The sequence below is a fragment of the Lysinibacillus sp. RU7 genome (assembly GCF_057837305.1).
Genome location: NZ_JBYQFK010000002.1, coordinates 1 through 110,424 on the forward strand (window position 1 = coordinate 1; position 110,424 = coordinate 110,424).

A 110,424-nucleotide genomic window follows, 5' to 3' on the forward strand; every position below is an offset into this window, starting at 1 on the left:
GGTACCCCCTCCTAAACAAAAAAAATCATCTCTTCGCATTAATTGTTTTTATAAAACCTATTGACTGGAGGTAAGAAAGGGAGTGTCCCAGAATTACTTCTCGGACACTCCCTTTTCACTTGTTTAAAAGACTATTGTAAGTCCAGTGTAAACGGCTAATAAAAAACGCTGTTTCCCCTTCCAAATCAACTAGATTTGGAAGAGGAATATACAGCGTAATGATGTTTAATTTAAATTTATAAAGTCTTTGCCTTCGCTTCATGCTCCTGTAATACACTTAGATTTTTAACAAACGAACGAGCTGTAGACCCTAACATTGAATAACTTGAACGAGCGTCAACAACTGCCGCTTTATACGCAGCGATTGCCGTAGCGTCTGCACCTTCTGCGATGGAAAGTGCATTAATTTTTTCAACAACTGCAGCTGCTTGTGTTAAATAAGCGACTGTCACTTTAGTTGAAGTGGATAACTTAGAAACAATTGCATTATATTGCGCATTTAAAGTTGCTACTTGTTCTATAAAATCAGCTTCTCCCCCTGTAAGTGCATTCACTTTTGCTGTGTAGTCCGCCACATTCGTTGTCACTACTTGTGCTTCTAGCGCAGTTTGTGCTTTCACATCAGCTTCTAATGCGACAAGCTTAATATAGCCATTTGTCGGTGAAACAACCGCTTTTAACGTTGTAGACAGTGCATTATACTGAGTACGAGCTTCTGTTATTTTTACTTTAGCCGCTTCGTCATGTTTAGTTGCTGTGGCAAATGTTTCAAGTGACATAGTAGTAAAGCCAAGGACTTCAATACCATCTAAATTATTTATTGCTGTAGTCCAGCTCACTAATAATGCATCATTAGCAATTGATTGTACTTTTGCAGTTACTGCGTTTTCTACAGCAACCAGAACATCAAGGTTTGATACATATGAGCGTGATGTTGCACTTAAAGATGCATATTTTGCACGTGCAGCTTTAACTTGTTCTTGCAATGGTGTTAACTCTGCAGTTGTCTTTACATCGTTAATCTCTCCTACAGTAGGAAGATTATTAATTAATTGAACCGTTTCAGCTGCATTATAATAGTAGACAATACTTACACGTTGCGACGTACTTATTAATGCTTTTGCCTCCAATGACAATGCGTTATACTGTGCCATCAAATCAATTGCACTATCAATCGTCTGTGGCGTCATTTTATTAAGGCTTTCAATCACTTCATTCGATGCAACCACTGCTCCTTGTTTTCCAACAGCAGCTTGTATTTCACGGTATTTAGCTACCGATGTAGACAATGTATTCAGCATTCCATACTCTGCTGGGTCTACACTGTTTTTTGCAATTTGACCTAAAGCTGCATAAACGTCACGAGCTGCTTTAATTTTTGATTCCGCATCTGAAGCATATCCACCAGTTTCACTTACGAATTCGGCAAATTTTTCCACTGTCAAACCATCTGTTAATAATAATTGTGGAAGTGCGCTATAAGCAGCAGTCCATCCTGCTAATTCCGCTTTCGCAGCTTCTACTAGCTTATATCTCGTCTTAAATGCTTTAGCCTTATCTAATTTTTCTAGCGAAACAAGATTTTTCTCATCAGCAGTTAACTTACTATACTCAGTTTCAGCTGTGCTAATAAGTGTTGCAAGATTATCAGGATATGTGATTGATTCAAAACTAGCGACTGTTATAGTAGCAGGGTCAGCTACTTCTGGTAAAGCTGCATACGCTGAAGTCCATCCTGCCAATTCATCGACGGCTAATTTCACCTCAAAATATTTATTTACAGAAGCTTCTAACGCTGCAATTGAATTGAAGTCAGTTTGAGCATAAGGTTTCTCTACTTCATCTAAGGCATTATACGCATTTTTCGCTGTTTCAATAAGTGTATAGGCATTCTCTGAGTATGAGTCCTTATAATCTTCAAAATTCGCTACTGTTAATTTAGAAACATCAACAACAGCTGGTAGCGCTGTGTACGCTGCTTTCCAGTCTGCTAAACCGTCAACAATTACCTTCACTGCTAAATAGTCAGCTACAGACTCTTCTAACGCCTCAAAAGTTGTTACCTCGTTTGCTATAAGGAAAATCTTGGCGTCAGCATCTGCTTGTATTTTATCTAACTCTGTTCGAGCTGTGTCGATTAGTGTCTCGATATCAGCATTGTATTTGCCAGGTCCATAAGTTGGGAAATTCTCCACTGTCAATCCAGACATATCAATTTTTGCTGGTAACGCTGCATAAGCCGTCTTCCAAGCTGTCAATTTACTTAGATTTGCCGCTGCTTTTGCTGCTTGATCTTGCAATAGCTCTTGACGTTTAACCGCATTTTCATACTTTACAAAATTATTATACTCATCTTTATTTACATAACCTTGAGCTGTTTCTGAATAGCCATCAAATATAGTTCGTAACCCTTTAATAGTAGTGATCTCTGCTGAGTCATATTTTATTGCAGCATCGATTGTTTCGTATGTTTCTGCATCAAAGTTGAATAATGTTGCAGGTAAATTTGGATACGCTGCTGTCCAAGCAGTAATCGCTTCGGTTTTCTCCAACGCTACCTTCTTCGTCTCTGCCGCTTCAATTGCTTCTGTTAAAGTACCTATATTCGTTACGTATGATTTTGGTGTTGCTTCTAAAGCTTCGTAGTCAACCTTGACAGCATTTAATGCAGTTAAAACAATCTCAACTTTCGCGACTGTATCGGCAGGTGCTAATGGGTCGGGAGTAAGTGCCGTTGTAATTGCTTTAATAACCGCAATCGCTGCACCATGATCCGCATAGATTGTTTTTTCTTCTGGCTCTAACTTGTCCTTGTATTTGATGTAGTCAGCTGCTAGTGCCTCGTAGTCTGTAATATACGTGCCAGATTCAGCATCAATTGTAGCTAAGTCAGCTTTAAATTTAGCTAGTGACTGAGCAGCCTGTGCAGCATCATAAGCAATTTGTAGCGCTTCTTGTTCTACCACCGCTGCTTCATGCGCCTCTAATAACAAAGTCGCCTCTTCCGTAATATAAGCTAATGCCGCTTCATTTCCTACTAAGTTCGTTAGCTCTGCACGTGCAGCTTTAATGTCTAACATTTGTTGCTCTGTATATTTAGTTGCTTCTTCGAAAGTCTCTACTGCTACATCAGCAAATGAGAGTGCTGTTGGTAATAATTTAGCAAAGGCTGCTTTCCACGCAGCGATAGCTGGTTGAATGTCTCTTTCGTTTTCTAATGCCACTTGTTTCGCAACAGCCTCTTCAACTAATACTAATTGATCTAATTCAGACTGAGGAACTAATGCTTGCAAACCTTCTGTTGATGCATAACCATTATAAATAGCTCGTAATGCATTTACCTTATCTTTATCCGCAGTAACGTATAGATCTCCTGTATTTAAAGTTTCGTACGTTCTACCAGCGAAGTCGATTACTGCTGGTAACTCCGCATATGCTGCAGTCCAAGTAGCAATAGCCGCTGCATTTTTTAATTTTGTACGCTGAGCTTCAATTGCTCCTTCTAATGCTGTTAACGCCGCATCTGTACCCGCAGCTTCGTATAATGCTTTTTGATCCACTGATAAGTTCGTATAAGCTTGACGAGCGTCTTTTACTTTCAAATCAATTGTGTTCAACGCAGTCTCTGTCGTCGTTGCATTAATTTCAGTTTCTGTTTCCAATGCTTTAACTTTGCCAGCTACTACAGCAATCGCTCGATAGTTTGTTAATTTCGTCAAGTCAGCTACATTATTACTGTTAAAGTACGTTTTTGTCGCTGCAGGTAAATTCATATATTGCAACTGTACCGCGTCAACATCCGCAACAAATGTAGGTGCAGTTACATCTAATGCAGTAATTGCAGCAACTAAATTCCCAATAACTGTATCTCTTTCATCTAACTGCTTCGCTGCTAATGCTGTATTGTAAGCTGTTACATCTTTTTCTAAATTTTGCAGTTCTTCATATTCTGCTGTAGGTACTTTTGTTTGAACAGCAATTTCCGCTACTTTTACATCTTTTAACCCATCATAAGCAGAGCGAGCCGCTTTGATGGCATTTAAATCTCCTTCTGTATATGCTTCATAGCCTGATTCGTCTACATTGGCTTTAGTAATTGTTGTAGCATAATTTTTCAAGACAATATCCTTAATTCCGTTATATGCAGTTGTCCATGGTTGTAGCTTCGTATTAATCTCAGCAAGATTATCTTTCTCTAGCTTTAACTCTGCGTATTTCTCTACAGAAGCTTTGTATTTATCTAATTCATCTTTGTCCCCTTGAATGTACTCGCGGTAATAAGCAGGATCCGCTGGAATATTGTTATATGCCTGTAATGCAGCATTTACATTCGTTTTTAGACCATCAAAATCAGCATACTGAGTCAGACCGTCAAAATCCGCTACTGTTTTTCCTGTGTAATCATTTGGGGTTGGGGCAACAGCCTTTACTGAGCCCATAGCCGTTTTAAAGGCTGACGTTTTTGCATCAATATCTTCCTTTTTCGCTACAACGGCTTCTAAGTTCTTTAATTTTTGTAAATGAGCTACATCAACTGCATTAACAAAATCTTTGTCTAACATTGCGTTCAGCTCATTATACTCTATGCGTGCAGCTTCGATGTTTGTTACTTCGCCAGCTGTGTAATAGTTAAAATTTACTCCCGCTAAAGGATGTTCTGTGTAGTCTTTAATTAAAGCGTAAGCAGCATTCCAATCAGCAAGCGTTTCATCAATCAGCAATTGTTTTTTCTTCGCTTTTGCTGCTGCAATATAGTTACGTAACGTTGTATCATTTGCACCAACAGCATCCCTTACAATCAATTTTTGTGAAGATAGTAAAGGCGTATAGTCATCGTTAAGAATTTTTTCGGCAGCAGTAATAATCGGAGCCAGGTCAGCAGATGCTGTTGGAGTCTCATAATCCGACGCCTTTAAACCTGAAATCTTTTGAACTACAGCAACTGCGGCTACGTAATTCGTTAATTTTGTTTGATTCGCTGTGCCAATTGTATTTTTTTCTTCCGGAGTCAGCGTGCCAAATAATGTGTTCGCGTCTGCCACTGTTGTTGCAAATGTTCCGATTTCAGCTAATGGTACATTGGCAATATTCCAACCCTCGATTTTTGCTTTTAATGCAGTTACTTTTCCTAGTTTGTCTGAGGCCTCTAAATCTTTCTGTTTCTCTAGTGCTGCTTTATGCGCTAAATAGCTTGAGTTCGCAGTTGAGTCAATAAATTTCGTATTAGTACCGAAATTTGTATAATCCTCAATTAAACCTTCGATTGTCGATTTTTCATCACCATCATAAATATCAGCTGGGTTTACACCTTCTAATGTTGTAACACCTGTGAAATTTTTAGGTGCTCCTAAACCAGTAACACTTGATTCAAATGCATCGATAGCTGATTTTGCTGCTACATATGCCTCTACATCCACTATTAAAGCTTTCTGGTTCGCATGATAGCCTTTGTGCGTTGTTAATTGACCATATTCCGTTGCTACAGCTGCTTTTTGTGCCGCTGTTAATTTATTATACTCAGTTTCTGCATCTGCAATAGCTTGTGCTGCTACATCTGAATAGTAAGCACCTTTAATTCCCACAACTGTTAATGTCTTATCCCATTGTTTCGCTGCAAGTTCTGATACATTTGGAAGGTCTTTGAATTGAGCGAGCTGATCTTTAAATGGCTTAACCGCCACAGCAAGTGTAATCGCATCTTGCTTTGTTGCAATCGCTGCCTCTAAATCTGTTAAAGTACTAAGATTAAATACTAGCCCCTTTTGTGCTAACGTTAACGCATTATACGCGGTACGTACAGCTGTTCCTTTTGCTGCATCTAACGTACTTTGAGCATCTGCAGCCGTTGCGTCAATAGCCTCGACAGTTGATTTTGCTGTTAGCCCCGCAATTGCCGTCACAACTGGTTCTACTGCTTTGTGATTTGCTAAAGCGTTTTTCGTTGCGAGTGGGATTAATGGTTGAACTGCTGTATCTAAACTAGCGAAGTCTAAAGCGTCAACAGCTGCCTTATATTCCGATGCAACCGTTTTAGTTGTTAATGCTGCTACATTATTAATAAACGTAGTTGCTATATTTTGGTTTGCTGTTTGTGTTTCCGTAGCTAACTCATTTTCTAATCGCGTTTGCTGTGCAAGTGCCGCTTCATGTTTAAGCAATAATTGGAATTGAGTTCCTGTCACTGCATCTTTCGCTAATGAACTTAACTCTGTATAAAGTGTACGTACTGCACGAATTAGCGTCTTTTGTTCATCGGTATATTTAGAGAATCCTGCGTCTTTAAATTCGGCTAAAGTCGTGCTTGAAGTGATATTCAATGCTGCACCGCCATTAATCGTCGCAAGTTCACCATGCTTAGTAGTAAATGTTTGTAATTGGGCTTGTGCCGCTGCTAATTGTCCTTGACGTGTTACTGCCGCCTCATGAGCTTCTAATTTTGTAACGTCTGCTGCTGGTATCTCTGCTTTAAGGTCTGCGTCTGTAATCGCAGTATATTTAGCTCTTGCAGCTGTAATCTCGTCTGCTTTTCCCGTTGTATACTTTTCAACATATGTCGCTGCTGTGACGCCAGTAAAGTCTGCTGGAGCATAGTCAATTTTACTATACGCTGCAATCCATTCAGATAAACTATTAGCCTTTGTTTGTAAGTCAGTTTGTTTTGCTACTGCGTCTACATGTTGAGTTAATTTAGTAACATCTGCTGCTGGTACTAATGTTTGTGTTGATGCTGGGGCTATCTCGTCATATGCCTTTTTTGCAGCGGCAATATCTAACAATTGCTGGGCATCATACTGTGGTGTTGCTGCAGTAAATTTCGCTGCTTTTACATTATCAAAATTCTGTACCGTTACATTCTTAATTTTGTCATAGGCCGCAATCCATGCAGATAAAGCATTCGCCTTCGTTTGCAAGTCTTTTTGCGTTGTTGCCGCTGATACATGACTGTTGAGTTTTACACGATCTGCCGTAGATACCATGCCTTTAAGCGTTGTACTTAACAAATCATATTGCGCTTTTGCATCGGCAATTTCTGTTAATTGTTGTGCCGTATACTGTGGTGTTGCTCCCGTAAACGTAAATGGTGTGACACCTGTAAAAGTCTGTACAGGAACGTTCTTAATTTTGTCAAAGGCTGAAGTCCATGCTGTTGTACTACCCGCTTGTGTTTGTAAGGCTCTTTGATTCGCTGCTGCATTCACATGGTCCGTTACTAGGTTACGATCAGTTGCTGGCACCAATGCTTGAAGTGCTGGGTTTGAATTTAACGCGTCATTTTGTACTTTTGCTACGTCAATAAAACCTAACTGCTCTTCTGTATACTTAAGGTCTGCGCTCGTTCCAGCAAATGTTAATGCTGTCACGCCCTCAAGTTTCTTTACTGTAACACCGCTAATGTTTTTAAAGGCTGCCTTCCAAGCCGCTAAACTATCAGCTTTTGTTTGTAAAGCTGTTTGATTAGCTGCTGCAGCGATATGGTCGTTTAATTTTGTCACGTCAGCTGGCAGTACTAAACCTTGAAGTGCTGGGGATAACGCTTCATATTGTGTTTTTGCTGCTGCAATAAACCCTAATTGCTCCGATGTATACTTAAGATTTCCAGCTGTATCAGCAAATGTATAAGCTGTTACACCTTCAAGTTTCTGTACGTCAAGACCACTAATTTTTGCATAAGCTGTATTCCACACCGTCAACTTATTAGCATCCGCTTGTAATTGAGTTTGTCGCGCATTCGCCGCCACAAGGTTTGTCAGCAATGTTGACTGACTTTCTGCCACATATTGTTTTAATGTAGCTGTTAATTTATTGTATTCTGTATTTGCATTTTCAATGTTAGAGATTTCAGTTGGTGTATATTTAGTTGCTTCATTAAAGGTAGCACCTGTGATACCTGTGAAAGAAATCGGCGTTAAACCTTTAATCTGATCAAACGCTGCCGTCCAACCACTTAATGCACCTACATTATTTAAATAATTTTGACGTGCTGTAATGGCAGTTTCTAATGCTTGTAAATCCGATACATTCCCTACATATAAACGTGCAGTCGAAGAAAGTTTAGAATATTCTCCTCGAACAGCATCGACATTCGATTTAATTGAAGTGAGCGTTTCTTGATTCGCTGCATCAATTCCCGCTACTGTCCCTGCTAATGAGCCCCCTGTTAATAACCCTTTAATAGCCGTTACAACAGCAGCTGCTTGTGTATGATACGTTAGAGTTACTTTTGTTGAAGTCGGAATTAAGGCAGCTACTCCACTAGAAAACGCTGCTAATTCATTATTCAACGCTGCTACTTGTGTAGAATAATCTGCAGCACTAGTATTGATTGCATTGACTTTTGTGGTAAAGGCTGTCGCTTTTTCTGTATCGATTAGTGCCATAAGCGTCTTTTGATAATTTGCTTGCGTTTCATGTGCTACAATCTTCGCCAATTCAGTTGATACTAAATTTTTCAAAGTCGTTGTTAACTTATTATATTCTGCACGTGCAGTTACAATCGCCGCTAATTCAGACTCTGAATATTTTTCTTGTTCTGATAACGCAGTAAACGCGGTACCTGTTTTTACATCTGCTAAATTCACCGTTTTTGATGGTAATTTTGACACCGCTAATCTAAATTCAACTAAGTACACCTCATATTGAAGGGCAGTCGTTCTATTTTGGATAGCCGTTTCTAAATTCGTCAATTTCGAGTAATTTTTAACATACCCGCGTGCAGTCGCACTTAACTTTGAATAGCTCGCTTTTAAAGTAGTAATTTCAGCTGTGATTGCGTCTAACTCTGTTTTCACTTTTGTACTAATATCACTATTATTCGTAACTAGCGTTTCAATTCCTTCAACGACAGCACTCGCCTGCGTATGATAAAGTAGACTTACTTTCGTAGCTGTGGTTAACACGAGATTCTTCGATGTAACAGCAAGATTTATTGCTTTTACTTCATTCACATAATCCATACCCTTTGTTGGATCTAAACTATTAATGGCCGTTGTTGCTTGTGCTGCAGTCGTTATTTCCGTACTTGCCTGCACTGAATACGGTGCTACTGTACTCGCTAACACCACTGTTGCTAATAAAGCTTTTGCAGAACTTTTTACATACTTTGATTGATTTTGTTTCATACTTTTTCCTCACTTTCATATTAAATTACAATAAATAGATAATACTGTTATACTATTTTTATATGATATATTTTTAATTATTATAATAATATTTATATTCTAAATATTAGAAACATCCCTTTCGTGCGTATTAATTATCCATTTCCACCCAATTTACTAAAAAATAATAACTTCTCTCTATTCCAACTCCCAAATTCCTAGTAAACTAAAATGAGAATACGTTACTAACTGTTAGTTTAATTGAAAATGGTTTGTAAGGGGAGGGAAACTTTACATAATTTAGGTAAAGTTTTCTTAACCTTGGTAAAGGGGGCAACAGTTTTGAAGAAGATACTTAAAATCATAGTTGCTATTTTCATCATTTCCTTTGTTCTTTTCAATGGGGAGGTCCGTGCAGATAATCTTCAAATCAAACAAGGAGTACTTGATCTTCAAGAGCAGCCATTTAATGATCAAGTTCTTAAGCTTGAGGGGGAATGGGAGTTTTATTGGGGAGAGTTATTGACGCCGGAGGATTTCAGTGGACAAACCATACATAAGAAAGATTGGATTCAAGCGCCTGCCATTTGGTCAATGGCGGAATATACGGGGACAAAAAAACTGTCAAATGAAGGCTATGGTACCTATCGTTTAATCATAAAAATTAATGAAAAAAATCAAAATAAACCGTTGTCATTTTATCTGCCTTCTGTTGCCTCTGCTTTCCAGTTGTATGTAAATGGGGAACTAGTTGCTAAAAATGGCGTGATAGGCAAAGATCGAAATAGCATGGAACCTAAATCCTATTCACAAATAGCCTCCTTTATGCCACAGGCAAATGAAATTGAAGTAATTATGCAAGTATCGAATTTTTATTCAAGAAAAGGTGGGATGTGGTCAGTTATTAAGTTCGGATCTAGCCAAGAGATCTCTAAACTCAGAGAAGTGAATGTCATTAGAGAAGTGATTACTGCAAGTAGCCTTTTTGCAATTGGCTTATATCATATTTCTCTTTGTTTGTTTCGGGTAACAACTGCACTTCCTCTATTCTTAGGTATTCTTTGTTTAAGTATTTCATTGCGAACCGTTTTAGTTGGAGAAATACTATTAATCTATCTCTTTCCGACATTCTCTTGGGAGCTCAGTGTTAAACTTGAATATCTAACTATTTATTTGGGAATCATGATTATTTTTATTTTTTTAGCTTTTCTTTTTCCGAAAGAAATAAACAGAAAAATCATTTATGTAGCAAGTATTATTTGTCTATTATTTAGTTTAACAACCTGTTTTCCTGCCAATATATTTACTCACTATAGACGACTATTCGAAATTTTTTTAGTGTTCATGTTCATTTACTTTACTTATGTTCTTATTCTCGCGACCATTAGGAAACGGGAAGGAGGATTGATCAGTATTGTCTCAACCCTATTCTTGGCTTTAGCAATTCTCAATGATAGTTTTTACTATGACCAACGAATTGAAAGTATTGATTTAGTTCCAATTGCGGCACTTACCTGTCTATTTGTCCAAACGCTCATTGTTGCAAAGAAAAGTTCGAACGCGTTTAAACGAGTTGAACTACTCTCAAACGAACTACATGAAGTAAATTCATCACTTGAACAAATTGTTGCAACCCGAACGAAAGACCTTGCAAAAACGAATAAGGAATTACGTTATATTGAAGAATCGCGTAAATCCTTCTTTTCTTCCGTCGCCCATGAATTGGGAACACCGATGCAATCGATTCAAGGATATATCCAATTGTTACAGACAAAGACACCTTCAAAAGAACAAGAAAAATACTTAAACATTATATTTGAAAAAACAAAATTACTTAATCATTTATCAAAGGACTTACTAGATTTAGCAAAAATGGATGAAGGACAATATGAGTTTACTTTCGAAGAAATGGATACGATCTATTTACTAGACTATCTATATCAACGGTGTAAGCATGATATCGATAAAGCTGGTTTGAACAGTGTATATACCCCACCTAAACATGTACCGGACGGCGTAACCATTCTTATCAACATTGATGTCTTTCGTTTTGAACAGGTCATGTCAAATTTAATCAATAATGCGATTAAATTTACACCCGTTGGCGGACATATTCATGTTCAAGCTGAGTTGATTTATGAGAACCCTCATTTTCATGAAAAGGAACAAGGTATACTTCGAATAGAAATATGTGACACCGGAGCAGGAATCCACGAAGAATTGCTTCCACATATTTTTGATCGGTTTATGAAAGGGGGAAATTCTTTAAAGCAAATAAAAGGCTCGGGATTAGGACTAGCTATTTGTAGCGAAATTATAAAAAAACATGATGGAACAATTTCAGTAAAGAGTACATTAGGAAAAGGCAGCTGTTTCACAATTAAGCTTCCAGTTCAACTAGTGAAGGAGGATGAGAGTTTTGAATTCAACAATCTTAATAGTTGAAGATGACTTAGATATACAACGATTTCTAATAGATGCACTTGAAAGTTATGGATTTCAACCAATTTCTTGTGCAACCGGAATTGCTGCATTACAGACAATTGAAACAAACCATATCGATTTAATTTTATTAGATGTGCAGCTTCCAGATATGAACGGCTTTAAAATTTGTGAAACCATTCGTAAATTTTCGAATATCCCGATCATATTTGTAAGCTGTTTACATGATGGTTCTGACATAATTCACGGTCTAGAATTAGGGGGCGACGATTATGTGACGAAGCCATTTGACTTACATCAGCTGATTGCTCGTATAAAATCGAATTTAAGGCGAGCCCCGTTATTTAATCGACAACTGATGACTAATGAAAAACCTGCCCTTGATACCAACCAGATTGTCATTGAAAATGTGAAAATTAATTTTTACCTTCAAAAGGTTTTTGTGAACGATGAGATTGTACCTCTTTCTAATAAGGAGTTTCTAATCTTATCCATTCTTGCACAAAATCCAAATAAAGTATTAAATAACCACGAACTTTATACTCTTATCTGGGGGGAAGAAAGTCTTGGTGATACACGAACATTGAAGGTTCATATTAGTAATTTGAGAAAAAAATTAGAAGAATACACAGGACATTCAAATTTCATACGGACAGTTCGAGGACTTGGGTATCAGTTTGGTTTAGTAGGAAAAAATACAACCGACTCTTAAGGCTGTAATAAAATTCGATGAAACTACTTTCTTCGATAAGCAGCAATTTAATTTAGTAAAATAGCTGCCAGTCGTTTCTAATTTCAATGCAAATAACGCCTCCCTATTCATTTAGGTTAGCGTTATTTGTTGTTTCTAGAAGTGTATACGTACCCGCTTATTGAACCATCCCTGTATACAGCTCTTGCTCTAGGTTCCATTTGAGTAGTTGCAGAAGAAACAATAGAAGGTTCTTTGTATATGCACCTGGTGCAAAAAATTACTATTCCAACATTTTGGTAGCAACAATAGCATTATTACTTAGCAAACACGGAATCCCATCAATAATTGGATAAGCCAATAAGCTTTCCCTAGAATAATAACATCCGTTTTCTAACGTTATCTTTGTTTTAGTAATTGGACAACATAAATCATATTCTGTTTTCAAAACATTCCCCATTTTTTCTATAACGATAATATTAGCTGGATTTAGTGGATTTACATCATTTTCTAAAGGTTCGTTTAAAATTATCTTATACCCTAATTCCTCAATACACTGCTTTAACCCCTTAACATATCCTAATTTCTCCATTCTTTCTTTTGCTTCCTCGCTAGCATTTTCGTAACAAGGTTCCACCAAAACTACATACCTACTAGAAATACGATAGAGTTCTTCAATAGCCTCTTTTTCTTTGCCACCATTTGGCTCTAAAGCATGGACTGTGTATACCAGTTCGATAGAGTTGTCTGCTATAGGTAAATTAAAAAGATCACCAGTAAATAATACAGGTTTGTGATTTCCAACCCCTAAATTTTTCAAATGAAGATTTGCATATTTGATTCTCGACCAAGATAAATCTAACCCTAGTACTTTTTTGGGTTTATAATTAAGTGAATTAAGAATTTCACCTAAGGATGTAGCTTCTCCAACACCTACTTCAATGATACTCTCACAAGCTTCAAGTTCGTTATTCAAAACACCAATTAATTTCTCTAAATGCTTCTTTTTCTCAAATGCATTCTCGTTGTAAGCTTTTGTATATGTACCTGCTTGAAAATCATAACTTATTAAAATATCTTCTAAAGAATTCCCCTCTGAATCGGAAAGACCCTTGAGATAATTTGTAATATTTACATTTTGTTCTGTATATAAATACTTAATTCTGTTTAATAAACCTAATTTGTCCAAGGTCATACCCCCTAAATAATTTGATATCCAGCACTAAATGTTTTTCAAGTATCGTTGCACCTAAGGCTATATTTGCTACTGTATATCGTGTATACTCAATGCAGAAAATATTAAAAAAGTGTCAATGAAGGAGTATATCCATTTTGACAAATCGTAGTTTTTTAGTTTAAGGGAGCGAGCGATAATAAAATTAATTGCGTCTGCCCCCAGTGCAAAAAATACAATTATTTTTTCTTTAATAAAAACCAAGTAGAATCATCTTGTGGGAAATTATGATCTCTATGATAACTAAATCCATAATCCACCAGTTCTAAATCAGGATATGTATCTAATAATTCACCGGCAAAATCTCTTTTAAATAACTTATCCTCATGTCCACGATAATGCACTGTTACAGGTGTTGGATTATAGTATTCTACGACACAAATATATTTGCTTGAAGCAGAATATAATTTTTCGTATACATTTTTCAGCTCATCAGGATTAATATGAATTAATACGCCTTTAATTAAGATGAAATCAAAAACTTCCTTTTCATTAAAATCTAAAATTGACATTGGATATAATTTCCCATCATTTACACGCACTACATCTTTTAAAATCTCTCTTGCTTTTGGATTTATTTCTATCGCTGAACAACTCATCTGAGGAAAAATTGTTTGAATCGCTCTTAAATTCAATCCGATATTTGCACCAAACTCTAATACTGTATTCACTCCCTGTGTTTTCCCTAAGATATTAGAAAACAAGTGAATATTACTTGCTAAAAACTTATTTGCTGTATTTCTTTCTACATATTCATCTCCAAATTGTCCATACCAAAAATTCTCTTGCTCTGTTTTAAACTTCATCGTGAAACACCCTTCTTCTTATAAAATTAAATATCTTCTGATAACGCTCTTCATCGGTGAACTGTTAATCAATCTGCATTATTTTTACTTGTATAGAAAATTTCATCAAATCGTAATTTATCATCTATATATTACCTCGATAGCCATCAAGAAAATTCTAGTTGATTAATAACAATCATCTCTTAGGTTCAGGAGCAAACTTTCAATAATAAATCTTATACTTTCATTCGTTAACCCCGGATGCACTGGCAACGTTAACGCCTTCTCATACCAAGCTTCAGCTACAGGACATAGCCCATACTTGTAGCCTAGCTTTTCGTAATATGGATGCCAATATACTGGTATATAGTGTACATGTACGCCGATATTTGCCTTGCGCATTGCATCAAAAACTTGCTTGCGATCCACATTTTCAAGCTGCACCATATATAGATGCCAACCAGATTCCGTGTTAGCTAGTTGCTTCGGTACTATGATTCCGTTAACATCCTCAAAAGCCTCTGTATACATAGCTGCAATTTCCTGACGACGTGTGATAAATGCATCCAGCTTCTTTAGCTGTGACACGCCAAGTGCTGCCTGCAAATCCGTCATACGATAATTATAGCCAAGCTCCCTCATCTCATAGTACCAGCCGCCCTTTTCAGCTGAATAGGGTACCTGCTCAATGCCGTGGCTGCGAAACTGTAACATCTTCTTATAGTACTCTTCATTGTCCGTTACAATAATACCACCTTCTGCAGTCGTCACCGGCTTTACTGGATGGAAGCTAAACATCGTCATATCGGCAGTTGTCCCTACCTTACGACCTTTATATGTTGCGCCTAGTGAATGTGCGCCGTCTTCAATCACAACAAGATTATGCTCTTTGGCAATAGCCATAATTTCATCGATATCAACAGGCTGTCCCGTGAAGTCAACAGGAATGATTGCCTTTGTCTTCGCCGTAATATTATTTTTGATTTCCTGTGGAGCGATATTATAAGTCACTGGATCAATATCGGCAAATACAACTGTACCGCCTACATAACGTACACAGTTGGCACTAGCTGCAAATGTAATCGGACTTGTAATGACCTCATCACCTTCACCAATTCCCGCAGCATAGCAAGCACCATGTAGCGCAGCCGTACCATTACAGAATGCCACTGCATACTTTGTCCCTACATAATCGGCAATGGCTTGCTCAAATTCTGCAATTTTTGGTCCTTGTGTTAAAAATGGTGAACGAAGTATTTCAATGACAGCTTGAATGTCTTCTTCATCTATTTGTTGACGACCATAGGAAATAAATTCATTCATAATAATAGCTCCCAGCTAAGTGGTGTTCCTTTTTTTACATCTTGTTTGATCGCTTTACCTAATACCAAATCAAAATATTTCGTAGGTAATCCTAAACCTGGACGGACATTACGTATATTTTGTTCTGTTAGAATGTCCCCAGCCTTTAAATCTTCTCCAATATATAAAGAACGGCGGAATTTTGTAGAATCCTTTTCAGCGTTTGTCGGTCCATAGCTTACTTTCCCTATGCTTTGCCAAGCACGCTCCGTCTCCTCAACTAACATTTTTAACTCATGTGGTTCCATTGAAAACGCTGAATCTACACCACCTTCAGCACGGGAAGTTGTAAAATGCTTTTCAATGACAGTTGCCCCCAATGTTACTGCTGCAACTGATACACCAACACCCATAGTGTGATCCGATAGTCCGATTTCAGTTTCAAATAATTCACGCATATGTGGAATTGTAGCTAAATTTGAATTTTCAGGCGTTGCAGGGTATGTGCTTGTACATTTTAAAAGAATTAATTGATTATTCCCTTCTGCTTTAAATGTACGCACAGCTTCATCCAGTTCAGCTGCTGTTGCCATCCCTGTAGAAATAATTGTAGGCTTACCTGTACGTGCTACTTTGCGAATTAACGGTAAATCAACATTTTCAAACGAAGCAATTTTATATGCTGGTACATCTAATGTTTCTAAAAAATCGACTGCTGTTTCATCAAACGGTGAGCTAAATGCTATTAAACCTAGCTCTTTTGCTTTATCAAAAATTTGTTTATGCCACTCCCAAGGTGTATACGCTTCTTTGTATAAATTATAGAGTGAATTGCCCTTCCAAAGATTTGTATCGTCTTGAATGAAAAACTCATCTGTATGTACATCTAACGTAATCGTATCGGGTGTATACGTTTGTAATTTTAATGCATCCACACCTGCTTCAGCGGCTAACTCTACTAAATGTAAAGCACGCTCTAAAGACTGATTATGATTACCTGACATTTCTGCAATAATAAATGGCTTTGTATGTTGACCAATCTCTTTATGTCCAATTTTTATCATACGTTCAACTCCAATATTTCGTGCAGCCATGCATTTGGCTGCTTATTTGCTGTCAATTGAAGGCCTTTTTTACTCATGCCTTCAATTTTTAAATTTGTTAATAAGTTTTTATACGTTTCAACAGTCACCTGTTCATGCCAGCCTAAATTTATAATTACACCTAGGCTAGCTGCATATTCAGTCGGTACACTTTGATTATCGGCAACAATTGTTGCACTTGAAGGCAAACCAACATAACAACGCTCCCACATTGTGGACCCGCCGGCGCCAATCGCAAAATCAACCTGTTGCATCAGACAAGCCATATAGTCAATTTGGCAATGGTAATGGTAGCCTTTCGTTAAACAAATCGTTTGTACTTGTTCCTTCATCGGATTACCATTTCCGACAACTACATCAATATGCTCAAATGTAAATCTATCCAGTGCCTTTAAAATTTTCATCGTTTCATTTGTAGGGTCTGTTCCACCCATAAATACGAGCAAACGATTAACTTGAGTTGTCCGCTGTCTTAGCTGCTGTCTTGCTTCAATAAACTCATCACGCATAATCAAATATTTTGGACCGAGTAGTTTTACACAATGCGCTGGCACTAGTCCATCATAGCGTGTCTCATAGTGCGGCACAGCATTTTGGTCGAACAATATATCACAGTCATGCTCACGTGCTAAATCATCGATGACAACTAACTTTTTCGTATAAGACCGGATCATCTGCTCCCATTCAATACCAAGTCCATAATGATCAACGATATACGTGTCAGCCCGTTCAACATCTGTACAATTTTCAAAGCCTTGCTGTGTGACAAAATCGATTAAGTTGCCTTCAAGATTTTCCATCCAAAATTTCACATAACAACCTTCAGCACGTAGTTTTTTCGCCACGGTTAAACAACGCATGACGTGGCCACTACCAATTTTAATAGAAGCATCCGTTCGAATCACGACCTTCATCTTTACACCACCGGTTTTTGCTCAATATGCGCATTTATTTTCGCCACTTCCGGCGTCTCTTTTAAATATTGAATCACATCCACACTCGACACAAGCGGATTATTAAAATACTTCGCTACTTCTACAAGCATTGCATAATCTTCCTCTGTATCCAACGTAATACGAAGCTCAGATGCTTGGCGATTTGCTGGTGCTTTATACGTCGCCATTTCAAACTGCTCCTTAAACTCATACGCATAATACGTCACATGCTCACGATGACGTGGCTCCCGACCAACCTCATGAATACGAAGAAGGGCCTCATACGAAATTAACTCCACCGCTAACCCACGCGGTAATTCGCCTTCTAATAACACGACATCCTTACGTTCCTGTTCCATCAATGCCACAATCTCACTTGCCATCTCATAATCGACAAACGGGCAATCAGACGTCACACGCATCACATAGTCAGGCTTATACATTTTTGCACATTGCACGTAACGATCTAGCACGTCATCCTCTGACCCTCGGAAATAGGCTACCTGATGCTTCTTACACCAAGCAACAATTGCATCATCCTGAGGTAATGTACTCGTCGCAACGATTACTTCACTAATCCCTTTAATCGCTCGACAACGCGCGATATCATACGTCAGTACATCTACATCACCAAGTGGTTTTAAAATTTTCCCTGGTAAGCGGGACGAGCCCATTCTTGCTTGTATGATTAATATTATTTTCATAAACTATCCTCTAGCAACTCAATTAAAGTATTATTTTTTAAATATAAAAATGCAATCCTTCTATTGTTAAACGCCACAGCTTCGACTGGATTTACTACTAAAATAGCTTTATTATTTACTAATCTTTCAATTTCATCTTCAAGATTTGAAACAATAAAACATTGGTGATACATTTTAATTTTTTTTTTCAAATAATTATTTATCGGCGAATTTTCGTTTAATGCTTCTAATAGTTCTATTCTAAAAGGACCATTTTTCATAAAGAGTCCACGTACATTTTGAGTAAAATCTTCAAAAGAAGGACCTTCAACTTCAAACCCTAATTGTTCATATATTTCAACTTCTTTTTTAATTTCTTTACAGGCAATACCTATGTGATGAAACACATACATAAACTATCTCTCACTTTCAAAATTAATATCAAAGATTAATTTCTCTGTCTTTTGTTCTAATTTCGAAATCACTTCATCTGTATTTTCCCCATTTATACTAGCCAACCAATCGAAAGAAGGCCTATTTCTCGGTCCCTCTTTCATTTCAAAGGAAACTGGAAATACATTAGCGTCATTTTTTAAGATATTTAACAATGCTATATCTTCTACAAATCTCCCTAGTGCTCTACAACTAAAGACTATTTCTTTAAAAGACATAAAATTACTTTCTTTTTCTATGATAATTACGCCAATAATACCACTATCATTCAGTTTATCACTTAACGTTATTGTATAAATTTCATAAGAGGAATTATTGAATAATTCTTCAATTTGAGCTAACTGATACCTCTTCAAAGATACATTAAATTGATTTGTTTTATTACTTAGCTCAACTATTCTTTGGATATGACTAGGTTCATTTTTAAAGATGCCAATCTTCATTTCCAACTCATTTAAATATTGTATCCCATCTTTTTTAATAGACTCTATCCTTGTTTGATTGGCAATTAAATCAAGTTGTCTTTTTTCAGATAATGTATCCTTATATTTTGAGAAAAGATACGGATAATTGTTCAATGCTTCGAAAGTTCCCTCTGCTTCTTGATCGGCTAAAATTAAATGCAAGTTGCTCAGCGTATTTTTGACTGATAATAGCTCCGCAGGATTGTCATCAATGAACAAGGCAGCTGACGAATCAATATTGACTTTCTTTAAAATTGTTGATATATTTTCAGCTTTCGTTTTCCAATTAGCCTCAACAAATACAAAATCCTTTAAATCCATCCCTTTTATAATATTTGCTTTAAAGAGCTCTTCGACATCCTTCATTTCATTTTTAGAAGCAATCGCTAGCAACACACCATTATTTTTTATCTTCTTTAAAAGAATATGTAGTTTCCTGTGATAATCATTCACTTCTAAATTTTCTATCCCATCTTCTCCTAAAATCCCTTTATATAAAGTATTATCTAAATCAACAATTATCAATTTAAGTTTAGGTGCAATAAATGAAGTAATAAGTTGATTCACTAGATAGCGAGAGATTATTAATGAAAATTTATTGGAAAAAGGAAAGTTACTTAATTCATCATTTCTTATATCATAAGACGAACTCCCAACATAACTAGCCAAATAATTTATATCAATAATTTCTATATTAGGAAATTTATTTTTCAGGTTGAATAGTTGATAGTTCAGCTCGTAAATGGTATTTCTTTCTTCAACATCAGCAGCTAGTTGCATATTTTCAACACCGAAATTACTGGGCCAGTTATTAATTAAAACAGGAATACTTATATTCTCTAACCTTTTCTCTAACCAAATTAAAATATCTGCCACGGTCATCGTGTTTAAATATAAGCGCCAATCCAACCAAAGAATATATATATCTGCTGACACTCCACCCAAACTACTTAACGAATTATCATAATTAGAATACATCACATTAAACTGCCTATTAATGTAATGCCCAAATGATTTGAATGAGCCTTCTAAAAATTCAAATGGCAATGTTCTTTGAACATAAATATTTAAAATATCGCCTTCTTTAATTTTAGCTGATTTTAAGCTTCTAGCATTCATATTTTTTGATAAATATAAACTTTGATTATGAATTATTTCTTCAATCATACATATGCTCCTTATATTTTTATAAAATTTAAGTCGAACAAGCTAGTGCTTACTCGACTTATAATCTAACTATTTATTTTTCAATAACGTTATAATTGAATCTATATTTTTTATACTAGCCACTTCATTAGAGCTAAATCGAACATCAAATTCTTCTTCAATTTCCATTATTACTTCTAAATGCTTAATAGAATCCCATTCAGCATTCACTTCTCTATCTAATAGCTTCTCATCATCTACTTCTAGAATTTGGAATAGTAATTCTTTTACTTTTTCATTCATAATTTCAGCTTCCTTTAATTATATCTATTTGAGGTTTATACTTTTCAAACTTACCCCTTGTTTCAAACCAATTTTCCTTAGTTATCTCATATAAATAGACATCATGCCAATTATTATTCTTTAGTATATGCTTTTCTAAAATACCAACATGTCTTACATTATATTTTTTTCTAATTCTTTGGATTGAATCATTAATATCCATCACTTCACATATAACTTTTTCTAAACCCATTACTTCAAACGCATAGTTATAAACATAAGCATCAATAAATGCACCTAGCATTAAATAGTTTTCATCGCCTATATAAAAATGCCAAATGGCTCTTTTATTATGTCGATCGATTTCACTATAGGAAACTACACCTATTAAGACTTCATTAACTTCCATAACAAAATATTTACTACTTGTTTCCACTTGAATTTTTTCAAACCACTTTTTTTGTTTCTCCATATCATTTTCTACATTTGTAAACATTACCTTTGTGACATGGGGTAACTGTCTCCAAAATAGAATTTGTTCCAGATGTTTTTCCTCAATTGGCATCCATTTCATAAATTCACCATCTTTATAATTTATCCTACTCGAATACAATATATGATATGTTAAGAGATAATGGGGACCTTTGTAATGTGTAATTGTTAAGTCCTAACACTTCCATAACCGCTAAAGTTTCTCCTGGAAACATTGCATAATTTAATTCATCAAATACTAAAATGCTTCCTTTAACTAATCTCGGCTTAATCTGCTCTAAACATACTTTAGTAGGCTCATAAACATCAAAATCAAAATAGGCTAAAGCAATAATTGTTTCTGGATGTTCATTTATATAGTTCGGTAGAGTTTGAGTAGCATCTCCCTTAACTAATTCATATTTTTTCGTATGACTAATAGGACTTTCTAACTTATGATAATCTAAAACGTTACTTAAATACGCTTCGTAGTTTTCAGTAACTTTATAATCACCAACATTTAAATCTCCATCGTGTGCATGTACACTTGGGAACCCTTCAAATGTATCGAACCCAATAATTTTTCGTGTATAATTGTAGGGTCATACATCCCTCTAAATGATTCAAACAGGGCTAAATTTTGACACCATCTTACACCAAATTCCATTACCACACCATGCGTATTGATAATTTGTTTGTAAATATCATGGATTGCTAAAATTCTTGATAAACTTTGTCGGTTGATATATAAACCTAAATTTGAAAGACGTTCATCTTCTTTTATTGGGGAGTTAATAAACATTTTATAAAAATTCGATCTATTATTAATTTCTTTGCTATTCGATTACACTTTAACCTTAATCAAAAAAACACCTCTTAAATTATTTCTGTCTCTCAAAGTAGCTTAAAATATTTCTACCTAAGCCCATTTGCGCTAAAATTGTATAAATATTCACTAATTTTTCCATATCAGTATCATTTAAATAATTTTCAATTTGCACGCGTTTATTATGCAAAGATTTTCCGATTTTTTTATCTTCAATATAATTCGAATTGGGGTCAAGTAAATTTAAATCAATTGGATAATCAGCAACTGTTGTAAGTCTATTAAAGCCATGTGCCTTACAAAGTTTACTTAAAGACGTATCCGTAAAATAACTAATATGATCTGGAGCAGCTATCCAATATTTATGCTTAACTAATTTTCTTTCCATTAAATCTGCCTGTAACTTTGAGAAATCATTCGGTACTTCAATCATTAATATCCCATTATCAGCTAACAAACCATGAACTAAATCTAAAACATTCCCCGGGTCTAATACGTGCTCTAAAATGTTATCCATTAAAATCACATCATACTTCTTCTTACTTTGAACAAGCTCTTTTAGATTTTCAATTATTTCACCCGTTTTCAAGTTATGTAATTGATCTTCATTTTGAGTTAACACCCCATGATTGCTATAATCAATCCCTGTAACACACATACCTTTCTCTTCAAAAAACTTTAAGGCGTAACCTTCTCCACATCCAACATCTAAAAAGGTCTTCCCCACTAAATCTTGTTGCATTAGTTTCTTCAAAACAAATTCTTTTTGAGCTAACTTATTTTTTAAGTAAGTTAAATCTTGTAATGAATATTCCTTTTGATAAAGGCTAGATTCTTCTTGATAATATTTTTTTGCGTAATATTCTTGTAACTCATGTTCAGAAGGCTTATTTTCTATTTCAAAATAGCCCATTTTATTTTGTTGAATTCTATACACTTATTTCACAGCTCCTATTTTTAATGCTGTCTTATATACAATGATTATATTTTAACAATTAAATTCTTAAGTTCTTCAATAGAAAGCCAGTCACTATTATTATCACTTGTATAAGCAAAACCTTCTGATAATGGTTTCCCGCCCATTAACTCTGTAGTAGACCACCAAGAAAGCTCAGGTTGAATCACGTAATATGTATCAAACTCAAGTGTATGCCTCGCATCATCTTCCATAATCATCGCCTCATGTAGCTTCTCGCCAGGACGAATACCGATGATGTCAATTTCACATTCAGGCGCAATTGCTTTGGCTAAATCCATGATATTCATACTTGGAATTTTTGGCACAAAAATCTCGCCACCTTGCATACGCTCTAAGTTATCTAACACAAATTGGACACCTTGCTCTAATGTTATCCAGAAGCGCGTCATACGTTCATCTGTAATTGGCACGCGACCAGTATGCTTGATTTTTTTAAAGAAAGGCACAACACTGCCGCGACTTCCAACTACATTACCGTAACGCACAACAGCAAAACGTGTTTTCTTCTCCCCTACGTATGCATTCGCGGCTACAAATAATTTATCTGATGCTAATTTTGTCGCACCGTATAAGTTTACTGGCGAACACGCTTTATCGGTAGAGAGTGCGATCACCTTTTCAACACCACGATCAATTGCGGCTTCAATAATATTTTGAGCACCGTGAATATTCGTTTTTACCGCTTCAAATGGGTTATACTCACACGCATCTACATGCTTCATGGCTGCAGCATGAATGACGATATCTACACCGTCAAACGCTCGATATAAACGGTCTTTATCGCGAACATCACCAATAAAGAAACGGATACGTTCATCTTGGAATTCCTGTTTCATCTCGTATTGTTTTAGCTCATCTCGGCTGAATACAATAATTTTTTTCACATCTAATGTTAGTGCTTTTTGGATGAATTTTTTACCGAAGGAACCTGTACCACCTGTAACTAAAACTGTTTTATTTTTTAAATTGCTCATCGTGTAACTTCCTTCTGATTGTTGAGAATCGACTTTTTTTGTCTTATTTAAATCATATTTCACTTTTTGCATAATTGGAAATAGTATTTCCGTATTTTCATAGACACTTCCTAAATAAGAATAAATAATATTGATAAATTTCTCTGCTTTTTTTCGTGGCTGTTTTTCTTGCTCTACTAATTTATAGTGGCGCATAAACTTTTCATTTTGAACTACAATAGCGGGTTTAATAATAAATTGATGGCTATGTGATTCAACTACTTTTATAAAATTTTTAAAAAATTCTCGAACTAAATCATCTATTTTCGAATAAATATTTGCTTCATATTTCTGCTTAATTTCATTCGCAATTTTCACTGACTTATCGATATTCTTCATCATACGAGTATAATCATCAAAAAGCTTATTGAATTCTGCTATACCATCATCATATTCTACCTCATCAATGACCCAATCATTTTTAACAATATTTTTCTTTATCAGTAGTGTTTCTTTTACTGTTTTCAGCGTTATATGTTCTGCACCTTCAATATGCGCACCCTTTTTAGTCGTATTAATAACCTTTCCCTGACTGTACATTTTAATAATTCGTTCTAAACCTTCTTTCATGTCTAAGAAGCCTTCATTCGTGTACATATCATTTCCGTCTACATCTTTTGTTAAAATTCTATTTTTTAGCTCTTGCTCGTTTAACCCGTTATATCCACGAGCCAATTCTCCGCCATCGCCATACACCACATCATTTAAATAGCCTAAGTTTTGTCCGGCTAAAATAATAGGATCCATTTTTAATTTTTTGGCTACTTGTAACGTCATTACCGCGATTGATGGTGAATCTACAATTATTTGGTGTTCTTTGACATCAAGCAAATTCGTAGCTATCTTATCTGCACTTGTTATCATATGTACTTGCTTTGAAGGATAATCGATAATCGATTCAAAACCAATCGAGCTCCCAAAAACAAGTGGTAAGTTCATTAGGTTTTGTTCCTTTATTTTAAGCAGAACTTTTTGGTTGGCTTCCCCTGGGTCATACGAAAATACTGCATCTGGAATGATATGATGGTGTAATAATACGTTTACACCTGATCCGACAGCAAAAAGATAGGCCGAGCCTTCTTCTTTAATTTTTCGTATTTCTTCAATTTCTTCGTTTAATGAAGGACCTGCCGCAACGATGATAACAGGCTTATTTTCAAAAATTTGTTGGTACTTTTCTGTAATGATATTCGAGCTTTTTAAAACTGATGGATAATTTAATAAAGAGTTGGCAATCCATCTTCTTTGAAACACAATATTTGTTACTAATGACCGTTTAGATGATTTTAAATTATCTACCAATTGTTGCTTCGTGTTTTTAATTTCATCTTCATATATGCGTAAATAACTCGGCCAAATTAATGTAGCTGTCATTTCAGAAAAGTTTTTCGCCATTTGCTGAGAATTTTGCACTTCTTCTAATTTCGTAAAGATGGTTACGATGTTTTTAGGTAGCTTATGCGTAGACACATAATTATGTAATATTTCAATATTTGGCTCGAATAGCGTTACTTTTAGCTTTGGATATTGTTTTAGTAGTTGTTCTAGATGATAGCCTAATCCAATACCGATAACAAAAATATGCTTTGTTTGCGTTAAATCTTCTACACTATCTACATAAGATTGAACTTCCTTTTTCGGATTGTACTTACTATGAATATAGACAGGTTTTCCATCTTTTAAAATGGCTAGTGTAGGTTCCCCTTGACGTGATGGCTCCACAATAATTGTAGATGATTCCTCTCTATTTTCTAATTCTACTAATCGATTGTATACTGCATTATTTAAACTTCTAAGTATCGCTCTATTATCTACAAGCATGCACATAACTCCCTAATGTTTTATTGTCTAAATACCCATTCACTGGCACTCGAAAATACGGGTTTAATTTCGTATTCAAATAGGTCGGCAACTAATGTGAAATCCTGTTCTTCAATAGCATTATTAATCTCAGTCATAAACTCTGTTGCTTCTGAGATGCGACTATTGATGTGAAAGCCTTCATTTGCCAATATTTCTTCCACCTTCAACAACCATTCTAAACCTTCTGCAAAGTTGGCAATAGATTGAAATGCATCTGCTAATTTACCCGTACGTAGATTATTAGAAATTGTCTGGCATCCTTCTCCCACTTTACTTATGTATTCGTAATATGTATTTTTTACTTCCTCTATTTCAATCTTCATGAAATGTCACTCTTCTCTTATTTATTTTCTTTCTTTATATCGACTAAACAAAAAAAACCTTAATACAAAAAGCCACCCCAATTTTGGGATGGCTTTTGCATTACTTATTAGGATTAACCTAATAATTGTAATACACCTTGTGGCTGTTGGTTTGCTTGTGCAAGCATTGATTGAGCCGCTTGCGTTAAGATGTTGTTCTTCGTGAATTCCATCATAGATGCAGCCATATCTGTATCACGGATACGAGATTCAGCAGCTGTTAAGTTTTCAGAAGATGTACCTAAGTTGTTGATTGTGTGCTCTAAACGGTTTTGAACAGCACCTAGCTTCGAACGTTCTGCAGATACTTTTGTAATCGCATCATCAAATGTTTTAATCGCTTTTGCAGCATCTTCGTGAGTTAAAACATTTAAAGACTGCTCTTTAATTTCACTATTTGTACCGTCAGTTACGCCAAATTTCTCATCAGTACCAGTTGTTGTAATGCCTAAAGCCGCAGCACGCATATCCTCTAATGATACAGAAATCGCTTGATCTTTATTGGCACCGATTTGGAATTTAAGAGCAGCATCTTTTGTCGAATCTGCAACTCCTTCAGTAATTGTCTTAGTAGCTGATGTAGTTTTTAATTTAATAGAAGTTTCTCCTACGGCTGTTATACCACCAGCTATGTTAAAGTCAAACTTCAATCCTTGTTGGTCATAAGTAAACTGTCTTCCACTACCTGCAGCTAATTCAGCTGCAGCATATTCAGTTTTTTGGACAGAGTTACCACCGTTCAATAATTCCACCGTTACTTTACCAGATGCGAATGAAAGTTTCACTTCATCTACATTTTCTGGGAAACCTGACCCTACTGCAAAGTTAATAATCTCTGTGTCCGAAACCGTTGCACCTGAATTCACAGTACCAGTTGTGGCACCTAACGCGATTGTATCTGTAGCTAAATCAATTGTTTGTGATGTAGCATCTCCATCTAACTTAATAGTAGCTGATTCACCATTTTTCCAGTTCGCAACTTGATCTTTCGTTAAAGAGAATGAAACGCCATCCAGATCAAAATTATAATTTCCACTTGCATCTGCAGTCATCGTTTCATCACTTAATGCAATCGTTCTACCACCAGTATCAGTAGCTGAAATGGAAACTAGCATTTGGCCTGAAGCATCTTTCGTGATTTTAATTTCGTTTTTTACACCCGAAGTTGTTGTATCTAAAGCACTCCAGTCTAAACCATTTTGAGCTGAACCTGAAATCTTTACTGTAGCACCTGAGCCAGTAACTTGTTTGCCACCCGAAGACCATGAAATCGCATTTTCACCAATTGTATATGACTTCGCATCTGCTTGAATTACCGTTTTTGTTACTGCATCAGAACCAGAAACTTTCGCAGTTGCTGAAAGTTCACCATTAACTAACTTCTTCGTGTTGAACTCCGTTGTATTACCAATACGGTTGATCTCAGACGTTAATTGGTTGATTTCTTTTTGGATCTCTTCACGGTCGCCAGTTGTGTTTGTATCGTTACCAGCTTGTACAGCTAATTCACGCATACGTTGTAAAATTGAGTGCGTTTCGTTTAATGCACCCTCAGCCGTTTGGATTAAAGAAATCCCGTCTTGTGCGTTTTTAGACGCCATGTCAAGACCACGGATTTGTCCGCGCATTTTTTCAGAGATTGCTAAACCAGCAGCATCATCGCCCGCACGGTTGATTTTGTACCCTGAAGATAATTTTTCTAACGCTTTTGATGTTTGCGTGTTGTTAAACGCTAAGTTACGGTGCGTGTTTAACGCAGAGATATTATGTTGAATTCTCATAATAGAATTCCTCCTTGAATTGTTTTTTATCATTCCACGTCCGTGTGGAACGTGTGTCGCTAAGGTGCACCTTAGCCTTACACACTATATATCGTACCCTCTAAAAAATGTTTAATAGTTTTTTAAAGATTTTTAAAGATTTTTTAACTTTAGCTTAGCAGCTGTAAAACACCTTGTGGCTGTTGGTTTGCTTGGGCTAGCATACTTTGTGCGGATTGTGACAAAATATTGTTCTTCGTCAGCTTTATCATGCTACTGGCCATATCTGTATCGCGGATGCGGGATTCTGAGCTGGTTAAGTGCTCAGCGGCATTGCCTAGATTTAATGCGGCATGCTCCAAGCGATTTTGTATCGCCCCTAAATACGAGCGTTCGTTGGAGATAAATTCGATGGCTTTGTCGTAGCTCGCGATTGACGCAGAAGCGCTTTCGTATGCTGTAATATCTACTTCAGCGATACCTAGCTGCTTGGCTGAAATATTCGGTAACTCCATCGTAATCGATTGTCCTGCATTGGCTACGGCCTGTAGCTTTACCTGTTTGTCATCCCATTCATCTTCCTGTAACGGCTTTAGTGTATTGAATTCTGTGCGAAGGGCAATATGATCAATTTCGTCATTGACTTGCTCTAGCTCTTTTTGCAGCTGCTCACGGTCAAACGCCGTATTCGTATCATTCGCCGCCTGTACCGACAGCTCACGTCCGCGCTGTAGCATCGCGTGAATCTCGGTCATTGCACCCTCTGCTGTTTGCACCATACCGATTGCATCCTGTACGTTTTTGTGTGCCATGTCGAGTCCACGAATTTGCCCACGCATTTTTTCTGAAATCGCTAGTCCTGATGCATTGTCAGCAGCACGATTAATCGATGAACCGGAAACAAGCTTTTCAAATTCACTAGCTCCCTTTGTTTTATTGGCATTTAAATGGCGGTATGTGTTGAGTGAGCCAATATTATGTTGGATTTTCATAAATATTCCTCCCCTAATATCGTGTACATACTCTCAATTATACCAACTAAAAAATAGATTAGAATACAAAAACCTACATTTTTCTATGTATGATCTACAGAAAAATGTAGGTTGTCGTTCTTTAGTAACTCCATCTTCTTAGCCTAAAAGCTGTAAAATCCCTTGTGGCTGTTGGTTTGCCTGACCCAGCATACTTCGAGCAGCCTGTATTAATATATTATTTTTTGTAAACTTCATCATTTCAGCTGCCATATCAGTATCGCGGATGCGAGATTCTGCATTTGTCAGATTTTCTGCTGCTGTGCCTAGGTTATGGATTGTATGCTCTAGGCGGTTTTGAAGGGCACCAAAATTAGAACGCGCAGATGAAATAATACTAATTGCACGGTCAAATGCTGTAATGGCTACAGTCGCCTCTTCATGTGATGTCAGTTTTTGATTGGCAATACCTAAATTTTCTGCAGAAATATTATACGTTTCCATCGTGAGCGATTGTCCTTTGTTTGCCCCAATTTGGAATTGCAGCGTCTCTCCTGTACGAATAGAGTCGATTCCATCACTCAATGCTGCTGGATTCTTTTCTGAAATATTTAAAGCCTCTTTGTACGTAGAAGCATGCCATTTATACGTAAACATCGTACCCGATTCTATTGGATTTGGCGTGTCAGGTATAATTCCCTCATCACCTGATCCATAGGTCGTACCATTAATTGTTTTACCTTCTAAAATACTGCCTGTTTCTGTTATTTTTGCCGGGTCAAAGAGGTTTAAAGTCGCGACAAAGTTCTGACCATTAGTCCCTTTAAAATCTGTCATAAACTGTGCATTAGTTTGGCCGATATATGTTTGCATGACATCATCAAACGTAGCACTAGTTTGGGTTAAAGCATTCATAAAGTCTTTTATCGTATTCGATGTACCGTTCGCTGTATTATAGTCATCTATCTGTTTTATTAAATACTTAGAAGCTAAATAACCTGCTGAATAACCCGGTGAATCTGTTGCTGTTTCCGTTAAGTTCAGTAAACTTTGAATAACATCCGCTTGGTCTGTTGCAGATAAAGTTGCATAATTAGCACTCTTTGATGTTACTGCAATATTGTTTAAATCTCCGCGGACACGCTCATTCGCACCTGCTACAAGCTCTGCCATCCCCTCTGAAAACCAAAATGGGCGATCTGTATTACTAATACCTGCTCCAGACATCACACCATGTACCATTTCATGCGCAATGATTCTATCAGAGGCTACCCACAATGGCGTGTCGCTAAAAAAATCATCCTTATCGATATTTAATTCATAAGGATACCCTTTTCCAGTAACTGAATCATATTTTGACCATACTGAGGCTACCCAACCTCCTGCTCCGCCATTATCATATTTCACTTCAATTTCATAGGGAGCTCTTGTTGTTAATCCAAATGCATCTGTTACGGCTTTTTCAGTTGTTCTAATGACATGTCCTACTAAATCTTCTGTTAGTTTACGAATACGTGGATCAATTAAATCCCCAATATCATCTAATTCTTCCAATTCCCCTAACGGTGGGAGATCAGATGTTAATAACTTTTTTGTATTAAATTCTGTACGGCCCGCTAAGTGATCAATCTCTGCATTTATTTGCTCAAGTTCTTTTTGTAGCTGCTCACGGTCAAACCCTGTATTCGTATCATTTGCCGCCTGTACTGAAAGTTCACGTCCACGCTGTAGCATCGCATGAATTTCCGTCATCGCACCTTCTGCTGTTTGCACAAGAGAGATTGCGTCTTGTGTGTTTTTAGCAGCCATATCTAACCCACGAATTTGACCACGCATTTTTTCTGAAATGGCTAAGCCAGCTGCGTCGTCACCTGCACGGTTAATTTTGTAGCCAGATGATAGCTTTTCCAATGATTGACTCAAATGATGGTTCGATATACTTAGTGCACGATACGTATTAATTGATGCAATATTATGCTGTATACGCAATGTAGCTCCTCCTTTACTTAAATGTTTTTCGAGAATACTTTCTCTTTCATTTTAATCGACTAAAATACCTAATTTTAAATATTAGAAAAACACATTTCGCGCGTATAAATTATACATTTTCATCTAATTTTATAAAAAAATAACAAGTTTTCTCTGTTCCAACTCCAAAATTCCTAGTAAACTAAAATGAGAATACATTACTAACCGTTATTTTAATCGAAAATGGTTTGTAAGGGGAGTTAAACTTTACATAATTTAGGTAAAATTTTCTTAATCTTAGTAAAGGGGACAACAGTTTGAAGAAAGATGATCGCTTTTCCAATGGTTGACTCAAATGATGATTCTATATGGTTAGTGCACGATATGTATTGATTGATGTAATGTTATGCTGTATACGCAATGTAGCTCCTCCTTTACTTAAATGTTTTTTGCGAATAAATTCTCTCGTTTTAATCGACTAAAATACCTAATTTTATTACCTTGAAAAACTTATACTTCCTTATCCAACTAAAAAAGCAAACAGCCACTAGCTGCTTGCTCGTTTATTTCTTCTTAAAGTTTTTCAATAATTCGATTGATACATTTGTCGCTTGCTTATTTTGCTCTTGAATGGCTTCGAATATCTCTGAGCGATGGACTTTGACTGTTTTTGGGGCTACGATACCTAATTTGACCTGCTCGCCCTCAATCGCTAAAATTTTAACCTCAATCTGGTCGCCAATCATGATAGACTCGCCTTTTTTTCTTGATAGCACTAACATTTACTTCGCACTTCCTTCCAGTTCTACTAGAGGCTGCTTTAGTGGATATTTACTACTATCTTGTAAAATAATTTGCTTGCCACATTTTTCATTGATATTCAATACAACAGGTGCTAGTAAGTTTAATGTTGAATTTGAAATAGAATCATTTAATGTCACAATAGAATACGTTACAATTTCCTGTTCATTCTCAACCTGTAAATCTTCCTTGTCCTCTTCACTTAAATCGAAAGCGTAATCTGGCTTGAAGGCAAAAGGATATGCTAGTACAAAACCTACCTCTGCATCCTCCGTCGATTGTAATAAAAGAAACGGCGAATCCTGCTCGATTGGTAAAATAACAAATGAGGTTAATGTAGGAAATCCAGGTAGGCCATTTGTAAATGTATAGATTTCTTTATCCTCTACTTCTACCTCACCTAAAAATTTCGTTTCTACTAACATTACTTCCACTCCTTCTAAGCTAGCACATCTATGCTAACACTTGGTCTTTCTACCATTGTCCCACTTACTTTTCCTGGTGTATAGTCGATTATTGGCTTGTTCACTTTATTTTCGATTTTCGGTTTTTGTGCTTCGATATTTATATCTGTCGTACCAGGTGTATAGTCGATTTTGACAGAGCCGATTGATGGCACAAACCTAATATTATATGGACCTGGTCGTTTGACGCCGTGGTTTTGAGCGGCGATTTGTTGGATGACCTGCCCCTTTTGACCTTTACCGGCGCTATTTTTCATCTGTTGGCCTTCACGTGCACGACGCGCCAAGCCTTCTAGCAAGGTTTGCTGTGCTTTTTGTGCCATGTTTTCCGTTGATTCAAGCGGTCCGACCTGATTTAAATCGCGGCGTGCCTGCGTGGCGTCGATTTTGAGCTGACCGTCTGTCGTCTTAATTTCTAAAATGGCAGCTGGCTGCTCAATTGTTTGCGTCGCATGCGGCTGCTTGATTTTTTGCACTGGGTCCTGCGTGCTGTAGTTTACCTTAATATCCGTCGTCGTAATTTGAATTTGTGGAATGCGCACGTGTATGCCTCCTTTCAACAAAAGCACTTGGAAAATGCCACGCGCCTAACGCATAAAGTCTACTAAAGTCTGTTGAATAATTTTCGCGCCAACAGATAATGACGCCTGATGGATTGATTCTGCTGTCGTCATTTGCGTAATGGCCTTGGCATAGTCGGTGTCTTCGTTGTTCGACATTTGCTTTGTGACCTGAATCTCTTGAATATCTAGCCGGTTGATCATGAGCTCTAGACGGTTTTGACGTGCACCGACATCAGCACGCGCATCAAGCACGATTCCTTGTAGCACACTTAAGTCGTCCTTTTTGTTTTGACCAGATGGATCGACGACGCCCCCCAGTAATGACTGGATATTATCGTGGTTTGGGTTTTTCTCTGGATCTAGCGCAGCTGATACGGTTTTCATCAGCTGATCGAGACGCCCAAAAATCTCAGCTCCTGGGAAGTTACCATTTAACTGAATCCCGTCGAACACTTCCATACGTACTTCCTGCGTACCCGAATTGACTGTTAACTCAGTTACAGTTGGTTCAAGTGGAATGCGGTAAACGACCTTTTTTTCAACTGTTGTCGCTGTTGCCGTCGTAATCGTTACCTTGTTTGGGTCAGCTGGATCTTTTACTTCCGTCACTCCCACAGGTGTAAGTGGATTTGCTGGATCTCCTGGATTTGCTGGAGGTACCGGATTCGGTATTGGTGCGTCCTTTGAAAGCTCTACTTCAATGTACGAAACAGCCTGTAAAGGGTCAACTTGCTGCCCCTTTAAATCCTGAAACTTTGTATTTAATATGCGGTCGGTTACTTTAGTAATTGGCGGTGTTAAAGCAGCTAACGTCGCGTCGATACCATCATCAGAAATTTTTTTTAAAAACGCCTGCTGTGCGGTAGAAGGTCCCGTACCTGTAGCAGCTGGATCTGCTAAGCTTGCATAATGTTTACTAATTACCTCTGGGGGATAATACGCCACATCCACAAACAGCGGCTGTAGTGTGTTTGTGCCTGTGAAAATAGATTTCTCGTTGAGACGCGTGTTGCCTAAATCGCGTATTTGCTCGCGTAGCTGATCGATTTCAGCTTTGATTTTTGCACGATCATCCGCTGTATTTGTATCGTTGGCCGCCTGCACGATTAATTCTCTAACACGTGTCATCGCCTCGCCGACCTGTCCTAGTGTTTCGTCTGTCGTATCGAGCCAAGATGTTAGCTCGTTTGTATTGCGCTTAAATTGGTCAATTTTGTCGAGCTGTGTACGATAGGCCATCCCCTTTACTGCGATGACTGGATTGTCGGACGGACGACCGATGAGTTTACCTGATTGAATTTGCTCCTGTAGCTTTGCCATTTTGCCATAGCTCGTATTTAAATTTCGTAGTAAGTTACTAGATAACATGGACTGTGTGACACGAGTCATGTCTAAAAACCCCTTCCTGCTTTCTAGGTTATGAGTAGTGTTAAACGGTTTATAAACCTACACGGCCCATTCCGTTAATAATTTTTTCTAAAATTTCATCGACTACCGTGATCATTCGCGCATTAGCGTTGTATGCCTGCTGAAATGTAATCATATTGGTCATCTCTTCATCTAGTGAGACCGAGTTCATCGACGCACGGTTGTTTTCAATCGCCAGCTTCAGCGTACCTGAGTTGTACTCAAGACGCTTTGCTTCCTGACCTTTTACAGCCATATCCCCGATAATCCCTGTGTAGAAGCCTTGGAAAGTCGCGCCGTCTAATGATGGAGACACTGCCGGTGGTGTCCCATCCCCTTTAGGATCATTAAAGTTAATCTTATTCCCTAAAATGGTTACTTCTTGGCCAGACATACTTAAAAATTGTAAGTTCGCTAACTCTGTCGCCCATTTACCGTTCCCTTCCTCAGCTGAACTTGATGAAGCGGCGATTTTTTTAGGATCTTTAATATTAACTGTAATCGTTTTTGCGTCTGTTCCCGTAAAGAAATCCCCACCCTTTTTCGTAACCGGCGTTGTTGAACCGGCTGATGGCGTATCTGGCTCTAGCGTGTAACCATTGCTGTGCATTGTATTGAATGCTGAAATAAGTGCTCCTGCTAGTCTATTTAACTGAGCTAACATGTCCGGATATAAGCCAGTCGCTACTGGGTTGTTATTTGCATCTAAAATTGGAGCACCTGCTGTATCTGTTGCTGCATAACCGTATGAATTGATTAGTGATAAAAGTTTACCCTTTGATGGCTCGAACTGTCCTTGAGTTACTTCGATTCCCGCTGCTCCTGTTGGTGGTATTGTAATTGTTCCTGGAATTCCCGCTGCCGTTAACTCAGTCAGCAGTGGCAGTTTATCAGTTGCCCACCCAACAGCCATATTCGTAAATGGGGCATGCGGCTCTGCATTAGTAATCGGGCCCGTTGCATCATTTATAGAAATATTTGCATAGTCTTTACCATGTACTAAAATGATTGATTCGCCCGTTTGCGTTTTAAAATAAACGGTCATGCTACCTTCTGACACCGGGCTCGCTTTACCACCTGAAGGAATGTTTTCGATTGATACCGGTAAATATTCATTTAACTCGTCAATCAGTAAGTCACGTGCATCGTATAAGTCGTTCATCACGTAACCATTCGGCTCCATAACCATAATTTGTTCATTCACGGCTGCGATCTTTTTCAGTAATGAGTTGATGTCCTTTGTCGTTACGTCAATTTCGTTCCCTAAGTTCCCTTGGATTACCTCTAGCTGTTTATAGTTATAGTTAAATGCATCAGCCAATGCTTCAGCCTTTGCAATCGTTACGCTACGTGCTGCTGAGTTTTCTGGGTTGGCTGCTACGTCCTGTAGCGCTTTCCAGAAGTCATTGAATGACTGGTTAATTCCAAACTCTGACGGCTCCGATAAAATATCCTCCACTTGGTTAATGGAATTTAATCTAGACTCCCAGTAGCCAAGCTTGTTGGATTCTTGACGGAATTGACGGTCCGTAAAATCATCACGCATACGTTGAATGCTCGTCGCTTCTACACCCGTCCCTAAATGCCCTGGATAAGTTGGTGAGTTCAGACCTGGATGTGGATATCCAGGTGTCGCTTGCATGTTTACACGCTGGCGTGTGTAGCCTTCCGTGTTAGCATTTGAAATATTATGCCCTGTTGTATAAAGGGCTGATTGTTGTACAAACAAGCCTTTTTTGCTTGCTTCTAACCCCATAAATGTAGAACGCATGGCGTTTCCTCCTTATGTAATCCGTATAAAGGATGTATTTTCCATTAAAAGACGTATGCGATTAAGCATACGTCCTACTTATGCTTGTGAATTGTAGTATGACTTTTTAGCAATATTTGCTTCACCGCGCACTTCTGCACCCGAGTAGTTAAATGTACTTGCTTGTTGACGCTGTGGTCGCAGCATATCTAATGTTAAATTGACAAATTGCAGCGATTGAAATACAAGCTTTTGGTTTAAGTCATTTCGGTTCTTCAGATCCGCTAGTAGTGCTACTAATCGTTCACGTATTTCCTGCAAAGCCTGCTTCTCAGCCCCATCAGCTGCATCGATCACTTGTGCGACAGTCGGTGTGCCAGTAAAAGCAATTCCCTTTGCTTGTAGGTAATCCGTTACCATCTTCTGACGCTGTTGCTCCAGTGTTTCAATCGCTGCTACATGAACCTGTTCCGTTTTTAACATGTCATGCAGTTGCTCCATGTCGTTGGCTTTGATGAAATCTGTTTTTTTGTTCGCTAATTCCAGTAAGCTTTTATGCATTCTTTCAAGCTTCTCAAGTGTTGAAATAAGGTTTTCTACTGACACGTAGCATATCTCCTTTTACAAACGATAATATTTCAGCATATCTTCCGCGACTTTACGTGCATCCACCTTGTACTCACCCGATTCAATGTCAGCCTTTAACTGTTGTACACGTTCTGCACGAGCGTCTGTATATTCTGTTGTTACTTTCATTCCTTTTGCTGCAGATGAAATTTCTAACTTATCAGCAAATGATTGTCCTGCTTTATTTGTCTGTACAGGACGATTTGCTTTGTTATATGGATTAATATTGTTTAAGCCAATCCCAGTGATTTTCATTAGTCCTTCCTCCTCCCACCATTTTCTTGTCTATTTTCTATTTCGGTCACTTCCGACAAAAGTTAACGTACTAAATAAAAAACCTTTAAAGCAACTAGTACTAATGTCAGCAAAACACTTAATACGCATTGAATAGTAGTATAGCATACGAAATTAGTAGTCCTTAAAACCTACATTACATTCCCCACTTGATTGTAAAAACTTCCCCTATCTTTACCCTGATATAAATAAAAACCAGCCCCCTTTTTTACAGGAAGCTGGCTATTTCTTACTTTTTCTTATTGTCTGAGTGATACGTTGCGCGGTCTTGCTGTAGGATGCTGTCACGGAATTCCTTTGCTGCCTCAAATGTACGTAAATCTGATTGTAGATCTTCCGTACATGTATCACAAAGCTTCCCTTTATTCGTTAACCGTCCACAGTTATCACATGGATAGCCTAAGTTCGGGAACATCGCTCTATGTAAACGTCCCTTTTTCACCCATTTATATAAAAGGTCGCGGTCTACCCCTGTTGCTTCTTCGATACGATCAATCGTCGCCGCACGATTTTCACGTTTTCGTAAAAAGCGGTAAACGATTTGATACAGATCTTCTTCCTTTTGCGAGCAACTATGACAAACCTCGCGTAAGCCTGTGTAATTGAAAAACCCTCCACACATTGGGCAATTACGTAATTCCGCCATACCAATCCCTCCAATTTTCCGTTCATTCTATGAATATATTATACACTACAAACAATTATAGCAGTAAATCCTTTTCAAAATCTCCATTTCTTTCTCTTAACCGCGAATAAGTGTTACAGATGTTACCGATTTTGCTCCCGCTTCCAGTAACGCTTTTTTCGCATGGTTCATCGTAGTACCTGTTGTATAAATATCGTCAAACATCACGTAATCTGTATGTTTTACATGCCCTTTTGTCCGAAAAAGTTGTGGTGTATTTAGGCGTTCTTCTCTCGATTTCGTACTTTGACTCGTCGTTGTCGTTTTTTCTAGTAAATGTTCATACGGCATTTTAGCGGCAATAAGCAGTTCATCAATAGGCGAAAAGGTACGTTCTACTAGTTTTTCAGGATGCATCGGAATGGGGACAATTATCCGTTTTTTATTTCTGAATGCATTGTGTAGCTGTTTTTGAAACACTTTCGCTAGTACAACATCATGCATAAATTTATAGCGATGCAAGTAGTCCTTCATGGCTTCATTATAGGTATATAGCGCACGATGATCAGATTCAGTATTTGTATATAGTTCAAACTTCGCCTCACATTTTGCACAAATCGTTGTTGGAAACGTTTGAATAAGCGTCAACCACGAAATTTGTTCCGTTAATAACGTCCCGCATAGTAAACAATGTAGATTCTCTTTATGCATGTGGGAACCCCTCCTTATTTAGCCGTTTGATTTCTTCTTTTGCCACATCCATTTCTACTGTAATGCCATGGTGGAAAAAGACCACATCTCCTGTTGGATACTGCGCATTCCGTCCGACTCGACCGCTAATTTGAATGAGTGCACTTGATGTGAAGACTTTGCTTTCCGCTCCGATTACTGCGACTTGTACATTTTTAATCGTAATGCCGCGCTCTAAAATTGTTGTTGTGAGAAGTCCTTTTAGCTGTTCATTTCGTAAGTTCAGTACTTTTTCTTTCCGGTCTGGGTCTTCGGCATGTACCGCCTCAATCTGCGGATGGAGTGCTTGAAATAACGGAATCGCTTGCTCCATTAAATCGATTGTTGGGAAAAAGATTAGAAACGGCTCATAATTGGCAAGACGAGCTTCCGCCCATTTTTTTAATTTTTTCGGTAGGCGTTTTTTGTAAATGGACTTGTCATACCCCCATAAACTATCGTAACGCGGCACAGGTAGCGGATAGCCGTGATAGCGACTCGGAATAAAGGAATAACCGCCGTGCTTTTTTTGTTGTAATAATGGATATGACGGAGTAGCTGTGACAAACGCAATCGGTGCCTGTTGCTTTTTTGCTTTGATTACCGCTTGTTTGAGCGATTCATCGAATGTATACGGGAACGCATCCGCTTCGTCGACGATCATAACATCAAATGCCTGCTCAAACCGGTAAAGTTGGTGCGTTGTTGTGACGATGAGCTCGGCATAACTAAATCGTTTCGGGGCATCACCGTAAAGCGCATGTATGGTCGTGTTTTGGAATACTTGCTGAAAACGTGGATATAATTCGAGTACTACATCTGTCCTCGGTGTCGCGACACACACGCGCTTTCCTTCATTTAATGCATCATGAATTGCGGTAAACAAAATCTCCGTTTTTCCAGCTCCGCATACCGCATGCAATACATGATTGCGCCCTCGTTTTATACTTTCTGTCAGCTCCTCGGACGCTTTTCGTTGTAGCGGTGTAAATTGACCCTGCCAATCAAGCCTATGACTTGTGTGTCTTCGCGGCTGTGGTCCGATCCAAGTGATGAGTTGTGTGCAGCTACTCATTCGCCCCATTGTAATACAATGCCTACAATACACACATTGCTTGTTGCAACGGGCACATTGGAACGTAATAAATTGTTGTTTGTCTTGATTGAGGCACCTGTTACAAATCGGACCTTCACGGATAGCAGCCTTTACTTCAATGAGACCACGCTGTATATAGCCATCTATTTTTTCACGTAAAAACAGTGTGGCGTCTCTTGTCCATACCCGCCCACACAAAAAATTTTGAACGCTCGGTTCAATGATAAACCCTTTATATTGCGTGAAATGCTTTGATCGTTGTAACTTCATCTTTTCTCCCTCCAATAGAAAAAGCGATTTCTACTAAACTGTAGAAACCGCTTTTGTTAGTCTTCTTTTTTCATCCAGCCCATCGCAATGGCACCTTCTCCTAAATGCGTGGCAATGACTGGACCGAAATAACTGAATTTAAAATCAACTGTCGGGAAATCTTTTTGTAGCTGTTCCATCCAAGCTCGTCCTTCCGCTTCACAATTTCCATGGATAATGACGGCTTGTAATTGACCATACTGCTCTGTAGCTCCCTTCAACAGTTCTTCTACACGACGTAGCGCTTTTTTGCGTGTACGAATTTTTTCGAAAGGTACAATTTTTTTATCAACGAAATGCAAAACAGGCTTTACTTGCAATAATCCGCCAATTAAAGCAGCAGCTGCTGATAATCGGCCACCACGTTGCAAGTGCGCTAAGTCATCTACGATAAAGTAAGCGTTCATCGTCACTTTTAACGTTTCTAGTTTCGCCATAATTTCTTTCGCTGATGCACCTTGTTGCGCCATTTTCGCTGCTTCAATCACGAACATACCTTGAGGGGCACACGCGATTTCGCTATCAAAGGCGTACACCTCTATATCCTCTACCATATCGCCGGCTTGCACTGCACCTTGATACGTTCCACTAATCCCACTTGATAAATGAATTGTAACCACTTCATCATAGTCTTTCGCTAGCTTTTCAAAAAGCTCAACAAACTTACCAATCGGTGGCTGTGTCGTTTTTGGGAACTGTTTTGCATGGCGCACCTTTTCATAAAATTCCGGCGCTGTAATCGTGATTTCTTCTTCATACGTACCATCTTCTAAATTGACACTCAACGGAACGATATGAATGTTATAGTGTGCGCGTTCTTCTTGCGTTAAATACGCGGTACTATCTGTTACGACTGCAGTTTTAATCAAATTCCCCACTCTCCTATACCCCCTAGTTTAACGCATCTCCTATAGAATGTGAATGCCTAAGTGCAAGATAGACAAATCTAGACAACAACTATTTATCGCTCAATTATCTATTAAAAAAGCGTTCCGTGTACTTGTCCACAGAACGCTCTCGTTTAATTCATATTGCCAATATAATGAATGCTTGTAACCTTCCAAGCTCCTTCTTCTTTTACAAAAACCGTCACTTGTCGACCGTGATCTGACAGTTCCTCATCTGATCCAGCCTCTAATAATTTTGTCGTAACATTCGCATATATTTGCACTTCATCTTCACTATATTTTGTAATGGTCACATCTTCTGCTGTTTTAATAATGTAGTCGTATTGTTCAAAGTATTCTTTATACGCGGCTACATCTTGTTCATAGTCAAAACCTACTGCATTGACTGCTGTTGTCTTCCCGTAGCGTTCTGCATCACCAGAGTTAAACGCATCAATGTATTCATTAAATGCCGCTATCACCGCTGCTTTTTCTGCCTCAGGAACATTTGTCGCTTCCTCAATGGAATCACCTAACACTTCAAAACCAATCGTACCTTCTTCAATGATTTGCTCTGTTGTTTTCGATGATTGTTCTGCTGTATCCGTATCACCACAAGCAGCTAGGACGACCGCTGTCACTAGTGCTAATAACCATTTTTTCATTGTCTAAACCCTCCCGCGCAATATTGTAGCACAATTCTCATATGTAATGACGAAATAAAGTATTGAATGTTGCGAGAAAAGTGGTACTTCGGTGGTACGTACCCGGTACCACGGTGGTACTTCGCTGGTACGTACCCGGTACAATGGTGGTACCCGTTATATACCTCCCATTCTATCAAACCCTTTTTCACAATAGGAGCAATACTCATCACTCGATTGCCCCAATACAGCCTCGATCAATGGCCTATAATTAATAAATTCAAAAGCAGGTTTTATTCCTTCTTTAATTAAATGATAGCTACTGTATGGATACTCTTCCATCGTGCTCACTATTGGAGGATTTGTGCGAATTGGATTGCGATGAATATAAGCACTGATATCTAGCAAAGCTCTTGTTCCTTTCGCCATTTTAGCGAAATAACGTTTTTCATATAAATGTCCACTATATCCATATTTCCTTTTAAAATAATTCGAATATCTTTTATTCACCTTCATCATTACTTTACTAAGAGGTTCTTCTGGCGAACGAATTAATAGATGGACATGATTTGTCATAATACAATAAGCAGCGATAGTAAAAGAATGTTCTCTATATACATCATCTAAAATTTGAAACCAGTGAAATACATCCTCCGCCCTTCCAAAAATATTTTGTCTGTTGTTCCCACGAATCACAACATGATCATAATGTTCTGGACTCCACACCCTTTGTTTTCTTGGCACATGCATTCTCCTTTATAATTTTCCGCGATTATACATATAAAGTAATTTTTCCGCAAATGCTGAAATTTTGAATTTGGTCCACTTTTTTCGCTCAATTTTGATTTTTGGTTTTGTGTAAGATGGTACGTACCGGGGACAAAGGTGGCACTTCGATGGTACTTCCCCGGTACAACGGCGGTACCACGGTGGTACCACATCGGCACCTCCGTACGCCAAAAAACCTGCCAATCCTTAGATTAGCAGGTTTTCAACTCAACTCATTATCGTACTTCTACCCAGCCATTTTTAATAGCTGTTACAACCGCTTGTGTACGGTCATTTACATTCATTTTTTGTAAAATGCTTGAAACGTGGTTTTTCACTGTTTTTTCAGAGATATATAGCGTTTCGCCGATTGAACGGTTTGATTGACCGTCTGTAAGTAGCTGTAGCACTTCACATTCACGCTTCGTTAATAAATGGAATGGACGGCGAATTTCCGTTTGATGGAAGTTCCCTTTGTTTTCGTGCTCTGACAGGCGACGGAATTCTGCTACTAGGTTTTTCGTTACTTTTGGATGTAAGTAAGAGCCACCGTTTGCAACTACTTTAATCGCCTCGACGATTTCATCTGCATCCATCTCTTTTAACATGTAACCAAGCGCACCTGATTTTAATGCGTGTGTTACGTATGATTCATCGTCATGGATGGATAACATAATAATTTTCGCTTCTGGGCATTCTGCTATTAATTCGGCTGCTGCCTCCACGCCATTTTTCTTCGGCATGTTAATATCCATCAGTACAACATCTGGGTTATGCAGGTTATACAAATTGACGACCTCTGTACCGTCATCTCCCTCGGCTACTACTTCAAAGGTATCTTCAAAATCTAAAATACGCTTTACTCCTTCACGGAATAATTGGTGATCATCTACAATAATAATTTTTGTCATTTCTGTTACCCCCTAAAATCAATCTTTTTTCTATCCTGTTATTCTTCTACATCAGGAAATGGAATTTTAAAAATTACAATCGTCCCTTTACCTACTACACTATGAATCTGCATCTGTCCATCTAGTAAATCGACACGTTCTTTCATCCCGATAATCCCAAATGACTGCTCTTTCACGTTTTCTTGGTCAAATCCCTTTCCATCGTCTTTCACGACAATGTTTATATCGTTATATAACCACTCTAATTTTACACTTATTTCTTTTGGTTGCCCATGTTTTAAGGCATTGGTAACACATTCTTGAACAAGTCGAAATATCGCTACCTCATGATTTGACGAAATGCGTTGCTCTTTTCCAATCGATTGAAAATGAATCATTACGCCTGAATTATATTCCATTACAGTTGATAAATACTTTTTTAAAGTTGGCACAATGCCTAGATCATCTAATGCCATTGGTCGTAAATCGTATATAATTCTCCGTACTTCGGAAAGAGCATTTCGAACGGTTACTTTTAATTCCGCTAGCTCTTGTATAGCAGCATCCATCCCTTTTTCACGAGATGTACGTTCAATTAATCCTGAGCGCATCAGCACGTTGGCCATCATTTGGGCAGGTCCATCATGAATTTCTCGCGATAGTCGCTTTCGCTCTTCCTCTTGTGCAGCAATGATGCGTATACCAAAGTCTTGCTTAATTTTTGCCTGTTCTAAAGCAAGCCCGACATTTTTCAAATCTGAAGTCAAATAATTAATGACGACATTTACCTGATTCACAATATGATCGGCACGTTCGATTGTCTCATATAGTGCTTTCATTCGACGTTCTAAATCATCTCTTTTACTACGCAGCTGTCTTTCTTTTTCACGTGCTAGCAATAACTTGATTTGTATATCATTTGCAATTTCATATGCATTTCGCACTTGTTCTTCGCTATAATTATCAAAGGCCTTACTTACTTGGACGAGACGTTGCTTAGAAAGTTGCGATTTTGCTTCTAAATGATCAGCCTCATTAATAATAAGACCAATTTCTTGACGAACAATTTCAAGCTCTTTTTCCATGTCTTCAAAGCTTCTTCGGCTTTGTTCGCTTATAATAAAAATATCATTTTTAGAGCTTGTAATTGTTTCAAGCATTCTGTTAAATATAACATCAAGTGAAGCAATATCGAGTTTATCATTTGAAAACATAATAAATTCCCCATTCTACTTAGATATTGCTAATCATGGAGGCAAAACACATCTAATAGCGCTTAAACATAATAATTCTACACTATTATACCATTTTATAAACAATTTTTAAGTAATTTTATAAGTACTATCAAGCATATTTTTTGGAATTTAAAGGAGTTATCATAATGCGAAAAGACTATAAAACAGTAAAAGGGTACGGAGAACATGAAATTATTATTTCAAAATCAAGATTTATTTGTTATGTAGATCGAGCAGAGACAGAGGACGAAGCACTGTGTTTTATTGACAAAATTAAAAAACTACACCCAAATGCTACCCATAACTGCTCATGCTATCTAATTGGGGAACATAATCACATTCAAAAAGCAAATGATGACGGGGAACCTAGTGGTACGGCAGGCGTCCCAATGCTAGAAGTGTTAAAGAAACAGGGACTACAAGACACAGTGGTTGTTGTAACACGCTATTTTGGAGGGATTAAACTCGGCGGTGGCGGTTTAATCCGCGCATATGGCAAATCGACAACTGAAGGTATCCAAGCCGCTCAAGTGGTAGAACGTAAATTGCATCATGTCATGAAAGTAACAATCGACTATACATGGCTTGGCAAAGTAGAAAATGAAGTACGAGGATCTCATTATACACTACGCGACATCCAATATACTGACGGTGTTGAATTATATGTGTTTGTGTTAAAAGATGAAGAAGAGGCATTTATTCACTGGGTGACCGAACTCACAAATGGGCAAGCTATGATTACTTGTGTCGAAAAACATTTTGTCGAATTCGTGATTTCCTAAAGTAATTCCCATTTACGCTCTCAATAAAACCTAGTATAATTAATCTTATTGAAAAAATTTCCCCCAGAACATTATTCCTATATAAGGAGAATTACTATGAGTAAACCGAACAAGAAGAGGACAAAAGGCTCGTCAAAATTTGGCCTCATTCTAAAAATAACACTAATCTTAGCAGCATCTGCGCTTATTTGCGTAACCACTTACGGTGTGTATTTATCGAAAAAAGCCGAACATGCCGTCAACAAGGCATATGAAGTCGTAGAAAATCGTGAAGTATCCGATAAACGTGAAGTAAAAGCGGCGCCCCTACAAGACAATGTGTCCGTTTTATTTATCGGAATTGATGATAGTGAAACACGTGGGCAAGGCGCAGAAGGCTCGCGTTCTGATGCACTAATGCTCGCTACGTTAAATAACAAAACCAAAACAATTAAATTGTTAAGTATTCCTCGGGATTCTTACGTATACATTCCGTATGTTAGCTATAAAGATAAAATCACGCACGCCCATGCGCTCGGCGGTACATTAGCAACAATTGAAACGGTGGAAGAATTATTCGACATTCCTGTTGATTATTATGTACGCATGAATTTCAATGCATTCATTGATGTTGTCGATGCTTTAGGTGGTATCGAAGCAGAAGTCCCTTATGCAATGCTTGAAAAAGATGAATTCGACCGTAATACAATTAATTTACAACCTGGCTTACAACAACTAAGCGGTAAAGAAGCGTTAGCCCTTGCCCGCACACGTAAGCTGGATAGTGATATTGAACGTGGGAAACGTCAGCAAGAAATTCTTAAAGCGATTATCACTAAAGCCGCTACAGCTTCTGCTATTACGAAATACGATGATGTCATCGAAGCTGTAGGCGATAACATGAAAACAGATATGACGTTTAAAGAAATGAAGTCATTTATTAGCTACTTAACAGATGGTGTACCTCGTGTGGATACATTAACACTAGCGGGCTACGATGATTGGTCGACAGGCGTTTACTATTATGCGCTAGACCAAGAATCACTTGAAGAAACAAAACATATTTTACAAAGTCATCTCGGCTTAACGCCAGATACTACACATGTTTCTGATGGATCTGTAAACGAGGCAAATGAACATACCCATTCAGATGCATCATTAAATTTAAAAACTCAATAATCCGTTACCACCCACCGATATTGGTGGGTGGCTTTTTTATTGTAAATAACAGGAGGAAACGAAGATTAACTCTTCGAACGGTCATAACGACTTGCTATGCGGGCATAAACCAACTTTGCCCAATCATATTTCCAAACAAAAAAAGCTACCATCCGAAGATAGTAGCTGATTATCCACTTTTAGTTACTTATTAAACATTCTTACAAAATTAATAAGAGGTCGGTAATTTTTACCTGCTAACCCAATTACCTCTACAAATAGCTCAATTGCGACTAAAATGACCGTAATCAGTAAAATAGCGCCCCATACAGTTGACATCGAGAAGATAATCGCTGCTAAACCGAATAACGTCGCGATACCATAAATAATTAACACCGTTTGGCGATGCGAAAAACCTAAATCTAACAAGCGGTGATGTAAGTGTGATTTATCTGGATCTGACCATTTCTGTTTCATACGTAGACGACGTACAATTGCAAAGAATGTATCCGAAATAGGCACACCAAGCATAATAACAGGAACGATGAATGAGACCATTGTTATATTTTTAAAGCCCAGTAACGACAATACCGCAATCATAAACCCTAAAAATAAGGCACCTGTATCCCCCATGAAAATTTTCGCAGGGTGGAAATTATAAAACAGGAAGCCAAATGTGCTCGCTGCTAAAATAGCGGCGATCGCTACTACAAACATGTCACTCAGAGTAAACGCCATCGTTGCTAGTGTAATCAATGCAATAGTTGATACACCCGCTGCTAAACCATCAAGACCATCAATTAAGTTAACCGCATTCGTGATTCCAACAATCCAAAGAATTGTCAACGGAATACTTAATAAACCAAAGCTTAATGTCCCATCATCAAATGGTAAGTTGATGAACTGAATTTGAATGTCACCGAAAAATACGATAATACATGCGGCCACTAATTGTCCTAACATTTTTGCTTTTGCCGAAATTTCGTACATGTCGTCTAAAACGCCTGTAATGACAATGACCGTTGCGCCTAACACAATAGCTAACATATTTTCGCCATCCGGTCTTAATATAGCAACACCGATTAAAAACGCACCGAATATCGCTAAACCACCAAGTCGTGGCATAATACGCGCATGTACTTTTCGATAATTCGGGGCATCAACAGCACCTATGCGAAAAGCTAACTGTTTTACAAGTGGAGTTAGTAAAATGGCAGCAAGTACCGCCACGATTAAAGACACGTAAAGCATGTCTCTCCTCCTTAAGAAAAATAATCTACACTTTTAATCAAATGTATTATAGCATGTCTACTCTATAAAACATAGCATTTCTCAATTTAACACAGAACATTCTTTACCATTTAAATTCATATTATTCCAAAATATAACTTTACCACTTTCTTCTTATTAAAATGTTTTCTGCCATTGGTAGTCATTTTTTTTAAAGTTTGATAAAATAATTTAGTACCTACTAATATGTGGGTGAAGTTAAAGGAGCGTAAAAAGATGTTCTCAATTTTCAATCGTAACAAAGAGCAAACAAGTGCTCGAGAGCTAAAAAAATACTATAAAATTGTAGATCAGATTAATAAGCTAGAAGACAAGTTTGCCCCGATGACAGACGAAGAGCTTCAGCATATGACTGTAGTATTTAAAGAACGTTTAGAAAACGGCGAAACGATTCCGCAAATTGTACCTGAAGCATTTGCAGTTGTGCGCGAAGCTTCTAAACGTGTATTAAACATGCGTCATTTCGACGTGCAATTAATCGGTGGCCTCGTACTAACAGAAGGCAATATCGCCGAAATGCCTACAGGTGAAGGGAAAACATTAGTCGCTTCCCTACCATCATACGTACGTGCCCTTGAAGGCAAAGGCGTTCACGTGATTACGGTAAATGACTACTTAGCTAAGCGTGACTTCGAGTTAATTGGACAAATTCACCGATTTTTAGGGTTAACAGTTGGTTTAAACGTACCAATGATGGAACCAGCTGCGAAAAAACAAGCCTATAACGCAGATATTACATATGGTGTCGGCACAGAATTTGGGTTCGACTACTTACGTGATAATATGGCGCATACAATTGCTGATAAAGTACAGCGTCCTTATCATTTCGCTATCATTGACGAAGTAGACTCTGTTTTAATCGACGAAGCCAAAACACCATTAATTATTGCTGGTAAAATGATGGCCAATGCTGAGCTTCATCAAATTGCTGCAATGCTAGCAAAACGCTTCGTAGTAGATGAAGATTACGAGTTTGATGATGAAACAAAAGCGACTTCCTTAACAGAAAAAGGAATCGAAAAAGTAGAAGCTGCATTCGGTGTCGACAATTTATACGATTTAGAACACCAAACACTTTACCATTACGTCATTCAGGCTGTGCGCGCACATGTGATGTTCACATGTGACGTCGATTACATCGTACGTGACGACAAAATCGAACTAGTCGATATGTTCACAGGACGTATTATGGAAGGTCGTTCATTATCTGACGGTCTACACCAAGCCATCGAAGCTAAAGAAGGCGTGACTATTACTGAGGAAAACAAAGCCCAGGCACAAATCACGATTCAAAACTATTTCCGCATGTACCCTTCATTATCCGGAATGACAGGTACAGCCAAAACACAAGAGAAAGAAATTCGTGAAGTATACGGGATGAGCGTTATCCAAATTCCGACAAACCGTCCGCGTGCACGAATAGACCAACAAGATATCGTATTCGAAACAATTGAACAAAAGTACGAATATGTGGCACAAGAAACATTACGCCGTCATGAAAATGGACAACCGGTATTAATCGGTACAACATCCATTTTACAATCTGAAGCTGTGTCGAATTGCCTAAAAAAATATGGCTTATCTCATCAACTGTTGAATGCGAAAACAGTGGAACAAGAAGTACAGCTTATTTCAGAGGCTGGGCAAAAAGGACGTATTACCGTGGCAACAAACATGGCCGGTCGCGGAACAGACATTATGCTTGGGGAAGGCGTTCACGAACTTGGCGGACTATGTGTACTCGGTACGGAAAAACACGAAAGCCGCCGCGTTGATAACCAGCTTCGCGGACGTTCAGGTCGTCAAGGAGACCCTGGTGAAAGTATTTTTATTCTATCCCTTGAAGACGATATGCTAAAACGCTTCGCAAAAGAAGATTTAGAGAAATTTAACAAGAAATTACAAACAAATGAAATTGGCCGCGTTTTAAACAAAGAAGTCCATGAATTAGTCGACCGTACACAGCGCATTGTAGAAGGAGCACACTTCTCTATGCGTGAATACAACTTAAAATTAGATGATGTTATTAATGATCAGCGTCAAGTGGTGTACACATTACGTAATAGCGTACTAGCACACGAAGATTTACTCGGTAAATTAAAAACGATGCTCGATGAAACGGTAGACTTTGCCGTTCGTGAAAATGCACCTGAAGAGCTAGACATGTTTGAGTGGGATTTCGATAAGATGGAGCGTACCGTCAATTCCCTATTCTTAACACCGATTACAATCGACCGTCAAGAAAGCAAAGTGACGCGCATTTTAGCGAGTATGCAGCCACAAATCGATGAAATTAAAAACATGATTGATACGTACAGTGAGAACGAGCGTATGATGCAAGTAATTCCTGGCGTTATGCTGGCGTACATCGATCGTATGTGGGTAAAACATCTTGAACAAATGGCGCATTTAAAAGAAGGAATCGGCTTACGCCAATACCAACAAGAAGATCCGATGCGTATTTATCAGCGTGAAGGCTTAGAGCTATTCGGGAAAAACTATCAAGAACTACGCCGTCAAATCGTAGAAGAACTTGTCATTTTCATGAAATCATTAACGACTCAAACGCAGGAGGAACAAGTATAATGGGTTTATTTTCATTCTTTAAAAAATCAGATAAAGTCGGGAAAGATTCAGCGATTGATTCAAAAGACTTAACAGGGAAAAAAGCTGGACTTAGCACAAAATCAGAAGTACAAACAAAACTGTCGTTCCACCCAGACTGGCATGTACCACAAGAGCAACAATATGTATTTAACTTCTTAGCTAATGATTTACAGCCATTAAAACCTAACCAATTATCTCTTGCAGCGATTAATATCGAAGAAGACAAAAAAACGAGTGCTTGGAATGTCAAAGCCTTTTTCCGTTCTTCTCTATCGCAACCAATTGAACTTGGCGAAATCGAATTATTATTATTAGATAAAGAAGGCAATCGCCTTGGTGCGAAAACATTTAATTTTAAAGACTTAGGTGTCATCCCACCAAACAGTGCCCGCCCTTGGGTGTTCGAGTTCGATCAAGCTTCTATTGAAGGAAATGAAGTACCTGAAGAAGGTTGGACAATCGCCTTTAACTTAATTTCATTACGTGGGCATCAATTAGACCTAGATGAAACTTGGAAAAAACAATTACCGAAAGAGCAGCAAGAAAAGCTTGCGGAAATTGTAAAAGATTTACCGAAATTAGGGAAGCAAGAAGTAAACTTTACGGGCTTACAAGTGCGCTTAAATGACGATCAATCATTACACGCATCCATCTTCATTCGAAATGGTAATGACAAAGCAATCAACTTGGAACAATTACCTTTAGAAATCGTGGACGCAAATGCTAAACTTGTAGCAAAAGGGTCATTTAAAATGGATCCAGTGTTAACGGTACAACCAAATTCCACAAAGCCGTGGACATTCATCTTCCCAGCTGACTTAGTAAACGCTGAAGATGCTGACCTTTCTCGCTGGACTGCACGCGTTCCACAATAATAGATAAAAATCCGCAATCCCTTTTTACGGGATTTGCGGATTTTTTGATGAAGTTTTTGAGTTTTGACCGGATAGATTGTGTTTTTGCTCGGATAGCCTAGGCTTTTGCTCGGTTGGCGTATAGGTTGGCTCTTTCAAAATTTTTTCACACTAAAAAACCTCTTAACTTGTCATGACAAGCTAAGAGGTTCCTTCAATACCATATTGGATTTTTACTATGAATCGTTCTCTAATTGAATTATTCTACAGTTGCTACGCGCTTAGCACCTACGTAACGGCTACCCCAATACCATTTATCATTGATATCAGTAGTTGTTACGCCCGTACCAGTCATTGAGTGAATAAATTTATTGTCGCCAATGTAAATTCCCACGTGTGAAATACCGCTACCTGAAGTGTTAAAGAACACTAAATCTCCAACCGCTAAATCTGACTTTTCAACTGCCGTACCAGTATCGTACATAGACTTTGATGTACGTGGTAATGATACACCTAGTTCGCTATATACATGACGCACATAACCAGAGCAGTCAAAACCAGCCGTTGTTGTACCACCATATCGGTATTTTACACCTATGAATTTTTGGGCTGTTGTCGTAATATCCTCAGAAGAAATTGTCGAAGCTTCTGCCTTATTTTCTCCGATTACTGGTGAAAAGAAAATTGCTAATGCTGCTAAGAAAGTAATAATAGTACTTTTTAATAATACTGAATTATTCATTGTAATCCTCCAATACTAGTTTTAATTCTACTAAATTATCTAAATAATTTAACTGTTATAAGATTATCATGAGTAAGCCTTTTATAACATTACAGTTATGTAACAAGTCAGTTACGTAAAACCTCTTTAGGAAAATTGTTACACAATCTACTAACACCTTTTATATCAATGTTTTCTTTATATTTCTATTTTTTTCATTACATATCGACTTACATTATTATCTTTATATTTATAATTTCTGTAATATTTGTAATACAAAACTTCTATATGTAAAAAAGAGATGTCGAAAAAGCGACCGCTTTTTCAAACATCTCTTTCGGCTTATATTAGTCCCGACTACAGTGTTATTGCACTACATTAAATCGCTTAAATGCTACATAACGCTCGTCCCAATAGTCATATGATAAATTGGAAATTTCAACGCCCGATGTACCTGCATGGATAAATTGATTATCTCCTATATATATGCCCATATGAGAAATCGTTGAAATATATGTGTTTTTAAAAAATACAATATCTCCTGGTATAGGATTAGCTACTATTGTCGTGTCGTTCATAAAGTAATTTAAGCTACTTTTACGTGTAATATCTATACCCGTATTCGTATAAATATAATTGATAAACCCACTACAATCAAAGCCGTTTACCGAATTTCCACCATAAGCATATGGTGTTCCAAGCAATGAATGGGCTAACTCAACGGTTTTGCTATATTTCTCAATGTTTTGTACACTTGGATTTTTCATGATTTTTGTCTCAGAGGCTAATTTCTTTGCAATTTCCTCATCCGCGCTTGTCTCACTAGGTTGCTGTGTGCCAGTCATTGACTGATCTCCTGGGACTATAGGATCGACTGAATCATTCAAGCCCTGTCCTCCTTGTAGAATGATCAGCTGTTGATTAATAGCAATCTTATCTGACGTTAAACCATTCCATTCTTTTAGGTTCGCTACTGTCGTCTTATTTTTGGCGGCAATTTTCGTTAAATTATCACCTTTTACAACAGTATATGTACTAACTTTAGGCTTATCGTAACTTGGCTTGTTAGTCACTCCAACATTTGTACCAGTGGATGATGATCCATTTGAATTACTACCGTGCTTTGTGGAAATAATGAGTTTTTGATCTACATAAATACGGTCACTTTGTAAACTATTCCATTCTTTTAATAGAGCGACTGTTGTATTGTGTTTTGTAGCAATTTTGGACAGAGTATCGCCTTTTTCTACCTTATAATGTGTCGCTGCTTCGCCAATTGGTGTCACTACTATTGTCGCCATTGCAGCAGAAGCTAAAATAAACTGCCATTTTCTCATAAAAACCACACCTTCCAACTCTTTTCTATCATTTTACATAAAGTAATCTAGCTAAAACAATAGACTTAATTACTAGAAATATAGCAAATTATTAGTTTAAATCCTTTTAAACCAGCAATTTTCTCAAAATTAACAAAGAAATTTCATCAAAGGAGTAGGCAGCATCATTTTTTTATGATAGAATCCATTCTTGTATGTGACAAATAAATTTTTTGAAAGTTTCGGCTTTTCCATAATTAAAGGAGTTTTTGACAATATGTCTAGCAACAAAGGATTTATCAAAGAAAATTTAGCTGTCGGATTTATGCTATTTGCACTATTTTTAGGTGCCGGTAATATCATTTTCCCACCATTATTAGGACAACAAGCTGGGGAACATTTCGCGATTTCTATTATTAGCTTCCTAATTACAGGGGTCGGCTTACCACTTATCGCTATTATTGCTGTTGCAAAAAACGGTGGGGATCTACAAATTTTATCGAATCGTGTACACCCAGTATTCGGGATTATCTTTACATCCATCGTTTACTTATCCATTGGACCGTTCTTTGCCATTCCACGTACGGGGGCCGTATCGTACAATATCGGGGTAACACCTTTCCTAACAGATGGGCAAATGGAAAGCTGGATACCATTGTTTATGACGACATTGATTTTCTTCGGGGTGACGCTTTACTTAGCATTTAATCCTACAAAATTAGTAGATCGTATCGGCAAAGTGTTAACACCTGTTTTATTTACCGTGATTGTCGTATTAGCTGCGAAAGCCTTCATCACACCAATGGGCGAATTTGGTGAAGCACAAGGCAATTATGTAACAAATGCCTTTTCTGAAAGCTTTATTCAAGGCTACTTAACAATGGACGTACTTGGCGCACTCGTATTTGGGATTGTCATTGTACAAGCCCTTCAAGCACGCGGTGTATTTGACGTGAAAAAACAAGTAAAAGTGTCCATTTTTTCAGGCATTGTGGCTGCATTAGGCTTATCATTTGTTTACGTGTCATTAGCTTATATTGGGGCTACAAGTACAGAGGCAATTGGCTACTCTGAGGATGGCGGTCAAATCATCGCCGCGTCAGCAAAAGTATTGTATGGCGAGTTCGGTAGCATCGTCTTATCAGCAGTTATTATTTTAGCTTGTTTAACGACGTCCGTTGGCTTACTTTCAGCGAACGCATCATTCTTTGCACGTATTTTCCCAAAACTGTCGTACCAAGCTTATTTAATCATCTTTACTGTGTTTAGTTTTGCGATTTCAAATGTCGGTCTAGCAAAATTAATCAGTATTTCTATCCCTGTATTAATGATGATTTATCCAATCGCGATTGTATTAATGATTGTCGCATTATTTGCAGGTAGCTTCGATCATGCACGGATCATTTATATTTTACCGTTAATTGTTGCAACTATTGTAGGGTTCAACGACGGATTAAAAACAGCTGGCATTACACTAGAGCCACTAGAAAATGTGCTAAGCATGTTACCATTACATGAGCAAACAATCGGTTGGCTTATTCCATCAATTATTGCTACTGTCATTGGTATCATCATTAGCCAAGTAACAAAAAAGAAATAAAAAATAAGGGGTGTCCAGAAAGTAAAAACTTTCTGGACACCCCTTTACTCCTTAATAATTATCCACTAAGAAATATTGCTCCTGCGGTGGTCACATCAAAATGCCACCATCCTCGTCGCAAAGGTGCCGTCTCAAAATGTCTTTTCAGACGGCCCCTTGTCTACTTTATACACTAAATCGTTGAACTAGGCTTTGTAAATGTTCGGCACGTTTTGATAAATCATTGGATACATCATTAATCTCACCAATACAAGCAACTTGTTGTTCTACATTAGCTGTTACATGTTGTGTAATTTTTGAGGAATGATCCACCTGTCCTGCAATTTCTTGAATAGAGGCCGCTACTTCTTCTGCGGTAGCAGAAAGCTGTTCCGTGACTGCGGATACATCTTCCATTTGTTCGGACATTTTTTCTACTGCTTGTACAATCGCTGTAAAAGAATCTCCTGCGTCATGAATAATGGATACCCCGTCTTCCACTGTACGCATCCCCTCTAATACGGAACGTTCTACATTCCGTGTATCTTGCTGAATTTCATGGGTTAACGCAACAATTTGCACAGCACTTCGATTGGATTCTTCAGCAAGTTTTCGTACTTCATCAGCTACCACCGCAAAACCTTTGCCTTGTTCTCCTGCACGGGCTGCTTCAATCGCTGCATTCAGCGCGAGTAAATTCGTTTGATCTGTAATCTGTGTAATGACACGCGATATGTTTTGAATTTCTTCTGATTGTTCCGTTAGCTTTTTAATAAGCCCTGTTGTGATTTTTGTGGAATCATAAATAATGCTCATCTGCTTTTTCGCTACATCAATGGATTTACTACCTGTATCCGCTAATTCAAGTGTATCGGTCGCCACCCCGTGAATTTGCTGTGTCGCTTCTGCGATCCGCTGAACACCAGCTGCCGTTTCATCCATGGCAAGCGCACTTTCCCCAGCTGCTTTTGCGGACATTTTGGCATTATCGTTCGATGCATGTATATGTTTAGCGACCTCTATAGATACACCATTAATGTGTGAGGTACTTGCCGTTAACTTTCCTGCATCAGCAAATAGTTGTTCTGTGTTTAATCCGACATCTTGAATCAGTGTACGAAGTGTATTTTTCATTGTATTAAAAGATGAAGCGAGCATTGATAACTCATCTTTCGTTGATATGGCAAGATCCTTTTCCGTTAAATTCCCTTGTGCAATGACTTTGACAGCTTCAGCTATTTTACTAATCGGTGTCGCAATCAAACGAGCAATGACGGTTGTAATAACAAGCCCAATAATCGTTCCTGCGATGGAAATACCTATTAAAATATAAAGTGCATTTAACGCTGACTGCTTAGACGCGTCCTGCTGTGATGTAAAGGATTCAGTAACAATCGTTTCTAGTTCAACCATTACCGCTACCATACCTTCATTTACAAGACGAATATCATCCACAATCATCGCTTGTGCTTGCTCTTCTTGTCCTTGTTGAAATAACATAATGGCTTCATTTGCTAACCTATCAAATTGCGCTTTTAACGTCTTTGCCTCACTTACTTTTTGCTGTGCTTCTGGTGTATTCGCTAATTTAGCCAACTCATCTAAACTAGTTGCTAATATGTTTTGTGTATTTTCTAAATTGCTCATCGCTGATTCTGTACCTAGAAAATAAGCGCGTATGTAGGCCCCTTGACTAGCAATACGAAAATTAATGTCTCCTATCATTTCTAACTGTGGCACATTATCATTAATCACTTGATCATACTGTGAACGAATGTTATTAATCTGCCCCATTGAATAAATAGAAATAATAATAATAATAGCTGTCATCATGAAAAAACCACCATATAATTTCCCACGAATCTTCATAAACAATACCTTCTCTCTACTTTATTCGCTTTTTTTCTATTATATGTAATATACCATATATTGGTCAATTTGTTTTTAAGTAGATAATATTTTGTTTTATTAACTATTTATTATTAACCATCATTTGGATAATCGTTATATAATGAAGTTACTAAAAATAAAAGGTGTGATATTTTTTGAGAAAAGTTCAATTATTACTTGCACTGTTGTTTCTTTTTCTATTACCCGTTACAACAAGTGCTGCCCCTCTAAGTGAAATCAAAGCTTATGTGGAAGATTACTATGTTGGAGAAATTAATGGAAATGTACAAGAAGCAAAAACGGTTGAGCAAGTAATCGACATGCTTGATCCCTACTCTACATACTATACTGCTGAACAATTTAAAGCATTTATGAACGCTGTTAATATGACGTCTGTAGGCATTGGAATTGTCATTGATCAGCATGAAAAAGGTATTTTAATTACAGATGTCATTGAAAATGGCAGCGCCTTTGCAGAAGGAATTGTGAGTGGTGATATTATTACACACATTAATGGCAAGTCAGCAGCTGGCATGACTACTTCTGATGCTTCTTCTCTTATTCTAGGAAAAGAAGATACGACCGTTACACTGACATTTTTACAAGTAAGTGGTCAATCCGTCACGAAAACGATTGTAAGGAAGCCCTTTTCCTTACCAAACGCCACAACAAAGCTGCTGTATGGAAAGATTGGCTATATTTCACTTGCTTCCTTCTCTACAGATGCAGCGATACTCGTTAAAAATGGGATTCGCGACTTAACGAAGAAAGGCGCCACATCGTTTATTTTCGATTTACAAAATAACGGTGGAGGTTATGTACAAGCAGCCGAAGAAGTCATTGGTCTATTTCCAAATGCAAAAGTTGCTTACACGTATGAAGATGCCTCCGGTAAATATACAATTTACGCGAAAAGGCAATCCGTACAATTCCCAGCGAATACACGTGTACTCATTAATGGCTACAGCGCTAGTGCTTCTGAGATGACTGCTGCTGCTTTAGTTGATCAGCAAGCGGCGATTTTATATGGGGAAAAATCTTACGGGAAAGGGACTATGCAAACATTTTATGAACTGTCTGATGGCAGCTATTTAAAACTAACAATGGCACGTTTTGCAGGACCTACGACAACAATGATTAATGAAATAGGGGTAAAACCGCATATAGCAACAACAGGGGACGCCATTTATCAAGCACATGCTGATGCAATTGCTGCACAGTATGCTAATTACAAAAAATTACCTTCATTACTTCATGTCCCTACAACGAAAACCTTTACGATTAACTTTAAAGGGGTTGTCGATACAGTGCCACAGGGGGCGATTGAACTCGTAAAACTTGGAGGGGAAGCTGTAGCTACTTCAGTGGAAAAACAAGGCGCAAGACTCGTCGTAAAACCGACTCAACCATTAACAACAGGTGATCAGTATATGCTCGTTATTCATCCAACGATTAAAGGGCAAGACAACAAGATACTAAAGACAGGATCGTATTTACACATCACTGTAAAATAAACAGTAAAGGACCGTCTAAAAGACATTTTGAGACGACCCTTTGCGACGAGGATGGTGGCATTTTGATGTGACCACCGCAGGAGCAATATTTCTTAACGGATAATTATTAAGGAGTAAAGGGGTGTCCAGAAAGTAAACACTTTCTGGACACCCACTTTTTATTTAGCGCATGAGGCATTAACAGCCCTTGTCACTACTCACTCTTTTTATTCCCCAGGTAATAAAAAGGCTGTACTTGGATAAATATAATTATGTATTGAGTGTTGGAAGACAGCAAGTTGCTGATTGTTATACTAATTCAGCTTGTTTGACAAAGTAAATATTCACAATGTCTTCAGCTAATTTTTCTGATTCTTTTTCATATGTTAATAAATTCGTTAATGTTAAACGTTCAATTGAACCTACTATACTTTCAGCTAAAGTCTGCGTATCTACAGGATGATCTTGTTTCAATTCAACGATTTTGATTATTCGTTTTACAAGATTATTTTTCACACACTCTGCATCCTCCGAAGCATAAAACCCAATTTTTGTTAAATGCGGATTTTGTTCAAAGTAAGCGAAAACCCTTTTTAAATTTTCAAACAACTCCGTACGTACACATGCCGCATGTTTTAAACCATGATCAAAAGTTTCATAAAGGCGTGTTTGGAATTCCATATTTAAATCTTTAAATAATGATTCTTTACTTTGGAAATATAGATAAAATGTGGGCTGAGTTAAATTAGCAGCTTTTACAATATCGCTAATTTTCGTTTGATGATACCCATGCGTCGAAAAGAGCTCAATCGCCTTTTCCAACAATAATTGTTTACTTTTTTCTCCACTTGAATTAACTCGACGTCCTCTTGCCATAATTTTCCACCTTTATCTCTCTTAGTAGATGTTTAATCTTTCATTAACTACCAAATATTTTACATACATTATATAATAACAATCTTTCAAAATAAAGGATTTTTCCATAAAAATAACATTAATTATAGTATTTTGTATATTTTATATATTACTTGTAAGTACATACACTTTATTACTTTAATAAAAAAGATGCTCATGAAAAACGACCGTTCTTCTGTGAGCATCTTTTTCTCCTTATTTAGTTTTGATGAATTTCGATTTTAATTTAATATAAACTTGGTTAATTTCCTTTATTCGGAATAGCATATAGAGCATGATTGTACTAAATGTAAAAATAACGATACCGACGATAAATGTTACCCATTTATAATCAAATACTAAATATTCGCTAGAAATATACATGATACATGTTAATGCAATAAACGGGACAATCGGCTTTAATAATTCAACCTTATTTAACCCACCACCGAGCTTCAAATCATATTTAAATGATGCATATGCGATTAACATCAATGTATTCGTAACAGAGCTAATCAATGTCCCCCATGCAATCGCATCTGCGCCAAAACCATTGTCAGCAAAGAAATACATCGCGCCAATATTGATGATAAAGACATTTACGATACTTAACACGACAGGTGCCATGGAATCACCCTTCGCATAGTAAAAACGCGTAATATACATAGTCGCTGCTAAGAAGAGCATCGATAGTGCTAAAATGCCTACTACAGGCGCTGTAATCGCTGTGTCCTCAGCTGTGAATTTGCCATATTCAAAAATAACTTGTACTAAATTTTCCGCATAAAAATAAGAATAGATCGTCACAGGTCCCATTAACAGTAATAAGTAGTGTAGCCCCTTACCATATAGCCCTTTAATCGATTGATGGTCGTCCTCTGCTTCCTTGCGACTTAAAATCGGATAAATGACCGTTGTCACAGCCGTAATTAAAATCGATTGCGGAAATTGCGTTAGTCGTGAAGCATAGTTCACTATAGCAACCGCACTGTCCCCTAACCCTAAAAATGCGGCGAAGAAACGCTGAAGCATCGCATAAATTTGCACGGTACCACCACCAATAGCTAGTGGAAACACCATAATCCATAAATCTCGAGTCGACTGTGTGCGTACGAACGATAGTTCAACACTATACGAATCTAATTGACGATAACCACGGATTAAGAAGAAAATCATAATAACCGCACTCGCTAAAGCACTAATTCCATAAGCAATCGGTCCAATAATATAAGAAAATACCACACCAATCACAAGGAAGAATACATTATAAATTAAAATGGCCACACTTGATAAATGAAACTTCGAATTCACATTCAGTAACCCACTATACCAAGAAGAAAGCATTAATAAAATTGATGACGGCATCATCCAGTAAAATAAGTGCTTTGTCATTTCAAACTCTTCTATTGTCAAATCCGTTTTTCGATAAATCAAATTCAAAATAGGGGTTGTGAAAATGAGTATCACAATCGTCAGTACAATCCCTGTCATTGCTACTATCGTAAAGGATTGCTTAATAAATAACGGTTGATCGGTCTTTTTCCGATTGTAAATCGAAATGAACGCTGTCGTAAATGCGCCACCGATCACTAAATATAAAAAGTTCGGAATGTTATAGGCTGTAAAAATACTATCAGCTATCTTAGAAGAACCGTATTGATAACCGATAACCGCTTCACGGAAGAAACCAAAAACACGTGCGACAATATTAATAAGTGTAACGGCTCCAACAATTTTTAAAAATTTATTCATCGCCCTATGCCACCTTTAATAGCAGATTCATAGAGGGCAATGACACGCTTCGTAATTTCTTTTTCATCGTGTTCATGTAAAATCGTAGCCACGGCTTGTTCGTTATAGTAAGCAGATGTTGGCGTATGTAACGCCTTCATCATTTCTTGTGCTAAGCCCGATGCATTTTGTGGTTCTACAAGATGTCCTGCCCCGTCGCCAAGTAATGACACTAATCCACCGACCTTTGAAGCAATAACCGGTGTACCACATGCAATCGCTTCAAGCGCAACCAGCCCAAACCCTTCTAAATGAGAGGGCAACACAAATACATCACTCGCTTGAAACCATTTTACAAGCTCTTTTTGCTGTTGTGGATCAACAAATTGGACATCTTGATCAACAAATGGTTGAAGACTTTCGATAAAATTTGTATCGCGACGTGAGCCAATAATAATGAGCTTCACTTTCTGATCGGTTTGCGCTTGTACTTGCTCGAAGGCAAGGAGTAGCTCTTCAATCCCTTTTTGTTTAATGACATTGCCTACAAATAAATACGTAAACACATCATTAGGAACACCTAATTCAGCGCGCATAGCTTCTTTATCGTTCGGTTTAAATACAGCACGATTCACACCCATACTACAAATTGTAATTTTCTCACGTGGCACATGGAATTCCTCTTCAATTTGCTGAGCGAGCACTGGTCCTACCGCAATGACATGCTCACTTTCTTGCAAAATCAGCTCTGTCCAACTGCGAATGCGCGCATTTTTCTTTGCCATGCGCTCAATATCGCCTCCATGCGCGGTAACGATATACGGAATCTTAAATAGCTTTTTTAATAGCAGTGAGAACACGCCAGATGGGAATACATAATGCGCATGTGTCACAGAAATGGATTTGCGATGACGAAATACTGTGGATAATGTATGCAATGCCCATTTCCCGTATTTTACAATTGTATTTTTCTTACCTGTTGCAGGATTATCATTCGCCGCGACAAGTACATCAACACCATTGGCTTTTACAGCTTCGACTTGATTCTTGACGAAAATCCCGAATGATAAGTGCTGCTCTGAAGGATACATATTACTGATTACTAATAGCTTTTTCATTTGCCTTCCACTGCCTTTATCATCAATTGTTTACCTCGCATTGCCTCGTCATGAAGATGCTTCGAAGTTGCTTTTGTCGTCTCTACAACATGCTGCCACTCTGTCTCTACTGCTTCATACATGTGCAGCAATTGATCTCGCTTATTCGTAATATCTTCGATCGAACAACAACGTTCTTCTTTATTAATAAGTTTCATGAAATCTTGCACTTTTCGATGATACGAAATTGCTATAATCGGTGTAGCAGAATCTGTGGCTAAAATAAGCGAATGTAAACGCGTACCGATCACGACATCCTGTTGGGAGGCGACGTCAATTAATGCATCCGGCTTTAAATTTCGATCGATAATTGTCGTTTTGTCCGCATAGCGCATTTTCTGTTGAATATCTTCCGTTACGGTCACATCTTGTGGATATTTCGTCGCAAAAAATGTAATGTCTACATTTTTATGTTTAATCAATTCATCTAAGTTCGTTGCCATGCTTGTCACATAGGACTCATACTTTTCGACATCACCGGATGGCCAATAGTTGGCATTATACATCGGCACAGCAGAAAGCCCCACTTTTTTAGGTTTGTCCGCATATTGTTGCTTTGGACGATATAACGTAAAAGCAGGATCACCAATAACCTCGATATTCTTTTTAACGCCAATTTCCTGTAACAGTTGCTTCGATTCAAAATCACGTACGGAAATATTTTGCGCATAGCTACACATGAGACGAATCATGAACTTACCGGAGAATGTATCAAGCGGACCAGCCCCACAGCCATAGATTATATAGGGCGTTTTGCTACTTTTCGCCATGAAAGCATATGTACTAAACAAATGCGCTTCTCTTCGGTAAAAGTCCATTAAAATTCCACCGCCACCGATGATGAGTAAGTCCAATTCCGAAACATATTTTCCGTTAGTTTGATATGTTTTGAAAAACGTTTTATATAAACTCTTTTTTCGATAATATAGCGGGTAGCTTTTGACACCGTACTGTTCGGATGTCTGCTGCGTATTATTACTAAACACCGTAATATCCGCGCTATTTACGGAAAATGTCTGCTTTACTTGTTCAATGAGACCATATAATATCGATTCATCACCGTTATTATCATTTCCGTAATTTCCTACGATTCCGATTTTCATTAAACTACATCCTTTGAATAAAATTATAATAAAGAAATTATAGCATACATGCTGACTATTAGAAAAACACCACTCATACTTGTTGTGATTGCTAGTAAATAACTCATAATGAGCAAAAGAAATCCCTAAAACACCAATTAAATGGTAATAGTTATTAAAAGGAAGTGTATCATCGCCTCCGCGCTTTGCCACAGCCTACACAGGAGCTAAAACAGGCGCGGCCTGTTTGGATCTCCTGTTCCGGCTCCTGTGGCTATGGCCCGCTACGGCAAAAGTAAATACTTCTCGATATGTTAGAAAAATATTTCTATTATTTAAAAAAATCATTTCCTTTCTCTTTTCAAGTATAATTGCCCAACCTCTACCTTAACAGATGATAATCTTTCTATATTTTTAGCAACTGATTATTGTATTCAACCAAGTGTTTTGATTAACAAAATATTTACTTTATAGAAACATTTTTTCGTTAGAAAAACATGATCAAAAATGACTTGCCAGTTGATTGAAGTGAAATCGGCGAGACTCCTACGGGAATAGCAATGTTTTTCTGCAACGAAAGCGTAGCGACAGTTGCATGAGCTGAAGACCCCGCAGGAGTGAGGTACGAGCGACGAGGAGGCTGAAGCCATGCCCGTGGAAAGCGAGCCGAATGGAGCGGAAATCGACGGTTACTCAACTGATAATATATATTTATAAATTTGCTTATTACGAGTAAATAAAATAGGAATCTCGTTGTATGTAAAAACGAGATTCCTATTTGTTATTGATTCAACACGCGGTATAAGAATAATCCGAAGTGTACGCGGCTAATTTTTTCGTTTGGCTTAAAGATGCCGCCACCATAACCTGTTGTAATATTATTTGCAGCGAGCGCCTGTACATATTCATATGCCCAATCACTTTTTGGTACATCTTTAAACTGGATGGAAGAAATGCCTTCTAATTTAAATGCATTGGCGATGATTTTGGCCATCTGTGCACGTGTTAATTGCCCCTCGGGATTGAAGTTACCGTTTAACCCGTCCATAATGCCTGCATTTTGAATGGCGGCAATTTCCTTATAATACGTATGCGACACTTTCACGTCTTTAAAGCCCGGATCCTTGATTTTTGATGTATCTAATCCAAGTACACGGCTAATAATAACAGCACCATGTGCACGTGTTAACGTTTGCTCGGGCCTAAACGTGCCATCACCATAACCTGTAATATATTTCTTTTCAACTAGATAGCTTACTTCTTTATAATACGGGTGGCTTGCTGGCACATCTTTAAAGATGGATTTATCCATAACAGTCACTGTGATCGATGTAGAACCACTACCTAATTGTGCTACAATTTTCCCTGTACCTACTTTAGTCGCAACAAATTTACCGTCTTGGTTAATGTAGCCAATATCTCCGTCGACCGACCATTTCACTTGTGATGAGCTATATACTAGATGATTACCAGCTTGGTCTTTTGCTGCTAGTGTATACGTTGTTGCCGCATCTTTCACGACCTCTTTACTACCGGAAATGGCCATTGTACCTGGTGTATCGGTTACTATAATCGGGAATGATTCAACTGCTTTTCCGTTATATAAAATTTGGACACGATCCGTACCTGCTGAAACAGCTTGAATCGTTGTATTCGTAAATGCTACATGACCATTTTCAGACTTAAACGAAATGTTTGAGCTACTTACTGGTAGCGGATTGTAATATTGGTCTAATGCATACTCAATTGTGACAGTTGACGTACTATCAACGAGTAATGTCCCGACATTTGTACGTGAATATTTTAACGTTTTGGCATCTGATAAAGGCGCTGTACTAATCGCCTCTAAAATCGCCGATACACGACGCTCAGCCCCGCCACTATTAGATGTTCTGTTTGCTACGACAACATTATTGCTACCATGATTACGATAAGCCATTGTTGTTGAACCACCGCCATCTAGATTAATAGCACGATCATATCCTTGGCTCACTAAGTAATCCGCAAATTGGACAAGATTCATCCCTTTACTATTCGATAAACGCCCGTCTACCGTGACAAAGTGAACGGTCTTTTTATCTTTACTAATCGCAATCGCACTACGCGGCGCTACTTCTTTTGCACGTGAGCTAGATGTATCCATCGTAATATAGCGTTGGCCATCGCGCACAAGCATCGGTCCACTCGCCAACATAAATTCAGCATCTTGCCATTTTTCATTAATACTTATTTCTACTGCCATCGCATCGCCCACTTGCAATGACTCGAATTTTGTGGCTTGTGCACCATTGGCTGAAATAACAAAACCGTTCTTTGGAATGTCTAGCTTTTGTGTCGAACCATACGGGCGAATTTGTACGACTTTCCCACTTAACTGTTGACCAAAATATGTAGATGTAATCTGTTCATCCGTTTGTACGACATACTCGACACCGTATTGGTTCGAATTTGTAGCGGACGTATGATGCTGTGGTGTAAATAAAATCGATTCATCTTGTTGACGTTGACGATTCAAGCCCGTTAATGGAATTCTACCAAGCTTAGAAACTGTCGTTACTTTAAAATCATATGTATCAATTTCCGCTGAACCATTGGAAGTCACACCAAAGGCAATCGGATAACTTACATACCCTGAAGTATTTTTTGCTAAAATACCACCATTATAAATCTTATTATCTTGTGAAATTAAATACAGTGGATAGCCCGTCGACATATCATAAAAAGCCGCATTCACTGCGCCGACTACTCGATGTCCATCGTATGAATGACTATTCGCTAACGCCGTTGTTGTTGCTAAACCACCGTATACACTTGGCAACCCTACCTCAACCTTTGTGTACGGATCATTTAAATTAATCGCTAGATGACTAATTTGATTTGTATACGTACCTTGATGTGTATATTGGTATAACGTCGTACCTGAAGATACTGGCTTTGTTAGCTTCGTTGTTTGATTTGCACTAGCCGAGGCGCTATATAGCGGTGATAATGCTAGTACAAAAGCAACTAAATAAATAAGTATTTTTTTCATTGTACTTTCCTAACCTCTCTATCTTTGAAACTAGCTCCTGATATTTCTTACTTTTTCAAGCGCACACTTGCTGCAAACGTTTCTATTCCCCACTACAAATAAGTTTCAGAGAAAAATAACATTATATTTTAAACTCATAACGAGCAGATCCCAAAACATATATTACTATTTGAGTAACCGTTGCTTTCCGCTCCGGCACTCGCTTTCCACGGGCGAGATCAAGCCTCCTCGTCGTTCATGCTTCACTCCTGCGGGGTCTTGATTGTCTCGCTTTTCCCGTAGGAGTCTCGTGCCTCCGCTACAAGCAACTATTGTTCAGTAAAAAAATGAGTTGCTAAAAAATAATAAATATCCTCATAGATTACAGAGGCTAGGCAACGATATGTGCAAATAGAAAGAAAATGATTTCTTTTAGATAAGAGAAATATTTTTCTAGCACATCGAGAAGTATTCACTTTTTGCCGTAGCGCACCATAGCCACAGGAGCCAAGATTCTCTTTGCGACGAAAGTGCAACGTCAGGAGCAGGAACAGGAGATCCAAACAGGCCGCGCCTGTTTTAGCTCCTGTGTAGGCTGTGGCAAAGCGCGGAGGCCATGATACACACCTTTTACTATATTAAATAGTATTTTTAGGATACATTTTTGCTCACTACGAGTTTTAAAAATAAAAGCGAAGAAAAAGTAACGATATAACTAGAACATTGAAACCTTATTAATCTCTTCATTAAAAACACTTAATGGAAATAAATGTAAGGTTCTCTCATTCATTATACATTACTTTTCTCTTCACTTCACTAACTATTAATCTACTTATACGTATTTAAAACATCTACATACTGACCGGATACGTAAGCATTGCCTTCTCTTGTGACGTCAGAGACAATACGATACCAACCATTCTCTTGTCCTAAAATCAATACTGGTAGATTCATTTTTGCATACGTAAATAGTTTTGGATTATTTGTCCCTGGACCTGTACGAACATTTAATCCTGTTGTATTTGTCATCCCAACTGTATAAGCATTTTTGGCATCTTTCAAACCGAGTGCTTTATCAATGCGATAGTAATGTCCTGCCGCTTTACTGCCCCAATACGGATCGGATGCATACTTGACATTAAATCCGATTGCTTTATGGCCAAATACAGCACCATTTGCATGTTTCCCATTGGCTGGGACGTAATTTTTCAACCAAAATGCATTTAACAGCTCTAAAATATTAGCTTCTACCGATTCAAATTTCTTTAATAGCGGGTTGGAATCCGTTACGTAAAGACCAAATAAATTATTTTCTAGTTGTGCACGATCACTCATCCCATACAAACTCTCATGGAAGGATAGCGCTAAAATCATCATCGCGTTGACGTTATACTCGGCTTCAATTTTTTTCAACATTTCTCCTATCCCAATGATTTTGCTCTTTGTCGTTGCATCTTTGTAAATACGATACGTATCTGGATAGCGATTGGCCAGTTCCTCTAATTCGCTCAGTCTTTCCATCACATACGCATCAATTTCTTCCGCTGTATAGTTCGTCTTTGAATGTATTGGCAAGAACTGATAATAGTTATATGCCTTCCCTACCGCTGTACCAGCACCATTAAAGAACGATACCCCGTCCCAGCTGTAATACTTACTATTTTCCGCTAAAAAGCTTGGCGCTTTTCCCGTAATATAAGCAGCATATTTTCCTGTTTTATAACTATAAATATTGTGAACTAATTGACCATTTTTCACTTCATAATAGGCACGACCTGGTAGTAACGCATAAGGGATTAATGTCACATCCGATAACTTGACATACCCTCGTTGACCCGCTAACTCCACTTCAACCCATGTTAAATCATTATCCACATTTTTATAAACCATTTCAGCATCATACGTCACATATGTACGCTGTGTTTTTTTGTCTGTATCATAAACAAGTGTAAAATTATTCGTTACGGCTAAGCCGTATGACATTTTCACAATTTTTTCATCGCGTTTAATATAATGCCCTTGCGAAAAATCAAATGCTTTTACAGCTTGTTCAAATGTCTCAAATTCTTTTACGACAGACGATTGACCATTTGCAATTTTATGTAATGTATAAACCTCTTTTTCCACTTCCACCGGCTTTTCATAACCTAGCTCCGGCTTCTCATCTGCAATCACGCCAATTAAACGGTAAATAAATGCTGCTGCTTGTGCGCGTGTTGCATTATTTTGAGGGTAAAAATATGTACCATCTTTCATCGGTGTACCTTTAATAATGCCTAGACTTGTATTTACCCCAATGGCTACGTGATAGTCTTTATTAATTGTATGCGTATCACGGAACGTTAAAGTTGTAGGTGTCGTCTTTATATCAAGGTAGTTTAATGCACGATATAGCATCACTGCCATGTGCTGACGTGTCACTGGTTGATTTGGCTTGAACTCATTTTGACCGTATCCTGTAATGATCCCAGCAGCCGCTGCATTTGAAATATCTTGCGCATACTGATACGAAGGAGGTACGTCTACAAAAGTATAAGATTCTGTTTCATCCAGTTGTAAGGCTCTCGAGACAAACGAAGCAAATTCTGCCCGGGTAATTGCACGGTTTGGATAATATTTTCCATCCTCAGCAAGGAGTATGTTATGCTTAATCAAATAGGTCATTTCTGTTTCCATATGATGCCCGTCAATATCACTTGCCTCTGCAGGTTGGAGAAATACCCCAGAAAATAAAAACACAACGATGAACATAATAATTTTTTTCATTTATCTCTCTCCTTTTCTATGTCTTATTCTAGCAGAATATATTAGAATTATTAAGGGAAAGTCTTCCTAAAATATGTAGGTGATATGGTTTATTTCATACTATTGCACATTTTTTATAGGACAATGGTATAATACATTTTTGATAACAACACGAAAGGAATAATTCTATGCAACGCATGAAACAGTCACTTCTTTCAAAAGAAGTATTAACAATCGTTCTCTTAGTGGCCGTAACATTTTTATCATTATTGCTACCTTCTAAGATTGCACTGATTGTAACGAGTTTGATTTTTGCTATTTTTGCATTTATAAAACCTTTGCAAAGCGTTTTATACTTACTCATTTATGTAGCAATTCGCCCTCTACTTGTAGAGTTGAATCCAGGGTTAAAATTCATTGGAGATTTAATTACATTCATCTTATTGATCAAACTATTAATCGCTAGTCGATTCGATATAAAAGGTTTATTACATTTTAAACTATTTGAATGGGCGTTTTTCTTCTTCTTAGGGGTAGGTTCACTTGTTGGTTATTTAAACGGGGTAAGTATTGGGGCAATCGTATTCCAAGTGCGTACATTTATGATTATGTACTTAATCTATTACTTCCTATCTCGTACAGCGCTACCTGCCAATTGGAAACAACAGCTAAGTTGGACAGCAGTCGGTCTCGGTTGGTTAGTATCCTTACACGGGCTAGTGGAGAAAATCTCGATTCGTCAATGGCTTCTACCAGAGTATTGGCAGTACATGCCGTTATCAGCTGAAAATTTACAGCGTATATACGGGTTACCAGGTAATCCGAACTCACTTGCATTAATTATGATGTTTACAGTTATCGCTGTATTGTTCCTAAAAAACCTTTACAAAAATATGCAGTACAAATGGTTTTTAAACATTAGTTTAGTGCTCTTTATTGGGGTGTTAATCTTAACATTCTCTCGCGGTACATTAATTGCTGGTGCATTCTTTGCGATTACGTACTTAATTTTCTCAAGAGACTGGAAGCTGGTCAAAACGCTTGCTATCGGTTGGCTTGCCGCATTTATACTCGTGTACTATCCAGTGAATGCAAGTGTATCATTCATTAAATACCTTGGTGTAGAAGCACCTGATGGTACAGTCGGTTCATTAGCCGATCGTTTCGGTCAAATTTTAGATAACAAAAACGTCGATCGTATGGTATCAAACGGGCGCGTCTTCTATATTAAAAAAGGATTTGAAATCTATCAAGATTATCCAGTCGCTGGTACTGGTTTCGGTACATTTGGTGGAGCGGCTACGATTTCTTACGGCTCGCCAATTTACGCAGACTACGGCATCGACTTATCGATTTACTTTGAAAATAAAATTTACTCAGATAATCAGTACATTCAAATCATTGCAGAGACAGGTACACTCGGCGTTATCTTATTTGCCGTCTACTTACTTGCGATGGTCGCACTCTTCTGGAAGCAACGTCATACACGTTTCGGACAGATGATGATAGGACTGTGGATTGCAACCGGCGTATGTGGCGCATTCTATAATATTTGGGAACTAAAAGTATATACACTCATCTTCTTCACAATCTTCGCAGCATTCGCTGTAGAACATAAGTTTTATAAGCAATACCGAGTGTAAAAAACCCCCTCGTGCAACTTTTCGATTGCGCGAGGGGGTTTCAGTTTACTTGCTTAATTTCGAGATTTACTTGCCTAATTTTTAAATTTACTTGCCTAATTTCCTTTTTTACTTGCCATTGCTAAAATATTTGTAGGAATCACATATTTCCGATTTTTGAAATTCCCCATATAATCTATCCCTAATTTACTTAACATGCGACTAGCGGTATAAATACTTTCTACCCCTAAAAAATCCCGAAATTCTTGATTCGTAATCCAGTCCTTATACAGTAACCGGTAATCATGTAGTGCCTCGTAAACACCATTCGTCGTTTTCGTCCCACACTGCATACAGCGAAACCCCTTTCGCTCATGCCTCATCTGCATCCGACAATCGATACAAACAACACCTTTCATGACCGATACTTTTGGATAAATCCGCTTGAGCGCTAACTTCTGGTAACAAGCAATGAAATGCTCCTTCACATAATCGAGTAACTCCTCCCCCAAAGTAGCTGTATACTGCTCAAACAATCTACTCACTTTACTCCGCAAACCACTTAACCGAAACACATCTACCTCCTGTGTTGGTGTAGCAATCCATGTTTTGGAATCGGTAAACACAACGACTGGTACAACAGGAACATCAATACCTATTTTCAACAACTCTTCTTCTATAAACATTCGATGCCTTAACACCTGATCCGTCGGGTTCTTATAAACTATTTTTGTACCATCTGCTTTTGTTTGAATCATTTGTCGCACCTTATCATCAAAATCAATTTGTCCCCCAATATCCTTTGTTTCGATTACTAACACGAACTGCTTACTTACAAACAGTGTATCCATCTGATGGGAATAGCCAAACGGATTGACCGTTTCATAACTATGGAATAAGTAATGTCGTTGTGATAATTGCATGTCTGTCCACTCCCGGTCGGCACGCAACTCACCATAATAACCTTTCCTCGCATTTTTATACAACACCTAAATTGCATCATATTGCACACTCTGCATATTTATTCGTTTTAACAATGACTCGTACATTTGTATTTTCTCGCATACACTCCGATGAATAATAATCAACTCCCTCCTCCTCCCCTCACAATCTATCTATGACCTTTTCGACTTCATTCAACAATTTCCTGCTAAATCGTCCAACCTCGAATTTTGGCATATTTTATTTCCTAAGCAATAAAAAAACGTTACCTTATCGTGCTTGTACACAATAAGGTAACGTTTATGTTTAATTTGTTTGCGAGTAGTATTTTACAATCCCATTATAGATAGACTGTCCAAAAATATCAACATATTGATCACTTGTTAACTTTGCACTGTCTTCACTATTTGTCACAAATCCTAACTCTACTAATATAGCTGGAATGTAAAGATTTCGAATCACATAATAATCCTCACGCTTTACACCACGATCTTTCATGTTGGCATTTTTTACGATTTCATCATTGATGAATTTCGCTAACGCATAATCTTCTTTCTCATTATCGTTTGCGCTAATGCTATAATATGTTTCCGTTCCTTGTGCTGATGCACCTGCAGCATTGGCATGAATACTAACAAAAATCTCACCGTAATTATCTTTCGCAAACTTTACACGTTCTTCTAACGATGGATATGTATCCCCTGTACGCGTCATCTTTACAATCGCACCAGCTGCTTCTAGCTTTTGCTTTACTTTGTTCGCTGTATTGAACACAATTGACTTTTCCACAGCATTGCCACTTACTGCACCTGGATCTTTACCACCATGACCAGGATCAATCACAATAATACGTCCTGCCACTGGTGAACCCGATTTATTGATTAAACGTAAATACGTTTTACTTGTATAACCAATTGTACCATTATATGAAATTTTAACCCATGCACCTGAAATCGATAGCACATCGACTTTTGTACCGCGATCAATTTTCCCTAAAACAGCCGAGCTCGCATTCCCTTCTGCCCGGATATTTAAATTGTTCACTGTCGCAATACCGATTGTTGTGGCATTTGACTCTGGCTTTTCCACGACAGGTGGCTCGCCTTCATCAGGATTCCCTTCTACCGGTGGCTTCGTAATTTCATCTGCATACGTTTTATAAATGTAAGCATATTGTCCATTAAAATCAACTTTATAATAGTCAGCGCCTACTTCATATACATTGAAAATGTACCCTTTACTTACTTTGCCTAAAATATTTGAAGACCCCGAAAACTCCTTCGATGAACGGACGTTTAAATTATCCGTATTCGCTTTTACTTGCATAATCGCGTCATCTTCATTCGGCACCGTCTCGCCTTGTACAGGTAAGTCTAAACGATAATCTTCAGATGCTGCACGTGCTACAAACAACCCAAACTGTCCACGTGTTAAATTACTAGTAGGTAAAAACGTACCGGCAGATGTTAATTTTGTGTAGCCATTATAATAAATAGCCGAAATATATTTATAGTATTTGTTAGAACTTGATACATCTTTAAATGGTATAGCTAAATTTGCATATTTGTTTACATCTAATTTAAAAGCTACAGCTAATGCTTTCGCCATTTCATTTCGTGTAATGGGTACATGCGGAGCAAATGTTGTACTTGACGTTGGCGCAATAATCCCTAATTTGACCGCTGTTTCTACATACATCGACTCTTCTGATCCAACCTTTACATCTGTAAATGATGATGTAGATGGTTTCGAGACTTGAATACCAGCAGCATTAATGACCATTTTTGCTACTTGCCATCTCTTTACGTTATCTCCTGGTTTAAATACCTTTTTCCCATTTTCCGTATATCCTTGAATAACGCCTTCATTCACTAAATAATTAATTTCCTCATAGGCTTCATGAGAAGTCGGAATATCAGCAAAACGCTGGCTTGCATACGCACTTTGTATGCTGAACATTGACATAATGACAACGATAAAAGTTAAAGTAAATCTCCTTAAAAACAATGTCTTTTTCCTCCTTCTTTTCTATAAACAACTCTATTCTAGCAGATTTTTGTCGATAAAAATATATGGCTTTTCTACCTTATTCTACCTTACTTCGCGAAGAAAATATAGCTTTCTCTTTTTCTAGAATTGTTTATGGCTCTTTAACAAAATCTGTACTTGACCGTACATTCCGTTACGGGCGGACACTTTCCGCAGTCGAGGTCGAGCCTCCTCGTCGCTCATTCTTCGGTGCTCCTGTCGCTGCGCTTTCGTCGCAAATAAATTTCCTGTGGGGTCTCGGGCCAACATGATGTTGGTTCACAAAGGCGTTGTCACAGGACGTGACGGTTTTAGCCTTTGTTCTTCTATCGCTTTTCCCGCTGGAAGCTTTGCACCTGCCGTTTCACTTCCGGTGCAGAAAAACATTGCTCTGTAGCGAAAGGCTCATGCCGTCAGCTACACTCGCCGCCCTTCACTCCATATATTTTTAGAGCAATCTTCTTTTTTAATCAAGAACATAATCTGGTATTGAACCTTGTTTATATACAGGAAAATCTCTCTATGTAAAACAGGTTATTACATCTAGATTTGCTATATTGTTAGTGTACACGAAAAAATATAGCAAAATCATTGCAGCTCTTCACCAAAATAATGTCGTATTTTTGCAGATTGCAAAAAAAAAAAAAAGAGAGAGGCGCCTGTCGGAAGCCTCTCCACTCTATTGTTAAACTTTTGCAAGAGATCGGTTGGTAGCCATCTATGCTTACAAAAGTAGACAACCTAATTTAAATTGCTTGCGCGTTCAATAAATGTATGTAATTGCTTTAATGTGACATAGCTAGATTTACCATATGTACCGTCACCTTGTCCAATTGTAACACCATTGGAAGCTAAAATTTTAATATATTCATAATCCCAGCTCTGATCACTAACATCTGTAAAATGCACAACTTTATTTGTCATCTTTAAGTTGAATGCCTCAACTAAGACTTTTGCCATTTGTGAGCGAGTAAGCGGTGAGCCTGCATTGAATTTACCGTTTGCGTCACCAGTAAATACTCCTAAATTATAAAGTGCCGTTGTTGCACCTGCATATTTTGAATCTGATTTGACATCTACGAAAGGCGAGTTTGTATTGGATGTATTAACACCTAAAACTTGTGCTAATTGAAGTGCCACTTCACCACGTGATGCATACACGGTGAAATCAATTGATGCATCTTTTACTTGCTCTGTTGTTTGTTGAACAGCTTCTTCTGTAAATGTCGCAATACGTTTTGCGCCAACATAGCGTGTTGCCCAGTAGGAAGTACTCATACTTGCCACTGTTACGCCTGTGCTTGTACCAGAATGGATAAACTTGTTATTTCCAACATAAATCCCTACATGCGATACACCTCTACCAGATGTATTATAAAATACAAGGTCGCCTACTTGTAAATCGCTTTTTGAAACGGCTGTCCCTTGTGAATACTGTGCTGACGATGTGCGGTTAATAGAAATACCTAGTTGGTTAAATACTAAGCGTGTAAATCCTGAACAATCTAAACCACTTGTTGTTGTGCCTCCATATACATATGGAACGCCAATATATTTATAAGCTGTAGCTGTTAATTCTTTTGGTGTTGCTGCTTCTGCGCTGTCTGTTCCAGCTCCTGCAAAAATCATAAACGATGCAAAAACTGGCAATAACCATCTCTTCATGATAAGTATTTGATACTCCCTTCAAATTGTTGGTTCTTTTGCCTACTTCAAGACTAACACAGATTACCATGTAATAATTTTTCACTTTTGTAACAGTTAGATGAAAATCAAAAAGCACTAAATTTCTAGCGAAAGCTAGTAATCTAGCGCTTTTATGAGCGATTTTATAAATTTGCATTACTCGACCGTAATATCCCTGTAATGTTACGCACTATAATTTGGCATATTATTTGGTCGAAAAAAGTTGGATAAAGTAATATTTTCCATTATCATCTTTTTTTACCGCAATCCCAATATGGGTATAGTTGGGCTTTAAAATATTTTCACGATGCGACTCGGATGCCATCCATGCTGCCATGACCTCTTCCGGTTTTATGAAAAAGCGGGCAATATTTTCACCGAAACTTAAAAATTCATAGTCATACAATGTCGCCATGTCCCAAGAATGCCCGTAGTACGGAGATTGATGATCGAAATAATCGTATTCGAACATATCCTGTACTTTAATGGTTGCAAGCTGGTTTAAATACGGATCTTGTATTAATGAAGAAAGACCGTTTTTCTCACGTTCTTCATTGACTAAACGGACAATTTCAGTGCCCTGTGCTTCATTTTCTAAAACCGTTGTAATATATCGCTTCCCTAAATAATCATAAGCCACTTCTAAATTGTCCATTTGGGCTTTAAAATCGAGAGCACGTATTATTAGTACAGCCATTTGGGCACGTGTCACCTGAGCATACGGCTCATATTTCATGTTTGGCTTTCCTGTTATAACACCAACATCCGCCAATGATTCAATATAATGCTTAGCCCAACAACCCTTTTTCGTATCAAGAAATGTCGCCTCATTTCTTTCATCAACCTCGATGCCAAATGCTTGGGCAATCATTTTAGCCATTTGTCCACGTGTGACAAACTTGTCCGGATTCAATTGTTGACGATGATCAACAACATGTAACTCCACTAATTTACGGAACATGTCGTACTGAGGGTGTGTCGTTGGCATGTCTTTTGCTTGTAATTGAATGGATGCATCAAGTGGTAGATTTAGTGCTTTCACAAGCGTTTCAGCAACTTCGCTACGTGTTATTGGTTGGTTCGGCTTAAATGTTCCGTCCTCATAAGCATTCATATAACCACTTGCGAGCATTTCATGAATCGATGGTGCTGCCCAGTAAGTAGACTTCACATCGACTAAAGCATTTCGTTCAGCAAATGACATAGGTGGAACTACGAGTTGCCACATCACTAAAAAAGCAAGAATCCCTATCCATTGTTTGCGCAATTTTTTATCTTCCCCTCTAAGAACAAAAGTGCGAAAGCGCGTGCGGGAGTCCGAGTATTACATCGGTTTAGCGCTTTCGCCTAAACATACAGGCTCTTTTCCAACCATCTTTAATTTCCTTCATAACGATAAAAACTCGCCCTTCATTTAAATGAAAGGCGAATTCTATTTCCTATATTACTACTATTATAATGAGAACAAAAGAACTTTAGAAGAAGAAAGATGAATCGTTTAATTGTTCTTCATAATCTTCTAACATGAAATAATTTGATACTAGACGTTTTTGTTGCGTCGTTAATCGGTCATAAGCGGAACGCGCCGATTTCACTTTCGATTCAAAGTTGCTTGCATTCGGATTAATTTCAGCAATTAATGAACGTACTTGATCTACTGCGCCCGATTCTTTTTGTGCGTTTTGCAATATATCATAATTTGTGACAAGCTTACGGTATGCGGACGGTAAGGAATTGTATAGTGCTAACGCTTCCTCTACTAGCTTACTATAGTTACTAGAAGATGCTGAAATGCTACTAATTTTTGAGATGACTTCTTGTACTTTATCGATATTATTTTTCGCTTCTTGCAACTGTGCAAAGTTTGTCACGTACTGCTTTTCACTACTAGATAACATATTGTAAGCAGCATAAGCAGCTTGTACACTACCAATATAGTTTGCACTCGTTGGCTTCAGTGCTTGAATCATTTTATACACTTCAATCGCTGGCGCAACATTTTGCAGCTTACTCATATTTGGTACCATTTGACGTTGCTCTGCTGTTAATTTATCTAATGCTTTCATTGCCTTATCATAAGCTGATATAAGATTACTCGCGAATTGTAAATTATCGATGGCATCAATAGCAACTAACACATTTTTCACGCCTTTTTCATAGTTTTGTAACTCTTTATAAAGCGTGACGGCTTTCTTCTCGTTCGCTGTTAAAGCATCATAAGCCGCTCGTGCATCTTTAATCGCTTGCATATACTCAGAAGGAGATTTAGATGGAATCGCACGAATCAGCTCATCCACTGCTGAACCGCCGCTCACTGTATTTTCAAATGCCAATAAGTCGCTATAGTTTGTCACGAATGCTTTGTCTTCATTTGATAATGCATTATATAATTCGCGTGCTTTTTTGACATCTTCCCCAAATGTTTTACTAGATGATTTAATATTCGCGATTGCTTCCATTGTTTGAGCTACCGGATAGATTGTCAAAAGCAATGCGTCACGATTATAGACAAGTTCACGGCTTTCATACGGAATTTTTTCGTATGCTTTCACTGCATCGTTATATTTCTTGACGAAATCTCGTGCATTATTAAATGGACGTACAATCATCGCTTTTAACTCTTCGATTTGATGAATAGCTGCTGTTACAGGTTTTAACGCGTTTTCACGCTCTTGTAACGTTTTATAATTTAACACAAGTTTTTGATAAGATGAATTGATGCGTGCCAACTTATCGTACGCTTCACGAGCCGCTATTAACTTTTGTACGTAATCTTCCACACCCGGACGCGCGGCATCAATCAGATCCATGACGTCATTTACCGCTACTAAACCTGTTTCTGCCCCTTCAATTTTGTGTAAAATTGGTGCCAGATAGCGTTGTTCAACCGTTGAAAGTTGATCATACCGCAAACGAATTGCCGTTACATCTTCTATATATGTTTTGCCACTTGGTTGTAATTTATTAATCGCTGCGACAATTTCATAAATCTTCAAGTACGGCTTTAAACTACTATCATAGTTGTAAACATACGATTTTTGACGCGACGTTAAATTATCATAAGCTTTGATTGCCGCTTCTACCTTTTTGGCATAACCGCTATTCGCTACATCCACACCCCTAATGATTGGGTCATTGATTAAATCGACTACTTTTAACGCCGCTGTCCCATCTTTTTTCAGCGTTTGGAAGTGTTTATAATTTGTCACCTGCTTTTTCGCATCGGCCGATAAAGAGGCATAAATCGTTTCAATCGCTTCTGCTTCTGCTAAAAACGCTTGACCTGTGAGTAAACCGAGCCTATCAATACGAGCGACTAAATCATTGCCATTTTTAATAGAATTATCATGCATTTTTAATGTAGCTTCGTATGTTTTGACTGCATCCACAATTTTCGGAGCCAATGTAGACGTCCAAGCCGCCTCAGCACTTAGTTTATTAAATTCTTCCTCCGCTTTCTTATACGCCTCTTGGAATCCAGCAGCACTTGGTTTCAAAGCCTTCATCTGGTCTACAAAAGCTAAATACACTTTAAAGTCTTCAATTCGCTTTTTATTTTCGTCAGAAATATACGATTTCTGCGTCGCTGTTAGCTTCTCAAATGCTGTTACTGCTGTTTGGGCAGTAGAAGGGAATTTGCTAATCTGCTCCGGATCAACCAATTCAATAGCTTTCGTCGCATCAGCTGATTGCTTCACTATTTTTTCAAGCTCCAGTAATGTTTTTAAGTTTGTGACAAGTTTTTGCTCTTCTTTCGGTAAATCGGTATAGGCCTCACGAGCAGCTTGGATTGCGACTAACTGCTCATTCTTATTTGTAAATGTACCATTTGCATCTTCAATTTTTTGAATAACCTTACCTGCATTTGTTAATTGATCTTGGAGCTTCTGAACAGCTTTTTTTAGCTCTTCCCGAAGTTTTTCTAAAGCAGCTTTGTCCTCAGCGATATTAGCATTACTTAAAGCTGTATCTAAATTTCCAGTATCGCCCTTTAAAATAGACAATAAAGATCTTACATCCGCTTCATAACTGCTTGCGGTCGTCTTTAAGTTGTAATAACTACCTGTTACTGTAGCAAAAGGCGTTAAATACTTTAGACGTGGACCACTTAAAACTAACGATTGTTCTCCTTTACTTAACTTGTCATACAATTTATTAAGCGCCTCGACTTTTGTAGCAAAGGTCTTTTTATTTTCAATGATGATCGCATCAATTTGATCGCTTAGTTTAATCGTCGTTTTTCCTGACTTCTCCCAATTTTGCAGTTCTTTATAGTTATTGACGATTTTCTTTTGATTGGTAGTAAGGGCATCATACGCTTTTCGTGCATCTTCAATATTTGTAGAAGTAACATTCGATCCCGTAGTTAAGTTTTCAATTGCCTCTTCTACCTTTTCAGCGGCTATCACATCCGCACGATATGCTCCTAATTTAACATTATAGCTTGATAATAACTCTGGTGGATTTAAAGCTAATTTAGCATAGGCATCTTCTGCTGCTTTTAAAGCCGTACGATATTCATCTGTAGCATTTGGTTTTAGTGCATCGACTAACGCAATGAAGTCTAGTCCATCCTTATACCCTACGTTTTTGTCGTTATCTACGCGATTCGCCACTTTTGTGTCATACTCAAGCACAAGCATTTGGGCGCGCACGTTGAGCTTTTCGTAATCAGCAACAATTTTCCCTACCTTGCTTTTATAATCGCTCGCTGTCACAGACTGAATGCCCTTGATTAAATCCGTTACTTTATTGGCCGCAATTAAATCATCATTCGCCTGCTTCATCACAGCCGCTACCGTTCGACCATCGTTTTCTAGCACATGAGCATCTGCAACCTTCTTCTCGTTCGGTGTCATTTTTTCATTGTAAAACTGATTGGCTTCATTTAATAACTCTTTAAACTTAAGTGCATCATCTGAATCTAATAGTACATCCCGTAACATAATTTTTTCTACATAGTCAATAAACGCTTCTGGCTTTTTAATATCTTCAATAAATGTCTTTAATGTATCGATATTTTTTATAAACTCTTTTTCAAAATCTTCAATTGTTGCTAGATAATTCGCCATGCCGCCTAATGCTTTCGTTTCAAATGTGCCACTATACGCTGCATTTAAATCATAATCATCCCCTTCATATTTAGTAATAACGCTATCTAGTTGTTGACGAATCGTTTTAAACTTTTCTTCAATAGCCGCATATTCTCCTGCTAATCCAGGAACTGTCTCAACCAATGCTGGATGTGTCGTTTTAAGTAGATTGATTTCATTTGTTAAACTGTGTGCATGACTTTTTAAACCCTGTAGTTCTTTTAAAAAATCTAATTTAGCTAGTAATAATTCACGATCATTTTCATATTCTTTTTCTGGTGTATTTGGATTGTCTGGTAATAGTTCGTTAATAAGATCACGATATGCTTGAAAATTTGCAATCGAGCTTTTTTCATTTAGATTAAAAATTTCTTCTAGACGTAGTTTTGTTACATCTAAATCCGCTACTGTATTATGAGGCACAGCCGCAACGCTCGTATCTGCCGTTACAATCGGCGCTAGTTGTTCCCCGTCCATCACTACATCTGTTTCATTGGCACTTACAACCGCTGCCGGTGCCAGAATTAGCCCCGTGAGTACACCTGCTTTTACTGTTTTCTTCATGAAAGTCATCCTTTCTCTATATAAATATCCCATAATTTTCTACATTATTCTAAACCTACTATCGGCAAAATGATAAGATTCTTTATGTATAAATAAAAAATTGTCCAAAACAACAGATTATTATTTAAATAAAATAAAAAACCACCCTTTCTCAACTAGTGAAAAGAGTAGCTTCTTATCATTTATTCAACATTTATAATATCAAAATCTGATTGTGTATAATCGATGGCACGTTTTAAAAATGTTGCTAGCTGTGCACGTTTCACAGAATCATTCGGGGTAAATGTCGTAGCGCTTGTCCCTTTTGTCACATTGTACTGGACAAGTGTTTGAATATAGCGACGAGTATTCACATCCGGAATGCTATTAACATCTGTAAATTTCGTTGTGGTTGTATTCGCTAACTCTAAATCAAATGCGAGTACAAGCATTTTCGCTACTTGTGAACGTTTGACGGGGTCGTTCGGTTTAAAGGTTTGATCTTTATAACCACCAATAATGCCTGCGTTATATAAAGCCGCAATCGCCCCGTAATATGTACTATTTTTTGGTACATCTGTAAAGCCAGGATCTTTCACATTTTTAGTATCTAAATGGAGCGCATTCGCTATAAACAACGCTAACTCTGCACGTGTTGCCGCTTCATACGGTGCAAATGTTGTCGCTGTACGTCCTGTAATAATACCTGAATTATATAATTCCTCAATCGCTGTATAATGGTCCCCCACATTTTTCAAATCAGTGAATGGTACCGCTGCGGTTGCTGGAACCTGTGCCACATATGCTACAGTCGTTGCCGCCAGTGTTGCCGCTAACACATATTTAGAATACGGAGATTTCATATCGTTATAGCCTCCTAATTTTTAAAATCCATTCCCATTGTACATGAAAAATACTAAACATGATATAAGTCAACTTAGCTAGAAAAATCCTTACACAGAGAGGAAACATTATAAACAAAATGAAAAATACAACCTTTTTCATTATCAAAAATCCTCTTTTTCCTTTATTATACTTATATTGACTTTATTTAATGATAGTTTAATAGAGCGAATTTATGACAACGAAAGGGTGACTTACATGGTATTTCACTATAAGTTTTGGCATCTGTTATTTCATCCATCTTCCCTAACGTATATGCTGGAACATGAAGAGGAATACGAAAAAATCCACGGCTATAAAAAAGCGCTATGGCTGCTATTTTTTACAACACTTTTATTTTTTGCGATACGGAATTTATGGGGGATGCATACAGAAAGCTTAACGGCACTTCTTGTAAATGGGCTTGACGACAGATATATGTTTGCCCGCTTAATTTCTTTAAGCGGGGCCATTTTATGGGCTATTGCTTTCTTTATTTTTCATTACTATGTTCTTACATATGTATTGCACTTACTCACTGATTTACCTTTTAAATGGATTCAGAAAGTTCAACTGTATGTGATGACCTTTATTGTGCTGGAAAAAGCGCTGACATTCCTCGTGTTTGCCATTGTTGGCTTTACGACACCATTCACCTTTTTCTCACTAGCACCGATTACGGCCTATTTCTATCAAGATGAGTATGTACTCTACTTTTTAAATCAACTAACGGTCGCGACAGTTGTAACCATTATCATTCAATACACATTCCTATCACAGTGGGAAGAAGAAAGTAAAAAAATACTGCTAGTGAAGCTGATCTTTGTGCAAATTGGACTAGCATTACTAGTCGGAGCTATTAGTATACTTCCCATTCTCAAGTGGATTGAAGGAGGCGTGAGCTAATGGCTAGTACAACAAAGTTTAAAATATGGGGTGCCATTACAATCATTTTCGTCGTAATCAATGGCTACCTTTTGCTCAAAAACAACGAGGTCATTCCAAAATCTTATTATATTGGTGACATGCAATATGCAGTGAGTGGCGTGCATACAAAAGAACTCGATAAAGAAGGCATTCTCGCCACAAGCAATGAAATGCGCCTCGCTGCACCAGTTCAAGCAATCGACAAGGTACTCGTGAAGCGTGGCGATGCCGTCACGATGCAACAAGAGCTTGCTTCCTACAAATCGGATGCTGTTGAGCAAGAACGAAAAAGATTAGAAATCGAACGCAAAGCCTATGAAACTGAATTAAAGGAGCTCGAACAAATTTTGTCTGCTCTTGAGCGTGAATCGGCGAGCGCTCGTCCGTCTACCGCAACAGATAGCACAACAATCGGAGACTCGAATATTTGGAATTTAAATCTCTCGCTAGAACTCGGCATCGAACAAAATACACCGACCGCCGAAGGAAAGGCGATGATTCGTCGTCATATCGCGGAAATTGAACGTCAGCTTGACATTACAGATTCCTTGCTAACACAGCTGATTTCATACCAAACTTTAGCAACACCAGTTGATGGTTTCGTAGGGGACATTCAGCAAGACGGCGATACGATTACATTTGTCATTTATCCATCAAGTAAAAGTGTCGCCACATACATTGACGAAGCACAATGGCAACGTGTCGAAGTCGGACAACGCGCTAAAATCATCGTTCGCGCTGGGGAAGAAGATGAATCCACGGTGGAAGGCATCGTGACAGAAAAGCAAGCGATTCCTGCTGAGGAGTCGATGTGGTATCAAGAACTGTTAAAGTATGAAAAAATCGACCCTGCTAAAACATTGTACGAAGTCCAAATTCAACCGACGGATTTACTAGCGGACTATCCGTACGGTGAAAAAGTAGCTGTAACGATTACAACCGATGAAGTATTCAGTAGTTTTAAAGTGCGGTCGGACTGGATTGTTCACTACGAGGTGCCTGATATCGGTAATACACATATTTATACACTTGGCTATGATGGTCGAACACGCCTAACACCTGTAGACGTTGCCTTCAATAAGCTCGGTCAAGTCGATCCACCTGTGGAAGAAGTCATTCCTGAAGAGGAAATACCAGAGGAAGAAATCACCGAAGAAGAAACAGAAAAAGTGCCCGCTATCCAGACCGTAGATTTCGGTACAGAAAAAGAAGAAGACATAGCTGAGGAACTATACGACGTGACTGTATTTACAGGGCTAATCGATGAAAATACAATTTTACTCGATGGAACGGCACGTAATATTTATGCCCCTACATTCCGCCCTTACCCACTCCAAAAGTACGAATGGGAAAAAGTCGGCGAAGTCACATGGCAAGATATCGTCAAGTTTATCGCACAACCATAAGCAAAACGGGCTCGCCAGTCGGCAAGCCCGTGTTCTTTTTAATAAGATTAATAGGATACAGAAATCGTTTTAGGGTCAAATCTTCCTAGATTATTATACACATCTCGTAGTACACGATTGCCTTTTAACTCTACTGTCATGGTCGTGTAACGCGGCATCGTTTTATCTAATGTTAAAATGATATTATTCGAATTGTTCGAATCAATGGATGCTTTCGCACTGTAGGATGTCCCAGATGAATCTGTCACAAAGAATGCATCTGCATCTGGTATTGTAATGGCTTGTCCAAATGTGAGCACAATCTCACGGGAACTTTTTATAGACAAACTTGGATTCCAATAGCTTTGTCCCGGCGCAACAATCGGCGGTAAACTAATCGATTCATAATAAGAATCCATTTCTTCAAAGGAGTTTTCCGCACGTAAATCCGTAATATAAAGATAAGGTGTTACTGAGTAACTCCATTGACTTTCAATCTTTAAAATCACTTGCTTTGGATTTGATGGGTTTACTTGTACTTGCCCAAGATTATATCCCCTAATTTCATAATTCTCTAGATTAGAAGCCACCGTCTCATCTACTGGATAATTAAAGTCAATTGTAATAATGCTTGGATCTTTGATAGAACTATCTGTTAGTGACGTCTTTACCGCAACTACTTGTAGTTTATCTCCGTTGAACGAATAGTCCTTGCTACGTGTAAAGGAAATTTCACCACTAGCTAAAGCGCCTCCATACTGCCCAAACAAGTTTTTAAAACTAATCGTGACGTCATATGTTGTATTTTCAATGTCAGTGTGTCTCAGTAGCTCTCGTAATGGAATTTTTACCATATTCGGTTTCTCGTATACACTATATACCTTTACATCCTGCTTTTTGATTGGGTTTTTTCTACCGTTTGCCGTATAGGTACCTGAAATAGAAGTGGTCGTATTTTCACTTACTAAGACATTACGATCGAATTCAATAAATAAATACTCTAAATTATTTTCGCGCACGACGTCTGATTTCATTATTTTTGCACCAGCTGTTTGTATATCAAAATTATGTGTCACAGAAAATGTTGTATCTTCCCACGTTTCTTCATCCGTTACATAGCGATCAGGCGCTGTGCTAATTGTTACATCACCAGACAAAGGATTATTGACTGTGATAATATACGTCTTACTATATCCGTCATGTTCTACGCTTTGAACAGCGAGTCTTGTTCCTCCAGCTGTCACTACTAAATCACTTGGCTCTAATGACCATAAAGTATGGTTAAATGTAATACTAAATTTGCGCTCACTCATTTGTTGAACGGCTGTTACTTGCAGACTAGAGTTCTTACCTTTCACAATCTTCGTCGTCAGTGCATAAGGCTTGGAAACATTCCCCGATACATCTTGAAGCCCATTATATGTGACTGTAATCTCACTACCATCTGGAACCAACTCTCCATTAGCACGTGCTTTTTCTAAGTTATACGTAATCGTGTTGCCCTTAACAGAAGAAGTAATACCCGTTACGACAGAACCATCTGCTAACTTAAATCGCGCCATATAATTTCTTACAGGTTCCGTAAAAGTAACCCTAGAGCGATTTTCACTAATTGACTCTACAGATTGAATCGCAGGAGGAGTTGTATCTCCGTTAATATGAATGACTTCATTATAAGTAGATAATTTATGTCCTTGAGTTGAGTATATATTGAACACACGCAGACGATAACTTGGCTCTATTGTGAAGGAGTTAATCGTTAACGTATACGAACGACCGTCTTTACTGAGCTCACCCTTTTTTAGTGAAACATTTAAACCACTGTTTCCTAACTCGTCTATCTTTTCTAATTTAAAGTATTTCATTAACTCTGTATTTTTACTTGTTGTCTCAAGTTCAACTCGTTCACTAAAGTGAATAACAATTTGTCCATCATTAACACTTTCTACATTCGTTATTTTCAAAGTATTTACTATATATTCCACTTTATACGTATAGCTTACACCATTGATTTCAAAGGTAGCATCTACCTTTTTATTTTCCGGAAGTGGTTCATCTAATTGAACTCGATATGTTTTACCGTTCGTTAACGTGACATCTAAATCCGTTTCAGATAAGACATTTACTGCTGTGACCGTCGCTTTTCCGCTTGTTTTATCTGGCGATTTTACATTTAAAATGCCATATAGCAAACCTGCAAACTCACCACGTGTCGCTTTGGATTTCGGACGAAAATAGTCATCGATTGATATATCATAATAGTCTAATACATTAATCGAACGTTGCGCCTCTGCTGTCGCTTGTGCAATATCTAAATATTCCTGCATATACGTTTGCGTTTCTACATAACGAATATAATCGTAATTATCTAGCATTGATTTTGCTCTTACTAACACAATTGCTAATTGTTCTAATGTCATGCTATTGTTAGCATTTAAATAACCATTCGCTCCTACGAAAATACGATTATCATACACAACTGCTGCATATTTTAATAGCTCTTCATCCGAACTTGAAGTTAAATCACGAAAACGCATGTTACTGTTATAATCAGTTGGTACTCGATACCCCTTTGATGTTAAGTATTTTCCTAATAATTTAATAACATCCGATCTTGTTAATGTCTTATTAGGCTTATATGTACGATCTGGATACCCATTTATAATTCCTTTAGATACAAGACTATAAATTTCATTTTCATATTTATACCCCTTTATATCCGTAAACTGCGCTGCATTGGCAACTGGAGCTACTGCTGTCGTTGCAATGGTTAAAACCATAACAGTTGAAAGCATTTGATAGGAACGGTTTTTTCGATTCATCCAATGTCCTCCTCAACCTATTTATAAAAACCATTTACACTCTTCTGTGTTAAATATCGGATAGAAAGTAGCTTTTTTTAATTGAAGCAACGGTATGTGCTTTTTTCTCAATACTAAAAACCCTACTATTTCCGCTTATAGTAGAGTAATAGTTTAATATGAAATGTATTGCCTAAACTGCTCTTCCGTCGTCGTCGGTTCAATAGCAATCCGCTTTAACTCATACGGGTCATCGCCGTATTTGACATAACCGTGTTTTGTTGTAAATGCTAGTCGGTAGCCTGTCTCGGTTAAAATTTGCTTCGTTGCCTCATTAAACTGGCCAAATGGATACGCAAAATAGCGTTGTGTCACAATAGATTGACTTGCCAGTAAATCGTCCTTTAATGATTTACGACTTTGTAGTACAACAAGTGAATTCCCCTCTTCTTGGCTATGCAACTGATGGGTATGCCCCTCGTAGCTGAAAACATCCGTTGACCAATTCATTTCTTCTTGTGAAATTGCCTGTAGCTTCTGTGGGTCAAACGGTTGAATTGTTGTCGGCACACGAGATGTAATGACAAAATTCGTCGCCTTCATTTTCGCTTGCTGTAGCAGTGGATACGCGTATACGATATTCGACTTTAATCCATCATCAAATGTGATAACAACTGTATTTTTCCCAAGGTTTTTCTCTCCCTGCAAAAAGGCGTGTAACTCGTCCATCGTAATAGCTTGTGCCCCTACTTCTTGCAGTGTACGCACATTGGATGCAAACTGCAACTCTGTAATCATGGCCGATGTCAAGTTCTGTCGACCATCATGAGGGCCGACAATATGGTGGTACATCAACACAGGAATCCCTTTATCAAGCGCTACATTTGCTTTTGGGAGTAACGCCATACGACCTGCTACTTTTACATAATAATATGTATCATCTTCAGCCACTGCATAATGGCGTCGATTCGGTTGCGATGTATAAAGAACATGTCCATCTATATCTGTTAATTGCGTTACATGTGTTGTGTAAACCATCTCTCCAGCACGCTCTAATTTCTCTTCAACAAACGTTGTGCTTCCTTCTACCACGGAAGCTGCCGATACACATCCTAGATGATTTTCTACTTCTATGTAATAGCACGCTTCTGTTTTAGCCGTATAAAAATACGCTTGATTTTTATGTATAACCCCTACTATTTCTCCACTTTCATCATAAACATACGCTAAGTTTCCTTTTGCATAAAACACAGGTGCTTGCTCTTCAACCATCTGTGCATCTACCTGCTGCACAAGTCCTATACAATAAAATGTAAATAAAACAAAAAATATGATCCTTTTCAAATTATCACCTACTCTTTTTCACTAGGTATTATTCTAGTATACATTCACTTGTTTTGTATACAAATATTAGATAAAAGAAAAGGGAACAGAAGCCAGGCTATCGGTAAGTGTCCGTCCATAGTGGAGTGTACAGTTGAGTACATATTGGAGTGGAAAGCTAAAATTAACAACTAAAAAGAATGAGAAATCGTCCGAGAAAAAAGCACTCTCTGCTCAAAATTGAACAGAGAGTGCCTTCACTTTATGTTGAAAACAATCACGCTATAAAAACGTCAATTTTTCAACTTCCTCAACAGTATGAGGTTCATTACTAATTAAAAATTAGTTGAATACTACGTCAGCAATTTTGTTACCGTTAGCATCTACTAAGTTAGCAGATTCAAAAGTAACTGTTACTTTGTCAGTAGCTTTTAATGTAGCTTCAGCGAAAGTAATTGTTAAGTCGCCGTTTACTACTGCTAATGTAGGTTCTACAGCGATGCCGTTAACTTTTACAGTTACGCCTGAAACAGCTACATCTACGCCAGCTAATTTAATATCTTCTGAGAAATCTACAGTAGCTTTTAATTGGCTATCGATTGTTACAGTTTTAGCAACTGGTGCAATTGACTCTTTAAGATCAACTGTTACTACAGCTTGATTTTCAGAAATTGTGTTACCAGTTTTTGAAGCGATATTTGAAGCAGCTAAAATACGAGCACCGTTAGAAACGATTGAACCAGCTGGTAATGTAACTAATACAGTTTGTTTGTTACCATAGAATACTAATGTAGTACCTTCTGGTAATTTAGCGCCTGCTAATGTGTAGTTGCCAGCGTTTAATACTGAATCAGACATTTCCTCGTTGTATACTACTTTGAATTGATTATTTGCTAAGCCAGTTTGGTCTACTGAATAAGTTACAGAACCAGTTACTACTGCATCAGAGAAAGTAGGCACTAAAGTAAATGTAGAAGCTACTACTTCGTTACCAGCAGCATCTTGTAAATCACCTTTCGCGATTGTGAATGTGTATTTACCATCTAATAACTTCGCGTTTTTAGTAAATTTATTGTTTACATCAGTTAATGAAATAACAACGTAATTCTCTTCATCTGTTTTAGCATCGATAGCTTCGTTACCGTTGATATCTAAACCAAATTCAGCTGCTACAGTATAGTCAGTAGTAGCAGTTAATGGAATAATTACACCTTCAGCATTAGTGTATTCTAATTTTAAATCAGCCGCATCAAATGATGCTAACGCTGCAGCATCTACTACTTCGTCAAATTTTAATACTAATTTGTTGTCTTTAAGCTCTTTAGAAACTAACTTTGGTGCAGTTGTATCCGCTTTTAAGTTTACAGTAGCTTCAACATCTTTACCGCTGATACCAGCTAAATCTTTGATACCAGTTACTTTTACTTTAGCGTTGTTTAAGAAGTTAGTCGTAGCTAATAATTCTGAAGCGTCTAAAGTATAAATGTTTTTACCTTCAACTTTTACTGGTTGAGCAGTTAAAGTTGCACCATTAACTGTTACAGCGAAATCTTCAGTTACAGCTTCAGAGAATTCTAATGTAATCACAGCATCTTTAGCAGAAACAGCTAAAGTTGGTGCTACAGTATCTTTTACAGTAGATACTGAAGTAGTTAATGGGTTAGCTAAGTTACCTGCGATATCTTGCGCACCAATTACTTCGATAGCATAAGCTTTATCAGCATCTAATTCTAAGCTGAATGATTTTTTGTCATCATTTAACGCAGCTACAACAGTTACATTGTTAACGTTAACTGTACCTAAAGCTTGTAATGTTTCGTTAAATTCAACAGTTACTGTTACTTTACCGTCAGCAGCAGGCTTTTGAGTAACTTTTGTAATTGTTGGTGCTACTTTATCTTCGATTTTAATTGTAGATTCGAATTTAACAACACCTTGGTTTTTAGCAGTTTTGATTGCATCTTTAGCAACTGTTACATCGTAGCGACCTGCAAACTTAACAGTTGGAGCTGAAGATTTTACAGTTAATGTGTAAGTTTTACCATCTTCACTTAATTTACCTTCTAAGTCTGCAGCAGTTACTGCTGCATTATCTAATGATTTAAATGCGAAGTCAGCTACAGATACTGTAGATTTATCAACTGCTTTAGAGAAAGTAACAACTACTTCTGTTGCACTGTTTGCTACTACAGAAACAATGTTTAATTCTTTCGCATCTTCAATTGCTTGATCAGCAGCTTTTACGATTGCTTCGTATTTCGCTTCAACAGCAACGATTGCTTTTTCTAATGCAGCTACTTCTTCTTCTGTTAATTCAGTTTCAGCGATAATAGCTTTAATTTTAGCTACTTCTGTTTTTGCAGCTTCAACAGCAGCTTTTGCAGCTACAGCGTTGTCAGCTTTAATATCTGCTACTGCTGGTAATGTAGCATCTACAGCAGCGATTTGTGCTTGTAATTCTTCAGCAGTTACTTCTTGTCCTGCTAATACTTCTTCGATTACTTCTAATGAAGTGTATAAGAATTTAGCGAATTGTGCACGGCTTACAGTTTCTTTTGGACGGAAGTTAGAAACCGTTGTGATTTCTAAATCAGCTAAAGCTTGAACTTGCTCACCGTATTGTGTAGCGTCTAAATCTGCCACTTTTACGTCTTCGATGTCAGCAGCTAATTCTACGAAAGAAGTACCTGTTACTGTTTTAGCAACACGGTCTAATACTACAGCCATGTTTTCACGAGTGATGTTGTCAGCAGCGTTTAGTTTACCTGCAACACCAGTGAATACGCCAGCATCTTTTACTAAAGCAGCATATTTTGCTAATTCTTCGTTAGATGTTGATACGTCTTCAAAACGTGGGTTTGTATTCCAGTCAGCTGGAATTGTTGCACCGTTGTTTTCTAACCAACGACCTAACATGATCGCTACTTGACCACGAGTTAATTTGTTGTTTGGACGGAATGTATTGTCTGAAGCATAGCCACCAATGATGCCTGCTTCTGCTAAAGCGTTAATGTATGTAGCAAACTCGTTGTCAGCTTGTACATCTGAGAAGCCAGATGCTGATGCCACTGGTACGATTGCTGATGCTACTAATGTAGCTGTTGCTGCTGTTGCAACAAATTTCTTATATGATTTCGGTTGGTAAGCCATAGATAAATTCCTCCTAGAATAGTAAACACTAAGTAGATTACCAAATCTTGCACTGGTAATACTGAAATTATATTACTAACTCTATGCATTTTTCAAACATTTTCATTGCTTTGTAATATTATTTTAATAATATTAGTTATTATTAGTATACTATCCTTTTTAAGGTAATTTACTAGTTAGTATTAAAAGCTTTTGCGTTTAAAATTAGTATTTTTTTATTTTATAAAAATCAAATAATCAGTTTATTATTAAATAATCATTCTAAATAAAAATATTACCAAATTTAAACTTTGAATTTTTTGTTATTTCTAAAAATAATACCCATAGGTAGTTTCATTCCTTTAAAGGTATAATTATACATTATTTGTTTCAGAAAACCTGAAAAATAAGTCGCATGTATGATGTCCGCTCTCTCATTTTTGTTGTATGATATTACTCATTAATATCTTGTTTTTTATCGATATAAGGAATGTATCAATAAAAAACAACAGAAACTTGGCCCTGTTGTTTTTTATAATGTATTTCTTGGTTAGCCTAAACTTCTCGGATGCGTCGATCTGGGGAGTTTTTGCTTTTTATAGCATAATTTCTTCGCTCCCCCCTTTCCCTCATACGAATTACTTTTTCTTTTTATCACCTAATAGGTATACAACTATTCCTCCAAGCCTCTATGCTCATATATTATTAATGCATTACATTATTCAAAAAAGGAGGACTATCTATGTATTTCGGAAATTGGTTCAATCCAAATGAAGCTGCTGGCGCTTTTAATCAACCTGGATTCAATCAACCAATGTTCAACCAACCAGGATTTAATCAATCGCCTGTTCGCTTCCCGCCACAAACATTCCCTACTCGATATGAACAACCCGTCGTTTCACCAACACAAGAATTCATTCGTACAAATATATTCAACACTGTTGTACCACATGTTCACCCGTCCCATACAACAACAGTCAACAGACATATGGTCAATAACCAACACTTCTTCCCGCATACAGAATCCGTTGTAAACGAATGCTTTGAAACAAATACAATGTGTGGGATGCCGCCAAATCATTGCCATAAGCCAAGAAGACGAAGAAGATAACGTGAATGTCAGGCACGGTATAGGGTATAGCCGCGCCTGACATGTTATTCATTTCCCGTCATTAACGGGAGCGTAAAGCAAAAGCGTGAGCCTCGTTGTTCGACACTTTCCACGAAGATTTTTCCGCCATGCTGCTCGATAATTTTTTTACAAATGGCTAAGCCAATCCCGTGTGAATCGACATTTTGACTATTCGATGCACTGTAATAACTATCAAAAATAAATTGGATGTCCTTTTCTGGAATGCCCATCCCACTATCCTCTATCGAACAATACAGCTCCTCGTTCTGTGTCCACATCGTAAATGTTATATTCCCTTGATTTGTATATTTAATCGCATTCATCATCATATTCGTAATCACTTGTTGGATTCTTGCCGTATCAATTAGTACATATGCTTCTTTTTCAACATAACAATTTGTTTGATAGTTTAATCCAGCTCTTCGAATATCTTCTATATAGTAATAGGCAAGTTGATCATAGAACCCCTGCACACTCACCTTTGCTAACGCATATTCTAAGCGTCCTGCTTCTAGCTTCGCTAAATCAAATAAATCTTGGATTAATACGTTTAAGGACAACAACCGCTCCTTACTGCGCAGTAAATAAAACTGCTGTTTAGCTGGTTCTACTACTATGCCATCTAAAATCACTTCAATATAGCCAAGCGTTGACGTAATCGGCGAACGCAATTCATGGGAAATACTATGCAGTAGCTTTTTACGTTCCAGCTCATTCATTTCTAACTGATCATTTATTTTCTTTAAATGGAGGTTCATCTCACCGAGCTCTTTTGTACGAGCCTCTACACGATTTTCTAACTCCATGTAGATTTCTGCGTTCTCAAGTGAAACAACAATCTGTGTTGCAACCATGGCAATCAGTTCGATTTGTGTTGTACTAAAAGCATTTTGCAAAAGGGCATTTTCCAAATACAACACAGCCGTCACTTCTCCCTTATGATAAACAGGTAAGCAAAGGATGGACTTTGCGGCTATTTTCAAATGTGTAAACAGTGTACTTTTCTTGACATCTGAAATGACAACGGCTTCCTCACTCTGTAACGTGTAGTCTGCTATCAGTTGAATATGTGTAGCAGGCGATGTAGGCTCACTATAATACGTAAACTGCATCGCTTCCGCCTGTGCCTTTGCTAGCACAGTCAGCTTACCTTGCTGATGGCGGATAAAATAACCGCTTGTTGCATTGGATTGTTTTAACAAGGAAAATAACAATTTGTGTAGTAAATCTTCCATACGAATTTCTTTTGCAAGGGATTGGGTTGCCTCTAGCACAGTCATCATATCAAATGATAACGCGTATTCCTTTTTTTGCTGCTGTACTTGAATATATTGCGAGAAGCGTTCCTCCCACAGTGCGGCAATCGTGACCGCACCCCACTTTCGCATTTCCCGAATACCGCGCATACTATAATCACTTGTTTTCACCCGATCTTGTTGTGCCTCATAATACTTTGCGGCGCGTTCATAAATGATCGCTTCATCTTGCGGAAATTGATGGACTTTCGCTAGCTGAATCGCACGGTCATAATAGAGGATTGCTTCTCCATCGAGCCTTTTCCTCCGACAATTTTCTGCTAACAGTAACATATATAAATGTTCAAAATTATGCGGCGCCTCTTTTGCCCACTTTTTAAACTTTCGAATGCTTTCCTTAATCTCTTTTACATATTGACGCCGCTTCTCTCGATGCTTAAAAGGTCGCTCGATAAAATCAAACTGCCAAAGGGCACGATACAAAAAATAGATGGGGGTATTGGGCAATGAATACACTTCTTTAATCGGTTGACGTGTCTCTTCTAAAATACGACACGCTTGTTGCTCATCCTGAAATAAATACGCCATTTGCAAACGTAGAATATAATGCATGACTACGACGGCTTCTTCATGTTTAAGGGAAATCTCATAATCCCACTTCGGTGTGATATTCGCATGGCGAAGTGCTGAAACCCAATGCTGAAACTCTGTTAAATAATCCTCAGATAACATATTCGAATGATTGACATACTGCGCTTGCTGAAACTGTACTTCCTCATCTAATTCTTTTAATGAGGTCCCATTCATCAACTGTATGGCACATAAAAAACAAGAAATAGCCGTTACTTGATAAAATAACCCTACCTGCTCGCCGTATTGCTGCATGACACGCATGTACTGAATGCTCGTATCATAATCCTTTTCCCAGTGATTTAAAAAAATGCCATACGTAAAATAAATACGTGCTTTAATAAATAAACTATTTTGACTATCAGCCATGGATAAGGCAAGCTTTCCGAAGCGCAAGGCTTGCTTCACATTATTAAACCCTGAAATTAATATAAGCGCGTAATTAATGTATACAATGCCACTTTCTGTTGTAGCCCCGTATTTTAGCTGTAAGCGAAACACCCTTAACAATAAAATACCTGTTAAATTAGGGCTCATACGAAACGTATTGGAAACAATGCTAATCATAATTTGGATTAACACATCAATTTCCTTCTTTTCAATCGGGGGCAAATGCATTAATTGTTCGTCTGTTTTATTTTTTAGCTCCCACTTTAAAAGCAAAAACTCCTTTAATACTTGCGCCTTTGTAGGCTCACGATCAATCTGCATATGACATAATTGGAACGCTGAAAACCCTGCATTAATGACAATTTCTGAGCTTTCTGATTCAATATAAATAAGCGACATTAAACGGTATATCAGCAGTTTTTCAAGCGTCGTCTCAGCATGTTGAAGGGCCTCTTCAATATGCTTTTTAGAATCGGCATAATCCCCTACTAAATACTTACATTCCCCTAAATCCATATAAATTTGCAGTGACATTTCTCGCATAATCGCCCAATGATCTACTGGTAATAACGCTAAGCTAGATGAAAAGAATTGCAATGCATTTTGATAAAGCCCTGCTTTTTTCGCCTGTCCACCTAACATGGCATTCCAAATAGCTAACTGTTGTTGTTCCTCAGCTGTTAATCGATTGCTACAATAATTAAACTGTCGAACGATTTCTTGTAAATAAGGACTTTCTTCCATATTGTCACACATTTGAATCAACAATTGCCCGATTGTATAATGTGTATCCATTCGATGGCTCTCTTCTAACGACTCGTAAGCCATTTGTTGAATGCGATCATGAATAAATTGAAGCTTCATTGTAAAGAGCTGCGTGCCATCTTCCATATCACTAGAACGTGCCCATTTTAAACGACTATCGAGTGCCAAAATAAACCCTTGTTCCACTAATTCCTCTAACCGCTCGATTAACTCATAGAATGGTATATTCATAAGCTTTAGCAAAAGATGCAATTCAAACTCACGTCCAAAACAAGAAGCTAATCGTAAAATCGCCTGTGCCTGAACGGATAACATGTTAATTCGTCCACTAATAAAGCCTAATAATTCTTGATTGACGATCGTTTGCTGTAATTGTTGGTGATTGAACTGCCATGTTTCATCCGTAATATCAAAATAAAGCGTCCGATTATTTAAAAATAAGCGAAATACCTCGTGCATAAATAACGGATTGCCTTGCGTCATTCGATAAAGGCGTTTTGCTACATCCCCCGTTGTCTCTAACTGCATCTTTAAAGAATCTGCCAACCAAACACGCACATCTTCCTCTGTTAATAAACGTAAAGAAATCGTACAAAAAGACGAGAGCTCCACTTGCCACTCTAACATCTGCTGATTGATTGTAGATGCATCATCTCGAACAGCCATCATTAATAAAAAATAGCCACCATGATGCTGCTCATAAATAGCCTTCAACATATTAAGTGCACTTCGATCAGCCCACTGTAAGTCATCAACAAACCAAACAATCGGACAACGTTGACGCGAAAAGATAGTCAGTATTTTTTGAATGGATGCGAAAATATAAGCATTCATTTGTAACGTATACTGGAGATCTTCAAACAGCAGTTCCGTCTCATCCGATAAAAACCAACGTAATTCCGGAATAACATGAAGTAAACTTTCTGCCATCATTAAATTGACTTCTTGCATGCCTTGTTGGAATTGTTTAATAGATGCTTCCCCTTCTATATAAACTTGCTTTAGTAAATGACGAAGTGGTTGAAGAATCGACGTAAAAGCCTGTTGCTGTTGAAGCTGGTCAAATTTACAGTCAACAAAATACCCTTTTACTTGTGCTACTTCACTGCGAAGATGATGAGCAAGCGAAGATTTCCCACATCCCGAAGGACCTTTAATGAAAACGATATGTTTTGCGCCTTGCTTTACTTCATCCAACATATGTGTCAAAATATTTATTTCGTCTTCCCGACCACATAATTTATTTGAAGGTTTTGGGCGCATCTGTTGATCACGCTGTCCCAGTGGAAACATGATATCACTTTTACCATCTGCTAGTTGCTGTTGAATACGTAGTAAATCCTCCTTTAAACTAACGGCACTTTGATAGCGGTCCTCTGGATTTTTTTCGAGTAATTTCTGTACCATCATTTTAATAATGGTTAAATTATTGCCCTTTTCAAATGGACTAAAATTAGGGGCTTTCGTTAAAATATCAAAAATACAATCCACTGTATTGTCCGCTTGAAACGGCTTGTTTAACGTAATCATTTCATAAAAAATTGTGCCTAGTGTATAGAGATCTGTTCGTTCATCGATTTCTATTGATAAGCGGCCTGTCTGCTCAGGGGCCAAATAGGGGAGTTCATCTAATTCAAAAGCAGGTGTTATGTCACGCCCTGCACTCGGACCCCACTTCGTTGTCATCGGTGACGTGACCAACCTGACTTGTAAAGACGTGGCATGAACAAAAATATATTTTGGGTTTAACTGTCCATATAACAACCCTTTTTGATGCAAGCTAATACATGCATTGATGAGTTCTATGGCGATATACAAAAACTGGTGCAACGGCATTTGTTGCTTCAGCAGTTGCTGTAACGGTTGACCAATAAAATCCTCATATACGATGACATATGCATCGTCAACATACTCATACCCAATCGGTTGCAACAGCCACTGGTTATATTCTTGCTCAAATACCGCATAATCAACATACTTCTTTGCCTGTTCTTCGTTTAACACCCCTTCCATCACTTGCAGCAGTACGACTCGTTCAAAACGCGGCAAATATTTACGATGGATCGTCCAATCCGCAGAACGATATGTATCAAGCATTCTATCCCCCCTCAATCAATTATTACCTATATATTCAATATAAAGTAAAGGTTCGTTTTATGTAATAATATTCTAGTTCTTTTACATATAAATGAAGGTCATTTATTTTGATGCCTTGATTGTGTCACCTAGTGAAATGTTACTGTATCTGGGCATAACAAAACTGTACGAGCATAACCTTGCCGTATCCGGGCATAAGCACTCCCTATACGGGCATAAAGTCGCTGTATCCGGGCATAACAAAACTGTACGAGCATAACCTTGTCGTATCCGGGCATAAGCACTCCCTATACGGGCATAAAGATACGCTATCCGGGCAAAAACATTCATCTCCTCCCACCCCCCTCAAAATAACATGATTCACTCGCAAGTTATAGACTGTTTTTTGTAGCCTGTCATTATGTTAGAAGATCAAAAAGAAGACATATCGCTACTAGCATGGCTTATAGTAAACCGATAGTTTCAAACTATGATGTTCATAGAAATAATCATTTAGATTTCTACTTCTTTCTTCACTATACTAAACATAAATTCTATAGAAGGAGTGTGTATTATTCATGATGGAAGGGGTAAAGGGACTAATGGAAGAAAGAATTCGTTTACAATCGTTACAGGAGAAAATCGTTTCTGCGGAGGAAGCAGCTGCATGGATTCAAGATGGGATGGTACTTGGCATGAGTGGCTTTACACGTGCTGGTGACGCCAAAATTGTACCGCTAGCTTTAGTAGAAAAAGCAAAAACAGAAAACTTTAAAGTCGATGTGTATACAGGGGCATCACTCGGACCAGAAGTCGATCAGTATATGGCACAAGCAGGAATTATTCGGAAACGTGCGCCGTATCAAGGTGATCCAGCCATTCGCCAATTAATCAATCAAGGCGATATTTTGTACACAGATATGCACTTATCCCATAATGCCGAGCTCGTTCGGACAGGCATTATTGGACCGATTGATTTTTTAATTATTGAAGCAACAGCGATTACAGAGGATGGCCAAATTATCCCGACCACTTCTGTAGGGAACTCTGCGATTTTCGCGCAATATGCGAAAGAAATCATTGTCGAATTAAATACGGCACAGCCGGCTGCATTAGAAGGCTTGCATGATATTTACATTCCAGATGTCCAAGGAAAACGCGAACCGATTCCATTAACAAGTGCTGGGCAACGTATTGGGACAAAGGGCATTCCTGTCGATGTAGCAAAAATTAAAGGGATTGTCATTTCCGACATTACAGACGCCCCGTCATTAATCGTACAGCCGGATGAGGAAACGGCACAAATTGCAGAGCATTTGCTCAACTTCTTGCGAGATGAAATTAAGGCAGGTCGTCTAACGGAACAAATAGCCCCACTACAATCAGGGGTAGGTTCTGTTGCCAATGCTGTGCTCAATGGCTTTTTGCATTCCGAATTCAACGATTTAGAAATTTATTCAGAAGTGTTACAGGATGCGGTGTTCGAGCTGATTGATGCTGGAAAGGTGAAAGTTGCTTCGGGTACATCCATTACGTTAAGTGAGGATTGTGGTAAGCAAGTTTACGGGAATCTTGAAAAGTATAAAGATCGTTTAGTCTTACGTCCACAGGAGATTTCGAACCATCCAGAGATTATTCGTCGTTTAGGCTTAATTTCGATTAATACTGCACTCGAAGTTGATATTTATGGCAATGTCAACTCTACACATGTATCTGGGACAAAGATGATGAACGGACTTGGTGGCTCTGGTGACTTTGCACGGAATGCACGATTAGGCATTTTCGTCACAAAATCATATGCAAAAGGTGGCGATATTTCTTCGATTGTGCCGATGGTAGCCCATCATGATCATACAGAACATGATGTAGACGTCATTGCGACCGAGCAAGGCATCGCAGATTTACGTGGTCTTGCGCCAAAAGAGCGTGCTGCCTTAATTATCGAAAATTGCGTACATCCCGATTATAAAGAGCAATTACTCGATTATTACCACCGCGCCATCGAGCAAACAAATAATGCCCACACACCACACATCCTAGAAGAAGCATTGTCATGGCATGTCCAATTAGCCAAGCAAAAAACGATGAAAAAATAAAGTAAAAGTAGGAGCCGCCATATTATATGGCACTCCTACTTTTTTCGATAAAGGCATGAATTGTATGTGCTGAAACAATGAGCTTATTTTTCGTTAAATGATCCATTAACATCGGCATAAAGGATTTTGCGACGATGTTCCAATATTTATCTTTTTTCACAATGAGCACCGTATCCCGTCTTAAATCGGGATGATGAATCGGTCGCCCGACTACCCCTTCACGCTCCTGCGATTCATACAATGATTTCGCCACGATTGTACTCCCAAGCTCTTTTTGTACAAACTGAAAAATCGCTTGTGTGCTAGCTGTTTCAAACTGTACCTTGAATACCAATTCCTCTTCCTTTAATGCCTTGTCTAAAATATTTCGACAAACGTGGATAGTCGGAAATAGCACAAGTGGAGCATCCACTAATTGATCTAACGTTAACTCCTCATAGCGTAGCAGTGGATCTGTCGGATATGTAACATAATAAAATTCCTCTGTATACAACGGCACCTCGACAAATTGCTCGTCATACATCGTCAGCGCATGCTGGGCATAGGAAAAAGCATAATCTACTTTATTTTCTTTCAATAACGTATATACATCATCCGTACTTGTAATGGATACTTGTATCCCAGGATATGCTTCCATATAGGCTAGCGCACTCTCGGAAAGTAACGTTGTTAACTCACCAGGCAATGAGGCAATTTTCAAATGTCCCTTCTGTAACTGGTGCAACTCCTGCATTTGCTGCTTCGTCGTTTCAATCTGTTTAAAAATTTGCAGGCATTGTGTATAGAGCACTTGTCCTGCATCGGTTAGTAAAATTTTCTTTCCAATTCGTTCAAACAAAGGCAATCCAAATTTCTGTTCTAACACTTTGATTTGCTGACTTAGTGTAGGCTGTGAAATGTATAATCTTTGCGCTGCTTTTGTAAAATGCAATTCTTCGCAAAGTACTAGAAAATACTCTAATTGTCTTAATTCCATCATTAACGTCCCTCAACAAGTATTTACTTCTATCTCTAGTATAACATGCTAGTAAAAATGAATTGAATCGTCTGTATTTTAATAAGTTCCTATACTACTAAAAAACCAGCTTTAAATTATAACTTGCTACTGTTCATTACATCCCGTTTCGAGGATATGAGTTTCTGTAAAGTCAAACACCCTCTATCTCTCCTGGTTAGGAAATAGAAGGTGTTTTATATGCTAGTCTAGTCCCTTATATTGACTATTTCGCCGTTTGTCCACCATCAACCGCTAAATTCACCCCTGTAATGTAAGCGGCTTTTTCTGAGCATAGGAAAACAGCAACGTTGGCCTGTTCTTCTGGTTTCCCCATTCGCCCAAGCGGAATGTCATTTTCGACATACTTTGCTTGTTCTGGCACTTCTTTTGCCCATTGCTCCACTGCCCCTGTCAATGTCATACCTGGACAAATCGAGTTCACCCGAATACCCTGCTTGGCATATTCTAAAGCAACCGATTTCGTTAAACCATTCACTGCCCATTTCGCGGCACTATACGTCGCTAAGTTTTCACTGCCTAATAAACCAGATGTAGAGGCAGTGTTCACAATCGCACCACCGCCCGTTTGAATCATGGCGTTCACTTCATGCTTTAAGCAATAGTAAAGACTTGTTTGCGTAATTTGAATACATCGATCCCAATCTGCACTATCTGTTTCGCCAATTGGTTTAGATGGTGCCCCAATCCCCGCATTATTATGGGCCCAGTCTAACTTCCCATATCGTTTCACCGTTTCTTCTATTAAAGACTGCACTTGCGCTTCTTCCGCTACATTACACGCAATAAACTCGGCCTGCCCCCCAAGTTCTTCAATGAGACGCACCGTTTCTTGCCCAGCCTCCTCATTCACATCACTGACGATAACAACTGAACCCTCTTGTGCAAAGGCAATTGCACTTGCGCGGCCAATCCCATTTCCTGCTGCTGTTACAATCCCTACTTTTCCTTCAAATAACATATCCATCCCCCTTTTCTTTCTATATATACTTTTCTACATCATCTTGGGAAAACCTTTCAAAATACGCTAATTTAAGGAGGATCAATTATGTGGATATCTAGTATCCGGGCAAAACCTTGCCGTATCCGGTCTAAAAGCTACGGTATCCGAGCAAAACATCATGGCATCCGGTCTAAACATCACCGTACGAGCAAAAGCCCACCGTATCCGGTCTAAAAGCTGCCATATCCGAGCAAAACATCATGGCATCCGGTCTAAACATCACCATACGAGCAAAAGCCCACCGTATCCGGTCTAAAAGCTGCCATATCCGAGCAAAACGTCATGGTATCCGGTCTAAACATCACCGTACGAGTAAAACACTACGGTTATGCTAGAACATTAAAATGAACTTATATAGCATCTTGTATTTAACAAGACATCTTTACATATATCCCCCAAACAAAAAAGACCTTGCGAGAAAATCCCTCTCACAAAGTCTTTATAATACGATGTTATTCTGACAGTTTAAAGCGACTCACAATAGCTTGTAGCTCTTTCACAATATCATTCATGCTGTTAATCGAATCGTTCACACGTTCTAGCTCGACTTGCTGATCGGCTGTGGAGGCACTTACTTCCTCTGCCGAAGCTGCTGTTTGCTCGGAAATCGCTGAAATACTTTGAATCGACGTAAGAGCCTGATTTTTGTATTCCATCATATTTTCTAGCTCTGTTACTAATAACGTAATCGCTGTGGCAATCGCCGTAGAAAGCTCATTATTTTCTTTAAATGCCGCTTCTGTACTTTGAACAGATTCATTTTGCGCTTGGAGTAAGCTTGCATTGGAGGCAATAATCGCTACCGTTTGCTGCGAATCACGTAAAATACTTTCCACTGTTTGCTGAATGACTTCTGTTTCATTTTTAGACTGTTCTGCTAGCTTGCGTACTTCTTCTGCTACGACCGCAAACCCTTTTCCATGCTCGCCTGCACGTGCTGCTTCAATACTTGCATTTAACGCTAGTAAATTCGTTTGCGCCGTGATACTTTGAATCGATACAATAATTTGATTAATGTTCGCAATATTTGCGGCGAGGGATTCAATTTGCTGTTGCACATCCGCATTCATTTCATTTGTCTCCGTGTTTCGAGCATGCAGATTGTGCACTTCTTGCATCCCTTTTGCAGTCGTCTCTTGTGTTTGCTTCGCTAGCACATTCATTTTTGCTGCTAATTCATTTAAGGCATCAATTTGATCGGACAAATCCATCACGCGCGAATTCGTTTCTTCTGTATCCTCTGACTGCTTGGCCGCGCCTTGGGCAATCTCATTTGTGGCAACGGTTACTTGTTGACTAGAAGCGACAACCTCATCAAAAGTCGTCGTCACCTGTTGAGAGGCACTATTCAACAATGTGGACGATTGCAACACGCCATGAATCGCATCATTCGTTTTTTCAAGCATATGGTTATAGGCAGTTGCCACTGCACCAATTTCCCCTTGCTTTAAGTATGTGGCATCAACCACTTTAGTTAAATCACCGTTTGCGGCTGTTTCCATTGATTCCTGTAATACTTTTAATGGCTGTAATTGTCTAAAAATAAACCAAGCTGTGGCACCGCCCATGAGCAAGACAATGACGAGACCAGCAAACACTGTATAAAATAAAACCTCATTATATGTAGAGAGAATTTCGGATTTTGGTAATACAAGCTGAACAGACCATCGATTATCAATTCCCTCTAGTATCATAGGCGCAAACGCATTAAAGGAGGATTCTCCTAATTGACGAGAATCAACATAAAGCCCCGTTGCTTCACCATTGTCTAACATCGATTTTACAGTCATCCAATCGATTGCATCTTGCATGTTTGTCCCATTTAAACCTTCATTTATACTATTGACTGTCAGCATACCGGCATCTGTAATAATACTCGCATAGCCATTCGTTGGTTTTACAGTTGTCACAAGCTCGGTTAAAAAGTCGACAGACATATCAAACATAATCGTGCCCAAAAATGTGCCATCTTGTTTTTGAAGCGGAACAACGAGCGTTGTTAGTAACAGCGTCTTTCCATTCACTTCATATTCATAAGGCTCGGTTAAAATAGCCCTTCCTTCTTTCTTTGGTGTCCAATACCATGTTGCGATTTCTTGATTGTCCACCCCTTCAATAGGATAAGTTTTCACCGAACTACCTTCTTTCACTACATAAGGGATGAATCGTTTTTTCGCATCAACAAGACCTGCCTGTAACGCTGTTTCCTCGTCTATATTGAAATCTTCGATCACGGCCGCTGCACCGATTAAATCTGGATTGGCTGTTACATTCGCTTCCAGTAAAGTTAATACTTTTTCAGCAGTTAACTCATTCGTAGCGCGAAGCTTTTCGAATATAAGTTTTAATGTTGTTAATGTATCATTAGCCTTCTCAAAACGTTCACTCATTTTAGCGGCAGATAGCTCTGCTTGTTGAATGGTTGCACTTTCAGCATCCTCCATACTTTGTTTATAAAGGATTGTACTTGTCACAAATGAGTAGGCAATAAATAATACTAAAAAGACACTAATGATAAGTGCCGAAAGCTTCCATGCAATACTTTTTGACTTTTTCATTGAATCCCCTCCTTAGGTAGCGATTTATCTCTATCATACTATAAATTACTATTTTATGTAAGATTACAGAGTGAGAAATTACCCAAAAATAAGTTATATAGAAGCGAACTATAAAGGTTTTTTCTTGATTTGCCTCCTTATCTACAGGACTACCGAATCATCTAAACAATCTACTAGTATATGAATACATGAGGTTATTCTTCCTATACGTATTAGTCTCTTACTCACGAAGCAGCATCCATGTATCTATGTAATGAATGGCAAAACCATCAAATCTATCACGCTTGCTAAAACGCTTATACACTTTTGCGAGCTCCATATTCATATAGGCTTCATCTTTACCGTGAAAAGTTAAGGAACTCCCCTCCTCTGTGTCAAATGTTTCAATGGCCACCATAATCGACTTCCCTTTACTTTGTGCATAGTCCATCTCTGTAGCAGATAAGGCGATAATACCGTTCTTCCCACATGCCGAGCCATCATGGACACACTGTCTACTAGGTCAATAATATATTCACTTACAATTCCTTGCCCAAATTGATTGTTGTAAGCGACCGTATCAAACCAAAAGGGTATACGGCTCCACATCAATATGAACACCTTCCGATAGCCCATACTCTTCTTGAAAACTCGTTACCCACTCTTTAAATTGTTCTACCGATTGGGTATTTGTACCCGAATCAGGATGTCCATCTAATGTATATACTTGCACACCGATTTGATTTGCTATTTGCATAAAGGTCGCATACACGTCATTCTTTACTTTTACATTCACTTGCACATAAACTTTAGCGATTTGTTTTTCTTCCATAAACTGCACGTATTGCTCTGCATTTTTTTCTAAATTTCAGCGTGCCAAATCCATGTCGCTGCATACGGTACGACTCCGTTATTTTCCGTACTGTCGTTTGCACCTTTACATACGATCGGTGCAATCGGGTGTTGACTTTGTATTTTCTGTAATCCATCGGAAAATGAGGGAAACATTAAGCTTCCGACCAATGCTCCTGCAATAAGCTGTGTAACATTCACCTACCATTCCTCCATATAAAATCGATTTTCCTAGGTTGGTCGTATTGTCTTTACGGCCCGTCTCATAGTATAAAATAAAAACATCAAAAACTACGACTCTTTTGTCTTCTATATATTATCACGCGTGTTGACTTCCGCTACAGCTGACTCCTCCCTTTCGTCGCAGAAAAGCATTGCTGTTCCTGCACAAGTCAAGTCGCCTCCGCTCAATGAACACCTCTCATGCATTATTAAACTTTACTAAAAGCATTTCGCATAAAAAAGCCCGTTAAAGAATCATAATATGATCTCTAACAGGCTTTTCCTATTCTTTATAGATAACTCTTTGTATGAATAAGTAGGTAGTAATCTCTTCTTTCACGCCTCAGTTCTACCTTCAACATAATACGCTATTTTTGCACAAACTCATCATAACGTTTATTCTTGTGAGTTCACAAGAATCTTAATATGATTTTTTTCTTTCATTAACGCTTCAAAGCCTTCTGTGACCACTTCATCAAGCTTAATACGTTTTGTCACAAGCTTTTCCGCTGGGAAGTACCCCTTTGTCATCAGCTCCATTACCGCTGGGAAAATATCGCGGTAGGCGATAATCCCTTTGACTGTTCGCTCTGACAGGACAATATTATTCGGTTGGATTGAAGCTTCTGTTTCCCAAATCGAAACAATGATTGTTTCTCCTTCAAACGTTGTAGAGTCAATCGCTTGCTTTAGTACAACGGGCACACCTGTCACTTCAAAGGCTACATCCACACCACCATCTGTTAGCTGCTGTAAACGGGCGACAGCATCCTCTTCCTGTGGATTAATCACCGCTGTTGCACCTAGCTCTAATGCCTTTGCCGCTCGTTCCTGTGACAGCTCCACTGCATAAATTTCTGATGCCCCTGCTGCACGAAGCGCCTCAATGACTAATAAGCCAATCGGACCTGTACCGAAAACAGCTGCTTTATCTCCTGCCTTCAGCTTACTGAGACGAACAGCATGTAAAGCAACGGCGGCAGGCTCTACAAGTGCACCTTGCTCGTACGATAATCCCTCTGGCATTTTGTGTACCATTTTTTCATCCACCAGTGTATATTCAGAGAAGCCTCCGCCTCCACCAGATAAACCGTGGAATCCGAGATACTTACAAATATTGTATTTTCCTTTTTTACAGGCAGCACATTCGCCACACGCAAGAATTGGCTCTACCACAACTGGGTCTCCAACACGTACCTTTGTAACACCCTCACCAATTTCTACTACTTCACCAGAGAATTCATGCCCCATGACGATTGGCGCAATATCTTGACTAATATAATGTGGTTCGTCTACAGGAATAAAGATTGGTCCTGCCGCATATTCATGTAAATCACTACCGCATATACCCGTCCAATGTACTTTAATTTTGACCTTCCCTGGTGCAATCACTGGTTCCTCAATTGTTTCCACACGCATGTCCTTTGCTTTATACCATCTTGCTGCCTTCATTGTTTGAATTCCTCCTTCGAGTGTATAGTAGAGTTACAGTTTTATCGTATCATAGAATTTTACATATAGATTAAAATAGGTAATTTTTTAACAATTAATTAATATACATATTGCACAATGTCCGTAGAAATTATATTGTCAGGCACAGTATGACTTTCAAGTTATTTGTGAGATTGGTTATTATCATTCCTATATTTCTCTACAGAAAAAATCAAATTTCCTCGTATTTTTGAGAAAAATAACTATCTATAACAATAAAAAGCCATTCAGAAAAAACCTCTGAATAGCCCTTTAATCATTATTGAATTGTAAACTCTAACATTTCATATTGTTTCATGGTTTTACCCGTTGTTGACTTTACTTCTTTTACCCATAATGTGTATGTTTCACCAGATGTATAGTTTTTTACGGGTTGTACGTTCACTTTCGCTTTGTCCACACTGTATGTAACAGCTACTTTTTCCCCCTTTTTATTTAACACATACATATTATGATTCGTTAAAGAGGAGGCACTTACATTTTCGTTGAATGTAATTGTCCATACTTTATTTGCTGCTACATCTGTTTTCTTGATGTGTTCTTTATAATTATTGACTACGATATCGACGGTTGTTTTATAGCTACCCGATGTAATCGTTAACGTTGTTTTCCCTTCTGCTTTTGCTTCCATTTTGCCGAATGATAACCCCATAACGGCTGGATTGGATGAAGTAATCGTATAATTTTCACTATCTAACGGCATTTGGGTCTTATCATTAAATACGTTAACGACCGATAAATCTAATCGCTCCCCTACTTTTAACAGCGTTGTTTTCGCTTGTGCAGCAATCCCTACTTGTAAACGTTGTGGCAACTTCGATGTATCGTATAAAACCGTACCTGCTAATAAGCGCGTTCCACTATTATTAAATTGTAAAAAATGTGTTTGTGTACTTGCTTTTGCTACCACTTTCCCTGTATAAATATCGATTATATTAATAAAGTCATGGGTATCACTTGATTGATAGAATGCGCCTGCTACAAAGCGGCCATCTGGACGTAATGCAAAATCTGCCCATTCAAATGTTTTTTGACTATCTTCTAATTTTAATTGTCCAACTGTTTGTTCATCTAAATTTAATTCTGTTCGTATATACAATGAATCATTACCATTCATCCCAAACAGTAATTGATTTTTTTTATTATAGTCGATTTTCTTTACATTCACGCTGCCTGTATAGTTAGCAATTTCCTGTACATATTGACCGTTCGATGCATCACGTATACTGACACTACCATTTTTAATCGCGACAGCTAATTGATTGGTTTTCACTAAATACGCTAACCCTACTGGTTCTTGTCCTAAAGAAAACTTTTGCACTAATGTTCCTGTATTCACATTCCAAATCGATACACTATTATCGGCATCTGTTGCACTATATAAAACTTCACCTGTATCGTTAAATTGTACATCATTTACTGAAGCTGATGTTGATGACACCTTTAATTTATGTATCACTTTCCCTGATTCCGTGTTGATGACATAAATAAACAAACCACTTGGATGTGCCTTATTGGCTACTGCCAATTTCGTACCGTCTGGACTATACGCTACCTTTTCGACAGCCAGTCCGTCTGGCATATCGAGCTCAAGATCAAGATCCCCGGTTACCGTTTTCCAAATTTGTATTTTGGAACTCCCATTTGCGGTTACGAGCTTCGTATCATCTGCACTAAAAGCGGCATCTAATAATGTTCCTTTGAAATCATTTAACGCCCACACTTGTGGCAATGTTTTAATCGTTGTTTCAGCCGATACTTGGGCGCTCATTGCCCCAGTAAATACTAAGAAACACACAAGTAGGACCTGTATCACTTTTTTCATTTATACCCCTCACTTTAACAATATATTGATAATTATACCATTTTAAAAGTATTGTTACTGTTCATTGAACATAATTTGAAGTTACCCGCGAAAACAACCTCCTTTACTGAAGGAGGTTATTTAAAAGTAAATGTGACATGTGTACCTTGTTGTAATTTTACACCTTGTTCATCTTCTAATCCTGGCTGAATGACTAATGTGTATGGAATATCTGCTACATAATCTGCTTTTGGTGTGACAATAATTTTCTTACCATCTACTTGAATGGATACATCTACAGGATCGCCGAACATATCGACGACTTGAATAAATTGAAGGTTGTCTTCCGTGTTTTTCACGGCTTGCGATAATGTAATGGTCCATGGTTTTCGTGGTTTTGTTACGGCTATACTTTCATGCCATAGCTTTGTTTGATCAAATGTTAGGTTTTGCATTTTCTCATATTTTGTTTCAATTTCTTTTACTTGCTCTAGCACTTGGGGTGATAATAATTGGTCAGCTAAATCGCCGAATGTTCGAACAAACGCTAGTAACTGCTCAGCAAGTTTAGTAAATTCCTTGCTTAAAAACGTAATATTAGACGTGATTTTTTCAACTTCCGCACCTACTAATTCTTGCTCAATAGTAGTAAACACATCTAAGTTTGTCATCCCTGCCTTTACTGCTGGGGGTGCATTATTGATCGCTTGTCGAATCGTCGCTACCGCTTCTTTTATAGTACTATTTTTATTTAATGCATCGATTTGCGACGTAAGTGTAGCAATCATTTCTTTGTAAGAGGCTACGGTTTCCATTGCTGCTTGCAGTGAGTGCTGCGCATCGCTACCGAGTTGTGCTTGCTCTTCTAAAGATAACGTTTTAAACTTCGCTTGGACCGTCGCTACATCTTGAATAAATGTGGCCGCGAGAGGATCCAACGCCACAATCGCTTTCTTCACTGCAATTACGTCAGCTGGAATGGTCGGCACATGTTGTTGAATCGGTTCAGAAAAGACCAGCTTTTCCTGATTGTAAGCATAAACATTTTTTGTATCTTTTTTGATCGATGTGATGACGTCACCTGTATGTAAAGAAGTCACCTCTTTTGTAGCTAAATTAATTTTACTTAAACCAAAATTACGATCTAAATCCACAAAATATAGCGCCTCATTCGTGGCTAAAATATCCATTGCCCGCACATTTGCAAATGTCTCCACAGTTGGAATAGTAGCTAATAGATTCATCTGATTAATAGCATAGCTTCGGTCGCTATAATTCACATAATACAGGTTACCATTGATATATTCAGGAAGTAGTAAATAACGAATTCCATTCATTGTGAATAGCATAGACATCTGACTACGTAAAGCACTGAATCGTTCAGAAGTAGCGGCTGGTAAACCCGGGCGCTTATCCATTCGATGATCTTGTGAAATAACTTTATCTGAAATTAAAAAGTAATCATATGAAATATAATCCTTCAGTTCTGGGTAGGACATTGAAAATACAGGATCATTCCACGTTGGGTCTAGGTGGTACCATTTCCCGTCTACTTTCACTAAATTCCATGCATGATCTTCTCTCGCAAAACCCGTGACATAGTGTGCTTTGATGCCTGCTTCAGTTAGCATCATATACGCAAGCATCGCATATGCCTGACATACCCCTTTACCTTCTGTCAAAATCGTATATGCTGCATGCGGCGAAGCTTTTGTGTTTGTTGTATACGTTGTTTTTTTCACAATATAGTCATTAATCACTTTTACTTTTTCCACATCACTCATGGAAGGATCAATCAGCTCTGCGACTAGACGCTTCACTTCAGATGTGACATACGCTTCTTGTTTGGCCGTTGTCGTATAGCCAAGATTAATCGTTAATGTGACGTCATTCTCATAACCTTTGTAGCTATATCCATAGCTTAATACCGTCCCTAATGTATAATCATCTTTTTCCTTTGTTTCAATTAAAAGATTCATAATGTTCGACTTTAGTTGTTGTGTATTCCCTTTATACTGCACTTGAAAAGATTTTGTGAAGCTTTGCATTTCTTTGTAGATGATTTGTTGCAGATCCTCTAAGTTCGTAACAACCGGTACATCCACTGAAGCTACTACACGCGCCTCTACTTCAGGTAATGGTATAGCACCTTGAAAATAGGAATCTACCGCAAAGTCACTCTCTTGAATGATGTTAGCAGCCTGCACTTCCGAGTAAACAGCCACGCTTGATACAGCAGCAAATAATAGTGCCATAGATTGTTTCTTTTTCAACCAGAATTCCTCCTCGAACAGTTTGTAATAATTTTATCCTATTAATAGGTATTTTTGTATACATTTATATATCGAATGAAATTGTCACAAAAGCATTTGTACTATAGATGTACATTTTAATGTTCCAGCATAATGATTGACTTTAAAAATCAGCCTCCAGATTGCAAGCTGATCGTCTCCTTCGCTTACATTTCGGCTAAAAATAAATGTCTTTTAACGTTTCACTGCAGGACCTTGACTGGGGACGATAGTGTTTTGCTCGCACCAGATGGTTTTGACCGGATACAGTGACTTTTTGCTCGGATACGGTAGT

At 38.0% G+C, this 110,424-nt stretch carries 74 protein-coding genes and 1 pseudogene; 13 read left to right on the forward strand and 62 right to left on the reverse strand.

Annotated features, from left to right (window positions below):
* Nucleotides 1-236: 236 nt before the first annotated feature.
* Nucleotides 237-9,119 (reverse strand): hypothetical protein, encoded by an 8,883-nt coding sequence (locus AC3II9_RS01780; protein WP_489152772.1) that lies wholly within the window; start codon nucleotides 9,117-9,119, stop codon nucleotides 237-239.
* Between the two features lie 321 nt (nucleotides 9,120-9,440).
* Between AC3II9_RS01780 and AC3II9_RS01785 the strand changes: the two genes are divergently transcribed.
* Both AC3II9_RS01785 and AC3II9_RS01790 read left to right on the forward strand, forming a co-directional pair.
* The gene (locus AC3II9_RS01785) at nucleotides 9,441-11,543 is read left to right on the forward strand and encodes a sensor histidine kinase (protein ID WP_489152773.1); all 2,103 of its coding nucleotides are present in this window, start codon (nucleotides 9,441-9,443) and stop codon (nucleotides 11,541-11,543) included.
* Nucleotides 11,518-12,252, forward strand: a complete 735-nt coding sequence (locus tag AC3II9_RS01790; RefSeq protein ID WP_489152774.1) for a response regulator transcription factor — start codon at nucleotides 11,518-11,520, stop codon at nucleotides 12,250-12,252. The genes AC3II9_RS01785 and AC3II9_RS01790 overlap by 26 nt, the downstream gene beginning before the upstream one ends.
* Nucleotides 12,253-12,514: 262 nt before the next feature.
* On the opposite strand, the gene AC3II9_RS01795 is transcribed toward AC3II9_RS01790, so the two are convergent.
* The 32 genes and pseudogenes from AC3II9_RS01795 to AC3II9_RS01950 form a co-directional block, all read right to left on the reverse strand.
* Complete coding sequence (locus tag AC3II9_RS01795) at nucleotides 12,515-13,420, reverse strand: methyltransferase domain-containing protein (RefSeq protein ID WP_489152775.1); 906 nt, start codon at nucleotides 13,418-13,420, stop codon at nucleotides 12,515-12,517.
* A 224-nt stretch (nucleotides 13,421-13,644) separates the two neighbouring features.
* Nucleotides 13,645-14,271: a pseudaminic acid biosynthesis-associated methylase gene (locus AC3II9_RS01800; RefSeq protein ID WP_489152776.1), complete on the reverse strand. Its 627-nt coding sequence runs from the start codon at nucleotides 14,269-14,271 to the stop codon at nucleotides 13,645-13,647.
* 165 nt (nucleotides 14,272-14,436) lie between these two features.
* Nucleotides 14,437-15,573, reverse strand: coding sequence for a UDP-4-amino-4,6-dideoxy-N-acetyl-beta-L-altrosamine transaminase (gene pseC / locus AC3II9_RS01805; RefSeq protein WP_489152777.1), 1,137 nt, complete (start codon nucleotides 15,571-15,573; stop codon nucleotides 14,437-14,439).
* Nucleotides 15,570-16,616 carry a pseudaminic acid synthase gene (gene pseI / locus AC3II9_RS01810; RefSeq protein WP_489152778.1) on the reverse strand — a complete coding sequence of 349 codons (1,047 nt, stop codon included), beginning with the start codon at nucleotides 16,614-16,616 and terminating at the stop codon, nucleotides 15,570-15,572. Before pseI ends, pseC begins: the two co-directional genes overlap by 4 nt.
* Nucleotides 16,613-17,569, reverse strand: a complete 957-nt coding sequence (pseG, locus tag AC3II9_RS01815) for a UDP-2,4-diacetamido-2,4,6-trideoxy-beta-L-altropyranose hydrolase (protein ID WP_489152779.1) — start codon at nucleotides 17,567-17,569, stop codon at nucleotides 16,613-16,615. Before pseG ends, pseI begins: the two co-directional genes overlap by 4 nt.
* Nucleotides 17,570-17,571: 2 nt before the next feature.
* Entirely contained in the window at nucleotides 17,572-18,294 is a 723-nt protein-coding gene (locus tag AC3II9_RS01820) for a cytidylyltransferase domain-containing protein (RefSeq protein ID WP_489152780.1), read from the reverse strand.
* A complete protein-coding gene (locus AC3II9_RS01825) occupies nucleotides 18,291-18,686 on the reverse strand; it encodes a VOC family protein (RefSeq protein WP_489152781.1) in 396 nt (131 codons plus the stop codon). Before AC3II9_RS01825 ends, AC3II9_RS01820 begins: the two co-directional genes overlap by 4 nt.
* A gap of 3 nt (nucleotides 18,687-18,689) precedes the next feature.
* Nucleotides 18,690-20,357: an HAD-IIIC family phosphatase gene (locus tag AC3II9_RS01830; RefSeq protein WP_489152782.1), complete on the reverse strand. Its 1,668-nt coding sequence runs from the start codon at nucleotides 20,355-20,357 to the stop codon at nucleotides 18,690-18,692.
* A 69-nt stretch (nucleotides 20,358-20,426) separates the two neighbouring features.
* Nucleotides 20,427-20,639 (reverse strand): acyl carrier protein, encoded by a 213-nt coding sequence (locus AC3II9_RS01835; protein WP_489152783.1) that lies wholly within the window; start codon nucleotides 20,637-20,639, stop codon nucleotides 20,427-20,429.
* Between the two features lie 4 nt (nucleotides 20,640-20,643).
* Nucleotides 20,644-21,192, reverse strand: coding sequence for a GNAT family N-acetyltransferase (locus tag AC3II9_RS01840; protein WP_489152784.1), 549 nt, complete (start codon nucleotides 21,190-21,192; stop codon nucleotides 20,644-20,646).
* 778 nt (nucleotides 21,193-21,970) lie between these two features.
* The gene (locus AC3II9_RS01845; protein WP_489152785.1) at nucleotides 21,971-22,852 is read right to left on the reverse strand and encodes a class I SAM-dependent methyltransferase; all 882 of its coding nucleotides are present in this window, start codon (nucleotides 22,850-22,852) and stop codon (nucleotides 21,971-21,973) included.
* A gap of 44 nt (nucleotides 22,853-22,896) precedes the next feature.
* On the reverse strand, nucleotides 22,897-23,868 hold the full coding sequence (gene pseB, locus AC3II9_RS01850; RefSeq protein WP_489152974.1) for a UDP-N-acetylglucosamine 4,6-dehydratase (inverting): 972 nt from the start codon (nucleotides 23,866-23,868) through the stop codon (nucleotides 22,897-22,899).
* A 753-nt stretch (nucleotides 23,869-24,621) separates the two neighbouring features.
* A pseudogene (locus AC3II9_RS01855) lies at nucleotides 24,622-25,734 on the reverse strand (motility associated factor glycosyltransferase family protein); the annotation flags it as partial.
* 14 nt (nucleotides 25,735-25,748) lie between these two features.
* Complete coding sequence (locus AC3II9_RS01860) at nucleotides 25,749-26,093, reverse strand: DUF8042 domain-containing protein (protein WP_489152786.1); 345 nt, start codon at nucleotides 26,091-26,093, stop codon at nucleotides 25,749-25,751.
* Nucleotides 26,094-26,206: 113 nt separating this feature from the next.
* Nucleotides 26,207-27,913, reverse strand: a complete 1,707-nt coding sequence (locus AC3II9_RS01865; protein ID WP_489152787.1) for a flagellin N-terminal helical domain-containing protein — start codon at nucleotides 27,911-27,913, stop codon at nucleotides 26,207-26,209.
* 149 nt (nucleotides 27,914-28,062) lie between these two features.
* Nucleotides 28,063-28,884 (reverse strand): flagellin N-terminal helical domain-containing protein, encoded by an 822-nt coding sequence (locus tag AC3II9_RS01870; RefSeq protein WP_489152788.1) that lies wholly within the window; start codon nucleotides 28,882-28,884, stop codon nucleotides 28,063-28,065.
* A gap of 138 nt (nucleotides 28,885-29,022) precedes the next feature.
* Nucleotides 29,023-30,852 (reverse strand): flagellinolysin, encoded by a 1,830-nt coding sequence (locus AC3II9_RS01875; RefSeq protein ID WP_489152789.1) that lies wholly within the window; start codon nucleotides 30,850-30,852, stop codon nucleotides 29,023-29,025.
* Between the two features lie 542 nt (nucleotides 30,853-31,394).
* Nucleotides 31,395-31,613 (reverse strand): carbon storage regulator CsrA, encoded by a 219-nt coding sequence (gene csrA, locus AC3II9_RS01880; protein ID WP_489152790.1) that lies wholly within the window; start codon nucleotides 31,611-31,613, stop codon nucleotides 31,395-31,397.
* Entirely contained in the window at nucleotides 31,614-32,057 is a 444-nt protein-coding gene (gene fliW / locus AC3II9_RS01885) for a flagellar assembly protein FliW (protein WP_489152791.1), read from the reverse strand.
* 14 nt (nucleotides 32,058-32,071) lie between these two features.
* The gene (locus AC3II9_RS01890) at nucleotides 32,072-32,638 is read right to left on the reverse strand and encodes a DUF6470 family protein (RefSeq protein WP_489152792.1); all 567 of its coding nucleotides are present in this window, start codon (nucleotides 32,636-32,638) and stop codon (nucleotides 32,072-32,074) included.
* A 45-nt stretch (nucleotides 32,639-32,683) separates the two neighbouring features.
* Entirely contained in the window at nucleotides 32,684-34,048 is a 1,365-nt protein-coding gene (gene flgL / locus AC3II9_RS01895; RefSeq protein ID WP_489152793.1) for a flagellar hook-associated protein FlgL, read from the reverse strand.
* Between the two features lie 49 nt (nucleotides 34,049-34,097).
* Nucleotides 34,098-35,837 carry a flagellar hook-associated protein FlgK gene (flgK, locus tag AC3II9_RS01900; RefSeq protein ID WP_489152794.1) on the reverse strand — a complete coding sequence of 580 codons (1,740 nt, stop codon included), beginning with the start codon at nucleotides 35,835-35,837 and terminating at the stop codon, nucleotides 34,098-34,100.
* Nucleotides 35,838-35,915: 78 nt separating this feature from the next.
* Nucleotides 35,916-36,422: a flagellar protein FlgN gene (locus AC3II9_RS01905; RefSeq protein WP_489152795.1), complete on the reverse strand. Its 507-nt coding sequence runs from the start codon at nucleotides 36,420-36,422 to the stop codon at nucleotides 35,916-35,918.
* Between the two features lie 15 nt (nucleotides 36,423-36,437).
* Entirely contained in the window at nucleotides 36,438-36,698 is a 261-nt protein-coding gene (gene flgM, locus AC3II9_RS01910; RefSeq protein WP_489152796.1) for a flagellar biosynthesis anti-sigma factor FlgM, read from the reverse strand.
* Nucleotides 36,699-36,966: 268 nt separating this feature from the next.
* Complete coding sequence (locus tag AC3II9_RS01915; RefSeq protein WP_489152797.1) at nucleotides 36,967-37,383, reverse strand: TIGR03826 family flagellar region protein; 417 nt, start codon at nucleotides 37,381-37,383, stop codon at nucleotides 36,967-36,969.
* 96 nt (nucleotides 37,384-37,479) lie between these two features.
* Nucleotides 37,480-38,073 carry a ComF family protein gene (locus AC3II9_RS01920; protein ID WP_489152798.1) on the reverse strand — a complete coding sequence of 198 codons (594 nt, stop codon included), beginning with the start codon at nucleotides 38,071-38,073 and terminating at the stop codon, nucleotides 37,480-37,482.
* Nucleotides 38,066-39,457 (reverse strand): ATP-dependent helicase ComFA, encoded by a 1,392-nt coding sequence (locus AC3II9_RS01925; RefSeq protein ID WP_489152799.1) that lies wholly within the window; start codon nucleotides 39,455-39,457, stop codon nucleotides 38,066-38,068. The genes AC3II9_RS01920 and AC3II9_RS01925 overlap by 8 nt, the downstream gene beginning before the upstream one ends.
* Nucleotides 39,458-39,513: 56 nt before the next feature.
* The gene (locus AC3II9_RS01930; protein WP_489152975.1) at nucleotides 39,514-40,362 is read right to left on the reverse strand and encodes a DegV family protein; all 849 of its coding nucleotides are present in this window, start codon (nucleotides 40,360-40,362) and stop codon (nucleotides 39,514-39,516) included.
* Between the two features lie 155 nt (nucleotides 40,363-40,517).
* Nucleotides 40,518-41,048: a DUF4440 domain-containing protein gene (locus AC3II9_RS01935; RefSeq protein WP_489152800.1), complete on the reverse strand. Its 531-nt coding sequence runs from the start codon at nucleotides 41,046-41,048 to the stop codon at nucleotides 40,518-40,520.
* A gap of 156 nt (nucleotides 41,049-41,204) precedes the next feature.
* The gene (locus AC3II9_RS01940) at nucleotides 41,205-41,771 is read right to left on the reverse strand and encodes a transposase (protein WP_489152801.1); all 567 of its coding nucleotides are present in this window, start codon (nucleotides 41,769-41,771) and stop codon (nucleotides 41,205-41,207) included.
* A 260-nt stretch (nucleotides 41,772-42,031) separates the two neighbouring features.
* Nucleotides 42,032-42,706: a response regulator transcription factor gene (locus tag AC3II9_RS01945; RefSeq protein WP_489152802.1), complete on the reverse strand. Its 675-nt coding sequence runs from the start codon at nucleotides 42,704-42,706 to the stop codon at nucleotides 42,032-42,034.
* Between the two features lie 38 nt (nucleotides 42,707-42,744).
* Complete coding sequence (locus AC3II9_RS01950) at nucleotides 42,745-43,899, reverse strand: sensor histidine kinase (protein ID WP_489152803.1); 1,155 nt, start codon at nucleotides 43,897-43,899, stop codon at nucleotides 42,745-42,747.
* 167 nt (nucleotides 43,900-44,066) lie between these two features.
* On the opposite strand from AC3II9_RS01950, the gene AC3II9_RS01955 reads away from it, so the two are divergent.
* Both AC3II9_RS01955 and AC3II9_RS01960 read left to right on the forward strand, forming a co-directional pair.
* Nucleotides 44,067-44,702 carry a YigZ family protein gene (locus tag AC3II9_RS01955; RefSeq protein ID WP_489152804.1) on the forward strand — a complete coding sequence of 212 codons (636 nt, stop codon included), beginning with the start codon at nucleotides 44,067-44,069 and terminating at the stop codon, nucleotides 44,700-44,702.
* 96 nt (nucleotides 44,703-44,798) lie between these two features.
* Nucleotides 44,799-45,860 carry an LCP family protein gene (locus tag AC3II9_RS01960; RefSeq protein ID WP_489152805.1) on the forward strand — a complete coding sequence of 354 codons (1,062 nt, stop codon included), beginning with the start codon at nucleotides 44,799-44,801 and terminating at the stop codon, nucleotides 45,858-45,860.
* A gap of 183 nt (nucleotides 45,861-46,043) precedes the next feature.
* On the opposite strand, the gene AC3II9_RS01965 is transcribed toward AC3II9_RS01960, so the two are convergent.
* Nucleotides 46,044-47,090, reverse strand: coding sequence for a glycosyltransferase family 4 protein (locus tag AC3II9_RS01965; RefSeq protein ID WP_489152806.1), 1,047 nt, complete (start codon nucleotides 47,088-47,090; stop codon nucleotides 46,044-46,046).
* A gap of 255 nt (nucleotides 47,091-47,345) precedes the next feature.
* On the opposite strand from AC3II9_RS01965, the gene secA2 reads away from it, so the two are divergent.
* Complete coding sequence (gene secA2, locus AC3II9_RS01970; protein ID WP_489152807.1) at nucleotides 47,346-49,715, forward strand: accessory Sec system translocase SecA2; 2,370 nt, start codon at nucleotides 47,346-47,348, stop codon at nucleotides 49,713-49,715.
* Entirely contained in the window at nucleotides 49,715-50,611 is an 897-nt protein-coding gene (locus AC3II9_RS01975) for an accessory Sec system S-layer assembly protein (protein WP_489152808.1), read from the forward strand. The genes secA2 and AC3II9_RS01975 overlap by 1 nt, the downstream gene beginning before the upstream one ends.
* Before the next feature lie 238 nt (nucleotides 50,612-50,849).
* Here the strand turns inward: AC3II9_RS01975 and AC3II9_RS01980 are convergent, their stop codons facing one another.
* Nucleotides 50,850-51,332: a C40 family peptidase gene (locus tag AC3II9_RS01980; protein WP_489152809.1), complete on the reverse strand. Its 483-nt coding sequence runs from the start codon at nucleotides 51,330-51,332 to the stop codon at nucleotides 50,850-50,852.
* A 344-nt stretch (nucleotides 51,333-51,676) separates the two neighbouring features.
* Nucleotides 51,677-52,648 carry a C40 family peptidase gene (locus AC3II9_RS01985; RefSeq protein WP_489152810.1) on the reverse strand — a complete coding sequence of 324 codons (972 nt, stop codon included), beginning with the start codon at nucleotides 52,646-52,648 and terminating at the stop codon, nucleotides 51,677-51,679.
* 256 nt (nucleotides 52,649-52,904) lie between these two features.
* On the opposite strand from AC3II9_RS01985, the gene brnQ reads away from it, so the two are divergent.
* Nucleotides 52,905-54,227 (forward strand): branched-chain amino acid transport system II carrier protein, encoded by a 1,323-nt coding sequence (gene brnQ / locus AC3II9_RS01990; protein ID WP_489152811.1) that lies wholly within the window; start codon nucleotides 52,905-52,907, stop codon nucleotides 54,225-54,227.
* A gap of 165 nt (nucleotides 54,228-54,392) precedes the next feature.
* Here brnQ and AC3II9_RS01995 read toward each other — a convergent pair whose 3' ends face one another.
* The gene (locus AC3II9_RS01995) at nucleotides 54,393-56,075 is read right to left on the reverse strand and encodes a methyl-accepting chemotaxis protein (protein ID WP_489152812.1); all 1,683 of its coding nucleotides are present in this window, start codon (nucleotides 56,073-56,075) and stop codon (nucleotides 54,393-54,395) included.
* Between the two features lie 176 nt (nucleotides 56,076-56,251).
* Between AC3II9_RS01995 and AC3II9_RS02000 the strand changes: the two genes are divergently transcribed.
* The gene (locus AC3II9_RS02000) at nucleotides 56,252-57,610 is read left to right on the forward strand and encodes a S41 family peptidase (protein ID WP_489152813.1); all 1,359 of its coding nucleotides are present in this window, start codon (nucleotides 56,252-56,254) and stop codon (nucleotides 57,608-57,610) included.
* 288 nt (nucleotides 57,611-57,898) lie between these two features.
* On the opposite strand, the gene AC3II9_RS02005 is transcribed toward AC3II9_RS02000, so the two are convergent.
* The 6 genes from AC3II9_RS02005 to AC3II9_RS02030 all read right to left on the reverse strand — a co-directional run bounded on the left by AC3II9_RS02005 (nucleotide 57,899) and on the right by AC3II9_RS02030 (nucleotide 68,229).
* Entirely contained in the window at nucleotides 57,899-58,465 is a 567-nt protein-coding gene (locus tag AC3II9_RS02005) for a TetR/AcrR family transcriptional regulator (RefSeq protein WP_489152814.1), read from the reverse strand.
* Between the two features lie 234 nt (nucleotides 58,466-58,699).
* Nucleotides 58,700-60,235 carry a murein biosynthesis integral membrane protein MurJ gene (gene murJ / locus AC3II9_RS02010; RefSeq protein ID WP_489152815.1) on the reverse strand — a complete coding sequence of 512 codons (1,536 nt, stop codon included), beginning with the start codon at nucleotides 60,233-60,235 and terminating at the stop codon, nucleotides 58,700-58,702.
* The gene (locus AC3II9_RS02015; RefSeq protein ID WP_489152816.1) at nucleotides 60,232-61,332 is read right to left on the reverse strand and encodes a glycosyltransferase; all 1,101 of its coding nucleotides are present in this window, start codon (nucleotides 61,330-61,332) and stop codon (nucleotides 60,232-60,234) included. Before AC3II9_RS02015 ends, murJ begins: the two co-directional genes overlap by 4 nt.
* The gene (locus AC3II9_RS02020; protein WP_489152817.1) at nucleotides 61,329-62,474 is read right to left on the reverse strand and encodes a polysaccharide pyruvyl transferase family protein; all 1,146 of its coding nucleotides are present in this window, start codon (nucleotides 62,472-62,474) and stop codon (nucleotides 61,329-61,331) included. Before AC3II9_RS02020 ends, AC3II9_RS02015 begins: the two co-directional genes overlap by 4 nt.
* A 760-nt stretch (nucleotides 62,475-63,234) precedes the next feature.
* Nucleotides 63,235-65,484: an S-layer homology domain-containing protein gene (locus AC3II9_RS02025; protein ID WP_489152818.1), complete on the reverse strand. Its 2,250-nt coding sequence runs from the start codon at nucleotides 65,482-65,484 to the stop codon at nucleotides 63,235-63,237.
* An 807-nt stretch (nucleotides 65,485-66,291) separates the two neighbouring features.
* Nucleotides 66,292-68,229 carry an S-layer homology domain-containing protein gene (locus tag AC3II9_RS02030; protein ID WP_489152819.1) on the reverse strand — a complete coding sequence of 646 codons (1,938 nt, stop codon included), beginning with the start codon at nucleotides 68,227-68,229 and terminating at the stop codon, nucleotides 66,292-66,294.
* 167 nt (nucleotides 68,230-68,396) lie between these two features.
* Between AC3II9_RS02030 and AC3II9_RS02035 the strand changes: the two genes are divergently transcribed.
* Nucleotides 68,397-69,851, forward strand: a complete 1,455-nt coding sequence (locus AC3II9_RS02035) for an O-antigen ligase family protein (RefSeq protein WP_489152820.1) — start codon at nucleotides 68,397-68,399, stop codon at nucleotides 69,849-69,851.
* A 95-nt stretch (nucleotides 69,852-69,946) separates the two neighbouring features.
* Here the strand turns inward: AC3II9_RS02035 and AC3II9_RS02040 are convergent, their stop codons facing one another.
* The 6 genes from AC3II9_RS02040 to AC3II9_RS02065 all read right to left on the reverse strand — a co-directional run bounded on the left by AC3II9_RS02040 (nucleotide 69,947) and on the right by AC3II9_RS02065 (nucleotide 80,985).
* On the reverse strand, nucleotides 69,947-70,819 hold the full coding sequence (locus tag AC3II9_RS02040; RefSeq protein WP_489152821.1) for a nuclease-related domain-containing protein: 873 nt from the start codon (nucleotides 70,817-70,819) through the stop codon (nucleotides 69,947-69,949).
* Nucleotides 70,820-71,078: 259 nt separating this feature from the next.
* Nucleotides 71,079-72,779, reverse strand: a complete 1,701-nt coding sequence (locus tag AC3II9_RS02045; RefSeq protein WP_489152822.1) for an N-acetylmuramoyl-L-alanine amidase — start codon at nucleotides 72,777-72,779, stop codon at nucleotides 71,079-71,081.
* A gap of 762 nt (nucleotides 72,780-73,541) precedes the next feature.
* Nucleotides 73,542-74,468 (reverse strand): C40 family peptidase, encoded by a 927-nt coding sequence (locus AC3II9_RS02050; protein WP_489152976.1) that lies wholly within the window; start codon nucleotides 74,466-74,468, stop codon nucleotides 73,542-73,544.
* A 223-nt stretch (nucleotides 74,469-74,691) separates the two neighbouring features.
* Complete coding sequence (locus AC3II9_RS02055) at nucleotides 74,692-75,753, reverse strand: CAP and S-layer homology domain-containing protein (protein ID WP_489152823.1); 1,062 nt, start codon at nucleotides 75,751-75,753, stop codon at nucleotides 74,692-74,694.
* 208 nt (nucleotides 75,754-75,961) lie between these two features.
* Nucleotides 75,962-80,143: a hypothetical protein gene (locus tag AC3II9_RS02060; RefSeq protein ID WP_489152824.1), complete on the reverse strand. Its 4,182-nt coding sequence runs from the start codon at nucleotides 80,141-80,143 to the stop codon at nucleotides 75,962-75,964.
* Between the two features lie 182 nt (nucleotides 80,144-80,325).
* Nucleotides 80,326-80,985: an S-layer homology domain-containing protein gene (locus AC3II9_RS02065; RefSeq protein WP_489152825.1), complete on the reverse strand. Its 660-nt coding sequence runs from the start codon at nucleotides 80,983-80,985 to the stop codon at nucleotides 80,326-80,328.
* Nucleotides 80,986-81,223: 238 nt separating this feature from the next.
* Here AC3II9_RS02065 and AC3II9_RS02070 point away from each other — a divergent pair, with 238 nt between their 5' ends.
* On the forward strand, nucleotides 81,224-81,910 hold the full coding sequence (locus AC3II9_RS02070; protein ID WP_489152826.1) for an amino acid transporter: 687 nt from the start codon (nucleotides 81,224-81,226) through the stop codon (nucleotides 81,908-81,910).
* Nucleotides 81,910-83,337, forward strand: a complete 1,428-nt coding sequence (locus AC3II9_RS02075; RefSeq protein ID WP_489152827.1) for an HlyD family secretion protein — start codon at nucleotides 81,910-81,912, stop codon at nucleotides 83,335-83,337. The genes AC3II9_RS02070 and AC3II9_RS02075 overlap by 1 nt, the downstream gene beginning before the upstream one ends.
* A 47-nt stretch (nucleotides 83,338-83,384) precedes the next feature.
* Here AC3II9_RS02075 and AC3II9_RS02080 read toward each other — a convergent pair whose 3' ends face one another.
* The 3 genes from AC3II9_RS02080 to AC3II9_RS02090 form a co-directional block, all read right to left on the reverse strand.
* Nucleotides 83,385-86,138: an S-layer homology domain-containing protein gene (locus AC3II9_RS02080; protein WP_489152828.1), complete on the reverse strand. Its 2,754-nt coding sequence runs from the start codon at nucleotides 86,136-86,138 to the stop codon at nucleotides 83,385-83,387.
* Between the two features lie 153 nt (nucleotides 86,139-86,291).
* Complete coding sequence (locus tag AC3II9_RS02085) at nucleotides 86,292-87,461, reverse strand: polysaccharide deacetylase family protein (protein WP_489152829.1); 1,170 nt, start codon at nucleotides 87,459-87,461, stop codon at nucleotides 86,292-86,294.
* A gap of 321 nt (nucleotides 87,462-87,782) precedes the next feature.
* Nucleotides 87,783-90,590, reverse strand: a complete 2,808-nt coding sequence (locus AC3II9_RS02090; protein ID WP_489152830.1) for an S-layer homology domain-containing protein — start codon at nucleotides 90,588-90,590, stop codon at nucleotides 87,783-87,785.
* A 721-nt stretch (nucleotides 90,591-91,311) separates the two neighbouring features.
* Between AC3II9_RS02090 and AC3II9_RS02095 the strand changes: the two genes are divergently transcribed.
* The gene (locus tag AC3II9_RS02095) at nucleotides 91,312-91,680 is read left to right on the forward strand and encodes a CotD family spore coat protein (RefSeq protein WP_489152831.1); all 369 of its coding nucleotides are present in this window, start codon (nucleotides 91,312-91,314) and stop codon (nucleotides 91,678-91,680) included.
* A 44-nt stretch (nucleotides 91,681-91,724) separates the two neighbouring features.
* Here AC3II9_RS02095 and AC3II9_RS02100 read toward each other — a convergent pair whose 3' ends face one another.
* Nucleotides 91,725-96,839, reverse strand: coding sequence for a sensor histidine kinase (locus AC3II9_RS02100; protein ID WP_489152832.1), 5,115 nt, complete (start codon nucleotides 96,837-96,839; stop codon nucleotides 91,725-91,727).
* A 581-nt stretch (nucleotides 96,840-97,420) separates the two neighbouring features.
* Between AC3II9_RS02100 and scpC the strand changes: the two genes are divergently transcribed.
* Entirely contained in the window at nucleotides 97,421-98,914 is a 1,494-nt protein-coding gene (gene scpC / locus AC3II9_RS02105) for a succinyl-CoA:acetate CoA-transferase ScpC (RefSeq protein ID WP_489152833.1), read from the forward strand.
* A 22-nt stretch (nucleotides 98,915-98,936) separates the two neighbouring features.
* On the opposite strand, the gene AC3II9_RS02110 is transcribed toward scpC, so the two are convergent.
* The 9 genes from AC3II9_RS02110 to AC3II9_RS02150 all read right to left on the reverse strand — a co-directional run bounded on the left by AC3II9_RS02110 (nucleotide 98,937) and on the right by AC3II9_RS02150 (nucleotide 110,111).
* A complete protein-coding gene (locus AC3II9_RS02110) occupies nucleotides 98,937-99,893 on the reverse strand; it encodes a LysR family transcriptional regulator (RefSeq protein ID WP_489152834.1) in 957 nt (318 codons plus the stop codon).
* Nucleotides 99,894-100,134: 241 nt separating this feature from the next.
* Complete coding sequence (locus AC3II9_RS02115; RefSeq protein ID WP_489152835.1) at nucleotides 100,135-100,890, reverse strand: SDR family NAD(P)-dependent oxidoreductase; 756 nt, start codon at nucleotides 100,888-100,890, stop codon at nucleotides 100,135-100,137.
* Nucleotides 100,891-101,384: 494 nt separating this feature from the next.
* Nucleotides 101,385-103,490 carry a methyl-accepting chemotaxis protein gene (locus AC3II9_RS02120; RefSeq protein ID WP_489152836.1) on the reverse strand — a complete coding sequence of 702 codons (2,106 nt, stop codon included), beginning with the start codon at nucleotides 103,488-103,490 and terminating at the stop codon, nucleotides 101,385-101,387.
* A 220-nt stretch (nucleotides 103,491-103,710) separates the two neighbouring features.
* Nucleotides 103,711-103,920 (reverse strand): hypothetical protein, encoded by a 210-nt coding sequence (locus AC3II9_RS02125; RefSeq protein ID WP_489152837.1) that lies wholly within the window; start codon nucleotides 103,918-103,920, stop codon nucleotides 103,711-103,713.
* A 129-nt stretch (nucleotides 103,921-104,049) separates the two neighbouring features.
* A complete protein-coding gene (locus tag AC3II9_RS02130; protein WP_489152838.1) occupies nucleotides 104,050-104,301 on the reverse strand; it encodes a hypothetical protein in 252 nt (83 codons plus the stop codon).
* A gap of 29 nt (nucleotides 104,302-104,330) precedes the next feature.
* The gene (locus AC3II9_RS02135) at nucleotides 104,331-104,522 is read right to left on the reverse strand and encodes a hypothetical protein (protein WP_489152839.1); all 192 of its coding nucleotides are present in this window, start codon (nucleotides 104,520-104,522) and stop codon (nucleotides 104,331-104,333) included.
* A 417-nt stretch (nucleotides 104,523-104,939) separates the two neighbouring features.
* On the reverse strand, nucleotides 104,940-105,995 hold the full coding sequence (locus AC3II9_RS02140) for a 2,3-butanediol dehydrogenase (protein WP_489152840.1): 1,056 nt from the start codon (nucleotides 105,993-105,995) through the stop codon (nucleotides 104,940-104,942).
* A gap of 298 nt (nucleotides 105,996-106,293) precedes the next feature.
* Nucleotides 106,294-107,859, reverse strand: coding sequence for an Ig-like domain-containing protein (locus AC3II9_RS02145; protein WP_489152841.1), 1,566 nt, complete (start codon nucleotides 107,857-107,859; stop codon nucleotides 106,294-106,296).
* Between the two features lie 116 nt (nucleotides 107,860-107,975).
* Complete coding sequence (locus AC3II9_RS02150) at nucleotides 107,976-110,111, reverse strand: transglutaminase domain-containing protein (RefSeq protein WP_489152842.1); 2,136 nt, start codon at nucleotides 110,109-110,111, stop codon at nucleotides 107,976-107,978.
* Nucleotides 110,112-110,424 lie beyond the last annotated feature (313 nt).

What these genes read in the sequence shown, in the direction of transcription:
- flgK (WP_489152794.1), bottom strand. Translation starts at nt 35,837, where the DNA reads ATGCGTTCTACATTTATGGGGTTAGAAGCAAGCAAAAAAGGCTTGTTT.
- AC3II9_RS01920 (WP_489152798.1), bottom strand. Translation starts at nt 38,073, where the DNA reads ATGCATAAAGAGAATCTACATTGTTTACTATGCGGGACGTTATTAACG.
- AC3II9_RS02100 (WP_489152832.1), bottom strand. Translation starts at nt 96,839, where the DNA reads ATGCTTGATACATATCGTTCTGCGGATTGGACGATCCATCGTAAATAT.
- AC3II9_RS01995 (WP_489152812.1), bottom strand. Translation starts at nt 56,075, where the DNA reads ATGAAGATTCGTGGGAAATTATATGGTGGTTTTTTCATGATGACAGCT.
- AC3II9_RS01780 (WP_489152772.1), bottom strand. Translation starts at nt 9,119, where the DNA reads ATGAAACAAAATCAATCAAAGTATGTAAAAAGTTCTGCAAAAGCTTTA.
- AC3II9_RS02070 (WP_489152826.1), top strand. Translation starts at nt 81,224, where the DNA reads ATGGTATTTCACTATAAGTTTTGGCATCTGTTATTTCATCCATCTTCC.
- AC3II9_RS01825 (WP_489152781.1), bottom strand. Translation starts at nt 18,686, where the DNA reads ATGTATGTGTTTCATCACATAGGTATTGCCTGTAAAGAAATTAAAAAA.
- AC3II9_RS02145 (WP_489152841.1), bottom strand. Translation starts at nt 107,859, where the DNA reads ATGAAAAAAGTGATACAGGTCCTACTTGTGTGTTTCTTAGTATTTACT.
- AC3II9_RS02060 (WP_489152824.1), bottom strand. Translation starts at nt 80,143, where the DNA reads ATGAAGAAAACAGTAAAAGCAGGTGTACTCACGGGGCTAATTCTGGCA.
- AC3II9_RS01830 (WP_489152782.1), bottom strand. Translation starts at nt 20,357, where the DNA reads ATGATTGAAGAAATAATTCATAATCAAAGTTTATATTTATCAAAAAAT.
- csrA (WP_489152790.1), bottom strand. Translation starts at nt 31,613, where the DNA reads ATGTTAGTGCTATCAAGAAAAAAAGGCGAGTCTATCATGATTGGCGAC.
- secA2 (WP_489152807.1), top strand. Translation starts at nt 47,346, where the DNA reads ATGTTCTCAATTTTCAATCGTAACAAAGAGCAAACAAGTGCTCGAGAG.
- AC3II9_RS01860 (WP_489152786.1), bottom strand. Translation starts at nt 26,093, where the DNA reads ATGAAGATTGAAATAGAGGAAGTAAAAAATACATATTACGAATACATA.
- flgL (WP_489152793.1), bottom strand. Translation starts at nt 34,048, where the DNA reads ATGACTCGTGTCACACAGTCCATGTTATCTAGTAACTTACTACGAAAT.
- AC3II9_RS01975 (WP_489152808.1), top strand. Translation starts at nt 49,715, where the DNA reads ATGGGTTTATTTTCATTCTTTAAAAAATCAGATAAAGTCGGGAAAGAT.
- AC3II9_RS01945 (WP_489152802.1), bottom strand. Translation starts at nt 42,706, where the DNA reads ATGACAAAAATTATTATTGTAGATGATCACCAATTATTCCGTGAAGGA.
- AC3II9_RS02075 (WP_489152827.1), top strand. Translation starts at nt 81,910, where the DNA reads ATGGCTAGTACAACAAAGTTTAAAATATGGGGTGCCATTACAATCATT.
- scpC (WP_489152833.1), top strand. Translation starts at nt 97,421, where the DNA reads ATGGAAGAAAGAATTCGTTTACAATCGTTACAGGAGAAAATCGTTTCT.
- AC3II9_RS01820 (WP_489152780.1), bottom strand. Translation starts at nt 18,294, where the DNA reads ATGAAAATAATATTAATCATACAAGCAAGAATGGGCTCGTCCCGCTTA.
- AC3II9_RS02125 (WP_489152837.1), bottom strand. Translation starts at nt 103,920, where the DNA reads ATGGACTATGCACAAAGTAAAGGGAAGTCGATTATGGTGGCCATTGAA.
- AC3II9_RS02030 (WP_489152819.1), bottom strand. Translation starts at nt 68,229, where the DNA reads ATGAAAAAAATTATTATGTTCATCGTTGTGTTTTTATTTTCTGGGGTA.
- AC3II9_RS02005 (WP_489152814.1), bottom strand. Translation starts at nt 58,465, where the DNA reads ATGGCAAGAGGACGTCGAGTTAATTCAAGTGGAGAAAAAAGTAAACAA.
- AC3II9_RS01840 (WP_489152784.1), bottom strand. Translation starts at nt 21,192, where the DNA reads ATGAAATGGATGCCAATTGAGGAAAAACATCTGGAACAAATTCTATTT.
- AC3II9_RS02015 (WP_489152816.1), bottom strand. Translation starts at nt 61,332, where the DNA reads ATGAAAAAGCTATTAGTAATCAGTAATATGTATCCTTCAGAGCAGCAC.
- AC3II9_RS01960 (WP_489152805.1), top strand. Translation starts at nt 44,799, where the DNA reads ATGAGTAAACCGAACAAGAAGAGGACAAAAGGCTCGTCAAAATTTGGC.
- brnQ (WP_489152811.1), top strand. Translation starts at nt 52,905, where the DNA reads ATGTCTAGCAACAAAGGATTTATCAAAGAAAATTTAGCTGTCGGATTT.
- pseI (WP_489152778.1), bottom strand. Translation starts at nt 16,616, where the DNA reads ATGATAAAAATTGGACATAAAGAGATTGGTCAACATACAAAGCCATTT.
- AC3II9_RS02025 (WP_489152818.1), bottom strand. Translation starts at nt 65,484, where the DNA reads ATGAAAAAAATACTTATTTATTTAGTTGCTTTTGTACTAGCATTATCA.
- AC3II9_RS01870 (WP_489152788.1), bottom strand. Translation starts at nt 28,884, where the DNA reads ATGAAAATCCAACATAATATTGGCTCACTCAACACATACCGCCATTTA.
- AC3II9_RS02065 (WP_489152825.1), bottom strand. Translation starts at nt 80,985, where the DNA reads ATGAAATCTCCGTATTCTAAATATGTGTTAGCGGCAACACTGGCGGCA.
- AC3II9_RS02130 (WP_489152838.1), bottom strand. Translation starts at nt 104,301, where the DNA reads ATGGAAGAAAAACAAATCGCTAAAGTTTATGTGCAAGTGAATGTAAAA.
- flgM (WP_489152796.1), bottom strand. Translation starts at nt 36,698, where the DNA reads ATGAAAATCACTGGGATTGGCTTAAACAATATTAATCCATATAACAAA.
- AC3II9_RS02090 (WP_489152830.1), bottom strand. Translation starts at nt 90,590, where the DNA reads ATGGCTTACCAACCGAAATCATATAAGAAATTTGTTGCAACAGCAGCA.
- pseB (WP_489152974.1), bottom strand. Translation starts at nt 23,868, where the DNA reads ATGAGCAATTTAAAAAATAAAACAGTTTTAGTTACAGGTGGTACAGGT.
- AC3II9_RS02095 (WP_489152831.1), top strand. Translation starts at nt 91,312, where the DNA reads ATGTATTTCGGAAATTGGTTCAATCCAAATGAAGCTGCTGGCGCTTTT.
- AC3II9_RS01955 (WP_489152804.1), top strand. Translation starts at nt 44,067, where the DNA reads ATGCGAAAAGACTATAAAACAGTAAAAGGGTACGGAGAACATGAAATT.
- AC3II9_RS02120 (WP_489152836.1), bottom strand. Translation starts at nt 103,490, where the DNA reads ATGAAAAAGTCAAAAAGTATTGCATGGAAGCTTTCGGCACTTATCATT.
- AC3II9_RS02115 (WP_489152835.1), bottom strand. Translation starts at nt 100,890, where the DNA reads ATGTTATTTGAAGGAAAAGTAGGGATTGTAACAGCAGCAGGAAATGGG.
- AC3II9_RS02110 (WP_489152834.1), bottom strand. Translation starts at nt 99,893, where the DNA reads ATGATGGAATTAAGACAATTAGAGTATTTTCTAGTACTTTGCGAAGAA.
- AC3II9_RS02140 (WP_489152840.1), bottom strand. Translation starts at nt 105,995, where the DNA reads ATGAAGGCAGCAAGATGGTATAAAGCAAAGGACATGCGTGTGGAAACA.
- AC3II9_RS01985 (WP_489152810.1), bottom strand. Translation starts at nt 52,648, where the DNA reads ATGAGAAAATGGCAGTTTATTTTAGCTTCTGCTGCAATGGCGACAATA.
- AC3II9_RS01925 (WP_489152799.1), bottom strand. Translation starts at nt 39,457, where the DNA reads ATGAAGTTACAACGATCAAAGCATTTCACGCAATATAAAGGGTTTATC.
- AC3II9_RS01950 (WP_489152803.1), bottom strand. Translation starts at nt 43,899, where the DNA reads ATGTTTTCAAATGATAAACTCGATATTGCTTCACTTGATGTTATATTT.
- AC3II9_RS02020 (WP_489152817.1), bottom strand. Translation starts at nt 62,474, where the DNA reads ATGAAAATCGGAATCGTAGGAAATTACGGAAATGATAATAACGGTGAT.
- AC3II9_RS01980 (WP_489152809.1), bottom strand. Translation starts at nt 51,332, where the DNA reads ATGAATAATTCAGTATTATTAAAAAGTACTATTATTACTTTCTTAGCA.
- AC3II9_RS01935 (WP_489152800.1), bottom strand. Translation starts at nt 41,048, where the DNA reads ATGAAAAAATGGTTATTAGCACTAGTGACAGCGGTCGTCCTAGCTGCT.
- fliW (WP_489152791.1), bottom strand. Translation starts at nt 32,057, where the DNA reads ATGTTAGTAGAAACGAAATTTTTAGGTGAGGTAGAAGTAGAGGATAAA.
- AC3II9_RS01835 (WP_489152783.1), bottom strand. Translation starts at nt 20,639, where the DNA reads ATGAATGAAAAAGTAAAAGAATTACTATTCCAAATTCTAGAAGTAGAT.
- AC3II9_RS01965 (WP_489152806.1), bottom strand. Translation starts at nt 47,090, where the DNA reads ATGCTTTACGTGTCTTTAATCGTGGCGGTACTTGCTGCCATTTTACTA.
- AC3II9_RS02080 (WP_489152828.1), bottom strand. Translation starts at nt 86,138, where the DNA reads ATGAATCGAAAAAACCGTTCCTATCAAATGCTTTCAACTGTTATGGTT.
- AC3II9_RS02035 (WP_489152820.1), top strand. Translation starts at nt 68,397, where the DNA reads ATGCAACGCATGAAACAGTCACTTCTTTCAAAAGAAGTATTAACAATC.
- pseG (WP_489152779.1), bottom strand. Translation starts at nt 17,569, where the DNA reads ATGAAGGTCGTGATTCGAACGGATGCTTCTATTAAAATTGGTAGTGGC.
- murJ (WP_489152815.1), bottom strand. Translation starts at nt 60,235, where the DNA reads ATGAATAAATTTTTAAAAATTGTTGGAGCCGTTACACTTATTAATATT.
- AC3II9_RS01915 (WP_489152797.1), bottom strand. Translation starts at nt 37,383, where the DNA reads ATGGCGGAATTACGTAATTGCCCAATGTGTGGAGGGTTTTTCAATTAC.
- pseC (WP_489152777.1), bottom strand. Translation starts at nt 15,573, where the DNA reads ATGAATGAATTTATTTCCTATGGTCGTCAACAAATAGATGAAGAAGAC.
- AC3II9_RS01865 (WP_489152787.1), bottom strand. Translation starts at nt 27,913, where the DNA reads ATGAGAATTCAACATAATATCTCTGCGTTAAACACGCACCGTAACTTA.
- AC3II9_RS01800 (WP_489152776.1), bottom strand. Translation starts at nt 14,271, where the DNA reads ATGAAGTTTAAAACAGAGCAAGAGAATTTTTGGTATGGACAATTTGGA.